Raw genomic sequence first — 115,343 nt, 5'->3', positions numbered from 1 at the left:
CCTCGGCCACCACCTTCAGGTTCAAATTATGTGCGATAACGATAACCGACTTATAGATCATTTGTTTCTTGAAATCGTTGACGATCCCGCTTATGAACGACTTATCCAGCTTTAAGGTATGCAGCGGAATGTTCTGCAAATAGCTAAGCGATGAATATCCTGTTCCAAAATCGTCCAGAGAAAGCTTAACGCCGAGCTCCATCAGCTCATGCAATATTTTGAGCGTATGCCCTGAGTTTTCCATAAAAATCGACTCTGTAATTTCAAGCTCGATTTGTCCCGGGCGAATGCCCGCAGCAGAAATAATTCGTTCGATCGTATGAACAATATTTTTCTGCTGAAATTGAATCATCGACATATTGACACTCACCGAAAGTGATTTTAAGCCCATTCGTTCCCACTCGCTAATTTGCTGGCATGCTGAATACAGCACCCATTCTCCAAGCGGAATGATAAAGCCTGTTTTCTCAGCAATCGGAATAAAGTCAAGCGGCGAGACCATGCCGAGCTCCGGATGCATCCAGCGAATCAAGGCCTCTGCTCCGTAAATAGCGCCGGTAGACATATCAATCTTCGGCTGATAATAAAGGACAAACTCCCCTTCATCTAAAGCCCTGTACATGCTGCTCTCCAAAATCAATTCCTTTTTCGGTACATCATTCATGGAAGGAGAATAAACTTTACACGTATTTCTCTCTTTCTTCGCCAGATACATGGCAATGTCTGATTCCTTCACCAGCTGATCTGCGGCATCCGAGGTCCATTCATGATGAATACTCATTCCGATGCTTGCTGTTATGTAGAACTTGCGGTCCCCAAGCCCAATAGGCTCGGAAATGGCTGTCAACAGCTGTTCCGCTATACTCATGACTTGATTTAGTTGAGCTGCATGATCAAGAAGCGCAATATATTCGTCCCCTCCAAAGCGAAAGACTCGTCCATAGCTGCCAACCTTGTCAACAATTCGCTTTGCCACCTGCTGCAGCAACTGATCGCCCATCGTATGATCCAGCGTATCATTAATCATTTTGAACCGATCAAGATCAATGTAGAGCATCGCGATATGGCCTTCTATATTGCCGCTCCCAAGCTGCTTCTCTTCCATATAACGATGATAGGCATAGCGGTTAGGCAAGCCTGTCATTAGATCATGAGTCAATTGATATTCAATCAATTGTGCAGCTTCATTACGCTGAGCGAGCATATTATTAAAATGATTCGCCATAAACTCAAATTCATCATTCGTGTTTATCGTAAGCTGCTGCCCTTCGTTTCCAGCTGCGACCGCTGATGTAGCTTTAACGACCTTCTTTATGTTGACTAAAATAATTTTACGAACAAGCATCGTCGTTACAGCCGCCATAAACAGCAGTGCCAACCCTGTGATCAGCAGTGATTGCCAAAGACTTTTATAGTAATTAGACAGCATATTCTTCTTGGGAATTACCGTCTCTATATGCCAAAGATCATTATAAATAGGAATAGGATAAAATAACCGCAATACGGTTCCGTCTCCATCCGGGTTAGAAGTATATTTTATGCGAGCACTCGTCCCCTTCATCGCTTCAAGCTCATCCTGGCTTGACCACAGCTGATAAGGAGAATTCACAAGCTCTGGATTTTGCCCATTGGCCAAATAGTTATTTTCCGTTGTAATAATGTTGGCGTAGCCATCTAATGGACGGAATGATGCAAGCTGCTTCTGTAACGATTCGAGTGAAATATCAGCGCCTACTATACCCAAAAAGCTTCCCTGCTCATCCAGAATGGGCAGCACGAGAGAGACCATATCCATCGGATGACCTTCTATACTATAGGAATAAGGCTCGAGTAGTGAAAAGGCCTTCGTTAGTTTAGGTATTTGATAAAACTTTCCTAGCTCCATATCCTCATAATGCTCAATCGGTAATATTTTAATCGTATCATTCATTCGAACGACATACGGAATAAATCGCCCCGTAGCATCATCGAAGCGATTTTTATTTTGGTTGAGTGCATCATTTCCGTCAAATGCATTAGGTTCCCATACCGTGTAGACTCCCAATATGTCAGGATGCTTCTCAAGCATCTGATGCAGCAGCTCAACGGTATATTCTCGATTTTGCATATCGTATTTATTCATTTGCAGCATTGTTGTTTCTAATGTATCCAGCATTCCCATCGTTTGGTCCAACAGTTGTGAGAACGGATGTATATAGGCTATCGTTTGCGTTTGAGCAAGCAGCTCGCTTTCACGCAAATTCGACTCATAAAGCTTAATGAGATGAGCAGAAACCAGAACTACAAATGAAATAACTACCAACAGGCCAAGTGATGATATTAACTTTTGTGCAATACTCAGCCTTATCTTTTTCATTTCATCTCTCAGCCCCTTGTTGTTAGAAAGCGCAAAAATCGACGTAATATGTCAAATAGTGATACCTTTCTAGTATACGTGACCTTTTGATGCCAGCACAATAATAAAGATAGGTTAAAAACACTATATATTTCGACAAAATACTGCTTTTTACTCTCATTTCCATGTGACGCCAGAGTCGTATGACCTTATTTCAAATTCAGATTGCAAGTAAATTATTCATTTTTAAATGATGGTAATAGATACCCTGTTCTGTTGTAGTTCTAACATAAATATTCTGGCTGCAAAAGTGAACACTTCGTTTCTAGAGAAACGAAGTGTTCTTTCCTACTCGTGGTCAAAAAAAAGAAGCGCTGCTTCGGTTTGGTCTGAAGCAACGCTTTTTTTCATTAAACTTGATTTTTCTTTTCGGTTTGCTTATCCTTATTATCCTCAATGGCGCGTTCATGATCCTCTAGACGATGTGGTCGTTTTCCTTTGCCGCCATGCAGCTGGTATAGCTCCTCACGCAGCTGGTCAGAGGTTTTTCCTTCTGTCATAATGCCATGCTCCTCGGCAATTTTGCGCAGATGCTCCAGCCGCTTCGCTTGATGCTCCGCTTTAAAGGCTTCCCATTTATCCTTATTGGCTAGCTTTGCAGACTCTACTTCCTTCTTCAGCTGTTCCGGCGTCTTCCCGTCGGTTTGAATGCCAAAATAGGTTGCTAGCTCCTTCAGCTTCTCCAATCTGTACGCTTCAAAATCCTTGCGTGTCATTTTCCCCTTATGCGACTTATGCTCGCCGTCCAAATCAGACTCTTTAGGATGCTGAATAACCAGTGATGGATTCGGCAAAGCCGTGTCTGATGGGGCTGCCCATACAGGAGCGGCCGAGAGAAGAACAACAAGCGCTAAGACGGGAATAAACCCTTTTTTAATCATTTGCTGCCACACCTTTCTATCGCATTCGTGATGCAAGGCTATAAAAGCCTTATCTGGCTTATTTTGCCCAAGCGTACGCGTGAATAGACATGTTAACAGCAATTTTCGACATTTCTTTTAAGTGGACACCCTATTGCTCCACTCACTCTTTATTCGCAGCCTGCTCCAGAAGCTCCAGCTCCTTTTGCAGCCATTCCCTCGAAAAATGCTCTCCTATAAATACAGCTACATCATTCACGTCGCCCTGCGGATCTATTCGCATAAAATCTGATTCCTTGTATGCATATTGAAATAGAAAACGGCTCGGTGCATCCGTAAACGTCACAATCCCCTTCGCCCGATAAATATTCGATGGAAGATTCTGAAGCAGAGATTCGAATGCTGTACTGTCAACCGGGTTTCTCCAATAATGGGTAACAACCATCACATGATCATGCGAGTGATGATGAGCGGTGTGACTATGATGATGCTCGTGAGAGCAGCCTTCTACCGAGCATTGCTCGTCTTCATTGTGTGTATGTGTCTCATCATGTACACGGCTATCTACTTGCTCCGTTTTACTGCTGCTGCGCTCATTAGCATCGCCGCTTGATGCCTCGGCACTATCCAGCCAGCTCCAATCATCTATTGCACAACGAACGGTTGCAATAATTTGCGCATGGGCATTCAGCTCGCGCAGCTGCTGCTGCGCTTCAACGAGCTGATCCGGCTCCAGCTTATCTGCTTTATTGAGGAGCATAATGGTTGCACAACGAATCTGCTCCTGCATCAGCTTGAACGTTCTGCCTTTCCCATCTCGGCTGCGCTCTAGCAGCTCTGGTCCGTCAACAACTGTAATCACGCTGCGAAGATCAATCGCTTTGTACATCGCCGCCTCTGTAACCCCATCCAACGTTTCCATCGGGTTTGCAGCACCTGTTGATTCAATAAATATAACATCCGGCTGATGCTCGTTTATAAGCATGCTGATTTCCATGCCCAAATCGCCCCGCATCGTACAGCAAATACAGCCGCTAAGCATTTCGGCCATAGGCACCTCATCGGAAACGAGCTGACCATCAAGGTTGATATCACCCAGCTCATTCATAATTACCGCCGGCTTCTTCCCTTGCGCAGTGTAATAGTCCAGCAGTCTTCTTAGCAGCGTGGTCTTCCCGCTCCCTAGAAAGCCGGACAATAAATGAATCGGTATGCTTTGTTCTCTATTCGTCATCGTAATTTCTCCCATAGTTACTTATTTTAAGCCTGATATGAATGCTACTATTATATCGTAATTGTTACGTTCTTTCATCTATATAAATTGAACTACAAATTTACGTTTTGGACGCTGCGCGAGTAGATCATTCTTACGATCGCGGTTGCAGCCAGATTCTTTGATCTCCTAAGACATTTAAAGGTAAGAATATAGACTGCAAAGGCGAACACTTCGTTTCTCCAGAACGATCTTCTCGCTTCGCTAAATCTTCATTTTCAAGTTCAACTCAACCATTAATCGTTTCTCAAAACATATTCTTAATAATAGTTTATAGTCTCTTAAGCTTCGCTTAATTTTTATGTAGGAAATATTTGCTACGATCATTATAGACATAAATAGGGAGGCTTACTTCATGAAGAACATGAAAATATCAAAAAAAATATCGACGATCGTAGCTGCCGCTTTATTCTTTATCCTTATCGTTGGAGCAGTAGGCAATCTATCCATTCGCCAGATGGATACTCTCTCCAATAATATGTATGAAGACAGCCTGCTTCCTCTCTCCTGGATCAAACAAATTTCAGCTAACGACTACAAGCACAACGCTATCTTCCTTGAGCTCATGTTCAATGAAGATACTTCTCGAACAGATGCTCTTATCGAGCAAATACATAGCAATTCAGACGCCTCAAGCAATCTGCTTCAACAATACAGCAAGGCCCCGCACAGCGAGAGCGAGCTTACCTTATTGAAAGAATATGATGAGCTTCTCGCACAATATAATGAGCAGGAGCAAAATATATTAAATTTTATGATGAACGGACAAATTGCTGAGGCCTATAGCTTCTATACGGAACAAACCGTAGAGCTTCGCACAAACATGACCGGACTTCTCATGAAGCTCGCTGCCTCTGCGGAAGAATCCGCAGCCTTGATGAATCAAGAGAGCGAGTCTCTTGCAGCACGGAGCAATATGAACACACTGGTTGGGACGATAGCTGCTCTTGTTCTGCTCATTGCTATTGCAATCATCATAACTAAACTCATTACAAAGCCGCTAAAATCGCTGCAGCATTTAATGAAACAAGCGGAGGCCGGTGATATTACGGTTAAAGGAAGCTATTCCTCCAAAGATGAAATCGGACAATTAAATGATTCCTTCAATACGATGATCGGAGGCATTCATGAGCTGCTTCAGCAAGTCAATCAAAGCGCTCAGACGTTAACCTCATCTTCGGATGAGCTTGCCACAAGTGTGCACCAAACGTCCGGAGCGGCGGAGCAAATCGCAGATGAGGCCTCCGGTTTAGCGGCAGGACTTGAACAGCAGAGCGATACGTTCATCCGTCTAAACTCGGCTGCTGATCATATGGTGAACCAGCTTGCTCATGTGGAACTAATCGGTAAGGAAATGAAGCAGCTAGCTCAGGAAGCAGAGTCTGCCAATTATAACGGTACCGAGGCTGTAGGGCAAATTCACGAGCAGATGACAGAAATTAAGCAAAATGTCGAGGAATCAGAAGCTGGTATTTATGCGCTGCATGAGGCATCCGCAACGATCGGTTCCATCGTAACTACGATTAATGAAATCGCAAGCCAAACGAATCTACTCTCCCTCAACGCCTCCATTGAAGCTGCACGAGCGGGAGATGCCGGACGCGGCTTCACCGTAGTAGCTGGAGAAATTCGCAAGCTTGCCGAAAATTCTGCGTTATCCTCTCGTCAAATTACTGAGCTGGTCGCACATATGCAGGCCAAAACCGAAGAAGCTGTTCAATCTATGCGCAAGGGAGCAGAGGGCGTTGCTATCGGTATGGAGCGCAGCCTGAACGCTTCTGCAGCCTTTGCTCAGATCGAAGCCTCCATCTCTAAAACCGTTTATAAGGTAAATGAGACTGAAGCTGCGATCGCTAAGGCAGCCGAAGAATCGCGCTCCGTCGCCTCATCGATAACGCTCGTTAATCACATCACAAACGAGGGCAGCGGCCGCATCCAAGAAATGTCCGCAGCTTCAGAGGAGCAAGCCGCCGCTATGGAGGATGTGCTGCACTCCGCGCAGATGTTATCTGCTTTAGCCGACGGTCTACATACATCGATGTCTCGTTTCACCTTGTTGCCCGTCAAATAGCACATTGCAGAAATCTGTTTTCTAAATCGCATAGCATAAACCTGCAAAACCCCCAAGGCTCAGGCACTTGGGGGTTTAATACGATTTCAATTAGTGGAAACGCATGTATCGCCGATTTACAAGTAAGCTTTGTCGACTAAAACAAGCAAGCGCGGGTAATGATTACCAACAGAATGAAAAGTACTAATATAATCCCAATACCTGTGCCCCAGCCGCCAACACCAGTTCCACAATTACTAACACCTGCAACTGGGTATGAAGGTCCGCAGTTTCCTGCGCCAACCCCTGCTACTCCATAGCTCATTTGTTCATCTCCTTTTTCTTAAGGTACAGTATCCTATGATTTTCAGCGAAAAAGGTATAGGCGACTGAATAAAATGTGCTCCTGCTCATTTTTCATGCCAGCCCACACGTCCGGATGATGATTAAACTCCTTCCAACATTGCTAGCTTGTCCATTTGGATAAACTATAACATCCCCATGGCTCAGGCACATGGGGATGTTATTATACTTTCATTTAGTGGGAAAGCGTTTCGACAGGCTGGCGTTCACATTCCGGCTGATTTATGGCTTACAGCCAAGAACGAGAAATGATAACAAGAAGGATAAATAGGACAAGGATAAATCCAATGCTTGAGAATCCGCCACCGCCGCAGCCTACGCCTGCCACTGGATACACAGGTCCGCAGTTTCCAGGACCTACATTTGCTCCTGCTACTCCATAGCTCATTTGTTCATCTCCTTTTTGTTAACTTACATTGTATCCTATGTCTCAGGGACAAAAGAGTATGGGCGTTAACAGGAAATGCGCACATGCCTACACAGCAGCCAAAGCTTTTATTTAGTAGAAAATGCTTTTTCCTCCAGCATGGGCTCATACATCATAATGGCATGGTTTTCCGTAATAAATTCGTCATCAATCAGCTTCGACGTATCGGCTGCATCACAGTCATTTCATTTGTCCCCCTGCTTCCTATTTCTTTCATTACAACAAAACAGGCCTCCTTACGTTCATTATAGAAACGTCAGGGGCCTGTTGTTTTCCTTGCCTTAATACGAGCTTTCGACCTTCATAATATCGAGAAAAGGGATTTTCACTACATTTCCCATATGCTCCACATGAACCTTCTTCGTTCTAGAATCCATTACGGTAATGACGCCTCTCACCTGCTCTGCCGCTGCCCAAACCGTGAGCAGCAGCTCCGTGCCCTCCTGCTTAGCCTCAACTAGTCTTTCCCCCAGCTCTTCTAGCTCAAACTCGTCTCTAGTTGGACGCTTCGGTCCTTTTGCCATCTTTATCCCCTCCCGCTTGTATAGCATCACTAATTATCAACAAAAAAGGGCCCCTACGCTCCGAGGAGACCCCATTCCTTACTGTCTAACCATGTTGCACGAATAGATCTATTATAGCATGATGTACTAGAGTCTGTTAGCCATATCCCAATTAATTCACCTATTGGCCAGTAGGTAAACAAATTCGTACATGCGCGAGCTGTCGGTCCTATTGCAGTATTTAAGATGGAAATGAGCAGTAGTGCATATAATCAAAAGGAGAGAAAAATCAATGGATTGGAGATGGAAGTATGCTGCTTGGCAAAATGATGCGCGGTATTTCGATTGGGCTCCTAATCGGTATACTTGTAATGGGACTACTGCCGTTTTTAGTTATTTTTAACTGGGCGGAGATGCAAAACATCGTCGAGCTCGAATCCTCACCCTTATTTATGCTTCTTAGGCGCTTCGTCGGTCCAAAACCTATATCAGAGAGAAAAATCGAGCAGAAGCAAACAGACCTGACTAAATAAACAAGATCCTATAGTGCTTAAACAGTCCTTTTATAGTAAAATAGGGCGAGGCAACACTATACGATTATGAGGTGCTGGAATGTCCATTAGCTTTACTACATCAATAATAAGCCGATTAAAGAGAGAAATTGCTGACCTGCAAAAACAAAGCGTCAACGATAAGAGCAAGAAGGAAAAGGCTCTCTCCAAAATAAAACAGCTCCAAAAAAGCGTAAAGCTAAGCTCCTCTCCTACCGATTTGAGCAGCAAAATGTCGCAAATAACGAAGCTGACTGATGAAGCAGCAAGATTGGATGCTTCGATGACAGCTGCGGTGAAGCAGCTCGCTGCTAAAAATGCCGAACTTCGGCAGCAGCTATCTAAGGAGCATCAAAAGGGAGCTAAAGAATAAGGTAAGCAACCATTTAACGTCTAGAGGGCTAACTGGCAGCAGGATGGGCAAATGTCATTACGTAACAAACACCCAAACAAGAAACCATATCCGCGCATAACCTACAATGTATTCAATTCTCTGGGAGGTGAGCGTAATGGGTGGTTTTGTAGGTGGTTCTAGCCACAGTATTGGCATCATTCTGGTATTATTTATTTTGTTGGTGATTATCGCATGCAGCTGCGGTATGTTTGGCGGCGGTTACGGTGGCGTCGGCGGAGTCGGTGGCGTCAACAGCGGCTACGGTAAAGGCTACTAAATAAGGGTCAGATTATAAGCTCATTCCTCCATGCTTGCCTACTTCCAATAACTCCTTAAAATAGAAACAACACAAAAAGCCCATTGAATGGGCTTTTTGTGTTTTCCACTGATCATCATTCATAAATTATCTCCGTAAATCCTCATTGCTTTTATATCAGGCTAGTATCCTACCAGAACAATCATCCAATCACTTCACTCTATCAATACATAATCTACACAGTAGTTAAATTACGAGGAGGTGAATATCAATGTCAGAAGCTGTTCGTGGTTCTAACAATAGTGTTGGATTTATTCTAGTACTCTTCATTTTGTTAGTTATTGTCTCTTGTAGCGGATTTTTCGGCGGTTCTAACTAATAAATACTGACTTTTGAAGGAGATGAATAAATAATGAACACAGGTATGATTCTAGTACTTTTCATTTTGTTAGTGATAATCGCAAGCAGCTGCGGTATTTTGTCCCGCAACGAGAGTAGAGAAGATACACGTAATGAAAGAAACGATAAAAGAGCTAATCAAGCCGATGAAAGAAACAACAACAATGTCAACACTCGCAACTACAACGGATGCTATTAAGAGAGTAACTCCCTATTTCCTACTCCCTATGCCTGGACCTGAAGCATGACAAAACAAGTGTTTTTTTGAATGCAATTGTTGCTGATGAACAATTTAGGTATCAAACACCCAATCACTTAACGTTTTTTGAGCATAATCTGCATGGTATTCAAGAAATAAGGAGGTGAGTATTTAATGGGTGGTTTTGTTGGAGGTGCTAACAACAGCATAGGTTTTATTCTGGTACTATTCATTTTGTTGGTTATTATCTCTTGTAGCTGTGGAATTTTCGGCGGCGGTTATTAATCTTTAGCAATTAGTGGCCTTGACGCCCCTCCCCCTTCGAGCATACGAAATGCTTTCAATAAGACCTTCTCATAAGGCCCACTCCCTGTGGGCCTTATGATTCCTAATAATCGCCTCGTGTATTTTATTCTTATTTTGTTGTGTTTTCGAAACCTCCTATAGCGGTAAATCCTTTTCCTTAAACACCTTAATGCTCGCACCATACAGAACAAGTCCTATAGCAGCTAGGATCATAAACCTCCAGACATACCCTTCTCCATCAAGAATCGCATTAGTATCGAATAATGCATTGATCGTAATGTATTTCAAATTTTCCAAGCTGCTATCGACAGAGCTTATTAATTGAAACAAGAAAAAAGCTAGCGGAATGCCCGCCCCTAGTGCTAGTGAGTTTTTGGATAGATTGAATACGCAGGAGAAGAAAAATGAAATACTACTAAGCGCAAACATCAGCAGAAATAAGCCTACATTAAGCCATACATAATCGTTCAAGCTTAGCTCTGTGTCTCCTTGAAAAATGTGAATAGCCGCTACACCAACCACAGTTTCAATGGTAAACATAACTAGGATGGCTACTACCAAGTAAACCGCTTGGGTCATAATAATCGTGCTGCGCTTAGTAGGCGTTGACAGCAGGTATGCCATTGATCCTCTATCCACTTGATTTGCGACTAAGCTATTAGCTGTCATCACAATAAAAATGATGGGTATAAGCACGCCATGCAGGGTGTAAAAAGTCTGTGCCAGCATGCCTAAAAATGTTGTTTTTTTCATCATCCCTTCCAGTGGCGTACCTTTTACCATTTCAGTCATGCTATTAATCGTACTATTATCAAATACGGCAACTAGTACGGCATTGAGAGCACATAATATGAAAGTGAAAATCAGCCATAGTTTAAGATTGGATCTTAAGGTTTGTTTGAAAATAGTTCCACTAAGCATGAAGCGAGCCTCCCTCATATAAGCTATTGAAGTATTGCTCCAGCGTGTATTTGGTTTCCGTCATGTACAACACATCATATGCGGTTAGTGTGCGAAACAAGGTATTGATTTGATGGTCATGCAGGCTTATCGCCACCTCTTGCTTACTTTGATCCTTCGCTAGCCAGTCAAAGGATTCCTCTGCAAAACGCTTATAGGCAGCCTCAGTAGCAAATGCGATCTGATACACCTTATTTTCGTTATATTTTACTTCAGCCGTCGATTTTACAGCAATGATTTTCCCATCTTTAATCATCGCTACTTTATCACAGGTTTCTTCAACCTCTTCAAAAATATGGCTGGACATAAAAATCGTTTTCCCCTTTTTCTTCTCCTCCTGCAGGATAGAGACAAATTCTGCTCGCATCAACGGATCAAGCCCTGTCGTAGGCTCATCTAATATTAATATTTCTGGATCTGCCATTAGTGCTGCCACAATCGCTGTTTTTTGCTTCATCCCTTTGGACATTCGCTTAAGATTGGCCGAAGGGTCAAGCTGCAGCCGCTTAATTAACGAATCCATATAGGAGAAATCAGTCAGTCCTAATAACGCTGCTTGCGCCTGTAAAAACGCTGTACCCGTTGGAGCATCCGGAAAAGCAATTTCACCAGGAACATAACCTACGAAGCACTTGATTTTATCCGCATCCTTCCAGCAATCAAGTCCCTTAACGCTGGTATGGCCTATTTGTGGTTTAAGAAAACCCGTGAAATGACGAATAATCGTCGTTTTGCCGGCTCCATTGATACCGACAAAACCAAACACCTCTCCTTGCTCAATGGATAGATTGATGTCAAAAACACCTCTTCCATCGCCATAATCCTTAGTTAGCTCTTTCACTTCTATACAGCTCATGAGGATATCACCTCTGTCTCATGCAAATTACGATCATAAAACCTCATGAAATAATCCTCTAGCGTAAACTTGATTTCCGAGAAAAATTTCATATCAACCTCTGCGAGCAAGGCGATTAGAGCATTAATCGAAGAGCCGTCTACCCTTACGATTACTTGCTTTTTATCAGCGTCTGCCTTCAAAATTTCAATCGCAGCTTCGCCATTAGCCTTCTGATATAGCCGTGAAAACTGCTCATCGCTTATCAGCTCAACTTTATAGGTCTTTACGCTTGAATTTCGCAATTCATCAGCTATGAAGGATGCTATGATATGACCATCCTTAATCATCGAGATTTTATCACAGGTAGCATCAATTTCATTGAAGATATGGCTGGAGAGCAGTATAGTCTTGCCACGCTTTTTCTCTTGCAAAATAAAATCGATGAAGCGATGCTGCATAATCGGATCAAGACCGCTTGTCGGCTCATCTAATACCAATACATCAGGGTCATGCATAAATGCCGTAACAATCGCTAGCTTTCGTTTCATGCCTAATGACATACGCTTTAGACTTCCTGATGGCTCAAGCTCAAATTGCTCCATTAGCTTATGAGTATAGGCCAAATCCTTCATACCACGAAGCCGAGTCATCATCTCGATAAATTGATTCCCCGTTAAATTTTCAGGAAGTGCAATCTCACCGGGCAAATAACCAAGCGTTCTTTGAATATCACTGGCATGCTGCCAGCTATTTAGACCGTTAACAGCTGTAAAGCCCTTTTGCGGTTTAGAAAAGCCCATAATATGACGAATCGCTGTCGTTTTTCCAGCTCCATTAGGCCCTAGAAAGCCATAAACCTCTCCCTTTTCTACGGAGAACGTAATATCAAAAACCCCTCGGTTATGACCATAATCCTTCGTTAGATGATCGATTTCTATCACTGCCATATGATAACCTCCTCTCATTACTCTATTCGCTTTTTAATCCATATGAACCTCTAAATCATTCACCATAAAATCTATATAATGCGCTGCGCGAGTAGATCATTCCTACGATCGCTGTTGCAGCCAGATTCTTTGATTTCCTAAGACATTTAAAGGTAAGAATCCGGCTGCAAAGGCGAACACTTCGTTTCTCCAGAACGATCTTCTCGCTTCGCTTACACTTCATTTTTCAAGCATACAACCACAAAAAAGCCCCTTTAGGTTGACTTCCTAAAGGGGGAACGCTACAACTTATTAGAAGTAACTGATCTTATTTATTCTTAATAAGTTAATCCATTACTTAGTTTGTAGATATTTCCATCGCTATCCTGATAGGCATATTGCAATCCTTCAGGCATATATTTGTCCTTGTCATAACCCGGCACATCATTTCTCGATACACAATCCCCATTCTCATCAACGGCAATAACAGCTTCGCTCGCTGGCAGCGTCAATGGCAAAACACCTACTGGCTGGCTATTGCCCGCCATAACCTCAAACTGTGCCTTATAGAAGGTATCGTATCCAGCGATCAATGCATCTGCCAATGGCTCTACATTCCCAACAATCCACGGCAAAGTGACATTTACACTTATCATTACTTTTCCACCGCGACTATGAATGCTTTCCGCAACTTCCCTCAGATGATCCATTCCAATCAAGGTAGTTTCTTCATACGTCGAACCATCCAAAGCGGTTACCGTTTTATTCTCGCATAGTTCAAGCTCTAAAAGTCCCGGTGTCGCAGAGAAATAATCTCCGGATTGTGGATTTAAAAATAAAATAGCTGCGTCTGCTTCTTCATAGTTATCGGTTAACGTAAATTGTCCAAGTTCGTTACATTCTTTTCTTGCCTTTTCGGTGTAAGATGCTGCCCGTTCTGCTACCTTATGAAAAACTTCTACATAAACCTTCTTGCCAGCCATTTTCTCAGCTGTTAACGGCAATGTATCCTTTTGATTTTTAAGCACGGTTACTGATTTTTTGTGCGCTTGATAAGCAGCTTCCCAATTTGCGGGATTACTAACGGTTGTTGCAGCTAATTCTGTTGAGACATACGTGCGATCATCGAACAAACCTAAAGCAAACATTTCTGTAAGAAGCCGTACATTCGCTTGATCGATGCGTTTTTCACTTATCCATCCATTCTGAATAGCAGCTTTTAGATTTTCAATGTCATTGGTATCAGCAACCATGTCTGTGCCGGCATTGATTGCTTTAGCGAAACGTTCAGCCTCGCTTAGCTCTTCAACGCCCCAGCTCATTTTGCTAGTGATACCGCTATCGCTATTTACATAGCCTTTGAACCCTAGTTTTTCTCTAAGGATATGATTTAGGAAATAATGATTAAAGGTAAAACCAACCTCTTCGTAAGGTATATCTTCACCCTCGAATTGTTGAACCACACTCTTCTTGATGCTAGGCATAGAATAATACGGCATAATGGAAGAGGTTCCATGGTCTACCGCTGCCTGGAATGGTGGTAAGTGGTAATTCTCCAAGCTTCCTGGAGTTGGATATAGATTCCACTTTCCTTCTTTATAATGAGGATCAAAACCATTTTCCCTTGCTCCTCCACCAGGGAAATGCTTCGTTGTCATCGCAATACTGTGTTTTCCGATACTCTCCCCTTGGAAACCGTCAATAATACGACCGATCGCATCCGAAATGAATGCTGGATCTTCCCCAAACGTACCATACGTCCGCTGCCATCTAGGATCTGTTGCGGTATCAGCCATATACATATAGCCTTTCCTTATCCCCGTAGCATCCCACTCATCATGTGCGATTTGAGCGAATTGGCTAATAAGCGATGCATCGCCGCCATTTTTAATATCACCCTTAGCTGCTGCTGCAAGGCCTAAAGTTCCTGGCCAAGTGGAAAAAATTCCAGCTGCATCATTCATGCCAAAGATAAATTCTGTATTTTCATTTCTTGAATTTGATGCGATTAAACAGGGGATACCAAGACGAGTTCCCTCACAAACTTCATTCATTGCATTAACCCACTCTGCCATTTGGGCTGGGCTCCAGTTGTCTCTCAAGATGAAGTGCCGTAAATTCATATTTTCGATTGTATGTGTTGTTCCCATTACTTTCGTAATCGCAAAAATACTTTCGCCTTTTTCAACAATGCCTTCATCCAGTACGCCATTGTGACTCGTCTGACTTTTATCTTTTTGAGAAAGCCCCATCCCGCGTGTATTAATAAGCAGCATGCCGACCTTTTCATCTATATTCATCAATGAAACCAAATTCTCCGCACGTTCCTGCGGGCTCAAACGCCAATCTTCATAAGGGTCCAGCTTCCCATCATTATTCAAATCTTTGAATTTTAATCCATCAACTTCAATGATATTTTTGGATCTCACTTCTAAATCAGGTTGTTTAAGGTTGGAATCCATTATTAACGCCTCCTGAGCTTAGTCTTCCGCTAAATCCTCGAAATAAATCTGTAATACTGTTATAATAGCAACAAAAAATCAAAAAAAACTGACGCATATTGCTAAAAATATTGTAATTGTTGCTGTTTGAGAGGGAGAAGACCTTTATGAAGCAATCTATTCTTATTCCAGTCCTAAGTACTGGTTTTGAAATGAATTACTTTGGCAGAAATAACCCGTCCCATGATTGGCTTATGGAAAATAACGAATCATCCGAACATTTTTCCCAAGTCGAAAATTTATTCCGATTACACAGGCACGATGTTATGGAGATTCTTGTATTTTTAGATGGGGAGTGTGAATTTTTTTGTGAAGGACATACGTATTCCCTTCGAAGAGGAGATGTTGTTGTCATCCCTCCTTATGCCGTTCATCAAGCTGTTGTTAAAAATTTTGACAACTATGAGCGAATCATTATTAGCATTAGTGAGCATTTAATGGATGACTTTATTTCCAGCTCGCCTGCATTGAAAGAAAATATGGTTTATCAAAAGACGCAGGGCTCTTATGTAATGCATCTGCATTCAAAAAACTTTCAAGTTATCCTTGCTTCACTTCAAGATATCCTTCAGAAAAAAACGATTAGCGAGAAGACTTATCCCTTTTCGATTAATTATTTATTATTTCAAGTGCTTCAAGACATACTTGATCCAGCAAGCAGTATGCCAAACCTCAGCAACAAAAATGAGCTAGACCAAAGGTTTCTAGCTATACTCGAATACATTGAATCAAATTTGACTGATCCTGATTTAAGTTTAGCCAATGTATCTAATTATTTTCATTTAAATAAGTACTACTTTTCTCATTATTTCAAAAAAAATATGAGCCTGCCTTTTTATCGTTATGTATCATTGAAACGTCTATCCTACGCGGCAACTATGATTAAACAAAATCAGATATCCATAGAGGAAATTGCCTTGAAATGCGGTTTTTCTGATTACTCCAGCTTTTATAGACTGTTCAAAAAGGAATACAGCCTCTCTCCAAAAAAATCACAAAAAGAATTCAAAAATTTATAATAAGCACGCCGACATACTTTTTAAGATTCTAAAATTGAAAACGTTTACTTATTGTTCTCACCAAATATTTGTTTGTAATACTGATTAAAATAAGATAAATTTATAAAGTTATTTTATTTCAATTAGATTTTTCGTTTTGTATTTTGGGGAAACCTAAGTTAAAAGGAGCTCACAACATGAATGATCAGCAGGTAGCTAAGAATGAGGAAATAAAAGAGTCAGTGATGAACAAAATTCTAGGCGTAATCGGAGGAAGCTTTGCTCCTATCTTAGGTGTACTAGCAGGGTCAGGATTGTTGTCGGCCTTATTAGCTGTATTAACGATGCTAGGATGGATGTCTACGGAAAGTGGCACCTATGCCATTTTATCTGCCGCTGGACATGCCGTATTTTATTTTCTTCCTATTTTTCTTGGTATTACTCTATCGATCAAGCTCGGTGCGAATGCCTATGTAGGCGGTACCATTGGTGCTTCACTTTTGGAACCTCATTTCACGAAATTAATGGCAGAAGGAACAGAACAGATCAATTTTGCAGGGATTCCAGTTGTATTAATGAGCTATTCTTCTACCGTTTTCCCAATTCTCATTGCCGTTTCTATTTATGCACTATTAGATAAATTGTTAAAAAAAGTTATTTACAAAGACATTCAAATGTTTATCAATCCATTGATTTCGTTAGTGTTGATTGTGCCGTTAACCGTGCTTGTTTTCGGTCCGATTGGTGTGTATGCCGGAGAAGGCATCGGAATGGGGATCGAGTTTTTAAGCTCAAAAAGCGGATTTTTGACGGGAGCCGTGCTCGGAGCTGCTTGGACCTTCCTTACTCTTCTGGGTCTTCATTGGGCAGTTATCCCCATTGCTATTGCAAATCTTGCTTTTGGACCTGATCCCATTATCGGGATGGCAGCAGCAGCACCATTTGCTCAAATTGGAATGGCGCTTGGCGTTCTATTAAAAACGAAAGATAAGGACTTAAAAACTCTCGCTAGCTCAGGAATTATACCTGGCGCTTTGGCAGGTACAACAGAAATCATCAATTATGGGATCCTGTTGCGTTATAGAAAAACGATGATTTATGTAGCAGTGGCTGGAGCTGTGGGGGGAGCCATTAATGGGGCGCTTGGCGTGAAAATGTCTGTTTTTTCTCTCCCAAGTTTTTTGTCAATCCCTGCGTTTACACCGATAGCCTATTATTTAATTGGTACGATGACTGCTTTAGTGTTAGGACTCATCCTCACGTATGTACTTGGATATGAAAATAAAAATAAAACCCCATTAATGGGAAACTATGAGTCAAATTTAATTAGTGTGATAAAAGAAACAATTACCAGCCCGCTAAGCGGAGAAATAATTCCGTTAAGCCAATTCAGCGATTCACTTTTCGCATCAGAAACAGTTGGTAAGGGCGTAACTATTGAGCCCGAAAAAGGTGAAGTGTTCTCACCGGTAGATGGCGTTGTAACAACCTTGTTTCCAACAAAACACGCTATTGGAGTCACCTCAGAGGGGGGCGCAGAAATATTAATTTTCATCGGCATTGACACGATAAAATTAAACGGCGAATATTTTACAGCGCTTGTCAATCAGGGGGATAAAGTACGACAAGGGGATTTGCTTCTTATGTTTGATATGGAAGAAATTAAAGCAGCTGGATATCCATTAACAACACCTGTTGTCATTACGAATTCAAACCAATACCTTGATGTTAAAATTTTAAAAAGCGGTACAATTAAAGTAAAAGAAGAGCTGCTCACCGTAATTGTGTAGCCTATGAAAAATCCGGCAGCTCTTAAGAGCTGCCGGATTTTTTATTGTTCGTAATTAATTCATTTTTGTTAATGTAATATTATCAATATAAACGGACTCTCCAGCTGCAAAATTCTTTGGTTCGATACCCACTAATAAGTGCTTGACTGCCTGACCGTCAAGTTCTGACGGTATTACACCTGTCCACTCCAATAGGTTCCATTGCCCTGGCTGTACGTTCACAGGCTGATCGGTGGTCGGAATTGCGTCCAAGTGTTGATGAGCTGCATTCCTAAAGTTCATAAACAGCTTAACTGTTCCGTTCGTCGCTTGATTCTCCGGTACATAATAGTACGCGCTCAGCTTATACGTATTCACACTCGATTCCGGAGCAGCTACAATCTGACTTAACGCGCCCGCTGTCACACCTGACATTTTCAAGCTGTAATCCGCAGTAAGAGCCTGCTCGTTGCTTCTACCCATCGTTCCCGTTGGAACATTGTCTATCCAATACGACCATGGAAGCGCATCTTCAACACCTGCATTCCCCTGTTCAAACGAGATATTCTCGTTCATGGCGACCGTTTCGGACGGCTCAGGCACAAGTCTCAATTCAACATCATCAATATAAACGGACTCCCCAGCTGCAAAATTCTTTGGTTCGATACCCAATAATAAATGTTTAACTGCCTGACCGTCAATGACTGACGGAATCACACCTGTCCACTCCAATAGATTCCATTGCCCTGGCTGTACGTTCACGGCCTGAGCGGTGGTTGGAATTGCGCCCAAGTGTTGATGAGCTTCATTCCTAAAGTTCATAAACAGCTTAACGGTTCCGTTCGTCGCTTGATTCTCCGGTACATAATAGTACGCACTTAGCCTATACGTATTCGTACTTGATTCCGGAGCAGCTACAATCTGACTTAACGCCCCCACGGTCACTCCTGACATTTTCAAACTATTATTCGATGTACGCACATTCTCGTTGCTTCTAGCCATCGAACCCGATGGATTGTCTATCCAGTACGACCATGGCAGTGCATCTTGAATACCTGTATTTCCATATTCAAACGAGGTATTCGCGTTCAAGGCCGCCGGTTCCGGTGGTATAGGAACAAGATTCAATTCAACGTCATCAATATAAACGGACTCTCCGGCTGCAAAATTCTTTGGTTCGATACCCAATAATAAGTGTTTGACTGCCTGACCGTCTATCTCTGACGGTATCACCCCTGTCCACTCCAATAGGTTCCATTGCCCGGGCTGTACATTCACAGCCTGAGCCGTGGTCGGAATTGCGTCCAAATGTTGATGAGCTTCATTCCTAAAGTTCATAAACAGCTTAACTGTTCCGTTCGTCGCTTGATTCTCCGGTACATAATAGTACGCACTTAGCTTATACGTATTCGTACTCGGTTCCGGAGCAGCGACAATCTGACTTAACGCGCCCACGGTCACACCTGACATTTTCAAGCTGTAATCAGATGTCCGTGCCTGCTCGTTGCTTCTAGCCATCGTGCCCATTGCATTGTCTATCCAATATGACCATGGAAGCGCGTCTTCAATTCCTGTATTCCCATATTCAAAAGAGCTGTTATGATTAATAATAGAGCTTTCTTCCTCTTCCTCATCAGGATCTGGAACATACGCATCGCTTAATCTAAGCAGTCTGAAATCATCTACATAGATTAGCTCATTGTTGGCAAAATCAAAGATGTTAGTACCGAACTGAACCTTCTTAACCGGTACTCCGCCAATTTTACTCGGAATTTCTCCTACCCATTCGATTAGCGCCCACTCTCCAGCCGTAGTTCTCGCAAGCTTGTTTGTCGTTATCGCATTCCCGAGATGCGTTCCATTGGCATCCCAGAAATTAATGAATAAAGAAATATTACCGTTGCTTGTGGATCCTTCCGGCACATAATAATAAGCGCTTAGCGAATGATAACCAGGATCGACCTCAATTCCATCCATGACTGGGCCGCCAATTTTCAGACCGACAGCTTCGATACTGTAATCCCCCGTATGTGCTTGAATATCAGTCTGATGGACATTGTCTTCATCCTGTCCATAGTCGACCCAATACCACCATGGCGGCGTATCGTCGATATCATTTTCTATCCCGATTTCGAAAGATGTATTTTCATTCAAAGCTTGTTGATTAGTTGCTTCAGCGATAATAAACTTCATATAATTTCGGACAAGTTCAGATTCCACCGTTGCGATAATACTTTCAATATGACTCTTAACCTCGCCATTATCGCTTTCATCTTTGATCCAACGAATAAGCATGTTTACTTCCTCGCTTCTCACGCCGGACCACGCTGCACCGTAATTGCGAGGATCCAACGGCTGCTGAAGCACCTCATGCGTCTTGAAGCTAGCATTAAGCTGAAGCCTGTATTCCGCTTTGCTCATTTTAATTTGCATCTCATCCAGCAATGTGATTGCTTCACCGGAAGTAGTAAATGCTGCAACCGGTTCATCGGACGGATAGCTAAGTGCAGAAGCCTCATAATATTCAAATGCTTTCATAAGAATATCCGCGCGAGCTTTCTGTTTCTGCGTTACAGCCTTCTCGACGACACTTTCCATCAGATCTCTGCTTAGTGCCATATCCTGTTCGGTCACATATTTCAAATAAGAAGAGTCGTAGAAATTCATGAAGTTCCTTCTCGGATTGGAATTTAACCAGTTCTCAAACCAAGTCGTCTCGAGAATTCTAACTTCCCAGAAGTTCTCCCAAATTTCAAAGTATTGTCTTAAATACGGTGCTGCTTCCGCTCCAACCGTCCCGACATACCACTCATCTAGAAGATCATCCACATCCGCGCTTGCATTCCATTGTAATTTGGAAGCCAGCCATGGCTTAGGTCCTTCTCCGAAGTTCGGATAGAGCTCCGTGAATTGAGCTACTACTCCAAGTTGTTCAGCATACTTATAGTTTTCGGACATCTGATGGAAGTAAGGTCTAGGCAGTGAATAGGGCGTTCCATATAAGTATTCATAAAATGCAACTCCAGGAGCCGCTGCTTTCCAACTTTCCGTGAAGGTCTTATTCGCTTGCTCTAAGGAAGGATCAATCCAAGAGAGTCGCTCATCTGTAATATAGACGATCACGTTTGGATTCAGGACAACATTCGTAGGCGGATCATAAACCTCATGATACGCGATGACGCCTAGATACTTATCGGGATGTACTTCTAGTACTTTCTCTGCTACTTCATTCACCCAGTTGAAATAGATATCGGACATATCCTGATACCCGATGGAATTAATTTTGTCCGGATACGACGGGTGATTAGGATTCTGCTCGCAGAAACCACCATTATCATTAACTGCAAGGGAATGTGAGGTCGCATCTGGGTTTTGATTGAAGTAATCGATTAGAATATTACCTACAAATTCAATTGTGGCTGGATTCGAGTAGCATATTTGCCAGCCTCCATCTGAGTTAATCAAGCCATTCCCTGTCGGATAGAAATCAGGATGCTGTGTCTGATATTTAGAAGCAGGCATGATTTGAAAGAAAATATGATCATGCTGTACTCGTGTATGCATTCGGTTATACCTTGTCCAAGCTTTCCGGTAAGGTGTATTCTCAATATTAGAATCGTATGCTCTAGAAATGAAAGAAGGCTCTTGGACAACGCTTCCTTCGGCAACGGAAAGATTCACACGAAGCGGAACATCCTCGCCATCCGGTCCAGGCATCAGCCAACGAACGCCTACGTAGCGCTCCAGAAATTCGTATACGCCGAATTCAGTACCCCAATCCGTCGGACCGATAATCGTAATCACGTTAGCATTTTTCTCCGACTTGATGATGAACCCATCGTCGTCGAGGCTAACTAGCTCAGACGAAATAGCATCGCCATCAGCGGAATCTCCAATAAACCCGACATAAATGAGAGTACTTCCCGTTAATTCAGCTTCCGCCTCAGCCGCTGCTTCCGACATCAAAGGGAGTGTGGCTCCCGTCGATTTCTGCACGTATTCGATCAATTTACTTGTTGCATTCGCAACTTGTCCTGTTACGTCGCCTGCAGTCACAACGATTGCTTTAGCAGTACCATTAACGACTGGAGTTAAATCATTAACAGGAGTCGCTGTTGGTTCTTCTGTTGGTGTTGGTGTCGCTGTTGGTGTCACCGAATTGCCGCCACTCCCTGTTGTTGAAGGTTTCAGCAAGTTTAATGGATTCTTCTCGAATATTGATTTGATCGCACGGTCGCTTAACGTTGCCACTTCGATTATGCCTTGCCCAAGCACATGGATAACAGCATAAGTGGTTAAAGAAACGATTCTCGTATCTGACCCTAACGTTAATTCAAGGAAAGTAGTACTTTCTTGAACAAACAAGGATTGAATCGTACCCGACTTAATACTCACCTTGCCACCGCCGCTAACGGACACACTGCCATTAACATTGACGTTATCCAGAACAGTGTCGCCATCATTAATTTCTGCGGCTAGCGTCAAATCGCCATCGATCGTTACATTCCGCAAGGTAACACCAGCAACTTTAATCAATACGTTTTTATAAATGGTTCCTACTCGATCAGCGAAATCGTATACGCCAGGTTTCTTAATGATATAACTGTATGAGCTTTCCCAAAATCCACGATCTAGTGTGACTACTGCTTCCGCTCGGGTAAGCGGTGCGAGCGGGTTAAAGCTTCCGTTCGGATAACCATTCATAACCTCTAGCTTTGCAAGCTGAATGATTGCCGCCTTGCTCCACTTCGGAATGGATGGCGAGTCGGTGAAGCTCTCCTCCTCATCACCTGTGTCTTCAGTCGACAGTTTCATCACACTTGCGATGATTACGGCTGCTTCCTGCCTCGTAATGATATGATTTACACGGATCGTTCCATCCGCATATCCTTGTATATATCCAGCTTTCACGGCCTTCGACACGTCTGTGTATGCCCAGCTGTCTGCTGCCAAATCTGTGAAAGCAATCTCACTTTCCTCTTCCAGTCCGAAAGCACGATTAACGAATGAGATAAACTCACCACGTGTTACTTTGCGATCCGGCTTAAATGATCCATCAGAATAGCCATTCAGCAGTCCTTCTTGCACCCAATGCTCCATCGTATTCTGCGACCAGTGTCCTGAAATATCAGAAGAGCTCTGCGCACTGGCTGTCGGCGAGCCTTTGCCCCCGAATAATGGAATTCCCGAAAAAATTAAAACAAACGCTAGTGTAATCACCATCATTTTACTGATAAACGGTCTGCGATTAATCACAATATCCCTCCGCAATTATCATTTTTTTCGGAAATACCTATTAAATTATTTTCTTTTTACCGCAATCCCATCTATTTCTACAAGCAAATCGAAATTAAGATCGCAATAGATTGCCGTCCTGCTTGGATATGGCGCCTGAAAATAACGTCCAAATACTTCATTAAATTCGTTATAGAGACTACGATCCTTCAAGTACACATTCACCTTTACCAGGTCGTTCAAGTCCAAATCCGCAGCAAGAAGCACGGCACGCATATTCTCTAAGGTTTGAATGGTCTGACTTTCAATATCAGTACCCACGATTTGACCTGTGATCGGATCCAAGCCTCCTTGACCAGATACAAATACTAGTGATTCTGTCTCTATTCCTGAGGAAAACGGGCGGTCATGCTTTGATTTCGTAATAATTTCACTTTTCATGCGGTACTCCTTTTGATTTCTCTATATTTGTCACTCCACTTAACCCTTAACCGATCCTAATGTTGCACCTTCCATAACCTTACGTTGAAAAAGGATAAAGATAATAGTTGGCGGAATCATCGCAATAATAACACCCGCGAATAATGTGACCCAATCCGAGCTGTACTGCATCCTCTGGTTGGCAAAGTACATACTCACACCAATGGTATATTTTTCCTCGGAGCCTAAATAAATAAAGGGTGCCAGAAAGTTGTTGTATAAGCCGATAAATTTAAATATTGCTATCGTTACAACTCCTGGTATAGATAATGGAAATATTATTTTACGAAAAACCTGAAATAGTGAAGCGCCATCCATGAAGGCACCTTCTTCAAGCTCTTTGGGCAAGGACTGCATAAATCCACCCATCAGCATGAGGAAAAACACACTTTCACCTAGAGTATCTAGAATAATAAGTCCTGTTAAGCTATCAGTTAGATGTAAACTCCGCATAAGTATATACTGAGGCACAAGAGCATTGATGCCCGGCAGAAACAGTGATATCAAAATCGTCGACCAAATAAATTTTCTTCCCTTAAATTCAACTCTTGTTAAAGCATAAGCACTGAGTACCGTCAAAAACGTTCCTACTACTAGGCTAGTTCCTACATAATAGAGAGTATTTAGGATGACTTGATTGAATTTCATAGCTACCCATGCATGTGAGTAATTCTGCCAATTTAATTTTTCTGGAAATGACCAAATGTCCTGAAAAAATTCTTGATTCGTTTTCAAAGATTCATAGAAAATCCAAAAAAGCGGTAAAACAATAGAAAGAGACCAAATAACTAAAATAATTCTCCAAAATATGTTTGCAATGGTCATTGTCTTTATGCCCATATTCTCCCCACCCGCCTGTTAACTGCTTGATGTCTAATACTCAACGTCTGAATCCGGAATAAATTTGTCGATTAGTACCTTTCCTAATACAAGTAGAACAAACAAAAACAATCCAATAGCCGAAGCATATCCATAATTTCGTGAAGTCTCGCTAAAAGCCTGATTGAACATATATAATCCGATGACCTCTGTAGACCCAGCTGGCCCCCCGTTAGTCATAATCAACATCATTTCAAACCCTTTAAAGCTTCCTAAAAACAAAAAGAGGAAACTAACTTTGATGATCGGGCTAATTAACGGCATCGTAATGGAAAAAAGCCTAGTAAGATGGCTGGCACCCTCAAGAATGGCCGCCTCATACATCGTTTTAGGAATCCCTTTCATTGCATTAATGAATATAACAATGTAAAAACCGACAGCGCCCCATATCGTAGGTGGTAAGAGCAGCCAAAGGGCCGTTTTCGGGTCAGAGAGCCAATAATAGCTGTTGTTATCATAACCAAAAACCTTTAATACCCCGTTAATTAGTCCATTGCTTCCATCATAAATATAGATCCATAGTAATGTGATCACTACGGCTGATAACACATTGGGAAAGAAAAAAATGATTTTGTACATTGGCGTTTCACGAAAGCCTTTATTAATAAGTATATAGGAGAGCCCCAACGAGATAATGATAATTGATGGTGGTATGGTGATCATCAGCAGCAGATTATGATACAGAGCCCGCCAGAAAAAATGATCGTTAAACATCGTAATAAAATTATCTATGCCTACAAACTTCGGTTCTGATAAACCATTCCATTTCAAAAACGAATAATAAACCGATAGGATGTTTGGGTAAAGCGTAAACAATAAATACCCAATGTAAGATGGTGCTATAGCAAGTAATAAAAACAACCATTTCTGTCTTTTCAGACTCTTCATCCCGCCATTGCTCGATACGACTACTTGTGAATGCTCTCCTGCAATTGCCTCTTTATTTGTCATGAGTCCACCTTCCCTGCTAAAAAGCTAATGGGAGGGATGTCCCTCCCATCTGCTTAAAGACCGATCCTAAAGCTTACATTAGCATCACTACTTTTGCGCATTAATCGCTTCTTCGAACATTTTATCTGCTTTTTCAAGAATCGGAAGCGGATCCTGCTTGCCAAGCGCAATATCATTCACAGCCTCTGAGAATATTTTTTTAGCGTTTACTGCAGCTGGGTCATCAACTTTATTAAGTATTCTCATGGATTCGAATCGTGTGTTATTATTCGCAATATAGTCAAGCACTGCTCTTGGCGCGTCTTGTACTCTAGCCATACGCGCTTCATCCTCTGTGAAGTCCTTACGAACCGGGAATATCCCCGCATTTTCCGCATTAAACGTTTGGACTTCAAGCGTTGTTAGAGAAAGCAAGAACTCTTTGGCCCACGATTTAGTCAACTCTGGCTTGTTTGCCCAAATCAACATACCGCCTGAACCTGCATCATTAGCAATCCATTTGGTTTGTTTAGGATCATTACCGAAAGGCATCGTCATAAAGCCCCATTTGAATCCATCCGGTATGGCTTCTTTCATTTCGTTCTGAATCCAATCCCCAGTTGGTACAAGTGCTGCCTTATGCTGAAGCATCAGCATCTGAGATTGAGTATGATTGATTGCTGCTATTCCAGATGAAAAGTAACCTGCTTTACCTAATTCGGAAATCTTCTGCCACATCTCTACATTTTCAGGAGCTGCATATTTAGGTAGTTTATCATTACGATAATTGTCAATAAAAGTATCAAGCGTTCCGTTATTCTCTGCAATTTCAAACGGCTTCGTACCTAATCCAAAAGAGAACAGATAATCGGGATACACACCTGCGTAAGTAATTGGTGCTATACCTGTTGCTTTAATATCAGCTAGAAGACTTACAAATTCATCCCATGTTTGCGGATTCTTGTTCCAACCATTCTTCTCAAACAAAACTTGATCAAAGAACAATCCTGATGTGTAACCGCCTACTGGAATATTGTAGGTTTTGCCTTCATACCTTGCATGGTTGTCATAAACCCCGTCTGCCAAGATATCCTTTAATTTCTGCCCTGGCGCATCACTAGGTTCACGCTCCCATAAATCATCTAGAACTTCTACTTTTCCAAGCTTCATGATCTCTAATAGAGTAGCGTTTCCGGGAAAGATGTCGAACATATCATCGTCGCTATTGGCTGCAATTTTGGTATTGATCATCTCACCAATTTTCGGAGATGCTGTCGCCTTAAAGCTTACATTGGGGTATTTATCTGTGAAAATTTTAATCGCGTTGTCAACCCAAGCTCTTCCGTAACCATTCTCATCCATTGCAATTTTAATTTCGACTTTCTCATCCTTGGATAATCCATTCTCAGGATACACATTCTCTTCAGCCGGTGTTTCCTTGCCTCCTCCATTATCCGGAGTCGCTGGTGCAGCATTTCCATTATTGCTATTGCCGCATCCCGTTGCTATCATAGCAACCACCAAAACAATCAACATCAACATAGAATACCTTTTATTCCCATCCAATCTAAACATTCAAGATCCCCCCTGTGCCTCTTCAGTTTATAATCACGTTCTTGACGATAGAGTTTAATAACTTGTCCTCTTTCGCTACGCTCATTGTAAATTATGGCAAGTTATACTGTCAACATTTTTTTATGTATATAAATATTATTCACAAGCATGAATTATTGTTTTTTGTATAAAGAGGATTTTAGCGGAATTCGAGGATTTTTTGGGGGGTTAAACGGAGGTCACCTATACTTAAATAGGCCGCTCCTTCCATCAAGGTTACTTTCATTTCACTAAGCAGAGATCGAAATCTCTTCAGAAAATGATTAACTTCAAGGAATTTTACGGCCTTTTATTTATAATGTATTCTTGGTCATTACCAGAAAACTCTGTTGCTTATTTCCTCACAAGACTTCTTAATCCATATGAGTGTCTGCGCCCACTTCTCGTCCGTCAGACGTATTTCAGGGATCGATATACTCACAGATGCAACAGCTTGTCCTTGAGTATTGCGAATCGCTCCTGCCATGCAGCGAAGGCCCTCTACCGACTCTCCCCAGTTGTAGGCAACATGATCCACTCTTGTATCAGCTAGTTGTTGCTTCAATAGGGTACGAGTTGGAATCGTATGCTCTGTTAGCATTTCCAATTGCTCCTGAGGATAAATGTCATCAATTTCTTCATCTGATAAGTCGGACAGAAAAATTTTGCCCGATGCCGAAGCGTAAAGGGGCAATACAGAGCCTAGATTTGCTGTAAGCCGAAGTGCTTGCGACGACTGTTTCTCCGCAATATAGAGCACTTTGTCAGCACTTCGAATAGCTAAAAACACAACTTCATTCAATTCAGAAGAGACCTTATCCGCCATTCGATAAAATTCTCTCTTCATATCCGTGTTTTTGGTATATTCCGCTCGAATCTCAAATAGCTTATATCCCAAGCAAAACTGTTTGCCGGTTTCATCCATCTCCAAATATCCTCTTGCTAACATGTTCTGCAATATTTGATGTGTGCTGCTCGGAGGCATGCTTAATATTTTGGATATGTCTGTTAAGCTATATGAGCTTTGCTTACCGATAAAAAGCTCCAATATATCCAACACCCGATCTGCAGATTTAACTTTCACCGCTGGTGCTTCCATCATTCTATCTCCTTCCAAGAAAATATTTCATGTATATGAAATTATTCTACACGACCTTCTTGGATCTGTCGATAGCTAGAATATAATCCCAATATTGTCGTATTACACGACTCCCTTATAACGTATGACACAGCCGTATTCTTCACCCGATGCGACACAAAGATAATCAGATTCAGGATTATAGGCAATCGTAGAAATATAATGGATATTCGCCCATTCCGTATCCAGCTCTAATTGTTCCGCATTATCCTTAATAACCCTTGGTCTACCGAGATCAAGGAGGCCCTGCTCTTCTGAGAAGGAAAAAACATGACCTGCATCCTGAATTCCGCCATATACACCCATCATGGAATTGGGCCCGAGGTTAACAAACTCTCTAAGCATGCCAGTAGAATATAAACGACCATACGACGTTACAGTTTTAAGGTCCGGAGTAATACGGAATAACATGCCATCGCTAGTACCCGCCACAATAGAGCCATTATCCAGAACTATTCCACCTGTAATCGCAGCGGCGAATGCTCTCCCCTTAATAAAGGATGATTTAATATCCAAAATGTTCAGGCTGCCTTTCGCTAGATCATACTGAATGATTTGATCATGCTTGCCAGAGAGTAATATTCGAGAAGTGTCCAAACAGATAACATGCGATTCTGGTGATGAAAGGATTAATGAATCTATGGCAGTAATTTCATTATCCTGGCCTTGGACCCTATAAATCTGACCATCAACATCACTGATTAACAGCTTGTCCGTATCCATAGCACATAAAATTTTGGCTGGATTTATTCCTTCAGGTATCGATATCAATTGAATAATACTGCGCTCTTGTAAATTAACTCTTACTATTTTGTTATCCGAAGTCAATACAGCAACATGTGTTTCCCAATCGACGCATGAAACAGGATACCCCTCGTTATAAATGATGTCCATGTGAGTGGGGACCTCATTCCTATAATCCGATTCTATTACATACATTTGTTCCTTGCCGCTAAGACCATACAGCCGATCTTTCGCTGCACTCACATACTTTAAGGAGGAGTTCTTCCATTCCATCGTACGGTGCAATGGCAATGTCCGTGTCTTCTCGGCTTTAATATGCATAAAGTAGGCGCTGTCGTTATTCATATGAAATTCCGGTGGAATGTAGGATTCAATTATCGCTGCGCGCGCATCGTCTCCCGGCGATTTGAGCTTCTTCACATCAACCGCTAACAAATAGGGTGAATACTCCCCACATACATCAACCATATGAAGAATGCCATGGTCGTCAAACACCATCTCGCATATATATCGCGAGACCTTACCTTCAGGAGATATTAAACCCAGGTTTTCAGGTTCTCCGCCATTTAGAATATCCCATTTCATTAAGCGCATAGTCTCCGTACCATGATAGCTTTCCAGTCCATAATACAGTACGAAATTCTCGTCTGCTGCAAGTCCTCCAATAGACGCCGCTAACATCGGGTTGCGTGGATGCTCTGGACGAAGGTGAATAAAGCCATGTCTAGTGACTTCAAGCGTTTCTGGATGAAGCTCGATCATTTCTCCATCTGTATTGTTGCACAAAAACAAGGTGCCTCTTGGGGAATGCAAGGCAAATATAAGCGCTCTGCGCTGCTTCGTTCCATGCGGAGAAATAAAGCATACCTTTAGATCTTTAACTTCATCCTTGTCAGGCTCATAACGCCAAATCTCACCTGTATAGGAAGAGCCATAAATACGCCCCTTATTATCCTTAATTAGTCTGCATGAAGCGAATTCAGATATTTTCCCATAATCTCTGACTTCATTGGTTTCCAGGTTCAATCGATAGAAATGTCCCCTCATATAACCCAAAAAATAATAATATTTGGGATCGTCGCCTAATATCCCGCCATATATGCTCTCTCTCGGAACAGGGATTCCTTTGATCGTCACTTCGTTCGTATCTGGATCTACAATCATAACGATCGAGCCCTGATAACCTTCCCATGTATGTTCATAATGCTGTTCGTATAGCCATTTTTTGTGGCTAGGAGCAGGTGAAGTATTATGTGTAGCCATAATTAGCTTACCATCTGGCAGAAAATCGATGCTCGTATGAATTTTACTTGGCGGCATCTGCTCAGAATTCACAATCCATGCCTTCTCCACATCAACAATAAGCCTTACATCCCCCGTTTCAGGATAATACTCATATAATAGAGCCGATAAAGGCATTACAGTCTCACCACAAATACTAATATAAAATCGCCCATCTGGAGACCGAACAAAGTCCCAGACGGAATCATGGCCCTTTTCATTAGGAAGCTGCGTAAATCGGACATGCTCTCGTTGTATCTCGGCGAGTAAATTGGGTTTCATATATAAACCCCCTTCTTCAACATTTATGAATAATGTATATGGAGCTCTGGCGTTTGCAGCCTTCGTCCCTGAAACAAGGATTCAACAGCATAATTAATCATGCCGGATGACAAAAAAACGCGTTCAATCGGAAACTGCTCTTCTCCAGTGATTATGAATTGCTCAATTAATTGTGTTAATCGATCAAAATGCTTAAACGGCCGTTCGTCATTACTATCACATTTAGCCGTGAATACTCCCTGCTTATTACGGACAGAAAAGCTCCAAAAATCAGTCAGCTTCTCTTGCTGAAACACATAACCCTTAGTGCCATCTAAATATTCAACGGTAATTAGAAATGTAGGCTCATTTAGCTCAGAAGGATGCTTAAATGCTGCCCCGTTTGCTTGCTTTAAACAGTTAATCAACAAATCCTCCGGCCATTCCCCGCGAGCCATAGCCTCCCAAACGGCAGCTCCCTCAAGCGTGCTAATTGAGGCAATTCCAGTTTCTCCTCCTGCACGGTGCTCCGCCACGGATTGCAATACTTCTAGAGCATGATAGCCATAGGCTTCGACTAATGTCGAGAAACTGAGCACGAGCCACTCGTTGGAGGCTTGTAATTGCTTAAGCTCAATTGCTGGAATATGTGGGGTATGGGGAATCGAAGAACCTGCCATAAATGGGATTCCCCTATTCTTCACTTGTTGATAGACCCATACTGTGTCCTCGATCTGGTAAGAGAAGTGCTTATCCGAGAATATAGGCACTTGTATCTCAAGCTTGTCCAATGCACGTAATACAGCCTCCAACATTCGGCGACGCGGATAATGAATTCGACCCTGCTCGTCCTTCAGATAATCTCCATGCTCTGCGATGATGATAACACCATCCAGTCCACCCTCTGCGTAAGCTGTCTCAATAGCTTCCTCGATCGTAGAATATATAGGTATGCCGCATCGCATAGCTTCTGTTCTGCTCATATCATTTTCCGGTACTTGATCGGTATAAATAGAAACAACTTCTATAGAAGGGCTATAATTCATATCACCTAGCAATCTGCCGAGGATCACATCAGCATGGGAATTGAAACGATATTCCGTCACGATAGCAACTACCCGTTTGGCGTTTCCTTTCGGCATAGGATTTCTCTTAAACAGCTTATTCCCCTCCTGCCTTCATGGCTCTAACGGTATCAATCAACCAATTGGCTACGCTATTTACAATGGCATCAAGGTACTGCTGACCCTTAGCGGCTGTAGCCCGATCTGCTGCATCCGTATATCCCTGATGGCCTGTCAGCTCCTTATGCTTGCCAATAAATGTACCGGGAGGCCCCGAGTTAATCCATTCTCTTGCCAAATGCTGTGACACAGCAGGCTCATTACGTACTAAATCTGGTCTCAAGGCCATAATAACAGCGGTTTCAAAACCGCCGGCATGGCCGGGAACCATCCCCATTTCAGATGCATTTAAAGCGGCTAACTCTTGATTAGCCACATTCCAATAGGAGGCAGCTGCAGTCCAAACGGGATGATAGACTGCCAAATCATTTGCGGTTTGAATCATCATGGAGTGGTTTCCGCCATGGGCATTCAGAAATATTATTTTCCGAAAACCATCTGTGATCAGACTTTCCCCGATATCACGCAGCATTTGCAAATAGGTGGAAGATTTAAATGAAATCGTTCCTCCAAACGTCAAATGATGCTCAGAACAGCCAATTGTCACAATCGGAGCCATTAAAATCGAAACCTCCGCTGAAGCTTGCCTAATGGATTCTGAAGCAATATATTCGCAAATCAAACTGTCCGTATATACAGGAAGCTGCGGTCCGTGCTGTTCCGTAGCCGCTAAAGGAATAACAATGGCATAACCTGCTCTCGCCTTCTCGTTAATCTCTTCCCTAGTCATCTCATGCATGAACAACTGTGTCATAGCCTCAGCCCCCCAGTGATTCCATAAGCAGAACTTGTCACATAGGACGCCGCATCCGAAAGCAGAAAAGCAGCAACCTCATTAATTTCATTCGGTTTTCCGCTTCTTCCAATCATGCTGTCACTTTTCATTTTCTCCTTAAATTCCTCGGAAGACGTGTTCCAATCAAGCTCTGATCTGAAATCCCCTGGAACAATCGTATTTGCACGAATACCCTTCTCTGCATACTCCAAGGCTAGCACTCTTGTAAATTGCTCTATCCCCGCTTTCGCAGCTCCGTAACCGGCATTTCCCTCTAAAGCTGTAGATCCAAGAATCGAGGATGTGTTTACAATGGAGCCTCCACCAGACTGAGCCATTAACTCTGCTGCGTACTTACAAACAAGAAAGGTAGAAGTTAAGGTGCCATTCATTGTAGCTTCCCAGCTGGCCAAGGACTGATCTGCGATTCGCTTATAATGATTAACATAAACATTATGATATAGCCCGTCCAACTGACCAAAGTTAGCTTTAATCTCAGCAAATAACTCAGACACCCGTTGTTCGTTCGTAACATCCGCTTGAATGTAAAGCAGACGCTCTTTTTCGTACATGTCCTGCAAAGCTTTCATATCTTCGAACTGTTCATAATGATTTAAGTCGCAGGCTGCCACCTTCGCCCCTCTATCTAGAAAGAGCTTTATCGCTGCACTGCCAGCTGTACCTAAAGCGCCAGTAATGCATATCACTTTATCTTGTAACTGCAAATGATTCATCGCGAGTCTCCTTTAATTGCATCTTATTTCCATCATAAAACTTGCCCCTAATCCTGTCAACGAAAATTTATATACACGAAAATAGTTTGTATTTATGAATTAATATCGTATATACTCAGAAATATAACTATCAACAATTAGGATTATTACATTGTGCATCACCTACAGAACTTATGATTATTGTGAACAAAAGGAGGGATATGCCTATGAGGTATGTGTGTGAGAAATTGACAACAAACGGAGTCTTCACAGGTGGAATTGAGGGCCCAGCATGCGATCATGAGGGATATGTATACGCTGTAAATTATGGAAAGCAAGGAACGATTGGAAAGGTCTCCCCTGACGGTAGCGGTGAGATATGGCTGGAGCTGCCAAACGGAAGCGTTGGCAATGGTATAAGGTTTAATAGAGCCGGTGATATGTTTATAGCGGACTACGTTAATCACAATATATATCAAGTTCCAGCAGGAAGCAAAAAAATATCGATCTTCGCTCATGAGCCCCAGATGAACCAACCCAATGATATTGCAATAACGCGAGACGGCTATCTGTTCGCCAGCGATCCGAATTGGGATGAAGGAAACGGTGACTTATGGATGATAGATCCCACTGGTAAAATCACGAAGATGGAGTCTAATATGGGGACGACGAACGGCGTGGAAGTGAGTCCTCATGATGATATTCTCTATGTGAATGAATCATTACAACGCAAAATATGGGCATATGATTTGAATGCTGCTAAGGAAATAAGCAATAAGCGATTATTGATCGAGTTTGAGGATTATTCCTTAGATGGCATGCGTTGCGATATGGATGGCAATCTCTATGTCACACGTTTCGGTAAAGGAACGATCGCCAAAATATCACCAGAGGGAATCGTGCTGCTAGAAATTCCGCTGCATGGGACAGACTGCACCAATATATGCTTCGGAGGCCCTGATGGTCGTAGGGCTTACGTAACCGTATCGGATCAAGGAAATATCCAAAGCTTTCTTGTCAACACACCCGGCAGATGCTGGGGAATATGGAGGGACTAGAGTTGAAGAAGCTAAAGATTGCTGTAGCAGGAATTTTTCATGAAACAAACACGTTCGCTCCGGAATTAACGAGGGTAAATGATTTCATCAGTGAGTGGACGAGCGGCCTCCAAGCCTTCAACTCACGGTATGCGGGAACCAGAACGTCAATGGGAGGTATTATCGAAGCAGCACTCATTCATGATACGCTCTTGCTTCCTGGCGTGTACACGGCAGCGACCCCTAGCGGTCTTGTTCAAGCAGCAACTGCCGAAACTCTGCTTCAGTCCCTCGTTGAATCTGTTGATACGGAAGCAGACGGCCTTGTTCTCATTATGCACGGCGCAATGGTGTCTGAGCAGTATGCGGATTTTGAGGGTGAATGTCTACGTCGTCTAAGGCAACGGCTTGGGAAAAATCTCCCCATTGCGATGACCTTAGATCTACATGCGAATATTAGCAAAGAGATGGTGGCTTATTCAAATTTGATCGTAGGTTATGATACATATCCTCATATTGATGCCTTTGAGCGCTCATTTGAGGCCTTTGAATTGTTAGTTCGTCGAATTCGCGGTGAAATTCACCCTATTCAGAGCTATGTTCATACTGGGATGCTCGTTGTTCCACAGGGGATGATGACGGAATCCGGTAAAATGCAGGAACTGATGGAACTAGCATTCAAGCTTGAACAACACGATTCCATCCTTAATATAACCATTGCAGGCGGTTTTCCATATAGTGATGTTCCAGACGCAGGAATGGCATTCGTCGTAACTGCAAACGAAGTTCACCAAGAAGCGGACAGATGTATCTTTATATTGAAGGAATGGGCGATCGCTAATAAAGAAGCATTCAATCAAAGCTATAGCCGTCCCGCTGATGCTGTTATAGCCGCATGGCAGGAGCCCGAAGGTCCTGTCATTCTAGCAGAAGGCTCGGATAATGTGGGCGGAGGCGCACCTGCGGACGGTACTCATACTTTACTTCAATTAATTAATCCTCCACAAAAGGCGCTAGTCGTCATTTGTGATCCCGAAGCGGTTCACACGATTTTTCTTAAAGGTGTCGGTCAAACACTATCTATTCATGTTGGAGGTAAAACAGACTCCTTGCATGGAGATCCCGTGTTAGTATTCGGCAAAGTACGTTTGCTATCAGACGGCCATTATCGTCATATTGGATCCTATATGACCGGGCAACTTGCCGATATGGGGCGTACGGCCGTTCTAGAATGTGGATTACTTACGCTAATTCTCACGGAAAAACGAACCGCCCCCTGGGATCTTGGACATATCCGTTCAGTCGGACTATGGCCAGAGGATTATAAAGTCATTGTCGCCAAATCTGCTATCGCTTGGCAAGCTGCATTTGGTCCATATGCTAAAGCGGTCATTCATATCGATTCGCCAGGCTGCTGCAGTGCTAATCTGGGTCATTTTGATTACCATCATGTAAGTCGTCCCGTTTATCCTTTGGATGCTGAACCCATGCCCAGATATTTTTCTAACCATAATCGATAGTTATAAGGAGGAAACTCGATCATGTCCTATGCAAATTCCCAAAGTAAGTTAGAACAGTCCAAAAAGTATTTAGCAGGTGGAGTGGCTAGCACGCTTCGAGCAGCTATGAAACCTACTCCACTATTTGCCGCTTCAGGGAAAGGAGCTCGAATTCGTGATATAGACAATAACGAGTTTATCGACTATTTGCTGGCATACGGTCCTCTCATTCTGGGACATGCCCACCCTTCCCTAACAAGTGCTTTGACGGAAGCATCCCTAACAAGTGTAGCGTACGGTCTTCAGCATGAAGGAGAGATTGAGCTTGCTCGCTTACTTTGCGAGATTCTCCCTTGCGCCGACAAAGTGGCCTTAAGCGGTTCCGGTACGGAGGCGGTAATGCTTGCTTTAAGGCTAGCGCGTGCTCATACGGGAAGAAGAAAAGTCGTTCGTTTTCACGGACATTATCACGGCTGGTCAGACGCGATATTCACCTCTTTTCCAAGTGCGGATATGAAACAGTCAGCGAATTCTCCCGAATCTGAGGCTCAGATCCTTCCCGGTACCGGGGGACAGAGCGAAAGGAGCTTGGAGGATGTTATTCTTTTGCCTTGGAATGATTTCGAGGCTTTGGAGAAATTGCTCCGCGAAGAGCATGGACAGATTGCAGCTGTCATTTCTGAGCCTGTAATGTGCAACTCCGGGTGCATTAAACCTAAGGAAAATTACTTAGCGTTTATGCGTGCATTAACGGATGAACTGGGCATTGTCATGATTTTGGATGAAGTTATCACCGGGTTCAGGCTTGGGCTAGGCGGTGCTCATGGCAAGTATGGATTGAAGCCTGATCTCGTAACCGTAGGCAAAGCATTGGGCGGTGGAATAGCAATCAGTGCTGTAGCAGGAAACGCCGAAATCATGAAACACATTGAACTCGGAACGGTGAGCCATTTAGGCACTTTAAATGGCAATGCTGCTGCTACCGCGGCTGCTATTTCTACCCTTCGCGAGCTTGCTAGCAACGGGGGCAGCGCCTATATCCAAATGAATGAAGTGACAAATGAACTAGTTGCAGGAATTCGTAAATTACTGATTAAACACCAAATTCCCGGCATTCTAAATCGTGAGGGTCCGGTATTTCATATGATGTTCACCGAACAATCGATTGTAGAGGACTTTCAAGCATTTAATCAGCGGGATGCAGCTTTATATTCTCAATTCGCTGAGCTTATGTTAAATGAAGGTGTGTTAGTTCGCACGAACGGGCTTTGGTACGTATCTGCTGTCCATGGCCAGCAGGAGATTAAAGATACCTTGCATGCCGTTGATCATGCTCTGAAGCAGCTTAAAATCAAATAAATGGACTGGGAGATGTTGATATGAAACTTGTAAATCTTCTTAACGATAATACTAGTAATCTTGGAGTTCAAACCGATCATGGGATCATTGACCTCAAGCTCGCTCTAACCATGCATCCGTCAGATCATCATGTTAACTCTGAAATGATGCCGCTAATTAGAGGCGGACAAGAAGCATTAGGCAATTTGGAATCTTATATTGCAACGCTGCCTACTAATGCTGAATCCGCTTTTTTATTACAGGTAAATTCGGTGACATGGGCACCATGTGTTCCTGATCCGCAAAAGCTGATATGCGTAGGCTTGAACTATCGCAAGCACGCGGAGGAGACCAACTCTCCTATACCAAAGTACCCGATTTTATTCAATAAATTTAACAATTCACTTACAGGGCATCATGCAGAGGTTGTCATTCCTAACGTGACCAAAAAGCTTGATTATGAAGCAGAGCTCGCCATTATCATTGGCAAAAAAGCTAAAAATGTAAAGGTTGAGGAAGCATTGAGCTGCGTATTTGGATATACAATTGCAAACGATTTATCTGCGCGTGACTTGCAAACTCTTACACCGCAATGGATGCTAGGTAAGAGCTGCGATGGATTCGCACCGCTCGGTCCTTCTTTAGTCACGGCCGATGAGGTGGAGAATCCGAATCAGCTAGACATCCAAACCTTAGTGAATGGTGAATTGCGTCAGAACTCCAACACTAAAGATATGATCTTTCATTGTGATGAAATCATCAGCTTTATCTCGCGCCATATGACTTTGGAGCCGGGTGATGTGATCCTGACAGGAACTCCTGAGGGCGTTGTGTTCGGGTTGCCAGAGCATGAGCAAGTGTACTTGCAGGCAGGGGATGAGGTTACCGTTAGAATTAATAAGCTTGGATCGCTTACGAATCGTTTTGTGGCTGAAGGTTAATTGGACCAATAAGAACAACAAAATAAAGTAATCGAGAGGCAGGGAGCTAGCTCCCTGCCTCTCGCACCCCCGTACGTAATCAATCCCCGCTTAGCGTGAACTTAGGCTGCGCTTGTTGAAAGTTCGGATTCTCACCCGCGACCATGAGACCGCTGCCCCAGTTAATATGCACTTTCTCTGTCGGCATATCGTCAGCTGCCTTGTATTCATATAGGACATTGCGTCGTGTACGTTCACTTCGATTCGGACCAGAGCCGTGAATCGTCAAGTAATTGAAGAACAATACATCCCCCGCTTCTGCCTCGCAAGCTACTCCACTTGCGATCGGATACTCCTTGTGGTCGAGATAATGTTTGCCCACATGCGGAAGCGGACCTTGCTTATGCGTGCCAGGAATGACATGCAGACAGCCATTCTCTTCATTCGTATCATCTAGATGCACACTTGCTGCAAGCATCGTATTCTTGTCATGTGGAAAGTAAGGATAGTCCTGGTGCATCGGAAACGCCGCCCCATTCTCAGGTGGCTTAACAAGCATCTTAGAGTGGTGGATCTGCACGTTAGGTCCAATGAGCTGTGTTAAAACCGCAACCATGTTCGGATGCACCATCGCCCGTGTGAAGCTTGCATCATGATAATGAACATCATGGAAGCCCTTGAGCACGAGCTTCTTAAGCTCATCTGGCGGCAGATAGTCCCCTTGCCATGCATGATTATCCACCATCTTCGCTGCAGCCGCCCGTTGAACGATATTTTCGACACCTGCACGCATATTCTCAATTTCCTCTTTGTTGAATACACCTTTTACCAACAAATACCCGTTTTCTTGATAAAACTGCGCTTCTTTAGCTCCAATCATCTGTACATCCTCCAGACCTAATAGGCGATAATGTGTATACCCTTGCCTATTCATTATATTTCGAATACGATTTAGATGTATTTGCTCACAGGAGACAGTTTTTTACCGAAATAGGACATAAACTCGGAGGACTACCTATGAAAAGATGGAAAGAGGCGACCGATTTATTAAATCAGCACGCTCTGACTCTTCCTGGTGCAGAGCTGTCATTTCGTGTCCATTACTGGGGAATTGATCTTCAGCATTTCAATAATCCGATACACAAGCACTCCTTCTTCGAGGTATGCTATGTGCGGGAAGGCAGCGGTGATTACGAAGAGCCAGACACAGGGATGATCTATCCGCTGCGCAAGGGCACCTTCTTCTGCTCAAGGCCAGGTGTCGTCCACCAAATTCGCAGCAGCAGCGGACTAGATCTGTTACACGTTGCTTTCGAGGTCAATGAAGCCCATTCCGCACCGGATGCGGTTGAACGCTTCCGCGAGCTTGCTTCACATGCTGAGGTGTGCGTCTCAGACGCAGCAGAGCATCAAGCTGTTGCGCTGTGGACTGCCTTACTGCTGCCCGATCGTGAATCCAATCAGCTGTCAGCCTCCTACACGCGGCCGATCGCTCATGTGCTGTTATCCGCTTTCGCCGATCTTTTCTCGCCGCGCGCCCCCAAAGCTCAAGTTCATGTACGGCCAGCGGATTACCTAATTCGCCGTGCGAAGCTGTTCATTCGGGACAATCTCGATCGCCCGATTACTCTTGAACAAGTCGCTGGCTACCTGCACCTCTCCAAGCGACATGTCTCTCGTATATTCTCCGAGGGCATTCATGAATCGTTCAACCATTTCGTGCGCAAGGAAAGGGTTCAGTCGGCAGCCCATATGCTGAAGCATACATCAGTGCCAATTAAGACGATCGCCGAGGAGACAGGCTTCGGCACCGTTCACTCCTTCACACGAGCATTCTCACAGGAGCTAGGCATATCACCCGCTCGGTACCGAAACAGGATGAGTTAGTTACTTCTCTTCTACCATTCGGCCACCGATCCGTCTTTGTGTCTCCAAATCGGATTTCTCCATCGATGCGGGGATTCCGACGACATTCTACGGACGTACTCCTCATTAACTGTAATACCAAGTCCAGGGCCCTGCGGAATCTTCACATACCCATCCTCGTAGGCGAATACGTCAGGATCAGTTACATAATCCAGCAGATCATTCCCTTGGTTATAATGAATCCCGAGGCTTTGTTCCTGAATGACTGCATTATGAGCGGTCGCGTCAACTTGCAGACAAGCAGCTAGTGCAATAGGGCCTAGTGGGCAATGTGGAGCTACTGCAACATCATAAGCCTCCGCCATCGCAAAGATTTTCTTACACTCTGTAATGCCGCCTGCATGCGATAAATCTGGTTGAATAATATCCACATAACCATCTTGCAATAATGATTTGAAATCCCAGCGAGAGAACATTCTTTCACCCGTCGCAATCGGTGTGCTAGTATGATTAGCAATGTCCCGGAGAGCCTCATTATTTTCTGGAAGCACGGGTTCTTCTATAAACATCAGCCTGAAAGGCTCTATTGCTTTAGCGAGCACCTTCGCCATTGGTTTATGAACACGACCGTGAAAATCTACGCCGATGCCAAAGTTTGGACCGGTCGCTGTACGAATCGCTGCTATTCGTTCCACGACTTGATCCACCTTATGATAGCTATCAATATATTGCATCTCTTCCGTTGCATTCATCTTAATCGCTGTAAAGCCTTGCTGTTGCTTCTCCAATGCCGCTAGTCCAACATCACTCGGTCGATCCCCGCCGATCCAGGAATAGACACGCATCGAATCACGACATGCCCCGCCAAGGAGCTGGTAGATTGGGGCATTAAAATATTTTCCTTTAATATCCCACAACGCCTGATCAATCCCGGCGATTGCACTCATCAGTATCGATCCGCCACGGTAGAACCCGCCACGATACATCACTTGCCAATGGTCTTCGATGCGAAGCGGATCTTTCCCGATTAACAGATCCATAAGCTCATCTACAGCCGCTTGCACCGTATGAGCCTTGCCTTCAATTACAGGTTCTCCCCATCCAACAATCCCTTCATCCGTTTCAATTTTCAGGAATAACCACCGGGGTGGCACGATAAAAGTCTCAAACTTTGTAATTTTCAAATTAACCCTCTCCCTGTTCTCTAGCTTTCTTGATTTCCAATCTGAATTTTTGAGCTAATTCTGTAAGCTCGTCGTATCGTTCTTCCGCAATCGCTTTCATATCTGTTAAAGAGCTTCCTATGCCTACGGCCACAGCACCTGCGCGAATAAATGAGCCTACATTGTCCAACGTAATTCCACCCGTTGGCATCATCGGAATATGTCCGAGTGGAGCCGATAATTCTTTTATATAGTTAACGCCTAGCGAGGAGCCTGGGAAAATTTTGAGCAGGTCTGCCCCGTACTGATACCCCTTCACGATCTCTGTCGGCGTCATGACCCCTGGAATCGAGATACGCCCGTAATGATTGGTTAGACGGATCGTCGCTTCATCCAGGATCGGAGAGAATATGAAATCTGCTCCCGCTTCAATCGCTTCCTTCGCTGTTTTTTCATCTAATACTGTGCCTGCGCCAACTAAGGCTTTGCCTTCGTATCTCTCTTTTAATTGAGCAATAATTTCATATGCCCTTTCTGTATCAACCGTAACCTCCAGCGCTCCAACACCGCCTGAAACCAGTGCATCCGTAATCTGTATTACTTTGTTATAGGCAGGCTTTCGAATGACTGCAACGATGCCGGACTCCTTTAACCGCTTTAGCTGTTCCGCTTTATTCATGATTCTTCCACCTCTTATTGATCATATCTATATTGGATAAAACCAATAATGATACATATAGATCAGATCTTTATGAAGGTATCATAGTATCTTTATTTCTAGATGTCAATACGTAATTACAATTAGGAGGAGCTTGCACGATTATGTTAATATAGACCTAATATGAAGATACAATGGGGATTATGATGATGAGAAAAACTACCTTTTCAATAACAATAGAGATCCTAAGACAAAAAATTATTAGTAGGGAATGGCCTCCCGGATCGCGTATACCAACACTTCAAGAGATTTCTAAGGAGCTTGCTGTAAGTGTATCTACGGTAAGAGAAGCGCTGCGGACACTGGAAAGCCAAGGAAATGTCAGCATCGAACATGGACGGGGAATGTATGTACGCAACGATCCATTATTGTTAGAGGACCCTACAGCAAACCTTAAGGAACTTGGGGATATTTCTCTCATCAAATTACTGGAAGCAAGACTGCTCATTGAACCCAAACTCGCTGCCTTAAGTGCAGAGCATGCTACACGCACTCAGGTCAAGCAGCTTCGAGCGCTGGCTGACTCTATGGTTAACCAGATGGAAGAAGGGGGGCCATTTCTAGATACCGATCTTTCCTTCCATCATCTCATAGCGGAATCGGCACAGCAGCCTGTACTATTACGCATGCTCGAATCTATCTATCCCCTTCTCTCCGAAGGTCGCAAACAGACAAACACCCTGCCTCATATGCGTACCAAAGCATCCAATTATCACATCTTAATTGCGATCGCCATTGAAGAACGACACAGTGAGCAGGCAAGGCAGCTCATGCATAGTCATATTTCCGACATGATTGAAGCATTAAAGAAGTAAGTCATTTCGGCCAAAACAACCCAATGCCTGCGCGGCATTGGGTTGTTTTCACAGTATTTATATTCATTTTGCAGTGCTGGAGTAAAGCTCTGTTATTTCCTTCTCACTTAACGCTCGGTTATATACAGCCAAGCATCCTAATAAACCGTGATAAAAATTACCGATTTCACCTGAACGATTCACAGCCCCTACGGTAAAATCCGCTCCATCCTTACCTCCATCAAATATACCATCAGGGTAAGGAAATGGATTATAGCCTTCTCGACGATCCAGGACGCCATCTAAATAAATCGTTGATTCGCTTCCATTATAGGTAAACACGATGAAGTGCCATTCATCCTTTGCAACCGGTGTCGTACCAATTGCACTAGTCATACAATATTTATACCCTGGTGTAGGCCCTCCAACGGCTGATACATGGCCGCATGCTTGCTCGGAGCTATCCCAAATTTCCAAATTAATAAATAGTCCGTACTGACGCAGTTTATTCGTTTCATTCCAAATGCCTGCCACAAACTCGCAGCCGCTGCTCGTTCTTTCCGTTCTTTTGACCCATGCCGTGACCGAAAATTGAGCAGCTGCACCATGAATGTTTAACATCGGGCACTCATCTCTAGCGATGCTGAGCCATCTATGATCAGATAAATCAATCGCTTTTCCACCTGCTATAGGAGCCTCGAGAACGTCAACCGCACCATTCATTTCTTGCAGCTTATATGGATAAGGTCCTTTAGCGATAAAGCTATCGCCTTCTTTTTCCTGAAAGTCCCATAAAGAAACCAAGCCCTCTGTTTTTATAAATGAATCACTTGCTGTTAACTTATTCATCGCGGCCTCCTTATTGCTTTACGAACCATTCATTCATTGCTTTAATTGCTGTTTCTCCACCTTTAGCATTAAACTCTTCCACAAACTTATCAAATTCGGACAGATCACGTTTACCCATAATAAATTTCATTGCATTTTCTTCCATATAATTCTGCAGCTCTGTGAACTTCGTATCCCATGCCTCTACAAATGGAGCATACCCCGTCTCTTCTCTATTTTGCTTAAATGGAAGCAGCTCGTTGTAGTACGGCAAAAATCCTTTTGCTGCTAATCTTGAGTTAAAGCTTTTATCCGTATCTAGTGAAAAGTACAATGTTCTCCACGGTATTTGATTGCTTTGCTCCGCTGTTTGAACCACTTCGTTATTCTCGATCGTATAATCCTCATTTTCGATTCCGAAGGTAATTAACATATCTGTTTTGTCCTCAAGTAAAAAATTATAGTATTCGGCAGCGTTAGTTTTATTTTTAGCTTCCTTTGGAATAACTAAATAGGTCGTCGCTAATGATTCCTCTGGCAAACCTGATTTACCGTCTTGCCCAACTGGCGGTGCAATGAAATGTACCGTATCTGATTTACCTTTCTCTTCAATAGATTGATCTATTCTCATCGCATCTGCCCAATAGGTCGTAGTCATCACTGCAGTACCGTTGATCATCTTGTCTTTAACATCTTTATTAATCGCGAATTCCTTATCGATGAGTCCTTCGTCATACCAATTCTTCATTGTTCCTAGAAATTGTTTGAATTCTGGCTGTACCCAAGAAAATTCCAATTTTCCATCCTTGACAATGGTTGATGTATCTACACCAAATGCACCAGCCATTGGAGAAAAGCCTGCTTTAAATGCTCCTGGATTGGACGTAGCCACTGTAAATGGCGCAATGCCATTCTTCTCTTTAATTGTTTTTAAAGTTGTGTGCATCTCATCCAATGTTGTAGGCGCTTGCAAACCAAGCTCACTTAGTATATCTGTACGCACTAACAGACCATTTCCTACTTTTTGAGCAACCCTAATAGGTATACCATAAGCTACACCATCTAATTTAGCTGCATCTAGTTCATCCTGTGAGAATACAGTCGAAATATTAGGGATCTTTTGTTCAATTAAATCGTCTAACGGCTCAAATGCACCTTGTTGTGCCAGCTTGAAATAATCAGATTTACCTGGAATCCAGAGTATATCCGGCACATCACCCGAAGCGAGCAACACTGAGATTTTTTGTGACACGTTATCCTTTGGCAATGGCTCGTAGTTCAGCTTAAGGCCTGACCATTCACTCAATAGGTTGACTAATTTATTGTTATTAATATTATCATTACCAGTAAATTGTTCTAGCCCTGTATGATAGGTTCTCATAATTTTTAACGAACCCGATTCTGATGCTCCAGTATTTTTAGAATCATTAGAACCACATCCTGATAAGAGTGTGATCACCAGCATTGAAGCGAGTAATGCAGTAATAATTTTTCGTTTTACCATGATTATTCCCCCTATTTTTTATTATCCTTTTTCAGCACCTAGCATAATACCTTGAACAAAGTATTTTTGAATAAACGGATACACGCAAAGGATTGGGATTACGGCGCAAAGGATAGCCGCAGCTCTAATCGTCTCAGGCGTAATTTCCCGGAATACATCACTAATATTCAAGTCTGCTGTCCGCTCATCCGTTACAAGCTGTAATAAATACATCTGCATCGGCATCCATCGACGCTCAGTAATATACATCATCGCCTGAAAGAAACTATTCCAATAGCCTACTGCATAAAACATCGATATTGTAGCAATCGAAGGAACAGATAAAGGAAGATAGATCGACATTAACACTCGTATATTGGAGGCTCCATCAATTCGTGCAGATTCTTCTAAGGAGTCAGGCACCGCTTGAAAAAAGTTCCGGATCAATATCAAGTTGAATGGTGATAATGCGACAGGCAAAATTAAGGACCAAATCGAATTTAGCAGGCCTGTTTCTTTAACAATTAAATAAGTGGGAATAATTCCACCGCTGAAGAACATCGTGATAATAATCAACAGCATAAACATTCTGGACAATGGAAGATGTTTTCGCGATAGCGGATAAGCTGCTAATACGGTAATAATCATACTAATCAGCGTACCTACTACTGCCAAAAAGATCGAGTTTGTCAGAGAATGATAGAACTGTTTATTTTGCAGTACATACTCGTAAGAAAGAAAATTAAATCCTTTAGGCCAAAATACAATTTCTTTAGCTAGAACGTAGGCTTCACTGCTTAACGATTTAGCTATAATATGAATAAATGGTAAAATGATTGAAAGCGATAGCAGCGTTAGGAGAGCAGCATTTACATATTGGAAGATACTTTCGCTTCGTGTTCTAATCAATGGATACCCACCACCTGCACTTTAAAATATACCTTCTTCTCCTGAACGGCGTGCTATGCTGTTAGCAATAAGAAGAAGAACACAACCAATCGCTGATTTGAACAAGCCCGCAGCTGTCGTTAAGCCAAATTGCATTTGCCCTAAGCCTACTCTAAACACATACGTGTCAATAATGTCGGCGACGTTATATACCGTTGCATTGTACATAACTAAAATTTGTTCAAAACCAGCATCGAAAACGTTACCAATTCGAAGCAGCAATAAAATCACAATCGTTGAACGAATGCCTGGTAAAGAGATATGCCAAATTTGTCTTAAGCGATTCGCGCCATCTACCTTAGCTGCTTGAAATATTTCATCATTAATTCCGAGTAATGCAGCCAAATAAATAATGGCTCCCCAGCCCGCTTCTTTCCAATTGTCAGTAATGACTAACATCCAACGGAAGTATCGTTCATCTGACATGAAGAAAATCGGCTCAAAGCCTAACTGCTCAATAAATTTATTAATCATGCCACTGCTTGGTGAAAGAAGATCAATAACGATTCCGCCAACAACAACCCAAGAAATAAAGTGAGGGATATACGTCACCGTTTGAACTAGACGTTTAAATCGACTGAATATCATTTCATTAAGCATTAATGCGAGTAAGATCGGCGCCGGAAAACCAAACGCTAATTTCATTAAACTAATCACTACCGTGTTACGAATAACTCTAGGGAACTCAGCAAACGTAAAGAGCTCTTGAAAATGCTTCAAGCCTACCCAGGGGCTATTCATAATTCCTTTCATAATATTAAAGTCTTTGAAGGCAATGACTACACCATACATCGGTAAATATTTATACACGAGTATAAATAACAGTGCTGGAACGAGCATGAGATACAAATCCCAGTATTTCAAATACGTTGTTCCTCTACGCAAGGAACCTTTCTTCCCGATGTTAATCATTTCACCCTCCTTGCTCCATTCGGCATATGTTAACTATACAAAGCTTTATCGATCTTTCATATTCACTAAATTTGAGTTTAAACGCAACTATTTTTACTTTCGGAAGAAATCTTACTTTTTCATCTCGCTTGGTTTAATTCCATTCCAATACTTAGAAAACAGCTTAGAAAAATAATTCACATGCTTATAGCCGACCTGTTCCGCAACGTCATAAACCAAATAGCCGGCATGCAATAGTTCCTTTGCCTTCTCCATTCGCAAGCGAAGCACATATTCAGAAAATGATTCGCCAATAATTTTTTTGAATATACGACTGAGATAGGAATAGTTCACATATAAACGATCTGATAGCTCATAGAGGCTTAGTGTATCCTCGTGCAGGTTTTCATTGATATACTGGACAATCTCCGCTTTACTAATTTGAGTACTAATTTTTCTTCTTTTCGATATGGCCATACTGATGATTACGGCCATCTTCTGCAACCATTCCGCGATTTGATTTTTGCTGAGCAATAGCTGATACTCTTCAAATAGTTGATATTTATCGGCAAGCAGCTCTCTCATCGACCAGCCGTGTGTATGTGATACCCGAATAAATACATTGATCAGCCGGAGTAATATTTCCTTCGCTTCAAACGACGCCACTCCTTCATTAAAGCGAAGCTCCATAATTTTATGGACAATGTCGTTTATTTTTGACAAATCCTCTATTTCAACAGCCAGCTCCAGCTGCTTCTCCAAATCATCGAATACGAGCCAGCTATCCTGCTGCGGCACTTCATGTCGATACTGAATTCGCACATCGTTCCCTAGTACGATTCTTTCCCGAAGTGCCATCGTCGATTGCTTATAGGCTTCAGCAACATGCAAAATATGATTTACAATCGTGCCTATCCCTACACTAGCTGTAAGCTTCATCGTGTCCTTGACCGCACTAAACAGCTTCTCCAAATGAGTATTTACTTTTGTTTTCCAAATACTAAGCTCGCTTTCCTCTACACAAAATAATAAAACAATCGTCATGCCATCATTATTCTGCAATACCACTCCATCCATATCCTGAAAAATATCTCTGCTTAACGTATATAGTGAAAATTGTACGAGTGCCCGATCCTCATTAAAAAATCTAGTATTCGTTTCTGATATAGGATCCATATCAATCGTCATAGGCCAAGCATATTTAAAATCAAGATGAATGGATAATTTTTTACTTTTCGTCTCAATTTCCCACAATGCATATCTCCCATACAACCATTCCTTATAAAAGGCTTGCTGCAAGTACGGAAGATGCTCTCCCCAGCTTTTTTGCAGCAACGAAAGTTTATGCTCTTCAATTAATTCCTTCTCATGAACTTCCTTAATCTCGAGCACAGCCTCTTCCAGCTCTTCATTCGTCGCAGGCTTAATCAAATATTTGTGAACATTGTATTGAATGCTTTCTTGGGCAAACTCAAAGCTATCATAGCCTGTTAAAATAATAATTTTAATAGCGGGATAGTGCTCATTCGTATATTTTGCCAGCTCAAGCCCGCTCATATCGGGCATATTAATATCTGTCAAAATCAAATCAATATGTTCTCTCAGCAGTACAGCGATTGCTTCTGTTCCATTACCAACCGCTTCGACAACCTCAACCTGATGAATATGCCAATCGATTCCCTCAGCGACTCTCTCTCGAACATAATACTCATCTTCAACAATTAACATCCTCATCGATTGTTCCTCCTGCTGCCTGGTATGATCAACGTTGTTTTTGTGCCTATCCCTGGTTTACTTTCTATGAGTAAATCAGCAGTCTCGCCATAATAAAACTTCAATCTGGACTTCACATTTTTTAAGCCATAATAGGAATTATAATCACTCGTATGATCGTTAAGATAAAATTTACTCGTTATTTTTGCTAGCTGCTCATGAATTTTCATTAGCTCTTGTCCCTCTATTCCGACCCCGCTATCCTCGACCTCAATATGCAAATCATCCGCTACAAGCTTGGCTCGAACGATTAATTCCCCATCGTACACCATTCTACCTAAGCCATGAACGATCGCATTTTCTACAATAGGCTGCAAAATAAGCTTTACGATTTCAATATTTTTGGTATCCTCATCAATCTCATACGCAACGGTAAAATGAATAAGTCTAATTTGCTGCACGCGGATGTAATAATTGAGGTGTGTGATGGTTTCTTCGACTGTAAAGGTTTCTCGTCCTTTCCCTAAGCTTGACCGAAAAAAACGAGCTAAGTTCATAACCATTTCACTAATTTCAGTAATATTATTTTTGATTGCTACTGAATAGATCAAATCTAATGTGTTATATAGAAAATGCGGATTAATTTGTGACTGCAATAATGTAAATTCTGAACGGGCCAACCGCAATTCTTTTTCATAATCATTTTCAATCAATTGTTTTTGAGCCATAGCCATCGCATTAAAAGAATTCATCAGATAACCGAACTCATCTTTTCGATTGTGCTTAATATTGAAACTTAACATCCCGCTGCTAAACTTTTTTAACGCAGAAGAAATGATATGCAGCGGCTTCGAAATCTCGTTGTATACAAACCATGCAATAATAATCGCTAATAAGCCGCTTATGAGAATAATCAAATAGGTTATTTTCTTAATGCTTTCTGGCTGTTCAAACAGCTCTTTCTTAGACTGCTGAAACTTTATTGACCAATTTCCAAATTGCTCCTCTATATAAAAATCCGAGTTCTGTAAACTGGACTGCTTCACATTTTCTATAATTGGCAATCCATTATAATACAGAGATATGTCTGTATTCGTCGTACTATATAAGTTCTGAATCGTCTTCTCGATTGAACTCTTATCTACAACAAGCATAATAATATTAGATTCGTCACCGCCATTAAAGAAATCCAATGATCTTGTAAAATAGATGTGACCCTGCTTTAAGTGATCATTCGTATTCGAATCAGTTATTAATGGAATATGAACGACAAGTGCGCCCCCTGCTTTCACCGTATCTGCAAACCACTTTTCCTCGGAAATATTTTCCCACTTCATGCTTCCTTGCAGCGTAGAGACTCCGGTTCCACTTTCCCCATGAAGGATTGCCGCTTCTTGTATAATCGAATTTATATTCGTAAAAGCCGATAGCTGTTGTTGAACAACATGCACATCATATAGGAGCTCATCTTCCAGCGGAGAATCATTTCCTTTCCATACATCAACAAGATTCGGATTTGTACTGATCAATAAGGTTTGTTGATCCATATTTCTAACCAATTGATCTACATACTCCAGAGTCGTTAATAGCGCACCTCTAGTTCGCTCATAAATTTGATCATACATCACCCTTTGCGAATAATAATTGGCAAATAGACTTGTCGCAATGAGCGGCAATAACACGAGTAAAAACGTTATGGTTAGCTTTAACTGAATGGAATGCCTTGTCATTTTAAGTTTCATTCAATCCTCCTGAATAGATAGGCCATTAATAGAAAACAGCAAAAAGAGTGACATCATGTCACTCTTTTTATTTGACTACGCCAATTTAAATAGCTTGCGGGCGTTCTCACTAAAGATTTTTTGACGAACCTCAATGGGGAATTGCTTCAAAATTTTAGTTGGGTCATCGAAATCCCAGTGCGGGTAATCGCTAGAGAATAGCAGCATATTTTCCGCATCAAACATTTCAAATATCATTTTTAAATGCTTCGGATTATCCGGCTCTTCGATCGGTTGAGTCGTTAGGAAGCAATGATCGCGTACATATTCGCTTGGCATTCTTTTCAGCCACGGATTCGCTGCTCGCAGCGCTTTAAAGTTTTTATCTAATCTCCAAAGCAGGGGAGGCAGCCATGCAACTCCGCCTTCACTAAATACCACTTTGAAGTTAGGGAATTTCTCGAATACCCCTTCACATACAAAGCTTACTAGATGCGCCATGTAAGTCTGAGGCAAGCACGTATGCCACTCTAAATAATTCGATACATAGCCAACAGCTGTCGGTGGATTAAATATACCTGCTCCTTCGGCACCGGGATGAATGACCAATGGGACATTATTACGTTGGCAGGCCTCGTAGATCGGATGAAAAAAACGTTGTCCATACGGCATACGAGAGCCGCCAACGATCGTTACACCAACCACATCGGGATGTGGTGCTATTCTATCAATTTCTAAAGCTGCCTGATAGGGGTCTTGGGTAGCTATACAGAGCAAACCTTTGAATTTCGAGCTTTTTGGCAGCCATTCTGCAATCATGTAATCATTATATGCCCGGCACAGTGCAGCCGCATAATCTGCATCAGCGAAGGAAGAAACACCAATAATAGCATCGCAGCAAAGAATCGCATAGTCCATATTGTAGGGCTCAATCAGCTGCTTAATCATAAAATCAGGATCTGAGCCCACTGGAAATCCGCCAGGCGGATTGGCATCCTTCCGTTTATTGCCGATCGGACTTACATAAGGAAGCCCCCCTCCGCGAAGAAAGGCCTGGCTTCTCCACGTTTCATCCATATAGGGCAGCAAGTCATCAATCGATCGAAACGTATTATGCACATCACAGTCAATAATCGATAAAGCTTGTGTTTCTTGAATCATAAATAAACCTCCTTATTTTCCTATTGAGAGATAGATTATGTTGTCGGCCACTTCTACGGGATAGCTGCGTACTCTGACTTTTTCACTAAATAATGATTTCCCCGTCTTTAGATCAAACTCCCAGCCGTGCCAAGGACATCTAATAATCTCTTGATCACGACCATAGATAAACTCGTATACGTTAGATTCCAAATTTGTTCCGCATACCGGTCCCTTGCAGAGCTCTGCTCCTTGATGAGGGCAGTAATTGTGGACGGCATAAAAGGTTCCATGTACATTGTACACACCAATGGAGCGCCCTTCTACTTCAACGACAATATTGGCCCCAGTTGGAATGTCTTGAACTTTCGCGACCTCATACAATGCCAACTGCCACACCTCCATCGTAATAAATATTACAAAATATTATTTTTTGTTATATGATTGAGACTACTTATTCTAACAACCTGAAGGTGATCCTATGCTGGAACTACATTCTGTTCATCTAGATGATATGCATCCTAACTGGCGTATTGAAGAAGCTGCCACACCATTCCATATTCTCATCCTTCAATTAAAAGGTGAGGCTCTCTACTTCATTGATGGTGAAACGATAGAGCTATCGAAAGGGGATCTCTTATATATCCCTGCTGGCACTGTCCGCTCTGGAAAAAACAGCTTAGCTGGTCCTCACAAAAAATATTCTGCTCATTTTTTAATTAATGAACCTGCGAAGCTTCCCTTCTATCAGAATAAAAAACCGTTTAAAATTAAGCTTAATTTATTCAACTACATGCAGCAGCGCTTCTCATTTCTTGTGCATCAATGGTTGACTAAACTACCCGAGTATCCTGTTATTTGCGAAGGCATCGTAATTGAGATGCTTGGCCATGTAGCACGTGATAGTCAGATGAAACAGTTCTCTCCCACTAAGGTTAGATTAGTAAAAGAAATGCAAAGCTATTTGCTCCATCATTTTAAAGAAAAAGTAAGTATTTCAGCTCTAGCCTCGGAGCTCAATCGAACACCAAATTATCTTACAAATACTTATAAAGAGATTACTGGATTTACGCCTATATCTTATGTTCATCATTTACGCATTCAAACAGCCATTCAATTATTGCAAACATCACCTATTACCATTCGAGAAGTATCCGATCTCTTAGGGTACAGTGATCAATCGCATTTCAATAAAATGTTTAAGAAACTAATGGGTTATCCCCCTTCCGTTGTTAATCACAATTAACTTATCGGGTATAAGAAAAGTATACGCTTGCAATGAAAAGAGAACGATATATGAAATCACTTCTTTTAGTATGTTTCTACACTAATCATTCATTTTTTTTCGTACGTGAATATATTTAAAAGCAGCCCGTCCTCTACCTGAGGAACGAGCTGCTTTTTTAGTTAATGTAAAATCAGGGCTATGACAGTGCTAATCGATGGAAACTTATTTCTTCAAGCTCCCTATTTATTCATTCCTTACGCCCGCTTCATATTGCTGCTATGTCCCGGGGAGAGCTTGGCAGCAGGGTCCACATATACCTTGGCGTTATTAACCGCGGTTGGGGCCTCACCAAATCCCACAGCGATTAGCTTCAGCTTGCCCGGATAGGTCGTAATGTCTCCTGCCGCGAAAATACCAGAAATATTCGTTTCCATCCGTGTATCGACCACGATAGAGCCATTCTGAATATCGATTCCCCAATACGCAATAGGTCCAAGCGACGATACAAAGCCATAGTTGACGATAACTGCGTCAACGTCCAGCCTTGTTTCTTCTTTCGTCTTCACATCCGCAAGCGTAACGGATTCAATTGCTTCATCACCATGAAGCGCTGTAATCTCCTTCAACGTAAGAACACGAACCTTTGATTTCATAAGATTCTCAACGCTGTGCTCATGTGCACGGAATTTATCTCGGCGATGGATGAGTGTTACCTGCTCCGCGATGGGCTCCAGCATAAGCGACCAGTCCACCGCAGAGTCCCCGCCTCCGCTGATCAACAGCTTCTTTCCCTTGAAGCGCTGCAAATCATCCACGAAATAATGCAAATTTTTCTTCTCAAATCGTGCCGCTGCGGGATGCTCTAGCCGCTTAGGCTCAAATGCGCCTACACCGCCTGTAATAATAACTGCTTTTGCAAAATGCACCATTTTATCCGTTACGACCTCAAAGAGACGCTCGTCATGCTTAATGATATTCAGCACCTTCTCCTCCAGAGCTATATCCGTTGGAAAATGGCTTAATTGCTCCTTTAAACGGTCAACTAGCTCTTGTGCGGTCACTTTCGGAAAACCGGCAACATCATATATATATTTCTCGGGATAAAGTGCTGCAAGCTGCCCGCCCAGCTGCGGCATACTTTCAATCAACTTAACCGTGGCTTGACGCATTCCACCGTAAAAGGCAGCGAACAAGCCTGCAGGGCCGCCTCCCACAATTAAAATATCAACTGGATTGCTTCTTGAATAATGGCTTAACAATCGAATAACCTCCATCAACCTTAGTTTGTCCCTCTCATTTTACGATTCCAAGTGAATGCTAGTCGATGGATGCTTCTACATTAATTTGTATGAAACTACGATTTATTAGCTGCTCATGACCAATACAATGAACAAAGAGGCTTCCCTAAGTTCGGTGAACTCATGAAAAGCCTCTTTGCAGCTCGTTTACTTTACACCCTCAGATCGTCCACTCACTAGGGAATCATACAATAGAAGGAGCTTTTTGGATGGACGAATGCCCAATTCCTTCTTAAGATGTTTCACATAATCAATATATCGAGCCGTTAGCCCCTTCTTGTCTTCTTCAATAGCGTGCTTCCTCATGAGCAGTCCAACGACTGATTCATCAAGCGGATTGCGTTCATGAAGTTTGAGCAGAAGCTTGGAAGCCGTAGCCGTATTCGATAGAGCAAGAAGCGTCTCAACTAGCTTGATAACGAAGGCAGCATATCGTTCGGCCAATCGATCCGTTTCATGGATGGCCCAAACGTACGCCTTGCTGCCAAATAGTTCTCCAGTATAAAGCTTTTCGACCATAAGCGCTTCCTCGATGCATTCGCTATCAGAGCCAATATTTCCAAGTTTACCCACTAGACGCTCAAATTCTTCGTAGTCGATGACCGCAGCATTCAGTTCGAGTACATAACCGTCATTCTCCGATCGAATGGTTTCGCGAAGCCCAATAGGCTCGAGCGACTTGCGCAGCTGGTAGACGGTTGTATTCAAATATTTCTCAGCACTTATTCTTTCCATCCCTGCAAAAATATCCGTGACCAGTCGAGAGCGTGAGATTCGTCTGCCACGGTTCAACAGCAAGTAAGCAAAGAGCTCCGCGCTTTTGCTGGAAATCCACTTCACGCGTCCCGTTTCGTTCCGTACGAAGAAATCACCTAGTACAGCAACACTAACCCGGCTAACATTAGCAGGCTGCTGCGCTTGAACCGTTTTTCTGCTTTCAAAAGCACGGTTAATCGTCCTCTCAAGACGCTCCTGGGTAACTGGCTTCACCAAATAATCTAGTACGGACAACTCGAAAGCCTTTAAGGCGTAATCCTTATGTGAGGTGATGAATACAATTTGTGTCTTGCAGCCGGCTGCATCCAGCTTGGCAGCGAACGTTAGTCCACTGTCACCCGGCATAGAGATATCCACGAACGCAAGCTCTACGTCGGCATGATCCTGCAGAAAAGCTGCTGCAGCATGCGTATCTGTAAATACTCCCGCTATTTGCAGCTCGGGATATTTCCCTAGCATTTTCCGCATAATCAAGTGCATGACAGGCTCATCATCTACTAAAATGACTTTCATACGCTTTCACCTCCGCTCCTTCGCTATCATTCATACCTCTGCCGCTTGCGGATCCAGGCAGCGTGAATAAAAATGTCGTCCCTTGCCTTGGCGTGCTCTCAAAACGCAGACTTCCGCCATGCATCCGTAGAAATTCACGGGTAAGCACGAGACCGAACCTCATCTCTCCCCCGTCTTCTCCGCTAGCGAATCTAGGCTCCTTGAAGAACAGCTCATCATGACGAAGGAGCTCCGCAGTCTCATCACTAATGCCAATACCGTTATCCCTTACGAATACGGTCACCAAATCTCCCTCGATGGACGCTCCGATCTCGATTTCTCCACCAATTTCGGTATATTTCATCCCATTAGACAGCAGATTGCGGAAAATCAGATCAAGCATTTCTTTATCCGCGTTTATAGTAAGCCTCTCATCGATTGTTTCCATCATACGAATATTCTTCATACCTGCTCTTGCACTCGCAAGCGATAACGCCTGACGTACAACCTGCTGTAAGTTCCAATCAAGGGGGCGAAAAGCAACTTCTCCATTCTGACTGCGATACCAATCCAGCAGATTGTCAACGAGATGGAAGGTGCTGCGGACTTGCCGCCTAATCTCTTGAAAAACCTCGGCACTCGCGATATCCGTATCCGTAGGTTCTTCAGCCAGCAGCTCGGTCAAACTAACGAGAAGAGCAATCGGATCACGTATGTCGTGAGCCATCACAGTAAACAGCTTGTCCTTGAAGGCATTGAGCTGGGATAGCTGCTCAGACTTCTCCCGCAGCCGCTCCTCCTTCTCCTTCATCTCTGTAATGTCGCTTAGCATTAACATTTTCCCGATGGGAGTCACTCCCGTGTCGTAAATATAAGTTAAGCTGCAAATATAATAGCTGTGCCGATCATCGAATATACGCTGTAGAGAAAACCGCTCATCTTGATAAATCATTTTGTCCATCCGCTCAATCAGCTCGGGACTAGCCGACAGCAACTCCTTGCCTGGCGCAGGAAAGCTCTGCACAAGTCCGAGTTCAGGAAACACCTCTTCAGCCGCTTGATTGTGGTTCACGATCTGATCCTCATAATCTAGCAGAATAACATCTTCCCGAATCGTATCGAACATTTTGGCATGAGCAAGCGGTGTTAAACGCAGCAGCCCGAAGCGGAAAATACCCCAAGCATATACTACTCCCGACACAGCAAATCCGAATGGCGTGAAATCGATGATTTTGCTGAACATGTAGCCGACATTAAACAGCATAGGGGTTGCCGCTCCCAGAATGAGGACGACGATCTGCTTCCGTACGATAGGCAATGCCCGCAGGTACATGGGAATAAACAGAAAGATGCCCAGCAGCAAAATGGTGTAATTGTAGACCGCATGAACCGCATACCATGATCCTTTCACGGTGTTGTACAACGGAACCGTATCATTCACGTTCAAGACATATTCTTTATAAATAAGATGATGCCAATCGTTGGTAAGATGGAGGAGGTAGGTTACCGTCGGAACGAGAAACAACAGTACCGTGATCAGTTTCCGATTACGAGCTGCAGCACCGGTAAACTGGATGACCAGCAGAAGCCAGAACGCGGAGACGAAGGAGATGCCCAAATATTCGATTTGAAATGAGAGCTTCACGCCCCTTAAGCTGCCGCTCGTAATCTCGAACGCATAACCGAGCGCATAGCAGGACGCCGCTATCATCATATATAGCATCGTTCTCGCCACCAGCAAATGGCGTTTCCGGTAGGACAAGAACGACACGAATAACATCAGCGCCGTCGCAAAGCATAGCAGTATCGACATCCATTGTCGTGTGTCCATGACGGCGCCCTCCCTTTTTTCGATTTGTCTATCATTCGACAAAATTGGCTAAAATCCTTGTATTTGGTATTTAAGACATCAAAATGCTCCCCTTCAGGCAGCAGGTTTTATTACTTACCTGTCTAACTGAAGGGGAGCCTATCCAAGTTCAGATTGAACTTGTGAGAAAACCATATTCATTTAACTTAAACAAGATCAGACTTTTTAAGAAGCCGTTGGATCATGACTGCAACCTCTGCTCGCGTAAGGTATGCTTTGGGAGCAAGAAGCTCATTAGGTCTACCTATAATAATTCCAGCTTGTACAGCGTCTGCTATACTCTCCTTTGTCCATTGCGATGCACTAGCCGCATCTTCAAATGAGCTTATCCACTCTCCCGCAGGCTGTGTCAGCAATTTCTCTTTCAGACCTGTAATTTCCATCGCTTTTGCAATAATATACATCGCCTGTTCTCTGGTAATCAGATCATTAGGACGGAAGGTTCCGTCTTCATAGCCACTAATTAATTGGTACAGATAAGCTGTATTAATTGAGCTGCTATACCACTCCGATTGCCTTACATCTGTGAATGGAGTTACACTATTCTCCAATTTCAGTCCCAATCCACGAACAATAATTTCCGCAAATTCAGCACGAGTAATATTTTGATTGGGATTAAAACTATCCGTACCCACTCTGTTTATAACCATGCGAGAACCCATATCGTTCGCCGCTTCTTCGGCCCAATGCTTGTCCACATCCGAGAATATAATTGGATTCCATACAACCGTGTACATACTGTTGGTCAGACTGCTAATTTTTGCGTGGTATGTTTTATCCACTTGGATGATTTGGGTTGGAACATGTCGAACAGTTCCGTCCATCTCAACAACTACGCCTGTTGTAATCTTATTAGGATCCACACCTTCTGGAATCGCGATAGTTCGTACAACGTAGTCCTTGAACGCTGATACATCAACGATAACATCGCCATATACAGCCTTTACAGTAAAGTTAATTGTCGGTGATACAATTGTAAAATTTCCAATCTTCGCTGCATTTTCAACTATTTTAATCATATCTGCAGTTGGTAGAGAAATCTCGACTTGGAAAGTGATATCCAGCAAATTAATTGACTTTCCGATTTGCTCAGATACAAAATCTAAATCGATTTGATCAATAGGAAGCGTATACGTAGCTTTATCAGTATGCAAGGCTAGAATGGTCAGATTGTCTATCATGAGCTTGACCATCTGACCATTCAGATCAACTTTAATCTTATCTGAATTACCGTTTACTTGTATCGTGACTACTGTAGATAGACCTTCATCCGCGATCCTCTCTATCAATTTGTCCTGATCGAGGATAACTGTTGTCACTGTTTGACCAGCTATATTGGTTGTAATCGCCTTACCAAAACTCTCAACTTTACCATTGATTAGAACGTCGATGCTCGTGTCCAATTTCTCTGGTGTAGTTGAATTCGACGGTACCGAGTTCACTGTAAAGCTCACTTCGAAGCTCTCGCTGATGCCATTATCCGCGGTAAAGGTCACGGTCTCCGTATGGGTACCTGCCGACAATCCTGTCTTCGGTCGAATTTGGAGAATCGCAGAATTCGTTCCTGCCCCTAATGTATCCGCTGGCAGTGTTCCTGCCATAAATGCATTGCCGCTATAGCTGATCGCTAGATTCGTGATCGGCTCCGTGCCTACCTTTGTTAAGGTCAAGGCCAGCGAATCCGTATAGAACCCGTATCCTACATTTCGAGCATCGAATGTGTGGGTACCTGTCACCGATAAGCCTAGCGTTGACGGTACCGAGTTCACGGTAAAGCTCACTTGAAAGCTCTGGCTGATGCCATTATCCGCGGTAAAGGTCACGGTCTCCGTATGTGTGCCTGCCGACAATCCTGTCTTCGGTCGAATTTGGAGAATCGCAGAATTCGTTCCTGCCCCTAATGTATCCGCTGGCAGTGTTCCTGCCATAAATGCATTTCCGCCATAGCTGATCGCTAGATTCGTGATCGGCTCCGTCCCTACCTTTGTTAAGGTTAAGGCAAGCGGATCCCCGTAGAACCCGTATCCTACGTTTCGAGCATCAAATGTGTGGGTACCTGTCACCGATAAGCCTAGCGTTGACGGCACAGAATTCACTGTAAAGCTCACTTCAAAGCTCTGGCTGATGCCATTATCCGCAGTAAAGGTCACGGTCTCCGTATGGGTGCCTGCCGACAATCCAGTCTTCGGTCGGATTTGGAGAACCGCAGAATTCACTCCAGCTCCTAATGTATCCGCTGGCAGTGATCCTGCCATAAATGCATTGCCGCTATAGCTGATCGCTAGATTCGTGATTGGCTCCGTGCCTACCTTTGTTAATATCAAGGCCAGCGAATCCGTATAGAACCCGTATCCTACATTTCGAGCATCGAATGTGTGGGTACCTGTCACCGATAAGCCTAGCGTTGACGGCACAGAATTCACTGTAAAGCTCACTTCAAAGCTCTGGCTGATGCCATTATCCGCAGTAAAGGTCACGGTCTCCGTATGGGTACCTGCCGACAATCCTGTCTTCGGTCGGATTTGGAGAATCGCAGAATTCGTTCCTGCCCCTAATGTATCCGCTGGCAGTGATCCTGCCATAAATGCATTGCCGCTATAGCTGATCGCTAGATTCGTGATCGGCTCCGTCCCTACCTTTGTTAAGGTCAAGGCCAGCGAATCCGTATAGAACCCGTATCCTACATTTCGAGCATCGAATGTGTGGGTACCTGTCACCGATAAGCCTAGCGTTGACGGTACAGAATTCACTGTAAAGCTCACTTCAAAGCTCTGGCTGATGCCATTATCCGCAGTAAAGGTCACGGTCTCCGTATGGGTACCTGCCGACAATCCTGTCTTCGGTCGGATTTGGAGAATCGCAGAATTCGTTCCTGCCCCTAATGTATCCGCTGGCAGTGATCCTGCCATAAATGCATTGCCGCTATAGCTGATCGCTAGATTCGTGATCGGCTCCGTCCCTACCTTTGTTAAGGTTAAGGCAAGCGGATCCCCGTAGAACCCGTATCCTACGTTTCGAGCATCAAATGTGTGGGTACCTGTCACCGATAAGCTTAGCGTTGACGGCACAGAGTTCACGGTAAAGCTCACTTGAAAGCTCTGGCTGATGCCATTATCCGCGGTAAAGGTCACGGTCTCCGTATGGGTGCCTGCCGACAATCCAGTCTTCGGTCGAATTTGGAGAATCGCCGAATTCGTTCCTGCCCCTAATGTATCCGCTGGCAGTGTTCCTGCCATAAATGCATTTCCGCTATAGCTGATCGCTAGATTCGTGATCGGCTCCGTTCCTACCTTTGTTAAGGTCAAGGCAAGCGGAGCCCCGTAGAACCCGTATCCTACATTTCGAGCATCAAATGTGTGGGTACCTGTCACCGATAAGCCAAGCGTTGACGGCACAGAGTTCACGGTAAAGCTCACTTGAAAGCTCTGGCTGATGCCATTATCCGCGGTAAAGGTCACGGTCTCCGTATGGGTACCTGCCGACAATCCTGTCTTCGGTCGAATTTGGAGAATCGCCGAATTCGTTCCTGCCCCTAATGTATCCGCTGGCAGTGTTCCTGCCATAAATGCATTTCCGCTATAGCTGATCGCTAGATTCGTGATCGGCTCCGTGCCTACCTTTGTTAAGGTCAAGGCAAGCGGAGCCCCGTAGAACCCGTATCCTACGTTACGAGCATCAAATGTGTGTGTACCTGTTACCGATAAGCTTAGCGTTGACGGTACCGCTGCGTGTACAAATTGCCCCTGAAAATTAAGCAAAATCATGACAATAGTTAACAAGATAGCTATTGATTTCTTCTGAATCTTGGTTGACCATATTCTGTTTCCAACTGCTCGTCCCTGCAAAATAACCCCTCCCAAGTCAATATAAGATGTAGTATTAATATTCGTCATAACCTTACAAAATCCTTGATAAAAAATGAAAAATTAGTATTTTTTTGAAACTTTATTAGTTGAACTTGAAAAATGAAGTGTAAGCGAAGCGTGAAGAGCGTTCTGGAGAAACAAAGTGCCTACTACATTGCTCCTTAAAAATCTTTATTTCATACTACTTCTTAGACCTAGATTTCAAAATCACAATTAAACCTCCGATGCAAATTCCAACAATAGCCCAACCTGCAATAAACAATATTGAATTCATGGTGTATCCCCCTCTTTAATCCAGATCTATCGTCTTCCGTTCTTACATACCTTTACTATTCCAAATATAATACGATTAAGTTGGTTCATTGTCTCATTCATTTAGATTTTTACTATAAATGACTAAAAGCTATTTATCGTCCAATATGCGGTCGTTTTACGTGAGATTTTGAATTCATGATACTACTTCTGTTACGAGATGAGTTTCAATCCTATAGCAGCACCTAAAACCATAGCTATAAAAAAGATTCTTCTCCAGTCTTTAGACTCGCCATATAAATACATTCCTAATATCGCACCGCCAGAAGCGCCAATTCCTGTCCATATAGCATACGTTGTCCCCATAGGCAGAGTTTTCATCGCGTAAGCAAGAAATAGAAAACTAGCACCAAATCCAGCAATCAACAGAGCTAAGGATTGCCAATTACGGTCTTTGTGCATTTTATTTATCATTGCTACACCAAACATTTCAAAAAGCCCAGCTAGTATCAAGGATACCCATGCCATTAGGACTCAGCTCCTTCCTGAGGTTTGTCTTTTGTAACTAGCTTCAACCCAATGACACCTACTAATAAGATTAGGATTAAAACAATTTTACCCACTTTAAATGCTTCTCCAAAAAATATAATTTCCGAAAAGACAGTCCCTGCGGTACCCAGTCCTACAAAAACCGCGTACACAGTCCCTACAGGAAGCTTTCGTCCTGCCATAATCATTAAATAAAAGCTGATAATAATAGAAACAACAGTTCCTGTCCAAGACCATAAATCATCTGCATGTTTTAAGCCAATAACCCAAAACACTTCAAAAAATGCAGCAATAAATACTTTAATCCAGTTTGTATTCATGAAAATACACCTCCGCTTTTTATTATTACCAAAATAAAAAAAAGCCCAAGAGACAACTGTTATGCAAACAGTTTCTCCCAGGCTTTTATCCTTCCGTGACACAGCATAGCTGTGAGTTTTCTCTCGGACCAGACCAACATATGTGCCGCGGAACCCTAGAAAACATTTATTTATTTAATTATTTTAAATTATACATCCATCTGAGATTAAAACAAGTCTTTTCAAATAGCACGATTGTTCTTTCGATTAACTCGACAGCTCCATCCATAACGCGATAAGTGTATCAAGCTGTGACTGCAGCTCCTCTCGTTCTAGCCACTTTGATTCAAGCAGAGCCGCGTCACCAATTTGATCTACATGCTGCAGATCTGCATCCGAAATTGTCAGCTTCTCTTCAAGCGCAGCGATTTCAAGCTCCAACTTTTCACATCTACGTTCATTAGTAAGTGAAGCCGTGCTGCTTGCAACCACTTTCGTATTCCGCTGCTGTCGAACAGGTTTACGCGGTGCTCCGCTTACAGGCATACAATCTTCAGACGCTCGGTCTCTATAATGCTCCTTAAAATCATCATAATTACCGAGATATGTGGAAATCGTGCCTTGCTTCAGCTCCCATACACATTTTGCCAAACGATTTATAAAATATCTATCATGGGAGATCGCTAGTATCGTTCCTGGAAAATCCTCCAAAGCCTCCTCCAATGCTTCGCGTGAAGCCATATCGAGATGATTTGTAGGCTCATCTAACAAAAGCAGATTTGGCTTTCGCATCACAAGTAAGGCTAACCTCAGACGAGACCATTCTCCGCCCGAGAGCATTTGCAGCGGCTTGAATACGTCAGCTCCATAGAATAAATATTTTGCCAGCATATTTCGAGCTTCGCCTTCCTCTAAATTCCCTTCCGATTTAAAATGTTCCAGTACAGTCAGCTTGTTATCCTTTACCAACTCCTGCTGAGCCAAATACCCAATCTCCACACGAGCTCCTTGCACCACCACACCAGCGTCCGGGGTAATCATTCCTTGAAGCAGCTTAAAGAGCGTTGTTTTCCCTGAGCCGTTATCCCCCAATAGTACAATCTTCTCACCATACAACAGATTGCCCTCGGCTCCATTCAAAATCATTTTCTCTCCAAATTTCTTGGTCACACCTTCGAAGGTAATGACCTTGCGACCTGAGCGATCGAGTGGATTAAGCTCGAAATCTGCCGATCTTCGTTCCATGACGGGACGTTTTACCGCCTCCAGCTTCTCCAAAGCTTTGCGAATGGAAGCTGCTCGTTTGAAAAACTTCTCGTTTCCACCAATGCCTCCCCATTCCTCCAGTTGTCGAATCGTTTCTTTCATTTTTTTCATCGTCTTTTGCTGCTCTTGAAACTGTGCGAACTGCTGCAGAAGACGCTCTTCCTTCTCCTTCAAATACCCGTTGTAGTTGGTATGATACGTAAATGCCTCTCCGTCTTCCAGCTCGATCATTTTTGTACCGACGGTATTAAGAAAATAGCGGTCATGCGATACGATGACACAGGCGCCTTCATATCGCTGAAGAAACTGCTCCAACCACTCTATCCCCTTAAGATCCAAGTGGTTTGTCGGCTCATCCAATAAAAGCAAATCAGGACGGACAACCAGCTGTGATGCCAGAACAATTCGTGTCTTCTCCCCACCAGACAAACTTCCGAAACTACGCTGATAGTTGCTTTGATCAATTTGCAATCCGTTCGCTACTTGGTCAATAGCTGTATCCATTTCATAGCCGCCGCCTTGCTCGAAGCGATCCTGAACTACTGCATAGGCCTGGAGCAGCCTATCCAGCATTTCCGGATTTGCTGCCGCCTCGGCGCTTGACATCTGTTGCTCTAAGGCCAGCATTTCCTGCTTCGTGACCATGAGTTGTCGATAACCATAGGACAACACCTCATACACACTCAGTTCCTCAAACTCAGCAGGAATTTGTGGCAAATAACCGATTTGCAAATCCTTCTGAATCGCAAGCATACCCTCGTCTACTTTTTCATGGCCTGAAATTAAGCGAAGCAGCGTTGATTTCCCGCTTCCGTTGCGGCCGATCAATCCAACCTTCTCATCATCCTTAAGCTGAAGCGTTATTCCGTCCAGAACTAGGTTTGCTGCATGATATTTCTTTATATTTTGAACATTAACTATGATCATTTTAAGAGCCTCCTGTTAGATGAAGACCCCAGCCTGAGTACACAAAAAAAGAGCCGCAGCAATAAGCCTGCGACCCTTAGGATTGTAAAACTATCCGTTGTGGTTAAGGTAGGCATCTTCTCGCGAATGGATCAAACGTATGAATATAATTGGACAGACTGATCCCGTTAGCGGAAAATGTATGAACAATGCCAGCCATAGCAATTGGCAGCTGGCTAATACGGTTGTTGGCCATTTCGTGATTCACCTACCTCACCCCCTTCAAAACTAATATCCTTAATGTAACATAATCCATGATGCCATGGCAATGGTCGGCCACCTCATATTAGAGATCTAACCAACTTCAAATAAACGTTAGATGAAAATAATACTGGCATAATTTCTAGTCGTTATCGTTATCATCATCTTTATCATCGTCATTGTCGTCATAATCGATCGAAAGAATACTGCCGCCAGCTGCAGCAAGGTCTACTTCGGCAATTCCATTGCTTGTCTTGATCTTTACTTCGTACTGCTGTATTCCGTCATCCCAATCACTCTTTACCTTCAACACTTCGCCTTTAACCGCAGTTAAAGCCAGCTTGCCTGCCTGCTCTTTTGTAATTGCATTTTGTGAACCGCCGGCAGCTTTAGTGTTTGGCGCTACAGATGAATTCGTTGCATCACGTTCGTCGTCATCATCAGTTTTCGTGTACAACACTGCCCCTGAATCCGCAGCGACATAAACATCCACCTCTTCAAAGCTTCCTTTTTTAGTCATTTCTACTTCATAGAAGACAACGCCATTTTCACGCTCAAGTTCAATATCCGTGATGGTACCCGGCACTTCTTTTAATGCAATCGCCTTCGCTTTTTCCTTGTCGATGCTGCTGGAAACGGCATTCGCTGCAATCGCTGATCCTGGCACCGCTATTGCCGTTGCAATGACTATTGTCATGATCCACTTTTTCTTATTCATGTTTATCTTCCTCCTTATAGTAGCTGCTTGTTAGCATACTAATACTCTAACCTAGCTATCTTTGAGCAAGATTACAGCTACATTAGAATTTGATGATAAACATGATGTCGAAAAAGTCTCCATTTCACTTGTCATCGTTATCATTATCGTCCCATGTTACAGATATGATCGCTCCAGAAGCCGCATTTAACTGAACCTCTGCTTCACGCCCACCCTGTGTATCGATCTCGACAAAGTAATACCACTTCCCCTGAACATTATCGATATCAACATCCGTGACGGTCCCATTCACCCGGCCCAAAGCTAGCCTCGCAGCCTCATCTTCATTCAGCAGTAAAGCAGGATTAGCTGTTGCTCCATTATTGGGTGAGTCTATAGAGGGTGTTGGCAGCGGAGCGGTGATCTCCTGCTCGTTCGACGGATTCGAACTTGGGGATGCCGTTTCGCCGGGCTTACTGCTCTCATAACGTTCAACACTTTTGATCTCCGTAATGCCGGCATGCTCCTTGTCTACATGGAGCTCATATAAACCAGCTTCAGATTTCAAGCGAACAAGGTAGTTTCGGCCATTTAGCTCTGCACTTACGATCTCACCCTCATATTGACTTAGAACCTCTTGTTTGGCCTCATTAAGCGTTAGACTTTCCTTATTGCCTGAGCGAAAGATCAGAGCAATGACAGCAGCGAGAAGCAGGATGGCGAGGAAGAGGAATGCAGCTATTATCCAAATTCTGCGTGTTATTTGAAATGGTATACGATCATCCCCTTTATTGGCTTTTCCACATCATAACCTTTGTTTATTACATTTTACTGAGAAAGCCCTGTTTGATTCGTCAGTTTAAGTGGGAGAGACAGGATAGCGGTCGTACCTTCACCTTCACGGCTTTCGAGCATAATCTTTGCTCCGATCACTTCCGAAATTTCTTTTGCCAGCGACAGGCCTAGTCCGGCTCCTCCTTCCTGTTCAGCTTCTTTGCTCCTCGCCTGGTCTACTCGATAAAAACGATTAAAGACAAGCGGCAGCTCGGCCGCTGGAATACCAATTCCACGATCAGTCACTTCGATAAAACTGCTGCTGATATTTGTACCCACCTTAACCGTAATTTCATCTCTGCTATATTTTCTGGCATTATCGAGCAAAATAAATAACAGCTGCCTCAGCAGATCTGTATCTGTAAAAGCAATAAGCGGCTTATCACCTACCGGAAACAGGGTAATCTCTCTTTGATAAGTATTGCGAAAGCTGGTGATCGTTTGTTCCACTAGAGGAAGCAGCTCGATCCTATTCATTTCAAGCAGCCAGTGCCGATGCGGCTTGGCGAGCAGAAGCAGCTGATCGGTCATCACCTTCATACGGACCGCTTCCGAGTGGATCGCCTCCACTGACTCCATGAAGAGATCCGGACGCTGCTGTCCTCTCCGCTTCAAGAGACTGGCGTAGCTTTCAATAATCGTCAAAGGTGTTTTCAGCTCATGCGATGCATTGGATACAAATTGTTCCTGCTTGCTGAAGCTTATCTCCAGCAGACCGATCATTTCGTTAAACGTTTCGCCCATCTCAACAAGCTCATCCTTTGATCGGCCATCCTGCTTCAGCTTCACAAATTTCCCGCTGCGGGCGACCTCCTGCATAGTCTTCGTCATCGCAGCTATCGGTCGCATAATGAGACCTCCCAAAATACCGCTCGATATAATTGTCGGTATCATTACAGCAGCAGATACACATAAAAGCACGATGCGTAAAATGCCAAGCAGCGTCATTAATTCCTCCATGCTTTTTGTAGCCTGCACATTTGCAACATTTCCATCAGCTCCGATAAACGGAATCGATACGAAGCCGTAGCTTTTCCCATTAATCTCAATCCGCAACGCTTGCCGTTTCGGATAAAAGACGGCTGACTGGTCACTTAGCACTGTTTCAGTTGAAGAGGTGACAAGCGGTACAGTGAATTTATCCTTATTTCTTTCATTCACAATCCTCATCATGCCGTTTAAGGGCACATAGGCACGAAGCAGCTCTACAGTTGCGATATTATTATCAGCCTCGCGGATCGCCATAGATGCCTGCTGCGTCTCAGCAAGGATTTGATCCAGCTCCCGGTCAAGCGTTAATGAATAAAAAATAAAATAAACAGTAAGATTAGCCACCAGCAGCAGTATCGCGAACAAAACGGAGGAATAGAGATGCGTCTTCGTTCTCAGCTTCATTGTGGATCCTTCAGAACGTAGCCGATGCCTCTAATCGTTTGAATCAGTTCGGTCCCAAAACCCTCGTCCACCTTTTTGCGTACATAGCGGATATATACATCAACAACGTTCGTATTCCCATCATAATCGTAGCCCCAAACCTCGGACAAAATCTGATCGCGATTCATCACAAGCTTTTTGTTGCGCATCAGATAAGCGAGTAAGTCGAATTCGCGCTGCGTTAATTGAAGCAGCTTACCGCCCCTCATCACTTCTCTAGTATTCAAATTAAGCTTTAAGTCTGCCGCTGTCAGCCATTCCTCTGTATTATCTGTTCGATTCGTCCTAGCTGATAGCCTAAGAGAGGTTCGAATTCTGGCGAACAGCTCCTCTATCTCAAATGGCTTGGTCAAATAGTCGTTGGCCCCAAGATCAAGCCCTGATACCTTATCCTCAACTGAGCTCTTAGCCGTTAACAACAGAATGGGAACGTCCTCGTCTATAGATCGAATCCGTCTGAGCAGTTCAATTCCGCTAATGCCCGGCAGCATCACATCCAACAAAATAAGATCCGCCTCATACTCTTGAAATGCCGTCCATCCTTCTAGGCCATCCTGCGCGAGCCGCACTCGATATCCTTCGCTTTCCAATTCAATCTGGAGCAGTCTTGCAATTTTGCGCTCATCCTCAACAACCAATATGTTCTTATTCATAACTCCACTATCCTCCCCGCAGGCAGTCCATCCATCCGATTTCAATACCTCTTTTCATTATACCGCAGAGAGCAATATTCAAATCATTATACAAAAAAAGAAGACTCCGATATAAATGGAACTGGAAATTTACGCTTTGGGCGCTGCGTGAGAAGATCATTCTTCATTTTTTCAAGTCCAACATATAGAGGAACAAAATCACCCTTAGAGGTGATTGGAAATCACAGACACATCTGATCACACTTCTAACGGAAACCACAGACGCTAAATAGCCTTTATTGTTCATTTCAAGATTGTAACGGAACCACAGGCCTCTATTTGTACTCTACATGCCGGAACGAGCTTCATTTCTGCGTAATAGCGTCTCCCTGTTCCGTTAAAATGTGACGCTAACCCAAATTGCAACTTTAGCGTCTCTGGCTTCCGTTAGCTTCCGTTAGCTTTCGTTATCCCTTCTCCGGCTGCTGGTGCAGCATCGTTATCAACAGGTTCGGGGAATGCATAGTTACTCCTAAACAACAAAAAAACGACCGACAACTAATTAGTTGTCGGTCGTTTCGATTGGAACACCATTACCAGCACCCTAGATAAATCCGATTAAGCTGGCTGCTTCTGCGCTTCCTCTTCAGGTGCCTTCGTTCTGCGAATAAAGAGACCGATGAGCAATGCTAGGATGGAGAGAATTCCCCCTACTACAAACGCACTGTGGAGCCCGGCCACCATTGCAGGTACTCCTTCGGCAGGATTAGTAGGATCAGGAGACGTCGTCATATAATCTCTCATGCCAGACGACATAATACTAACGAATAAAGCAACGCCGATCGCACCCGCAACTTGCTGCAGCGTGCTCATCACCGCCGTACCATGAGCATACAGCCTGCGCGGCAATTGATTCAGCCCTGTCGTCTGCGCTGGCATCATCACTAACGAGATGCCGATCATCATTAAGATATGAAGGAAGATAACATATCCGCTCGACCATGCTGCATCAATTCCCGAGAACAGCCAGATAGACACACTCATCAGAATCAGACCAGGTATGACAAGCACCCTCGGTCCGAATTTATCAAATAACAAACCGGAGACCGGCGCCATAATCCCGTTTAAAATACTGCCTGGCATCAAGACGAGACCTGCGCTCAGCGCAGTAAGCATCATTACATTTTGCAAAAATAACGGGAGCATAATCATCGTGGAGAACATAGCCATCATCAGCACGAGCATGAGCACCGTAACGAGTGAAAACATCGGATAACGAAAGACTCGCAGCTCCAGCATCGGTTCCTTTACCGCAAGCTGACGCCATACAAAAAGGATCAAGCTGATCCCTCCTATAACGAGACACCATACTACCTTCGGATCCGACCAGCTTCCTTCCCCAGCGCTGCTAAAGCCATAAACAATGCCTCCAAAACCGATTGAGGAAAGAAGGATGGAAACGATGTCGACCTTTGGTCTAGTCAGCTCACTGACATTTTTCAAATAAATCGCTGCGTATACGATGGAGATTAATGCTAAAGGAATGACCAGAATAAACAGCCATCTCCAGCTTAGAGAGTCAACGATAAGACCAGACAAAGTTGGCCCAATAGCCGGAGCGGACATCATGACCAGACCGATCAATCCCATCGCGCCGCCTCTCTTCTCCGGTGGGAATATGATCAGGATCGTATTCATCAATACAGGCAGCATCAATCCAGTTCCTAGTGCTTGTACAATGCGCCCAACCAACAGAAGCTCAAATACTGGCGCTATCGCACAAATTACCGTGCCGAGCAGGAACAAGATCATAGCCCCGAGAAACATTTGACGTGTGGTAAACCACTGTTGCAACAGTGCTGTTACGGGAACAAGGATGCCGACAACGAGCATATAGGCGGTAGCCAGCCATTGAACAGACGTTTCCGTGATGCCAAAATAGACCATGAGCTCCGGAAAAGCGATGTTCAGCAACGTTTCATTCAGAATGGAAACGAATGCGCCGATAATCAGCGCGGCGACAATCGGCCCTTTCTTGATCGTGCTCAAATCTAGACTTGTTTTAACTTCCATATTAGGGCCGTTCAAGGATATCCCTCCTTCGATGATGTGTACTTGTATGGACGATTTTCAGAGTTACACAGAAAAATATACCGAACATTTGTACGCCATGTCAATATTTAGATTAAAATAGTCAATCCTCAATATAATATTCCAGATACATTATATTGGATGAGGTAGGAGCCAAGCGACCTCCTCCTACTATTATTTGCTGGGCATACGATTTTCATTAACCTACCTTTGCACCATGAGCGAGCGTAAATAATACAGATTGTTCTCTATCCATTCTCATTCCTGTAATGGTAAGTGATTTAAAATCCACTCCTTCCATTTTTGCCCCTCTTACATCAGCACCCTGCAGGTTCGCTTTTGCCAGTATTGCCATAGTCAAATCACAATCTCTTAAATCAGCCTTTTCTAAATTCGCCCCTGACAAATCTGCTTCAAAAAATTTAATCCCACGTAAATCCTGATAACGGCCATTTTCTTATTGTTGATCTATATTACAGTAAGCTTGATGAGTTTGACGAACAAGGCGTTTATATTCGTAGCAAAGCTTTTTCGAACGATGTTGGAAAAGTGGCTTACCACGATGGGTACTTTTTCACCCTCTTAAGTGAGGGGGCCCCTAATATGGGCATTATATCCGCTGACGATTTCACTCTTCTAAAGACGGTCTTGATCAATCCAAATGACATCTTATGGACGCCAAATGGGCAGTTTCTGGCTATTTATAACAATAAACTAGAACAATATTCGTGGAATGCCGCAACCAAAGAGTTAGTAATAGAACATACCTATCCGGTAGGTGGGTATAACCTGAATATGCATGGCGATGGAGAACAGATTACTTTCACTGAAAAAAACAGCTTAAATATGTATATAATGAATCCTAATACGCTTCAATACGAAGATACAACATTTCAGCTTAGCTATGGCAATGGTGTTATGGACAGCTCAGGTCATCTTATCTCCTATGATTGGGGAGCCTTTTCCATCATTGAACCGAATTATGGGGCTGTCTATCAATCTAAAAATAAACTTTATTCTAATAACAACTGGAGTTATTATTCAGAAGATACCTATCTCGTTCCCAAAAAAGTATATGATTCTGCTTCTCAAAACTATAAAATGATTCCTGTTCTTGTGCAAATGACGATACCTGATTCGGACCATGAGGCTTCATTTACAACGGTCTCTGAAACCCCAGTGTATCCCGCGGTGCCTGTCACGGGTACGATATTAGACTTAGGAATTAACTTTCCCTTTAACGGAACAACGCTAAATGAAATTCAAATTACAGACCAATACGGCGATAAAAAATTATTTTTCACGGGTCATCCTGAGACGGGAATTGTGACTGACGTGCCTGATGCCATTTATCATGCTGTAATCGGCAGCGAAATTGGCAAAAGAATGGCTGTTATCCAGTTTTCAAATATCAAAAATTCGTGGAATAGCGGAACATTGCAAATTATCTTTTTTGAGGAAACTGGTGAAATTGTCATGCAGGCTGAAACTCATCAGCCCACCACTTCGATGGAGGTATATACTTATCGCCATCAAGGAAATGAAAGCTACCGTGGATTCCCTTCAGGTGCAGCACAAAGCATAAATCTTGTGAAAGATTCGTTTATTGCTAATCGCGGCAGAGAGTATATTTCTATCTTATTGAAAACGGGAAATACACTTACAGCTCCTGTACTGAATGCTCCTGTAGATAAAGAGCTTTTCGACGCAAATGAGGATGAAGTCATTCTCGAGTGGACAAATTCCAATGACTCTGCCAACTATGACAAGCAGTATTTGCTGCTTTCTACAGATCCTAACTTTAATAGCTATCAGCAGATGGATGTGACGGGTCAGACCAGCTACAATTTGAGCACCTTACCGTTGGTACCAGGTACACCTTACTATTGGAAGGTGCTGGCGGTGAATACAGCAACCGCTGAAATTGTGATGTCTGATACGCAACAATTTGCATTTAAGATCTGGACAATTGATCTAGCAGTCAGCAATACAACCTATGCTACAACATTGGCGCAAGTGACACTGGACACTTTGAATCTGAGTTATTTCCAAAAGGCTGGCGTTACTGTAAGCACCTCTCCGAATCCAACTGTAGAGGATGAAATAATTGTTGTTGCTGCCCCTAATCAAGCAGTAATGCACAATACGATTAATGGACTGCAGCCCGATACCGTATACTATGCCAGAGCTTTTGCTACAGACGGCACTCAGACCCGATACTGCCAACAAAGATCATTCACAACAGAAGTATTTGAACACCGACTACAGCTGAGAAACGTTAATTTTTCTCCTACGGTAACCGCTAATGTATATTCAGCAACCGTTCCCTATGAATTATCCGTAACGAATGCTACCTATGATCAAACGAAAGGCATTACCTCAGCAGAACTTTGGGTCGAAGGTGATCCTTATGCCTGGGGAACAGATATCCCACTAAACGTTGGTTTGAATACGATAACATCTTCTTTAACAGATGCTGTCGGTACCATCCATTCCACAATACTCGTAATTAGAGAAGCAGCACGCCTTGCAGCAGCACCAACGAATGTGACTGCTAGTGCAGGTAATGGTGCCGCAACCGTGCGATTTGACGCACCAGCCGACAGCGGCTGCTATCCAATTGATAAATATGTGGTGACTTCACAGCCTGGGAATATTGTGGCTGAGGGAACGACCACAGAAATTGAAGTGACTGGACTAACTAATGGAACGAGTTATCGGTTCAAGGTACATGCGGTAACGGCAGCAGGTGATGGACATGAATCCGCTCTTTCCAATGCGGTTACACCAAGCGCAGGGCAAGTTGTGGAAGAACCACAAACAACTATCAATGCTCCAACGAATACATTTGATATTTGGATTAATGGCGATGGTGTCAAAGCCACTAACCTTAATGAAGAATGGAAGATTATATCCTCCACAGAAGTAGAGGACATTAAGCTGGAGATCTCACAGAAAGCTTGGACAGAGCTATTTGTTCCTCAAGGCTTTGTACAGCTAGAGCATCAAGGGATCGAATATCGCTTCCCTGTCCACAATGTCATTACAGATCAAATGAAGCAGCAGTTGGATCTTTCAGAACAGTCGATCTATTCCGTCGTATTGCATCTGCAAGTTGATGAACAAAGCATTCAACCCGGTTCGCTGCCAGCAGGAGTAGTCAGCAAAAGAAAACTCATTAAACTCAAGCTGGAAATCCAAGCAGGAGAGAAATCAGTTGTGATTGAACGCTTTAATAGCTTTGCACAGCTTCGTTTCCCAATTGATACGACAGATTTAACTACCGCTGTTCGTTTGGATGAGGAGGGAATTGTCCATATTCCGACCAAATTCATCACTCAAAATGGGAGCCCCCTTGCTGAGCTAAGTCTCATTAGCAATGGCAGCTTCATAATGATTCAATACTCGAAGGGTTTTAATGACATTCAAGGGCATTGGGCAGAGAAACAAATGCAAGAGCTCGCAAACCGCCGTGTGATCGATGGTTTTGCGAATGGAGGCTTCCAGCCGAATCAAAATATTACTAGAGCACAGCTGGCTGCACTAACTGCAAGAGCTTTGGGATTAGGCGAAGTCAGCTACAAAAACCGATTTAAGGATGTCAGTCCAGAAGCATGGTATGCCAATGAGTTGGAGGCTGCGGTAGCATTTGACTTGTTACAAGGCTATGATGACGGCAGCTTCCAAGGAGACAGCCCAGTAACTCGTGAGCAAGCCATAGTCGTTCTAAATCGTATCGCCATATTGACAGGTATCCGAACTAGAGAAGAGGATGCGCTTTCTGCTCTAACCTCCTTTGAGGATGCAAGTCAAATTTCGTCTTGGGCAAAAGCAGATGTTGGAGCAGCAATCTCTGCTGGAATCATCCAAGGTCGCAGCAATGGACAAATTGCCCCGCAGGAATGGATGACTAGAGCAGAGCTATCAGCGATTTTATATCGCTGGCTATTGCACACAGATCGTCAATCCTAACATTATTGAAGTTTAAACATACAAAAAGCACCGAGAATCTCGGTGCTTTTTGCATGTTCATCTTGGATTAAGATATTCAACCTCTGACTTCTTCATTGACAGAAACGCTTTCTATTGGAAGATTGGTGCGCATACCGTTTTCGCTTCTGACAAGAAGCTTTGTGTATTTTAGGTCTTATCACATCAACCAACGCTGTCAACTGAGTCTATAAAGTCTCTGTACTAAGCGTAAATCCTTCGATTACGGCATCTTCGTCGATCTCAATCAGGATGCATCGTTTCCCTTGATAATTCACCTGTCTCACATACTTTAAATCCTGCGGGCTGACCGAAATCGAGGCTACCTTTGTATCGATTTTAATTGATTTTGAAGTGAATTTCGGCATAACGCTGCTTGCCTTCATTTCATAGTTCCTATCGTCGACGATCGTTTGAAACGCGCGTTCCACTTTTTCCGTCGTCACGTTCTCTATGCCGCTTACTGTCAGCACACGTTCCACATCTTTATAATCCAACTTCGGGGGTTCTTCCTCATCTTCGTTGGTTTCGATTACCTGGTGGATCTCCTCGTACACCTGTGCGAGAGTGGCTACGTCGAGTTGTTCGCCCACCACTTCCTTCACGATGTCTTCGAAAATAGCCCTTTCTTCCATTGCCGTCATGGATCTTTCGGCATTTAAGACCTGTCCGATGAAGTGCGGATCTGGATAATTCGATTTTGCCGTACAATACAGAATGCGGTTCACATCGGAATAGTTATCCGTCACGCTAGGATAAAAGAACCCGTGCTCCGGCGAACTTAACTTGATAATCGGATCTACAATGACATTGTACTTAAATTCCCTCTCCACATAATCGAACAAGAGAGTTTTCTTTTGCTTCTCCGTGGAATTCACGCTGCATAGAATGAACGGATGCGCGAACAGTTCGTCCTTCCCGCTCTCTTCGGCTTCTTCATTTCTGCCCTTGGTCGGCCGGAAATACTGTCCACGAACGAACGTGACTACCGTATCCTGTTCATTCTTGGCATCCACCAACATTTTATCCACCAACAACAGCATCAGGTCCTTCCATTCTTCAGGATCGCCTGTCGCTAAACCTTGGTGAAGTAGCACTCGCGTTGGATCCTCTGCTTCCTCCTGAAACTTCAACTCGAACAACTTCTGATCCAATTCTCCGGTCAGCAGTTTTTTGAAATTTCCCACATACAGCTCCTGCTTCTCTCTATCCACAAGAGAAAACGCCTGGCGCTCCCAATGATAGACCTCGTTGCTATCCTTCATAATATACACGTTGAGAATGTCGTTAATATTCATCATATCGTGATCCAGCTTAAATTGCTTGCGTATATGCGCGACTTCTTTCTTTATCATGATTCGCTAGACAACTCCTAAGAAGTAAATTGGTTTTATCAGTATAAACGATATAACAGCCCTTCGCTAGAAGAGCTGTTAATGTTACTTCTCTTCAGTTCCGTTCCAAACCAACACCTCCACGCACTCCACATGCACCGTATGCGGTAACATATTAACCTAGAGTTTAAGCAACTCAAGTTATTCAATAGACTATATTGTAGATCTACAGTTTCAGCTCTAACCAAGCCACACACTCAACGTGCACGGTATGCGGGAATAGGTCGACAGGCTGCACGGTTTGAAGAATGTAGCCGAATGGCAGCAATTCAGTTACGTCCGTTGCGAATGTGTCAGGATTGCATGATACATAGACGATCCGTTTTGGTTTGGAGCGTCCAATGCGGCGCATCACTTTCCCTCCAGCTCCGCTACGTGGTGGGTCTATCAACAGAATATCTGCGAATCCAAAATGATCATGCATCTCATCTAGACCCCTGCGTGCATCACGGGCAAGGAATGTCGTGTTATGCAAATCATTATCGATGGCATTCCGTTTTGCGGATTCAATAGATTTCTCGACAATCTCGATTCCCGCCAATTCCTTCACACGTGCCGCAAACGGTAATGAGAACGTACCGACACCACAAAACAGGTCGATCATTTTCTCATCTTCCTTTGGTTTCCCCATCTCAAGCGCAAGGTCCACAAGCTTTTGGGCCTGTAAAGGGTTCGTCTGGAAAAATGTATCGAACCATAGACGATAGCGATAGCCTGCCATTTCATCATAAATGAAATCACGCCCTGCTAACTGATGCGTATCCTCGGATTGTGTACGATCCGCCCAGTCTGTGTTCACAAGCCAAAGAAGGCTTTTCACATTCGGGAACTTCTTCGTGATCCGCTCTACAAGATTTCGGGCTGCTGACGCTAATTCACCGTCAGGCGTTTTTGTAGCAAATAATGCCAACATCATTTCGCCGGTCGCAAACGATTCCCGCACCATCAAATGACGAAGAAGCCCCTCATGTGCATCTTTGTCATAACCTTTAAGGCCGTACTCTTTTACCCATTCGCCCACTTCCAACATGCCATCAACCATATTCCGGCCTGCAATCAGACACGTTTCCAGTGGGATGATCTTACGAAAATCCCCTTGTTCATGCATTCCAATATCCCCCTCAGGGGAAAATGTGAACTCCATCTTATTACGGTAATGCCAAGGGTCGTCCATGCCGATCGTATCCAGTACCAGTTCTGAATCTAATCCTTCACGTTTCAATGCGTCCTTCACATGATTAGTCTTATGCTTTAATTGACCTTCATACGTCCAGTGTTGCCATACACAACCTCCGCAAAGCTCAAAATGAGGACAAGGTGCATTCGTCCGTTCGGGGCTTGCGACTAAAATCTCTTCAGGGATTACTTTTTTTCGTTTCTTATCAGGATCATCGACGACGACCTGTACTGACTCCCCTATGAGCGTCTGCGGAATCGTTAACTTCAGCTTTCTAGGATTGGAACCTTTATCACTCTCACGCCAAATCACAGCTTGTCCATTTCCTTTTTCATCCAAATGGTCAATTTCCGCGACGAGCGTTTGTTCTTTTATATTAGTCAAGGAATGATTCCCCTTTCAACAGTCAATTCATGTATGAAAAGATTATTTTCACAATGCTTGTGTATCTCTTCAAAATAGACATGCCTTTTCATTATAATGAAAATGGGGCAGAATGAACATGCACTTCAGACAAGCTCAACAATATCAGGTTTGATGTGTGATGGGTGACAGACACCATTAATGTGTCTGCCGCTCACACAATTGCTTCTGTGCATCAAACGAAAAAAAATGATATTATGTAGGATGGGTAAAGGACTTTGCTATAGCTTATATCGTTTTTAAATGTTGCAACAAGAGGAGATAATATGAGTAACGAACAAAACTTTTGGCTTGATTTACCAAAGCCGTTTTTTATATTAGCACCAATGGAAGATGTCACAGATGTTGTATTTCGTCACGTCGTTAGTTCAGCCGCAAAACCAGATGTATTTTTCACGGAATTCACAAGTACAGATAGTTATTGTAACCCTGCAGGAAGAGACAGTACTCGTGGCCGGTTAACGTTCACAGAAGATGAGCAGCCGATTGTCGCTCATATTTGGGGCAATAAACCTGCATTTTTTGAACAGATGAGTATTGATATGAAAAAACTAGGTTTTCGTGGTATTGATTTAAACATGGGATGCCCAGTCCAAAACGTCGCATCCAATGGAAAGGGTTCTGGATTAATACAACATCCTGAAGTTGCAGCCGAAATTATTCAAGCAGCAAAAGCAGGTGGATTGCCGGTTAGTGTTAAAACAAGATTGGGCTACCATCATATTGACGAGTGGCGCGATTGGTTAGGACATATATTGAAACAAGATATTGCGAATCTTTCCATTCACCTTCGTACAAAAAAAGAGATGAGTAAAGTAGAGGCACACTGGGAGCTCATCCCTGAAATAAAAAAATTACGCGATGAAGTTGCTCCAAATACGTTGTTAACGATTAATGGAGATATTCCTGACCGCGCAACAGGATTAAAATTAGTAGAACAATACGGCGTTGATGGAGTCATGATTGGCCGCGGCATTTTCACCAATCCATTTGCTTTTGAGAAAGAACCTAAAGAACATAGCGCGAAGGATTTTCTCCATTTACTACTTTTGCAGTTGGATCTTCACGATAAATATTCAAAAGAAACCGAACCACGTCCATTTAAACCACTTCTTCGCTTTTTCAAAATCTATGTTCGTGGATTTAGAGGCGCAGGAGAACTAAGAAACCAATTAATGGACACTAGGTCAACTGATGAAGTACGTCGTTTAGTACTTCCTGTTTTAGATCAAGAATTAGATTGAATCATACCCACCTGTACATGATTAAAAAGACTTGCTGTTAAAACAAGTATTTTTAAGGAATCTTCTAGTAATCAAATTAACTGGAAAGGATCCCTATGGAAGAACGATTTTGATAAATTAAAAGATGGTAATTACAATTTTAATTTTAGTATTCAATATACCAATGGAACTATAAAGGAGGATACCGTAAAAATAAATATTAAAGACAGTGTATGGGATGTAGTTGGAACTCATAGATTGGAATAATATTATTTTCTAATAGAGCAAACAATGAAAGATAAAACACACCCAAACCATTTAGGTACTGGGTGTGTCTTATTTTAAAGTACAATGAACAATAGTAGTAAATATAGAAGAAATACCGAAGATGCCCATCGTTCCGGCCTATACCGCCCGCCGCTGCCGGGCGTATTAAATATCTAGCTGAACTCGATAGTCCAACCATGTGTAGTCGCATAACAACTTCTGATTATCCTAACTATACCATTCGGGTATATGCAATTTATCGTTTCGTTCCCCCTTGGAGCAAACTCCTTTCTTCGATCTTCATATTTCTCAATGTATTTACGAATGGTTTTTCAATCTACCCCCGTCATTCTACTAATTTCTCTTTGAGATATTCCTTCTCGGTAATTCACCAAGTTAATATTCTGTTTTTGAAGCAAGTTGATCATCTCTCCCGCTCCCCACATCATCATTCTATCCCTATGAGGTAATCGGTAGGTAGGGGAGCTTTAAATGATTACATGGTGTACTTTTAATTTAACAGATACAAGGTCTTAGTTGCGTCCCGCAAAAGTTTCTTCGGTAAATACTAATTAATCTTTCGTTTCATATATTTAGAAAAAATGGAATTATAATATATATCCACATGATTTATGTACTTAATACTAATAAAAGGTGGGTAGTGGAGTTAATCATCTACCAGACATGTGACTAGCATTCTAAATTAATCTATTAAACCAGGAGGATTGTATGAAAAAAATATCATTGCCCAGATGATTATTTGGTTCAGTTAGAAACACGCACCTCTAACACCTTCATTGGACCCTATACTTATTTCCAAGGAAAATCTGGAACTGTTAAGAAAGGAAAAGATGTAGCACTTGTTATCAGAATAAATACCACGAAATTCTGGGAGTGGAGCGGCACTACCATTGCAAATGAAAATGGTTCGTTAGTCATAGCAGCAAGTAGTAGCGGTGGACCTACCCTTCTCAATACTTACGGTAAGGAATATCCACTTTTCTATTCTGACCCGCAATCAGGCATCAGCCTATACACCCCCCTGCTAACTTGGCTGTCAATGTACAAGTGCGAAACAGCACATATCGTGCCGATCTTATAAATCATTATGAAACAAATTGGGGCACACCTACTAAATTCACTTGGAATCAAGTAGACATTCACCATATGCGTCCGCTAAAATATGGTGGAAGCAATGCAGTATCTAATCTGATTCCGTTAATGAATGGCACGAATTCCCACGCAGTAATCCCTAAACATGCTTTCCTTACACGTTGGTGGTCTTATTATTAATGAAATGAGGGAATTAGCTTGAGTGAACTACTATCGTGTTTAAATGCTCTAAAGATTCGCCTCAATCAATCAGATGAAAAAGTAATACTTGTTCAAATGGAAAAAGGAGATTTATCCAGGAAGACTTTCTCTTTCAATCCGCCGGCTGACACTGGTATGATACACGACTTTTTTAAAGAAAATAACTGGAATGTTCCTGAAGACTATGCGCAGTTTTTACGAGAGCATGATGGGGCGACATTATTTGAAGACCCGAAAAACGGTGGCGGGTTGGAACTTCTCTCATTAAAACATATCCTTCCCTATATCAACGATTATGGATATATGTTTCCCGATCATTGTTATCCAATTGGCTTCTATAATGCAGCAATATTAATGATTGATTCGGAAGAGAGCAAAAAATCCTCTGAGTATATGTTTTGGCAAAGTTGCTATGATAAACATGATGAAAAGCTTAATTTGAGAATGAACTTTGAAACGTGGTTTGACTTGTTTATCGTTTCTCAAGGTTCTGAATATTGGTTATGGCCGACCTTTAAACCACCTCTTTAAAAAAAAAGGCACAACGAGCAATAACCTCGCTGTGCCTTTTTTTATTTTTATTCTCTATTCTTTTTATTTGGCTGATTTTTAGATATTTGTTGTTTAGGAGGTCATTTTCTTAATCTCGTTTGTTGAGCGAATAAATATAACTTTTTCAATTTTCAGTCTCATTGAGTTTTAAAGTTTATACACCGCTAGTGATCTATAATTGAATGTTATCCAAAATAATATATTATAAAAATAATCGCCCCATAGATAACTAATAAATAAAGCAAACGTAATAAAAGGACCAAAAGGTAAGGTCTTAATTCGTTTGTATCCCCTTGTTAATAACAAGTACATCCCTACTAATGACCCCATAAAACAAAAAAAGACCTCTCAAAAGTTCAATGAACTCATGAAAGGCCTCTTATTTTTGCGCCATGTGGTCAAGCAGTGTTTCCTCTCAAGGAAACCCTTGATGCTACAGGCTTTTCAGCCTGATTACCGCATGGAGCGTTATTCTGCTCCATCGGCGATGAAATCTACCGCTTATCATCGAATCAGGAAGCTTAAAGCCAACGGCCCGCTTCTTCGGGTCGGTGCCCGTAGAGAAAGGAAAGAGGGTTATCATTTAAAGCAACTTAATCTGCTCTTCCAGCTCATCAACCAATACTTTTGCAAGTTCAAAATCAGTATCTTTTAAAGCCAATTCTATTTTCATTTCAACTGATTTTTTATTTTGTTCATTTTCTAGATAGTCTTTATCAAAATGACTAGCATAAATCATCTCTCTAAATTTTTGCATACTCATTTTTCTGATCGTCTTATCGTCAATGATTAAAACATAATCCATACCATTTACAACAGAATAGAAATCGTGAGAAATCATGAGAATCGCACCTTTGTAGTCTTCAATGGCTTTCTCCAGCGCTATTTGTGTATAGGTGTCTAAATGGCTTGTCGGCTCATCAAGAAGCAATACATTTGCTTTACTGGCAGATACTTTAGCCAATTGAAGCATATTTTTTTCTCCACCTGATAAAGAGCCTATCTTTTGATGAACGATTTCTCCTTCAAAGCCATAGTTTGAAATATACGATCTAATCTCATCATAAGTTTTAAACCCGGCATCGATGAATTCTTCTAGTATTGTATTAGAATCCTTTAGCATTTCGCCTTGAATCTGAGATAAATAAGCCATTTTAACATCAGCATTTATTTCAATTGAATCATGATTATTTTTAAAGATATCTCGGAGTAAAGTCGTTTTCCCCGTACCGTTTGAACCAATAATGGCTACTTTATCAGTAGATTTTATCTCAAAGTTAACATTGTCTAAAAGCAACTCACCAAAGGCAACACTGTAATTATTGACATTTATAACAATGGTGTCTTCAATTTCATTATCAATACCAAAACTAATATTCGGTTGCTTAATAGCAACAAATGGCGCTTTAATTCTACGTGCTTCCAATCTTTCTTGAAACCTAACTCTAGCTTTTAATGCTTTCCCTCTAGATGCTTCTGAATTATAAGTTGCGATAATTCTAAGATTAACGATTGTTTTCTCGTTTCTCTTAATTTCTTCATCATCAGCGATTGCGAGTTCTTGCAACTCAATTTTAGTCTGAAGTAATGAGAAGTTATAATCAATATATCGCCCATCAAACTCTTGGATCTCCGTGTTTTCAAGGTGTATAATTTTGTTGAAACAATGATTCAATAGATATCGGTTGTGCGTAACAACTAGCAGTATTCCTTTGTGAGAATTAATAAGATTTTTAAGCGCATTTAGGTTTTCAAAGTCTAAAAATACATCTGGTTCGTCCATAATCATTAAGTCTGGACTACTAAGCATTTCCTTCATCACTTGAATAAGTTTGAATTCCCCACCACTCAGGTCGGATACCCTAAGATCTTTTAGCTTCATGAGGTTTGCTAGATTTAGTTTCTTGTTAATGTTGCTTTCAAAATCATCCCCACCGATTGAATCAAATGCGTCTAAAGCTAATTGATACTTTTCCAATAACGAATCCATATCCGATGATGTTTCCATTTCAGTACAAATAGATGTTATTTCATTTTGTATCTTAATAAAATTTTCCCCGATATATTCAAAAACGGTTGTTTCTTTCGTTTTGTCTAGTTGTGAGAATTGACTTACATGCCCAATTTTGCAAGTCGGGTCTATTTCTAATATGCCCTCGAACAAATATCTTTCTGGATCCATCAGTATATCTATCAACGTACTTTTCCCACTGCCACTTGTTCCTATAAAAGCGCAATGTTGTGCCTCTTCTAACGTAAATGAAATGTTATTATATAGTTCTTTTTGCGGAAATGAGAAGGATAAGTTATCAACTTTTATCATAGTGTTACCTTTCTTTATAACTAAAGTAGTGACTATTATTAGATGTATTGCAAAACATAGATTTTGAGTTTACCCTTGTTAGAGTAACACTGTTTACAACCAACTACAATCCATTTGAATCCTCCCCCTCGGGAGTCATCCATGCTGCCTCCTGTCGGGGAGCTTTTTGGTAGGCTGCAGGGGTAGCTGACAAGCCTTGTTGAATGCTCGTGTAAACGACTCTTGTCATGAGAATCCATACTTTACAGCAACCATTCATGTATTGAAGGATTATTCCCACAATGCTTCTGTAACTCTTCAAAACTGACATACCTTATCATTATAAGGAAAATGGGGCAGAATGAACATTGGGGCAATAACTTGATTTTCAAAAATAATGAGAGACCTCCCAAAAGTTCAATGAACTCTTAAAAGGTCTCTCATTTTTGCACTATGTGGTCAAGCAGTCTTTCCCCTCAAGGAGAAGCCCTTTATAGATCGCATCGAGCAGACGATGAGTCTCGTCGCAGCCGTATTCCCAGAACATAACGCCAGCCAGCTCATTAAGCTTTACGTACTCGCATTTATGCTGCAGCGACTCTTCATCCTCATAGGAAATGAAGCTGGAACCGTTAAAGAGATATGGTGCCTTCGCTTCGTCGTCCCAGTATCGAACATAATCGTTTTTATCGATGTATTCTGCCGCAAGAGTCGTGAAATCCGGTCCATATCCTCCGGTGCTTCCCGCCATTTGATGCAGACCATGATTGCGATCGGGAACATGACGCCATACCCGTGAATAAAATGCCGCACCAAGGACGATCTTCTCCTTCGGCACTCCTGCACGGATGAATAGGCTAACAGATGCTTCTGCGCTGATGCGGAACAAGTCACCGGTTGCTGTATACAAATTCGTATGATGCCCCGTCAAAATTTGAAAGCCCCCGCGCATATCATAAGTCATCAACTGAACAAAATCCAAGTACTGCTGAACCTGGTCCATCTCCGTGCCGTCTACGTAATATTGATCCGCTCCTGCAGCAATAGTGAGCAGGTAATGCCGTTCGTCGCTCGCGCCTTGACGATCCAATGCCTCGCGCATCGTCTTAAGAAGCAGCGTAAAATTCTTCTTGTCGTCTGGACTGGATGCAATGTCGGCTTCGCCGTAGCAAGGGTATTCCCAGTCTAGATCGATACCGTCGAACGGACAGTCGGTCACTATGCGAACTGCCGATTCCGCCATGCTTGCTCTTCCCTCTTCTGTAGACGCTGCTTCGGAGAAGCCGCCGGCACTCCAGCCTCCAACGGATAATAGAATCGTCAGCTCAGGAAACTCACGTTTAATTTTCCAAATATCATCCATATTTTTCAAATGCTCTAGTGTAATCTCATCATTGCGCACATGGCCAAATGCCACATTCAGATGAGTTAATTTCATCAAATCTTCCCGCGTCATGTCAGGAAGCTTGGAATCCACGGCGTAGCCCGCCACAATATATTTTTGCTTCGTCATCTTGTCTCACTCCTTTAAAGTGGTTGCTGCCATACGCCTGTTAGAAGCTGCAACGCTTCCTGCCCGGTTCCAATCTTGTAGCCTGATGCTGTATAGCGAATCTGGTCTTGGTTGTCCAGCACGAAGAGATGCGGGAAGCCCGCTTCACTCGTCGGAGGCTCCGCAATAAAGCCTGGTAACGAAGCATAGGTCGAATCCCGGACAAATACGGTGCCAGAAGGGAGCTTCGAATATCGCGAAGGATCAAACGACGCGGTCCACTCCGAATCGCCCACGATGAGAACGATTGGCGCACCCAGCTCTGCAAACGGTTCGGCCAACTCGCTAATTTCTCGAATCAAATGCTTGGACGGCTCTCGCTCCGGTTCTATCCAGGCAACTACCGCTCCGTTCATCCCGATCAGATCTCCGAGTGCCACGCTCGTTCCGTCAAGATAGGCGACTGTATTGCTCCGATTCATCGACCCAAGCACAGGAATATCTTGCTGCGCCTCACGGAATGTAAGCGAAATTCCCGTTTGTTCCCCTGCGCGCACCGTGAAATAAGAAAAGCGCACTCGTACCGTGCCATCCTTCAGACGGACACCTGATGTCATACGATAAGCACCTTGTTCCACCTCGAACGGTTCATCGTACACATCCGATTTCCCGTAGGGGTAGAACAACGTTTTATACACGCCGTTTTCCAACCGTGCAAACGTAAAACTGCCCGAATACGAGGCAGCAGGTGAGTCTGCCAACGCTGCACTATCCCGAAGGAGCTGCAGCGTACCGCTCTCCGCCTTCTCCTTTTGCAGCATCGTTCCATGCGTGAATAACGCATCCATCCAGCTGCCATTCGCCATATATTGCGGCTTCTGCTCGCTCGGATGCAGCCGCGCCGGAATGCCCAAGCTGCGGCAAAGCGCCACGAACAAAATATCGACGGAAAGCGGATCTCCTTTTTTCATTTTAAAGGTGCCTACTGGGTTTCCTTTGCCCATTAAGTTGGGAAGATCCTCCCATTTGCCCCACTGCCCATCCAGTATGCGAACAAGCACCGAAGGATCTTGGCGGAACGTTGCCGCCTCCTCTTCGGTAAACGCATTTTGAAAAAAATGCTTATAGGGCACGATCATTTCATGCAATACGCGCGGACAAAGGATATACGAAACGAACGTATCTTCCTCAAGCTCTCCGCGTTGTGACATGGAACCTACGAGATGATCGATAAGTGCTGGGCGGAGAGTATCAATGAAATCCTTCTCCTTCATGCTCTCCAGCAGCCTCAGTGGCCACTCTCCATATTCGGAAGAGTTCTCTTGCAGGAAGGCGGCTATCTCGCGGCTATTTCCGCGCGCCTTGCGCAATACATCCCACACCCGCTCCTGCGGAAGACCGAAAGCCACCGCAAGCTCCGTCGCTTGCGCTTCGCCAAGAAATGTATCTTCATAGCTGGTTCGAATCTTCGTTCCCTCTTCAATTCGATTATTGTGCCGCATTAAACATTCCTCGGACACTGGATCTGAAGATTCACCGTTACGTTCCGGCGGAGGAACCATGTCAAAGTCTCTTATACCATCTGGCTGCTGCGACTGATTCAAAATAACCTCGAAGCGCTCGCCGTCAGCGACAGTAATCTTCTCTTCGCCATAGCTGCCATCCTTAACAGCACGGATCAACAGATCTCCGAAGCCCGTCTTAAACGATGCCTCGCCAAGCACATTTGTCTTGAGTGCTGCAATCGGATAAAATTCAGCCATATTATACAGCTCAAAATAAACATCGGCCCCGCTAACCGGTTGTCCTTGCTCATCCTTCACCACAATGGCAATGCTCCGCGTAGGCGCATAACCTTCCAGCAAATTGATTTCTGTGAACCACTCGGCGGCAAGCGTAATGTCCTCGGGTCCTCGATAATTCGCAAAAACCCGCGTGTTGATCAGCATCGCGCGCCGTGCAGGCGGACTGAACCAGCCTTGGTCAAGGCGAGCTTCCGGTTCGCAAGCGCCGATGTAATGCCACTTGCCGTCAGCCCACGCTTCCACCCATGCGTGGTTATCATCACAATGTGCCCAGCGCGGCGTATACACTTGGCGGGCTGGGATGCCAATGCTGCGAAGCGCTGCAACTGCAAGCGTTGACTCCTCGCCGCAGCGTCCCCGCGCATTGCGAATCATCGTCAGTGGCGAGATCGTTCGCAAGTCGCTGCCAATGTAGTTGGCCTTCTCATGGCACCAGTAGTTCGTCTCCAAAATCGCTTCTGCCATAGACAAATGCGCGGTCCTGGCAGCTAGTTCACTATACAGAATGCCGCGGGAGTCCTCGATATCCTCCGTATTTACACGGTATGGCAGGACAAAATGCAAAAACAGGTGATCGGGAACACGTCTTCCCCAAGGCACTTGACCCCGAATTTCCAAGGTATGGCGCACATGGCTCAAAAATAAGTCTCCGTCATAATCGGCCATGTCGTTCACTGGCATATAAGCGAATAAATATTTGAGCGCCCAAGTCTCTTCCTCAGTCAGCCCCTGCTGAAAGATATCGAACAGCTCATGCGCTCTAGCCTGAGCAACCAGCTGCTTCTCGCGGAATTTACGATCAATGAGCTCCATTGCTCTATCATCTAAAGAAAATACGGAGGTTTGCAAGGTCATTCGATTTCACTCCTTCCATAGCTTGCCGTCTTCTCTGATACAGTAGACAGCCTTTCCATCCGTTGACGGCGCTGAAATTTGAAATAAGGAGCGGGTCGTTTCAATTGTTGGCGAAATGCTCCAATTTTCATTGTCGTTCATTAACAGGCTCGCTTCTTTCGTAAACGCCCCACGACTTGCGAAGTAATTGCGTTCACGATAATAAAGCTTGCGCAGCTCCCACTTGATACGCTCGTCCGGCGGCAGCTCGAAAGAATCCGCTGCGTCTCCTTCCTCAAACACGACATAACCCCAAAGCTCAGGATAATGCATATTAATAAGCCCCATCGGCGACCATACCCAGTTATCCTCGGGGTAAGACTTCCCCGTATCCGGATTAATGACTTTGCGGAACTCGCCATCCTGCACTTCGGCGCGCCATTCAACGCGAGAGAAATTGACTCTCCAAAACTCGCCCTTCGCTGGCGGCCTGCTTTCAGCCGCGCACTCGCGCAAGCTTTTCCAAGGCATCGCCACCTCGATGCTCCACTTTCGATTCAACGCACCCGGCTTGTTCAACTCTCCGTCAATATGCACCGCCGTCTGAAGTCCGCTAATATCCCAGCCGTTAACCGGAGGACCTCCGTCGCGGTAAGGCTTAACAAGCAGCAAATCCCAAACGGTGTTCAAGGCGTTAATTTCAAATTCGTAATAGTTATGGGTATCTCCGTCGGGATCGATGAAAATTTCAAAATCATTATCATAAAAAATGACCGAATCCCGCTCCGTCAACGTCGCCCAAATCTGATCCTCCATTAATTCCGCCGCAAAATAAAAATAATCATCGTCCCACAGCATTTTTACCCGAGTCTGCTTAGATGGCTTTGGTTTCAGGTCGCCTTCGATATCGACAAAATCATTCGTCCAGTTCGCCGCAGCCCAGAAAGGCTTATCGACACGGCCATCGAGAACGAGCTCCCCTGCCGCGCGTCTGCATATATAATGCTTGGGAGCATATTCGATATTAGGCTCCGGTACTCCGCTTACATTCATGTGATCTCCTCCGGGTCATCTAAATTTATATTTATCAATGAAGCTCGCTTATCGTTGGCATTCATTCCAGAAGCGGCGCAGGTTGTCCATTGCGATGCGGGATGCCGCCTTGCATTCTTCCATGCCTTCAAACTCAATCGTGATGTACCCGTCATAACCCGACTCCTTAATGAGCTTGACGATTTTGCGGATTTCAATGTCACCGTGTCCAACAATCGCACCGCGCAAATAGTTCCCATTCGACGTCAAAAACCAGTCGCCGCCACCCGGAGGCTGATCGTACGGACGGAAATAAAAATCTTTGAAATGGATGAGCGAAGCATAAGGCAGGTTCTTCTTAACGCCGATGATCGAATTCTCATCCACGCACATGAAGTTTCCGATATCCAGCGTCGTCTTGAAATTCGGACGGTCTACCTCGTGAAGAACACGCTGTACGCGGTCGCTCGACTGTACGCTAAAGCCGTGATTTTCAATCGTTGTCGTTATGCCGTACTGTGAGGCATAATCCGCTATGAGCTGGCTGCCCTTCACCATCAGCTGCAGATGATCCTCGAACCATTTGATCGTCATCTTTTCTTCCGGAAGGGTAAAAGCGGTCACGTCATGCCTCATATGGTTCATGCCAAGCCGGTGTACAAGATCAACATGCAGCTTGACTCGCGCAACTTCCTCGTTGAACAATTCTTCCGTTTCTTGCACAAAATTAGCCGGCATCGAGTAGTTAGATAAAGCGATCCCAGCTTCCTTAGCTGTCTCCCGAACGGCATCCGCCAGCTCCGGGTTGTCTACTAGCGTGTAGCCATAAGGAACAATCTCCATATGCTCCCCGCCGTTATCCGCAATCCAGCGGATGGCATCAAGAATGCTCAGCTCTCCGGATTTAATCGCGTTTAATAAACTGTATGAGCTTAATCCAATTTTCATCGTTTCTTCCTCCTTGGAGAGCATGCCTCCTTGCTAGTTATGCGTTACAACAGCTCCAGAACCGCCGTACATATCCAGTTCTTCATCAAATTCCAGCTTAAGCACCGTAACTTGATTATGGGTGTCTTCCCCAGTCATATGAATCCATGTCGTTCCCGGAATGTTGAACCACGGCACGCCGCCATGAATTTCATGCGTAAGCTCTTTGCCGGAGTGAAGCACCGTAATTTTTTTGATCGGATTACATAATCCTTTCAGACACAAATTCTCCTTCGGATCGTCATAAACAAAGAGATACAATGTCTTTTTATCTTTCGAGACGGTGCTGCCGCCTAAATAGTAACGTGGCATAATGCCTTCTTCCGTGCCGAATACCGCTTCCTCATGCGTTCGAATCCAATCGCCCAGCCCGAGCAAAATATCTTCTTGTCTCTTATCGATCGTTCCGTCCTCCATAGGGCCTATATCGAGCAGCATATTGCCCCCCAAGGTAATGCAATCACAGAACATTCGGATGATCTGATTTAATGATTTGTATTTGTTATCCGTCGGCACATATCCCCAAGAGCTGTTGATCGTCGTGCAGAACTCCCATGGTCCCTCCGGCCGCGTAATCGGAATGCCTTGCTCCGGCGTTTTGTAGTCGCCATAGCCTTGCAGACGCGAGTTGATAATAATATCCGGATTGAACGATTGCAGGTATTGCTTGAACGCAGGCAAATTCCACTGCTCCGCGCTGCGTTCCCAGTCCCCATCGAACCATAGCAGATCAACCTTCCCGTAGTTCGTCAAAATCTCCCGCAGCTGGTCATTGTTAAACTGCAAAAACTTATTCCATTTCTCTTCATCCTGAATGCCATCGACAGGACTTGAAAACTTATTCACCGTACTCAGATCCTCCGGTACCCTGCCACCTTCAAAAACAGACGGATAATCGGGATGCGACCAATCAATCAGCGAATAGTACATGCCAAGCCGAATCCCTCTGCTCGTAACGGCCTCCGCATATTCTTTAATTAAATCCCGTTTCACCGGTGTCTTCTTCACAACGTTTAAGTCGCTGTACTGCGTATCCCACAAGGCAACTCCGTCATGGTGCTTAGTCGTAAGAACTGCGTACTTCGCCCCTGATTGTTCAATCAAATCGGCCCATTTGTCCGCATCGAAGTTCGCAGCCGTAAAGCCGTCTAACTGTTTCATGTAAGCATCATAGGGCATTCTTCCGTTATAGAAGGACCATGACTCCGCAACTCCATCAACCGCATAAATGCCATAGTGTATAAAAATACCGAGCTTTGCCTCTTTAAACCACTCTTGCATAACTCATTTCCCCGCTTTCGTTATTTAATCCGGAAGACATGCGCGATTGGCGCTTGTTCTAGCCGTTCATTTTCTGGTAAAAGCACTATTATTCCGTTGTCCGTTCTACGGTATTGCAGATTGTCTTGGCCGCCAACGAGATCGATTTGGCTGAAGGCTTGCGGGATTGGAATATGCAGTTCTTCTTGCACACTCTCTTGCTCATCCTTGTATAAGTAGAACGCATAGACTATATCGTCTTTTCTCGTAAACTGGCAGTTGTGAGCGGAATACGGCTCACAACTACGCGTTCCATAGATTCCTTCGCCGTAAACCTTCAACCAGGCACCCATTCCCTTAATCCTGGAAATGGCGGTTGGAGACAGTCTTCCATCAGGCTGTGGAGCGACGTTTAGAGCCAAATTGCCGCCTTTCGCTACAATTTCAATGAGCAGATGAATCAGCTGGCGAACGGATTTATATTGATCTTCATAGCGGTAAGAGAACGCGTAGCCCATCGTAATACAGCTTTCCCACGGTACATTCAGCGGACGATCAGGCAGTGTCTGCTCCGGTGTAATTAAATTTTCGTACGGTCCACCGACGGTACGGTCCGCCGAAAGGAGCCAAGGCTGATATTCACGCGCCTTGTCAACCACTTCACCCAGTCTGATGTTTTGGTCGCGATAGTCATTGACCCAGCCTGCGTCGAGCCAAAGCATATCGATTCGCCCATAGCGAGTCATCAGCTCCATAATTTGCTTGTGAGTGAACTGCACGAATTGCTCCCAAAGGTGAGGGTATTCCTTCGGGTCATAGGAAGGCCCTCGCGACGTCACGTTGCCGCGCTCCATACCCGGTGCCCAGTAGTAAGGCGTGTGCCAATCGGCCTTCGAGAAGTAAGCCGAGATCGCTAATCCCCTCGCGCGGAAAGCATCAAACAGCTGCTTGCAAATATCGGCATACTTGTGCGTATGGAAGGGGCAATCTGGACCTGTGATGCGGTAGTCAGTCGTATGGGTATCCCACATGCAGAAGCCATCATGATGCTTCGTCGTAAAATTCAAATACTTAAAGCCGTTTTCCGCAGCTAGGTCTGCCCATAGCTCAGGCTGAAAGCGCAGTGGATTAAACGTTTTATTTAGTCCAAAATACTGCCTTTTCAATTCCTCTGCGTCTACATCCCAATCGATCTCATTGCGCGACCATTCTTCATCCGTGTCGCTGAGCGCCCATGATTCTACGATGCCAAGCTGAGAATACGGTCCCCAGTGCATCATAAGGCCAAGCTTCTGATCCTTGAACCATTCAAGGCGTTCAAGCAGAAGCGGGTCCTCGGGCTTTACCCATTGCTCTTCACCGCTGTAGTTGTGAACGCCCTGTTCAACCACTTCTTCTTGTTCTTCGACGATTTTCGTCTCGCTCATCGTAAGCCTCCAGTTTTACAAAATTTATATTTTGATTAATTTTAGTATTTTCGAATCTATGTCCAAATTGTAAATTTGTTGTTATGATTAGAATCAATAAAATGGCTTAGCATATAACAGGGGGCAGAATACGTGAAACGGAACTACTTTAAATCCAAATTGTTTTTAAAATATATCTGGTCCTACTTGTTCATTTTGCTTATTCCATTGGTGCTGATGACCATATTCATCTATCAAAGCGCAGTTACAAATCTGCGTTCCGAAATTGAACAATCCCACCTTAGCCAATTAACGCAAACCAAAGTCATTATTGACGGGCGAATGAAGGAACTGAACGAAATTGCATCCCGCGTCTCCTATGACAAGCGACTGACTCCGTTTCGGGTTCACGATTCTTATTTCAGCGGAGAAGCTATTCAAGCGCTCGATCAATACAAAGCGACAAGCTCAATTATCAGCGAAATGTTCTTGTATTTTCACAAGGATGGAAATATTTACTCTTCGCAGGGTCTGTCCAGTCTTGACGTATTCACAAGCAGCTTCAGCTTCCACAACTGGAACAAAGAAACCGTTTTCCAAGACTTGAACATTACTAAATTTCCAACGATGCGCCCTGCCGATACTGTTATTCGCAACTCTACCCTGCAGGACTCGATGCTGGCCTATCTTGTTCCCATTACGCCGTACAGCCCTACTCCGCACGGAACGATCATGTATCTGATCAAGGAATCCGAGCTTACGAGCTTAATCGATTCGATTCTAGGAAACTATCAAGGATTAACTTATATTTTAGACAACAATGGCCAAATTCTAGTAGACAATCGACAGGGCGAGGCCTTATCGATTACGGATGCGAAGTCCCTTTTCGGTCTCACGCCCGGCATTCACGATAAAATATTAAATGGCAAGCCGCACTCGATCGTATCCGTAACTTCGGAAAACAACGGCTGGACGTATGTCACCGTTATGCCGAGCTCACAGTTTTTTAGCAGTGTCGTGCATGTTCGCAGCTTCATCGTCATGCTGTTTTGCATCGTTGTTCTTGTTGGAGCAGCCATTGCTCTCGTGCTCGCCAGAATGCAATACCAACCGATCTCTACGCTTCTGGAGTTTGCCAATTCCAAAACCAAACCGAAAAATCAAGCAAATGAATCTGCCCTCACCGGCAACGAGCTTGATCATATCCGGACAGCGCTGCAGGAATACAGCTCGCGTGTAGACCTTCAAGAGCCATACGCCCGCAATCACTTTCTGTCTATGCTGCTCAAGTACGGGAATGCGCAAAGTCTTACGCCAGAGCTGCAAGAGGCATTCGATCTTCATTTTGACCGCACGCATCACTTTGTTATGGTGATAGGTTGGGACGAAATGAGCGATAATCACGAAGAGATGCATGAACGACAAGAAATAATCGAACTGCTTGCCCAAATCGAGTTCCCGGAATTGGAAGCGCACGCCTACGGCGTAGAGCTCCCGCAGCTCGATCAACTCGCGCTTATTATCAGCTTCAATACGAATGACGCGGAAGAGGAATTCACTCCTATCCGCCGCATTGTCGAAGCGGTGCTCAGCTGTTTGCTGGAAACGTTTGATGCCACTCCTACAATTGGCGTTGGAACCTGCTATTCTAGTCCAAACCAGCTAAATCAATCTTTTATCGAAGCTTGCTCTGCCTTTGAACTGCGGGCATCCAGCGGTCATGGCACCGTCACTTATTTCGAGAAGCTGCATTTCACGCCGGATCATACGTTCTGGATCCCAAACAACTCGCTGTTGAAGCTCGCTCAGAGTCTGAAGCAAGGAAGCTATGATGTGGCAGAACAGATCATCAGCCCGTCCATCAGGAGTTTGCAATCATCCGATCTGTCCGCATTACTCAAACGCTGCATATGCTTCGATATTTTGAATACGATGCTGAAAACCGCATCCGAGCTTGGCATTCATAATTTGATACAAGAAATAGCTCCGAATATGATTTACAGCAATACGCTAGATGAGCTGGAAAGCGGCTTTTTGAATCTAGCCTCCCGGATCTGCAATCAAGTGGAGCGCAACAACCAGAAGGAAGAGCAGTCGCAAATCGATCGGATCGTATCCTATATCGATGATCACTATATGAACCATACGCTCAGTCTTGAAACGGTCGCCTTCGAGTTCACTATTTCACCTTCTCATGTCAGCCGGTCGTTTAAGGAAAAGACAGGCATCAACTTCGTCCAATATATTTGGCAAAAAAGACTGGAAGAGGTTATGCATCATTTAAAAACAACGAATGCTCCGCTTAAAGACATCATTATTCAAGTCGGTTATTTGGATACGCCTAACTTTATCCGTAAGTTCAAGAAGGAAACCGGGCATACGCCTGGCCAATTCCGCAAGTTGTTCGGAGAGAACGGAAAAGTCGATACGGCATCCGATCTGGATGACGAATAATAAAACAACACCCGGTCATGATTTCGCATGACCGGGTTATTTTTGCTTATTGCTTCATGCTTGCTTGCGTTTATTTATCAGTGCCTTATCTGTCATATGCGCTTTGATAAAGCTCGGCGATACGATCGCCGCCCATTTTTTTAATTTGTTCGATATACTTGTCCCAATTGGAGAGCGACTCCTGGCCTGTTACAAACTTCGCTTCCATCTGTTGAACATACGTGTTCAGATCGGACAACAAAGTAGAAGCTTCGGTTTGCTCATCATTCGTCAAGTAAACGTTAGGGAATGGCGCTTTGGCGATTGGCACCAGCTTCTCTGCATTTTGCTCATCGATCCATAAATCAAAGTCGCTCCGAAGTCCAATCGCAAGCTCGCTTGAATTCATGCCCGGCGTAAGAATGCCGTAGTTTGGCGTAATCGTGCCTTTGTATTCTTCACGGTCGCCGCCGCCTGGAACCGGAAGCCATTCTTTCTCGTGTTTTTCTTTGTCCTTATATGTCCACAGCAGGTTTTCCGGGCCTTGGCCGAATAACGTAGCACCTTCATAGCTGTACAGGTAATCTACCCAACGCATCGTTGCCTCTGGTGCGGGATTGCTGCTTGTGATTGCGAATGTACCGTTTGCCGAAATACCAGGGTGCTTGCCGTAAACCGGCGAGTCAGCGATTTCACTTTTCACAGGCGTCATCAATGGATTGTCTTCGCTTGGCTCGCCGCCTAGCGTAAAGTAAGGGAAATAGTCATTGAACACAGCAACTTGATTGTTTTTGCCTTTCGCTTTCTTCTGCTCGTCTGTTTGCGAGAATGTCTCATGGTCAAGCAGATCTTCTTTCCATAGACGGTTTAGGAAGGTCAAATATCCTTTGTATCCTTCTTCTTGCGGTGTGTAATGCACTTTGCCATCTTTATCCGCGTAAACGACCTCATCGTAAATGCCCCAGAAGCCAAGGAAGTACATGCGCAAATCATTCAGTTTGACGGAAGTGAGCGGAATTTCATCCTTTTTCCCATTTCCATTCGCATCTTCGTCCTTAACGCGCTTCAGATAGGTATATAGTTCTTCTGTCGTTTTTGGCTCTGATGCCCCAAGCGTTTTCAAAAATTTACCGTTGTACCACATCGGACCACGGTACCAAACCGCTGCTAGATCGACCGTAGGCAGCGCATAAATATGACCGTCTGGCGTTGTGAATGACTTGCGGATATCGGGATGGTCATCAAATATTTTTTTGATATTAGGTGCATAACCCTCATCAATATATTTTTCGAGAGGGACAAGAACGCCTTGCGAGCCGTAAGTTACCTGCTCTGCTGGCTTAAGATCCGCAGCGTAGAACATATCCGGCAAATCGCCGCTGGCAAAGACAAGGTTTTTCTTCGTTGCAAAGCTGTCAAGCGGTGCGTTCTGGAATTGCAATTTGATGCCTGTCAATTTCTCCATCTCTTGTAGTACAGGCATTTTGTTCCAATCCGCTACGCCAACGTCCTGTGACATCATTTTGAGCGTGATCGGTTCTTTAACGATCGGAAAACCTTCCTTGCTGACCCCTTCAGCTTGATTGGATGTCGATGTTTCGGACCCGGCATTGCTGCCATTTGTTTTGTCTTCGTTTGGCGAGCCGCAAGCTGCCATTACTGAGACAAGCAGCGTAAGACTGAGCAACAACGATGATGCTTTATGAAGCTTTTTCATCCAAAATCCCTCTCCCTTTTTCATATCATTTATGAGCAAGATCAGCCCTTTACAGAACCAATCATGACACCTTGCACAAAGTAACGCTGTAAGAAAGGATAAACCGCAATAATAGGCGCTGTCGCTACGATAATAACGGCGTATTTGACCAGTGAAGCGATTTCAGCTTTGTTGTTGAGAGCAGCTGCGCTAGAAGCATCCAGCGCGCCCCCGCCTTGAGCCGACATCTCCTGCAATACAAGAATTTGACGCAGGACAAGCTGCAGCGGGTATTTCGCTGCGTCATTCAAATAAATGAGCGCCGAGAAGTAGCTGTTCCAGTTCCCTACGCCGTAGAACAAAGCCATAACGGCAATGATCGGCATCGATAACGGCAAAATAATTTTCAAGAACAGCCGTATATTCGTGCAGCCATCAATCTGTGCAGCCTCTTGTAGCTCTTTTGGAATGGAAGACTGAAAGAACGTGCGAGCTACAATGATGTTCCAGATCGATGCGGCTGAAGGGATGACAATCGCCCACATCGTATTGACCATTCCCAGTTCCTTGACGAGCAAATAGCTTGGCACGAGGCCGCCGCCGAAAAACATCGTAACCATGAACATTCCCATAAAAAAGTTGCGTCCTACAAAATCTTTGCGGCTTAGCGCGTAGGCTGCAGGCAGCGTAACCAATAAATTGATCGTCGTACCTACGACCGTATAAAGGATGGTGTTTCCATATCCCGTCCATATGCTCGAGTTCTGGAATACTCTTTGATAACCTTCAAACGTAATGCCTCTTGGCCACAGCCACATTTCTCCGGAACCGACCAACTTCGGATCGCTTATAGAAGCACTGATCATGTAAATGACAGGGTAAGCTACAACAATAAAAGCCAAAAACACATAAATATAGTTGCATATCAGAAATACTTTATCCCGTCCGCTCTCTTTAACGGCACTAGTCATCGGTCGCACCCCCTTCTTCTACCACAAGCTGTTTTCATTGGTCCGTCGTACAATCTGATTCACACCAACAAGAATAACGGCGTTAATAACGGAATTGAACAAGCCGATTGCCGTCGAGAAGCTATACTGGGCATCTACAAGCCCCGAGCGATAAACGAATGTCGAAATGACATCCGACGATCCCATGTTTAGTGGGTTTTGCAGCAATAGTATTTTCTCAAATCCTACCCCAAGTAGGCTTCCCATATTCAAAATCAATAGAATGGTCATCGTTGGGACAATCGTCGGAATGTTAATATGACGAACGCGTTGGAAACGCGAAGCACCGTCAATAATGGCAGCTTCGTGCAAGCCTGGATCTACGCCAGATAGCGCTGCCAAATAAATAATGGTGCCCCATCCTGCTCCTTGCCAGACACCCGAGAATACATACATCGTCTTGAACCATTTTGGATCGGTCAGAAAATCAGGTGCATCAAACCCAAGCCATTGAATGAGGTGTGTGACAATCCCTGTCGAAGGCGACAAGAACGTAATAATCATACCCGCCATTACGACGACAGAAATGAAATGCGGCGCATAAGTGACGGTCTGAGCCATCTTCTTAAAGTAACCGCCCTTCAGCTCATTGAAGGCCAGCGCCAGTATAATAGGAATCGGAAAACCGATAGCCAATTCATAAAGGCTAATACTCAACGTGTTCCATATCAAGTCCCAAAAGTAGTAAGAATCAAAGAATCGGACAAAATGATCAAATCCGACCCAAGGGCTTCCTAAAATCCCTTTTGTAGGTATGAAGTTTTTGAATGCAATTTGTATGCCGTACATGGGAACGTAAGAGAAAATTAGAAAGTAGAAAAATGCGGGTGCTATAAATAGATACAGCTCCCAGTTCTGAAAAACTCTCTTTCCCATTCTGCCCTTCATTTTACCCGGCTCCGGAAGCGCGCTTCCCGCTGCTATACCTTTAACCTCCTGCACAGAATCACTCCTTCCTGGTTTCGTATTTTTGCTTTTGTTTTGTGATTGGCGACAGGTAAGTGAATTGCTATCGCTTACAATTCCAACAATAGCCGACAAAAGGAATTCCCGTATATATGTCATTTTCAATATCGCATGAAAGCGCATACTTATAAGGGTAAACTCCAGCCGATTTTAAAGTTTGACTATTCTGACAATTTTAATAATGTGTCATTTTTGTCCGAAAAACCCCCGATTTTACGGCCTCCGCAAGTTTTACCAATCGTTTTGGAATGGCAGACAACTCCTCAAAGCAGCCGTAAATGATAAAATCAAGAATAACATGTATGCGTTTTCATAAAAATGTGTTGGTTTCGAGAATTATGGGCTTTAGCGGAAGAAATAGAAAACGAAGAACAGGTAATCAAATATCTTGAAAAAGAAGAATTGGCACGTTTTCTACAAACAGCCAAGGGACAAGGGCTGGAACGTGACTATGCCATTTTTACAACTCTAGCTTATAGCGGTCTAAAGGTTGGTGAGTTATGTGCTATGAAATGGAGAGATCTTTATAAGTTGAACTTAGGTTTTAGAAAGCTATGGTAAAGAAATAACGACCTGCATGTGTAATAAGAAAGAAAATAATTCGAACAGGCAGGGATGAAATTTCTTTGGTTCAACTGATATTGCTGGGTTAGTTCGTTAAGGAAATAGCGCTATCGGACGAGGCTACGCTGCAGTTTCTACAACGTAACCGACGTTACTTGCCTGACTCGATACGTACACTGTAGTTTGTGCAATAGATTGCCTATTCTAGGGAGATATGCGTTGGTTTAGAGCTAAATCTCCTGCAATAGTACAATGTAGCCATCCGAAACAGCTCTCATGTGAGGTTTCTATTGTACGAAGTGCAGGCTATGCTGCTTCTCATTAAAGGATATACCTTGAACCATGGTGAAACGGCTATCGCCGTCCTTTGGCGGCGACAGCGCGTTTCATTCCGAGAAATATAGAGAAAGTATGGCGAAATGACATCCTTTCCTATATTTTAAAAAAATGAAGATTTAGCGAAGCGAGAAGATCCTTCTGGGGAAACGAAGTGTTCGCCTTTACAGCCATATTCTTACCTTTAAATGTCTTAGAAAATCAAAGAATCTTGCTGCAACAGCGACCCTTCAGAATGATCTTCTCGCGCAGCGACCAAAACGTAAATGTTTAGTTCAACTTATATATCATTTATAGAGCATACTGTAAGCATTACAAAGACTTATTACAATCCAAAAACAAGACTACCGAATATCAACTTCTGACGCCTAAAACAAGTACCTCAAGAAGGACTATTGAGCTTGATCCTAGTGCATTTAATGAACTAGAGAAACTCAAAGCAATACAAAACGAATTAAAGATGTTGAATCGGGATATTTATTACGACAACGAAGCGGGGGTAGGAATTCATGAGATCATGGAGCGTTTAGGACATCAGGACGATGAGATCACAAACCGTGTTTATCTTTACGTTACAAAAACCATGAAAAAAGAGGCCTCTCAATTAAGTTCAATAATCCGAACTCATGAGAAGCCTCTTTTCTTTTTTATCCTGATGTATGAGGTAATGCATTACTTCTGCTTCCAGTATACATTTTCACGCTTATGTTTAATTCCATCTATCCAATCAGGCGGATATGCGAGAATACCTGCTAACTCATCCAAAGCGGTTTGCGACCAGAGCACTTTATAAATTTTGTCCACGCTCGAATTCCTCCACCTTCATTCGAAGATAATCGAGCCCCGCTTCTTGGTCATAAACACGACCAAGTTGTCTGTCCTCACGACTTTGCCCAACTTGCCGAATAAGTCCTTCATCTGTAGACAGTTGCTCAACATCTAATCCTTGAGCAGCTTCACGCTCACGCTTTAGGTTCAAATATCCAAAAAAGTCATGCACTTCAACAGCGTCCTGATCAGGTATTTGGTCAATCATCCGTTTTAATTCATCGCGGTTCACACTCATACCTAACACCGCCTTTCGATTCTTCTTTCTATTATACCACAGAGATCAAAAATCAAATCATTATGCGAAAAAAGAGACCTCCCAAAAGTTCAATGAACTCATGAAAGGTCTCTTCTTTTTACACGATGTAGCCAAATGGTGTTTCCTTCTCAGGAAACCTTTAATGCATAAGGGTTTGTTACCCTTATTACATCATGCCGCCCATGAGAGAAATACGTTTTTATATGTTTTTTGAGTCTTTATGTGGCGATTTTATCCGATAATCTTCAGAAATTAGTTCAATTAATCCGTGTGTGTATGATGTGTGCGAAGAGTTCGTGGGCAAAAATGTGGGCACGTTGTAGCCATGGAATTATTCAGGTGTATGTTTCGAATGCGGGTGTAAAGCTGATCAAATCGGTATCGATCCTTCAATTGGTGAGGTAACGGCTTATCAGATAGGAGTAGGGTGGGGCAGATGAGCCGCTGTATGTTGCAGCCGCCAATCGCCCCGGTTTATCGTTGTCCAGATGAACCACCAGTCGATTCACCTCCGGAGATATTTTTCAAACAAAAAGCCACCGTCCTTTGCAGTACCCAAGCACCGTCAAGGAAAGTGGCTGATGTGATATGTTAGATTAACTCAGACTGCTGAAGAAGTCTCTGGATGATCAACGCTACTTCTGCTCGTGTGATGAATGCCTGCGGAGCAAGCTGTGAACTGCTTCTACCTGTGATAATTCCAGCCTGCAACACATCTGCAACACTGTCCCTCGCCCACAACGACACTTGTTTCGCATCGTCATAGGATTGAAGGATCTTGTTCAAATCCTGAGCAGGAAGTTGATCGCTAAGCCCTGTCACTTTCCGCAAGATTGCACTCGATCTCATACGCCAAGTTATTGTCCATGCCGGGCTCACAGCAGAACAGCCTACTCCGATGGGAGTAGGCTGTTCTGCCAGACTGATCTGTCAAGGTTGATGTAAATCCGGATCATACTTCATCACGGACACTTTACCTTCACTATAGGGGCCTGCAATATAACTCACATAGATGTCGTTGTTGCTGTCTACGGCAAGGCGTATCCAAAAAACGTTATCGTCGGAGATACCGGCATACTCTACGGGGCTCCAACTACCACCCCCATATTTCATCACAGTCACCTTGCCTCCATGTGCAGCATCTCGATAAGCAACATAAGGATTACCAAGGCTGTCAAAGGCGATACTTGTAAGTAAGTCATTCGAAGAATCCGATGTTATCGAGAATCCGGAAGTTCCTACAGGCTCCCAAGTGGAACCCATATATTTCATCACGGTCACTTTGGAAGAACTACTCATATAGGCCACATAAGGTACGCCGCTTGGATCAAGCGCGAATGATGCATCCCACATGCCAATTGTCGAGAATTCAGAATCACTGATCCAATTCTGAGTAAGATCCTCGCCCTCGTATTTCACTACAGTTGTTTTAACGCCTGAGCTGGATCGATACGTATAGAATAGATACGGGATATTGCTCCGGTCTACCGCGATGACCGGATTACTGGCCGAACTCTCCCATCTGCTATCTATCTTCTCCCATGCGCCGTCTTTATATCTTACGACATACACGGTCTTAGAGGTGACCTCAGCTTCATCGATATAAGCCATATAAGGAATGTCAGCCTTGTCGAAGGCAATGGAAGGATAATTCCCCCTTTCTTCTATACTGCCTACCGATTCCCAAATGTCCCCATTATATTTCTTCACGATAAATTTCAGGGACTGAGCAAGATAGGCCACGTAAAGGTTGTTCTGGCTGTCTATGGCGAGCGTTATGCCACTCGTACTAGCTGGTTGATCGAGAGCGTTCAAACCACCAACAGGCAGCCACTCGTTATTCGCGTATTTAAGCACGAATAATTCATTGGTGCGCGTCACATAAGCCACATAAGGAGTGCCTTGCCTGTCTAATACGACTTTTGACAGATTCCGCGCTCCCGCGTTCGTCGCGTCTCCAACTTTCAGCCACGATGTTTCCGTCCACTTCGCGTACAAGGTGAGGTTAGTCGTCACCTTTGCCGAGAAGTTATAGACCGTCGTCAAATTGCTGTTGCTGTACCAACCCTCGAACTTGTAGCCGACCCGATTCGGTACGGCAGGCGCCACAGCGCTGCTTCCTGGAACCACCGCCTGGCTCTCCACGACTGGCCCACCGTTACTGTTAAAGGTCACCGTGTGGACGTTTAATGTCCACAAGGCGTACAAGGTCAGATTGCCCGTCACCGGTGTATCGAATCTGTAGCGGTTCGTCAACTCGCTGTCGCTGTGCCAGCCGCCGAACGTATAACCTGCTCGCGTCGTTGGATCAGGCGGGTAAACCATGATGTCCCTTGGCACCTTCACATCAGCCACAGGCGGTCCGCCGTTGTTGTTGAAGCTCACCGTGTAAATAGCCGTCCACTTCGCGTACAAGGTGAGGTCAGCCATCACCGATGTCGAGAAGATGTACCTATTGTTCAGTTCGATATCGCTGAACCAGCCATCGAACCTATGATCTTCCCGAGTTGGTGCGGTAGGTTGCGCCACCGTATTTCTATGAATCACCGATTTACTGTCCACCGCCGACCCGCCGTTGCTGTTGAAGCTCACCGTGTAGATGTTATCCGTCCACTTCGCATACAGCGTGAGGTTCTGAACGATCGGTGTCGAGAAGCTGAATGGGTTCGTCAAGCTGCTGCTATCGTACCAGCCTACGAACGTAAGTCCTTCTTGCGTTGGTGCGACAGGTTGCGCAGCTACGGCGCCTTCGTACACCGTCAGAGGGGCCACCTGCGACCCGCCCCTGCTGTTGAAGCTCACCGTGTAGCTGACTTTTGGAGTACTCGTCCACTTGGCATACAACGGGAAGCTGCGGGTCACCGTATTGACCTCGAAGTCATAGGCGATCGTCAAATCGCTGTCGCTGTACCAGCCGCTGAACACAAAGTCTTCCTTCGTTGGTGCGGCAGGCGCCGCAGCCTTGTCTCCCTCGTTCACCTTCTGGTCAGCCACCGCCGACCCGCCGTTGCTGTCGAAGCTTACCGTGTAACCGCGCAGCCACTTCGCATATAGCGTGAGATTAGCTGTGATCGGTGCGCTAAAGACGTAGACAGTCTGCAAGTTGCTGTCACGATACCAGCCGCCGAACACCAAATCCTCCTTCGTCGGTTGATCCGGTTTGCTTGCTTGGGAGCCATATTCTACCGTCTGGTTGCTCACCGGCGACCCCCCGTTGCTGTTGAAGCTTACCGTGTAGCCGTTCCGCGTCCACTGTGCGGTAAACTCGACATTATGGGCAGGCATCGTTGCCGAAGGCGTCGCTGACGGAGGGTTCGACAACCATTCTGTAAATGTACTCCCCTGCCAGACCGGAGTGCCAAGGTAAATCCCTGTCGTTGCCCCGAACGGCACGTTAACGACCTTGCTCGCTTCGCCAGAACCATTGTAATTTATCGTCATGGCGTAGCTATTGCGCTTGTAATACAGCTTCAGCACCGTTGAACCGTCGCTCGCTATATTAGCTGTCTGCGCAGCAGTCGGATCAAAGGTAAAACCCTCATATACCTTTGGCGTTACATCCGCCGAATTTACCGTGGTATCGGTTGTGCCGCGATACGATTCTTTATCCACAACGGTATAAGTGCCACTATGAATATTTATATCTTGCTGCAAATGTACGACTTGGTAAGGCGTGTCCGTTTTGGCTGTCCACCTTGCCGTATAAGTCGTGTCCGTAGTCGGCATTACGCTTGGAACCTCCGGCGACCAACCGGCAAACGTATAACCCGGTCTTGTCGGCACCGGTATCCGACCAGCGATGTTCTTACCGAACGGTTCCGTTATCGAACTGCCTGTCGACGCACCTTCATAGCCCAAAGAGAAGGTCATCTTTCGATTCGTCGGATAATATTCAACCCTGAGAGCCGTCGTGGCGTCGCCTTTGAGCAATGCGCCGCTTACCGTACCATTTGTATACCCTTGATCCTTGAACCTCTCGGAGTTGATCACAATTCTCGTGTCAGTTGTTCCGGTCAAGTTTTCCGTAATCACAGGCGAAGTCGATGTCCCGGTGTTCGGGTCTATCAAGTAATGCTTAACCGTATACGGCGTATTCGTGTTCGCGATCCAGCGCGCGAACAGTATCATATCCTCCGCGGGCATTTGGCTCGGAATCGTAATCTTCGTTCCACCGGTAGGAGCCGTATACCAGCCGTCAAAGGTGTATCCCGTATATTCCAGATCGGTTACGCTGATCGCCGCGTTATAAGGGGCGGCTATCACCTGGGTTGCTCCGCCGTTCCTCGGATACAGCTGTAGAATATAGTCGCCAGTTCGAGCCAGCCAATTTAACGGAATCTTGCGCCTCAGCGGTTCCGACGTGAACGACAGCGGCGCCCCTTTCCAGGTGATGACCAGATTGCCCTCACTAACCGCAATCTTCTTGTCCACCACTTCGATCTTTTGGGTTTTCGGATCATACTTGAAATTCGGATTGTCCACTTGGATATCGAACCTCGAGAGGTCATACGTCTCGGTATCCGTCTCGCCTGTCCTCAAATCAAACTTACGCATGGTGAACAGCATCTCCGGAACTTCGACGGATGACGCCCGGCTTGCCATATTCAATATGGGCGACTCATCCTGCGAATAGACGAAATTGTAGACATTATTGGACTCCCCGATTGTATACAGCGGCCACTTTTCATCGACCAGCTCCACGCTGGTCGAGAGCATGCCATCGCCCAATTGGGCGCCGAGTTCAACCTCCAAATAGATGCCTACCTCAACATACAGGGCGCCTATAGACCGAGTGCTTTTCACCCCGCTCACATTTTTTAACTGATAATAGAAGTAACCCCACAGATTCATATACACGCCGGGTTCTACGGAAAGACCGATACTATTTAATTCGACACTTCCAATCCCCGCTTTTACCTCCAGATTAATACCGGCTCGTAATCCGAGCGTCCCCATCACATAGAAGGTAAACTGATAATCGCCGTCTCCCGGCAAGCTGACTGTATTACTCGTGCCGCTAAAACTCAGTACACGCAAAGTCACCGAGTAACGCTTTGCCATTTTATAATAGAAATCCGCCCCAATCGTTAGGTTAACCTGAGCACTGACCACAAACTTGGCCTCAAATTTGATTTCTACAATCCCTAAAGCTACGCGCATGCTCGCCTCAAAGATCTCCTGCTCGATTAACGGAACCCATTCCGTGTCTTGCTCCAACATCTCTTTATACTGTTCCTTCAGAGTCTCCACATCCACGGCGGTATCTTGCACACCCGCCATGATCGCTTCGATCTCTGTCGCGATGTCCCGCACTTGACTAAAGAGACCTGAGGTCTTCGCATCCAGCCAGTCATCCAGTGCAGCTCCCAACTTGTCGTGTTCGACAAGAGCCATCTCCGCTTTGATGTTGAGCCCCGTATAGCTATAGGCATCCAGATTCGCCGTGATCACATAATCATCAATGACGGGGAAAAGAGGGACCCTTCCAAAAAAAGTATTTATGGTATACCAATGCCATTTCGTCTCCGAATTAACGCCGAGATCCAAGCTCATCTCCTGAACGAAGGTACCCGTCATATGGATGACAAGGGCGCCCTCTTCGCCATTGACGACAATATCGGCTCCTACTTGCAAGGTAGCGCTCACGCCGGAGGTTCGGCCGTTAATGTTCTTCAGCTTCGTGCCGAGCGAAGCAACGACGGTCAGATTCTCCACCGTTACCGTGTCTCCCGATAGTATACCTACCTTCGACTGTGCCTTGAAGTCATTCGTCTCCATAGCAATGGCGCTCAGATAGTTCGCTGCTTGATCGACGAATCCGCTGTCTATCGCTTGCTGCTCGATTTGCGATTCGAGCTGCGCGATCTGCCCTTCCGACAACAGCACGTCACCGTTAATCGCTTGCTCCTGATAGAGGTTGAACGAATTCGAGATATCTTCTACCGTAGCATCGGTATACGTAATTATGTCCATCTCTGCCGCACGCGTAACTGAGGTGATACGCCCGTAACTGACGACCCTCAAATCTTCATCAGCGAATTCACCATTAATGGCGAACTCGCCTTCATAAAACCCGATAAAATCGCCCACATCCAGCGTAGTCAGCTCATCCAAGCCGAGCGGCTCATACATACTGTCGCTGTAGTTCATCACGGAGTGCTCAACCGTGATGGAGTTGTTATCGGGATCTCCATCCGTATCTGCCTCTATGCTCACCGGCAGCACGTCCGGTTTGAACAACACTTGATTCGCGTCCGCCCGACCATAGGTGTAGGTCGTACCGTTCACCGCTGTAATCTGGACATAGGCAACATCACCATCGTCTTCACCGGTTGTTTCTACCGTGCGAAGATCGGGGGATGCCCCTTGATAGATGGCAACGGTATCGCCAACTTTAATCGCGGCGCTTCCGCTATATACGAACGTTCCACTGCTGGCATTCGCCTCAGCCAGCGTATTTCCGCTGCTGCCCACCGTCGTCGTGACGACAGGTATGGCTGGCGAATCCACATTCGCGCCATCCAGCATCATATCCGAGACCTCGGCAAAGGCCAGATAGATCATGTTCGGATTGAGCGGAATATTCATGACTTCTTGCTTGGCAACGCTAAACACATAGATACGCGTCGACGCATCTTGTCCTCGGAAACTCAGGTTGTCGTCCTTCAACGTAAGTTGATACGTGTTGCCCTCGACGAACTTGCCGTCTTCGGCTGCCGAATCTACCGCGAAGTGACCGTTCCCTTCGGTGACGGTAATCCCCGCGAAGTCGGGATTCGCTGTATCCTTAAACGTCATGCCCGCTTTAACCTCGGATGCCGTCAGATTGCCCGATGCATCTATAACAGCAATCGTGAAGTTCGGCGAGACATCCAGCACCGAGTGGCTAGGCGTAGTCTGTACGGCATTATCCACGCTATCCAAATACTTCGCATACAACTTCGTATCCTCGCTAATGGTACTGCCTTCTGCGAAGATTAGCGAAAAATCGCTGTCCCTAAACCACCCCTGGAAAATATACCCTACTTTTGTCGGAGCAGGCAGCTTACTCAGCGCTTCCCCCGCTGACATCGTTTGGGCAGCTACTGCCGTTCCGCCGTTACTGTCGAAGCTCACCGTGTAGTTGTTAGCAATCCACTTCGCATGCAACATGATATCGCCAGTCACCGCTGCCGTGAATCCGTAAGGGCTCCGCAAGTCGCTATCGCTGTACCAGCCGTCGAACGTATAGCCTGCCCGGGTTGGGGCGTCAGGTGTCGCCGCTGATCCGCCATAATTCACGGACTGACTATTCACCGACGAGCCGCTGTTGCTGTTGAAGCTCACTGTGTAGCTATTAATCGTCCACTTCGCATACAACGTGATATTACCAGTCACCGCTGCCGTGAAGCCATAGGCATTCGCCAGCTTGCTATCGCTATACCAACCCTCGAACGTATGGCCTGTCCGCGTTGGGGCGTCAGGTGTCGCCGCTGATCCGCCATAATTCACGGACTGACTGTTCACCGACGAGCCGCTGTTGCTGTTAAAGCTCACTATGTAGCTATTAATCGTCCACTTGGCATACAACGTGATATTGCCAGTCACCGCTGCCGTGAAGCCGTAGGCATTCGCCAGCTTGCTATCGCTGTACCAACCGCCGAACGTGTGTCCTTCCTTTATTGGTGCGCCAGGTGCAGAAGCCACTGCGCCTTCTTCCACCGTTTGCCCAGCCACTTCCGTTCCACCGTTGCTGTTAAAGCTCACCGTATAGCTATTTTTTTTGTCAATCGTCCATTTCGCATACAACGTGATATTCCCCTTCACCACAGCTGTTGTGAAGTCGTATGCGATCGTCAAGTCTCTATCGCTATACCATCCGCTGAACACATAACCGTTCTTCGTCGGTGCACTAGGTGCCGCAGCGTTAGCGCCTTCGTTCACCGTCTGGTCAGCCATCGCCGACCCGCCGTTACTGTTGAAGCTCACTGTGTATCTAGCCGTCCATTTCGCGTACAATGTCATGTTATCCGTTACCGGTGTCGTGAAGCTGTAGCCGATCGTCAAGCTGCTGTCGCTGTACCAACCGCCGAACGTATAACCTTCCCGCGTCGGTGCGTCAGGTTCCGTAACCGTGCCGCCATAATTCACTGGCTGACTATTAAATATCGGTCCGCCGTTACTGTCAAAGCTCACCGTAAAGCTCTTAATCGTCCACTTCGCGTACAACGTAAGCTTACCCGTCACCGCTTCCGTGAAGCCATAGGGAATTGCCAAGCTGCTGTCGCTGAACCAGCCGCCGAACGTGTAACCTTCCTTTGTCGGCACTTCAGGTACCGCTGCCTTGGAACCATATTTCACCGTCTGGCCAGTTACTGCTGTACCTCCGTTGCTCTCGAACGTGAGCGCATACTCAGTAATGCTAATGCCTCCGCCACCGCTGTTGCCGCCGGTGTTGCTGCTGGGTTCAGGTGTTGGAGTTGGTGCTGGTGTTGGTGTTGGCTTAGGCGTCGCTTGATTCTGCCCTTGCCACGCCTCCACAACCGCATTGCTGCGCATGAAGGTAACGGCAGCTTGCGCACGGGTTGCTTGGTCATGCGGGTTGAAATTGCCAGTGGCATCTCCAACGAACAAGCCTGCTTGCCACAGCTTGATGACCGCGTCAACTGCCCAAGAAGACACATTGGCGAGATCACTCGGCTTTGTAGTTACATGATTGCTTGTTTGATAGGAAATCTGATGGCTTTCAAAATACCGCAAAGTCATCGTCACCATCTGCTCCCGGGATACGGTTGCATCTGGAGAGAAGTTCCCGTTGCCTGTGCCAACGGTAATCCCTTTCTTAACCGCCCACTCTACATACGGCGCATACCAAATCCCCGTCTGCACATCGGCAAAGGTCGAAATTGGGTAATCACTTACATCCACACCTGCCATTCGTCCAAGCGCCGTCACATACATGGCACGCGTCATCGTTCCCTGGGGCGAGAAGGTGTCAACGCCCGTTCCGTTGAATATTCCATTCTTCTGGACATAGACGGCTGCATCGTAGAACCAGTCCATTGGACTAACATCTTGAAACCCGTCCGTTAGATTAATATTTTGAAACCCACTTGATTCGGCCGCTGTCGCCTGCTGCACCGACAGTAAGTTCACTGGCAGCAAGCTCACCACCATGCTGATAACGAGCATCAACGCCAGAATCCGTGATTTTAACTTCCATCCACGTTTTATTGCCTTCTTCAATTCATTCATCCTCTCTAGTAGCTGCTATGATTCTCTTTTCTTACCCTACTGACTCTCTCAGTTCCATGTCGAATACTGTCACTGATATAGGGAGATTTATGTCGATTTTTCTCCTCCGATGTTATCATAGTAGAGGGACCAACTGGTGAATTATAAAGAAAACTTTAAGTTTCATAATTAGACTAATCTACTATGATAAAATTGGGGAAATCGATATCATCTATCATACTTCGAGGGGACAAACGAGGAGGAGAAATTTGTCAGATTATTGATGTCGGTACTGCTATGCTTAAATTCTGCCATCTACTTTGCCGATAAGGTGACGAAGGAGCAGCTCGCGACGTTCCTTGTCCGCGTACTCGGCATGAACGAGGAAGCCAAGGGTCTGCTTATTCAACCTTGAGTTGAGGGCATCTCCCGAGCGAGAAAATAATATCCTTTGGAAAAATAGCGGCGTAAGGGAGATGATCCCTACGCCGCTATTTATTAATGAATTCAATCTTTAAGTTTAATTTGGGTTACTGCAACTGTAGTGTGTTAGCTGTAAAGCGACAATCGTGGTCACACTACCAACCTTAACGCTATGCACGCGCTTGTAAAGCACTTCTGGCAATCAGCATATATCCTGCCCCCCGAATCGTAATGATTCTCTCAGGATTGGCAGGGTCAGACTCGATTTTTTTACGTAAATTACTGATGTGTACAGCGACCGTTCTCGTATCCTCCAGACTTTCCATTCCCCAGATGAGCTGAAACAACGCATCGATACTGACGACACGATTGGCGTTTTGTGCCATATAGGACAGTAGACCGAATTCTTTTTTAGATAAAAAGATGGTTTCACTACCCATAATGACGGACTGTGCGTAGAAATCCAGCGTCAAACCCGGTAACTCCAGCAGTTGTTCCCTTCTGCCCGTCGACACTCTGCGAAGGTGAGCCTTGATCTTGGCCATCAGCACACCTGGACTGAATGGCTTGGTCACATAATCGTCCCCGCCATAGGATAAAGCGCTGATTTTGACCTCATCCTCCTCATGACTGCTCAGAAATACGATCGGCGTATTCGTATAGGTGCGTGCGTTCCTGCACCAATCTATCCCGTTATCATTAGCCAGCATCACATCCAGCACAATCAAATCAGGCTCGAACGATGTAAGCAGCTTCATAGCAGCTTCCCCGTTATGACTGCATGCGGATATGAAGCCCTCCCGCTCACAATACGCCTGAACAATTTCACAGATATGAAAATCATCATCGACGATCATAATTTTGTATGTAACCATCACCTTCCTTCTTCTCAAATCGACAGGCTATTGTAATTTAATACCTATTTTAGCATGGAAGATCGGACTAGTTATGAAATGTAAAGGAACCTTTAAGATTTTGCTTCATGCGCAAACTTAGAGTTTTCATTACATTTTGTTTTGGAATCCTTACCCGTGTAAGGAGGGATTTATAAAAGTACGCATGTTAAGTTTGTTATTAGCGTGTGGCGATATTAGAGTCGCGATAGATGATCAGAGTGAGATCGATCATATTGTGACGTACAGCAACACGACATTTACATCGACAACGGCGGAACTAGCGGAGGCAGCAGCGACACCATGTAATCGTTAACCACAATTGTGTGATCATAAGCTCGCCGACTAGCAAGGATCAGATACCGAATAACGGGGTGAACAGACCAAAATACAATGGAGTCCTTTCTTTGCGTCGCAGCACTAACAACAGCAGATAATACACACCAATCCAAGGAAAATGTGCGCAACATAGATGATGGTCTGCGCAATGCATAATAAATAGGCTTCTCACAAAGTTCGAATTGAACTCGTGAGAAGCCTATTTTAAATTCGATATGATCAAGTCGAGTTTCTCCGAAGAGAAAGCCTTGCCCCATATGACTTCACAGCCTAGATTACCGCATGGAGCATTTTGTGCTCCATTGGCGATGAATTCTACCGCTGAATCGCGGTCGCTCCTCCTCGATTTACATCGAAGAAGAATTCATCACATCATTCCGCCCATTCCACCCATACCGCCCATATCAGGCATGCCGCCGCCAGCGCCTTTAGGCTCTGGTTTGTCAGCAACAACGGCTTCAGTAGTCAAGAACATAGCCGCAACAGAAGCTGCGTTTTGAAGCGCAGAACGTGTTACTTTAGCAGGGTCAACGATACCCGCTTCGAACATGTTCACCCATTCGCCAGTAGCAGCGTTGTAGCCAATACCGATTTCTTCGTTTTTCAAACGCTCAACGATAACGGAGCCTTCTTGGCCTGCGTTAGCTGCGATTGTACGAAGCGGCTCTTCAAGGGAACGAAGAACGATGTTAACACCTGTTTGCTCGTCGCCAACTGCTTTAACAGCTGCAACAGCTTTGTATACGTTAATGAGGGCAGTACCGCCGCCCGATACGATACCTTCTTCAACCGCTGCACGAGTGGAGTTGAGAGCATCTTCGATGCGGAGCTTGCGCTCTTTCAATTCTGTTTCTGTCGCTGCCCCAACTTTGATAACTGCAACGCCGCCTGACAATTTTGCAAGACGCTCTTGAAGCTTCTCACGGTCAAAGTCGGAAGTTGTTTCTTCCAGTTGAGCGCGGATTTGATTCACGCGAGCAACGATATCAGCGGAGTTGCCGCTGCCATCAACGATGATTGTTGTTTCTTTTGTGATACGGATTTGACGAGCAGAACCAAGAGAATCAACATCAGTTGATTTTAGCTCAAGGCCTAGTTCTTCAGTAATCACTTGGCCGCCTGTTAGAGCAGCGATATCTTGAAGCATTGCTTTACGACGATCGCCGAAGCCTGGAGCTTTAACAGCTACGCAAGTGAATGTTCCACGAAGCTTATTCACTACTAGTGTAGCTTGTGCTTCGCCTTCTACGTCTTCAGCAATGATTAGCAATTGCTTGCCGGATTGTACAACCTTCTCAAGAACCGGAAGGATCTCTTGAATGCTTGTAATTTTTTTGTCAGTGATAAGAATGTAAGGGTTGTCGAGGACAGCTTCCATTTTATCTGTATCAGTAATCATGTATGGAGATACATAACCACGGTCAAATTGCATACCTTCTACAACTTCAAGCTCTGTAACGAAGCCTTTCGACTCTTCTACAGTAATAACGCCGTCGTTTCCGACTTTCTCCATTGCTTCAGCAATAAGTTGACCCACTTCATCGTCAGCGGAAGAGATCGAAGCTACTTGAGCAATCGATTGTTTGCCTTCGATTGGTTTAGAGATTGCTTTAAGCTCTTCAACAGCAGCTTTTACAGCTTTCTCGATACCTTTGCGGATAACCATTGGGTTAGCGCCGGCTGTAACGTTTTTCAAGCCTTCGCGAATCATCGCTTGAGCAAGAACAGTAGCAGTAGTTGTACCGTCACCAGCTACGTCATTTGTTTTTGTTGCTACTTCTTTAACGAGTTGAGCGCCCATGTTTTCGAATGCATCTTCAAGCTCGATTTCTTTCGCAATGGATACACCATCATTTGTGATAAGCGGGCTTCCGAATTTTTTCTCAAGAACTACGTTACGACCTTTTGGACCTAGTGTAACTTTAACTGCATTTGCAAGTGCATCAACTCCGCGCAGCATTGCGCGACGAGCGTCTTCACTAAATTTAATTTCCTTAGCCATTAACAGAAACCTCCCAAAATAGTTTAAGTAATCTTCTTGCTCATGTCTTGCCTTCTATGTGACCCATAACGGGCTGCTATTCAAAAATCGCGTGAATTTCGCTTTCTTTCATAATCAAATACTCTTTACCTTCGTATTTGATTTCAGTACCAGCATATTTGGAGAAAAGAACGCGGTCGCCTTCTTTAACTTCCAAAGCAACACGAACGCCATCTTTCAGCGTACCGCTGCCAACTGCTACCACTTTGCCTTCTTGTGGCTTTTCTTTTGCCGAGTCCGGCAATACGATACCACTAGCGGTTGTTTCTTCTTTCGCGATTGCTTCGATCAATACTCGTTCACCCAAAGGTCTGATCATTGAAAATAGCCTCCTTCAAAATTTGTCGCTTCTTTTATTCTCGTTAGCACTCGTAACCTTCAAGTGCTAACAACTATTTTTATCATACTCATTTTCGCAATTAATTTCAAGTGCTTGGATTCAATTTTCCGTTTATTTACACTATAGCGTCAGGTTCAAGCTCCCAGCTAAGAAAAAAATATAAGAGGATGCTCATTTTCCGCACCCTCCTGCCTTTATCGTTAAGCTTCTACGCTAACGCTGTTATTTTCGTTTTAGTTTACGATTGCGAATGAGTATGAATGAGACTCCTGCCAAAATAATAATGACTGATAGTACAGACGAGGTTATCCAGCCGCTCGATCTTTCCTTCAAAGGCTGGGATTCACCGATTAAAGGTGCGCTAGCGAGCTGTACTTCACCATCTTCAGAATCAGACTCGACTTGCTGAGTGGTTTCAGCAGTTTCTGCAGCAGGCTCATCCGCTGGGGCGGTGGAAACTTCTGCTTCTGCTTGTACTTCCGATTCTACCGTCACTTCAGGAGATGCCTGAGCTGGAGCTATCGCTTGTGCTGAAGCTTCTGGCTTTGCAGTAATCTCCGCCGTTACAGCAGGCTTAGCTGTTGTTTTACCTGCTTCAAGCACTGATGATACATTGCTCTCTTTAGCTGGTTTATCCGTCGCCGCTGCGGCCGCTGTATCTTGCTTGGCTCCCGCTGCAGGCGTCTGGGTTGCTTTTGGCGCAGCAGTCGCTTTTGGTGCCACCGTTGGCTGAACCGTTGCCACAGGCTGCTCTTCCTTGACTTCTGGCGTCTTCGGCTTGCTTATAAGCTTCATGCTCTTTTCATCAAAATCAAACCGAATCGTGTAATCATGGTTGTAATCGATTTCTGGTACCGTCACATGAATTTTGGAGAGCATAGTTGAAGTGAGATCAGCTACGCTGAATTGTGAGATACGGCTATCTTCATCTTTATTACTGCTTATCACTTTTGCTGCTGAATAACCGCCGCTTCCGTCTGGCGTTTTAAACTCAGTGACCCACTTGCTGTGATTAATAACGACCTGAACGGTCATTTTCCCATTTTCAACGATGACTTTAGCAGGCTTCTCCCAATAATCGTTCGCCATAGAGGCAGATTCATCCTCAGCCTTCTTAATGACATAATCGACACTATAGGTACCATCTGCAACCTCAGCTGCATTTACGACAGGTGGGACAAGCAGAACAACAACAATAAAAAAACAAAAACTTATTAATAATGACAACTTACGCATAGTTAACTCCGCCTTTCTTCTATCATATATATAGGTCAAGACGTGCTGATTGGAATCATATATAATCCAGTTTCATCGTCCTGTCTCAAAAGCACATCAACACCATAGGTGGATTTCACGATTGCTTCTGTTATAACTCTATCCGGCGACCCTTCCGTCACGATCTCGCCTTCCTTCATAACAATAATGGTATCGCTGTAACGAATCGCTTGGTTAATATCATGAAGCACCATAACGATCGTTAACCCATGGCTTTGATTAAGCGTTCGAACGAGCTGTAAAATTTCGATCTGATAATAAATGTCGAGAAACGTCGTAGGTTCGTCCAAAAATATAATTTCAGTTTTTTGCGCCAATGCCATCGCAATCCAGACGCGTTGACGCTCTCCTCCGGATAACTGATCCAGCGTAAGTGTTCGTTTTTGCTGTAAATTTGTGCAGGTTAACGCCCATTCTACCGCCTGCTCATCCTCTTCTTCGTTCTGACCGAAAAGACTCCGATATGGCAGTCTCCCAAAGCTAGTCAGCTTCTCAACCGTCAAATCGCTTGGCGCTTCATTCTGCTGATGAACGACCGCCAGCCGCTTGGCTAAATCCTTTGGTTTGATTTGAGCAAGTGCTTTGCCATCCAGTATTACCTCTCCTGCTGTGGGCTTGTAGTTTTGAGACATCACGCCAAGCAGCGTTGATTTGCCACAGCCATTGGGACCTATAATTGTAGTTACTTTTCCAGGCGCTATAGTACTGCTTATTTTTTTAAGCTGGTCTTGCTTCTTATCGTAGGAAAATGTGATTTCTTTAATTTCCATGAACGCGATCACTCTTTCTAAGCATAAATATTAAGAACGGCCCGCCGATAACCGTCATGATAATAGAAGCAGGAATTTCAGTCGGAGCAAGCACTGTTCTCCCTAATGTATCCGCAGTTAATATGAGCAAGGCTCCACCGAGTGCAGAGAATGGAATTAGCACCTTATGATCAGAGCCCACCAAAATACGTGCGATATGCGGTACCAGCAAGCCAACAAAAGCGATTAATCCGCCAATTGCCGTAGCTACAGACGCTAGCAGCACCGCGACAACTGAAATAAGCAAGCGTGCTCTTGTCACACGGAGACCAAGATTTTTAGCTGTTTTGTCCTGCAGGCTTAGCATGTTGCACCATGAGCTTAGCAGTAAAGAAAGAAGCAGACCTATAATGCCATAAATCGCAATAATGTTTACATCCTGCCAGGTCTTCATCGTAAAAATAGACGATATCGCTTGGTTGACACTCGTTACTGCATAGCTGCCGCGATAATTAAACGATTGGCCAA

General features: G+C 44.1%; 88 protein-coding genes, 1 pseudogene and 1 riboswitch (2 of these 90 only partly in view). Of the genes and pseudogenes, 21 read left to right on the top strand and 68 right to left on the bottom strand.

Annotation, left to right across the window (positions count from 1 at the left end):
• The 3 genes from MHI37_RS05885 to MHI37_RS05875 all read right to left on the bottom strand — a co-directional run.
• Positions 1 to 2,356, bottom strand: partial view of an EAL domain-containing protein gene (locus tag MHI37_RS05885; protein WP_076336592.1) — the 5' portion only. The gene continues 137 nt to the left of window position 1, outside the view; 2,356 of the gene's 2,493 nt are visible here — the first part of the coding sequence; its start codon is at positions 2,354 to 2,356; the stop codon falls past the left edge of the window.
• 389 nt (positions 2,357 to 2,745) lie between these two features.
• Complete coding sequence (locus tag MHI37_RS05880; protein ID WP_076336591.1) at positions 2,746 to 3,276, bottom strand: hypothetical protein; 531 nt, start codon at positions 3,274 to 3,276, stop codon at positions 2,746 to 2,748.
• A 142-nt stretch (positions 3,277 to 3,418) separates the two neighbouring features.
• Positions 3,419 to 4,489, bottom strand: coding sequence for a GTP-binding protein (locus MHI37_RS05875; RefSeq protein ID WP_076336590.1), 1,071 nt, complete (start codon positions 4,487 to 4,489; stop codon positions 3,419 to 3,421).
• Between the two features lie 394 nt (positions 4,490 to 4,883).
• Here MHI37_RS05875 and MHI37_RS05870 point away from each other — a divergent pair, with 394 nt between their 5' ends.
• Positions 4,884 to 6,599 (top strand): methyl-accepting chemotaxis protein, encoded by a 1,716-nt coding sequence (locus MHI37_RS05870; protein ID WP_076336589.1) that lies wholly within the window; start codon positions 4,884 to 4,886, stop codon positions 6,597 to 6,599.
• A 136-nt stretch (positions 6,600 to 6,735) separates the two neighbouring features.
• Here MHI37_RS05870 and MHI37_RS05865 read toward each other — a convergent pair whose 3' ends face one another.
• The 3 genes from MHI37_RS05865 to MHI37_RS05855 form a co-directional block, all read right to left on the bottom strand.
• Positions 6,736 to 6,903, bottom strand: coding sequence for a sporulation protein YjcZ (locus tag MHI37_RS05865; RefSeq protein ID WP_144023666.1), 168 nt, complete (start codon positions 6,901 to 6,903; stop codon positions 6,736 to 6,738).
• Positions 6,904 to 7,170: 267 nt separating this feature from the next.
• On the bottom strand, positions 7,171 to 7,278 hold the full coding sequence (locus MHI37_RS05860; RefSeq protein WP_256710500.1) for a YjcZ family sporulation protein: 108 nt from the start codon (positions 7,276 to 7,278) through the stop codon (positions 7,171 to 7,173).
• A gap of 371 nt (positions 7,279 to 7,649) precedes the next feature.
• The gene (locus MHI37_RS05855) at positions 7,650 to 7,892 is read right to left on the bottom strand and encodes a YolD-like family protein (RefSeq protein WP_076336588.1); all 243 of its coding nucleotides are present in this window, start codon (positions 7,890 to 7,892) and stop codon (positions 7,650 to 7,652) included.
• A 290-nt stretch (positions 7,893 to 8,182) separates the two neighbouring features.
• Here MHI37_RS05855 and MHI37_RS05850 point away from each other — a divergent pair, with 290 nt between their 5' ends.
• From MHI37_RS05850 to MHI37_RS05830, 5 genes are all read left to right on the top strand, one after another.
• Positions 8,183 to 8,404, top strand: coding sequence for a hypothetical protein (locus MHI37_RS05850; protein WP_076336587.1), 222 nt, complete (start codon positions 8,183 to 8,185; stop codon positions 8,402 to 8,404).
• A 79-nt stretch (positions 8,405 to 8,483) separates the two neighbouring features.
• A complete protein-coding gene (locus MHI37_RS05845) occupies positions 8,484 to 8,795 on the top strand; it encodes a hypothetical protein (RefSeq protein ID WP_076336586.1) in 312 nt (103 codons plus the stop codon).
• 136 nt (positions 8,796 to 8,931) lie between these two features.
• The gene (locus tag MHI37_RS05840) at positions 8,932 to 9,093 is read left to right on the top strand and encodes a sporulation protein YjcZ (protein ID WP_144023664.1); all 162 of its coding nucleotides are present in this window, start codon (positions 8,932 to 8,934) and stop codon (positions 9,091 to 9,093) included.
• A 391-nt stretch (positions 9,094 to 9,484) separates the two neighbouring features.
• The gene (locus tag MHI37_RS05835; protein WP_144023663.1) at positions 9,485 to 9,670 is read left to right on the top strand and encodes a hypothetical protein; all 186 of its coding nucleotides are present in this window, start codon (positions 9,485 to 9,487) and stop codon (positions 9,668 to 9,670) included.
• Positions 9,671 to 9,844: 174 nt separating this feature from the next.
• On the top strand, positions 9,845 to 9,955 hold the full coding sequence (locus MHI37_RS05830) for a sporulation protein YjcZ (RefSeq protein ID WP_083676214.1): 111 nt from the start codon (positions 9,845 to 9,847) through the stop codon (positions 9,953 to 9,955).
• Positions 9,956 to 10,111: 156 nt separating this feature from the next.
• On the opposite strand, the gene MHI37_RS05825 is transcribed toward MHI37_RS05830, so the two are convergent.
• From MHI37_RS05825 to MHI37_RS05810, 4 genes are all read right to left on the bottom strand, one after another.
• Positions 10,112 to 10,897, bottom strand: coding sequence for an ABC transporter permease subunit (locus MHI37_RS05825; RefSeq protein ID WP_076336585.1), 786 nt, complete (start codon positions 10,895 to 10,897; stop codon positions 10,112 to 10,114).
• Positions 10,890 to 11,792, bottom strand: a complete 903-nt coding sequence (locus tag MHI37_RS05820) for an ATP-binding cassette domain-containing protein (protein ID WP_076336584.1) — start codon at positions 11,790 to 11,792, stop codon at positions 10,890 to 10,892. Before MHI37_RS05820 ends, MHI37_RS05825 begins: the two co-directional genes overlap by 8 nt.
• Positions 11,789 to 12,721 (bottom strand): ABC transporter ATP-binding protein, encoded by a 933-nt coding sequence (locus MHI37_RS05815; protein WP_076336583.1) that lies wholly within the window; start codon positions 12,719 to 12,721, stop codon positions 11,789 to 11,791. The genes MHI37_RS05820 and MHI37_RS05815 overlap by 4 nt, the downstream gene beginning before the upstream one ends.
• Positions 12,722 to 13,038: 317 nt before the next feature.
• Entirely contained in the window at positions 13,039 to 15,162 is a 2,124-nt protein-coding gene (locus MHI37_RS05810) for a glycoside hydrolase family 3 N-terminal domain-containing protein (RefSeq protein ID WP_076336582.1), read from the bottom strand.
• A gap of 146 nt (positions 15,163 to 15,308) precedes the next feature.
• On the opposite strand from MHI37_RS05810, the gene MHI37_RS05805 reads away from it, so the two are divergent.
• Positions 15,309 to 16,220, top strand: coding sequence for an AraC family transcriptional regulator (locus tag MHI37_RS05805; RefSeq protein ID WP_076336581.1), 912 nt, complete (start codon positions 15,309 to 15,311; stop codon positions 16,218 to 16,220).
• Between the two features lie 176 nt (positions 16,221 to 16,396).
• Positions 16,397 to 17,989 (top strand): glucose PTS transporter subunit IIA, encoded by a 1,593-nt coding sequence (locus MHI37_RS05800; RefSeq protein ID WP_076336580.1) that lies wholly within the window; start codon positions 16,397 to 16,399, stop codon positions 17,987 to 17,989.
• Positions 17,990 to 18,043: 54 nt separating this feature from the next.
• On the opposite strand, the gene MHI37_RS05795 is transcribed toward MHI37_RS05800, so the two are convergent.
• The 10 genes from MHI37_RS05795 to MHI37_RS05750 all read right to left on the bottom strand — a co-directional run bounded on the left by MHI37_RS05795 (position 18,044) and on the right by MHI37_RS05750 (position 33,202).
• On the bottom strand, positions 18,044 to 23,224 hold the full coding sequence (locus tag MHI37_RS05795; RefSeq protein WP_076336579.1) for a DUF4838 domain-containing protein: 5,181 nt from the start codon (positions 23,222 to 23,224) through the stop codon (positions 18,044 to 18,046).
• Between the two features lie 45 nt (positions 23,225 to 23,269).
• A complete protein-coding gene (locus MHI37_RS05790) occupies positions 23,270 to 23,644 on the bottom strand; it encodes a Rid family hydrolase (protein ID WP_076336578.1) in 375 nt (124 codons plus the stop codon).
• Positions 23,645 to 23,683: 39 nt separating this feature from the next.
• Positions 23,684 to 24,523 (bottom strand): carbohydrate ABC transporter permease, encoded by an 840-nt coding sequence (locus MHI37_RS05785; RefSeq protein WP_256710496.1) that lies wholly within the window; start codon positions 24,521 to 24,523, stop codon positions 23,684 to 23,686.
• A 33-nt stretch (positions 24,524 to 24,556) separates the two neighbouring features.
• Positions 24,557 to 25,513, bottom strand: coding sequence for a sugar ABC transporter permease (locus tag MHI37_RS05780; RefSeq protein ID WP_076336577.1), 957 nt, complete (start codon positions 25,511 to 25,513; stop codon positions 24,557 to 24,559).
• 87 nt (positions 25,514 to 25,600) lie between these two features.
• The gene (locus MHI37_RS05775) at positions 25,601 to 27,067 is read right to left on the bottom strand and encodes an extracellular solute-binding protein (protein WP_076336576.1); all 1,467 of its coding nucleotides are present in this window, start codon (positions 27,065 to 27,067) and stop codon (positions 25,601 to 25,603) included.
• A gap of 352 nt (positions 27,068 to 27,419) precedes the next feature.
• Entirely contained in the window at positions 27,420 to 28,187 is a 768-nt protein-coding gene (locus MHI37_RS05770; protein WP_076336575.1) for an IclR family transcriptional regulator, read from the bottom strand.
• Between the two features lie 99 nt (positions 28,188 to 28,286).
• Positions 28,287 to 30,530, bottom strand: coding sequence for a hypothetical protein (locus MHI37_RS05765; protein ID WP_076336574.1), 2,244 nt, complete (start codon positions 30,528 to 30,530; stop codon positions 28,287 to 28,289).
• Positions 30,531 to 30,553: 23 nt separating this feature from the next.
• Entirely contained in the window at positions 30,554 to 31,651 is a 1,098-nt protein-coding gene (locus tag MHI37_RS05760) for a hypothetical protein (protein ID WP_076336573.1), read from the bottom strand.
• 19 nt (positions 31,652 to 31,670) lie between these two features.
• Positions 31,671 to 32,447, bottom strand: coding sequence for a creatininase family protein (locus MHI37_RS05755; RefSeq protein WP_076336572.1), 777 nt, complete (start codon positions 32,445 to 32,447; stop codon positions 31,671 to 31,673).
• The gene (locus MHI37_RS05750) at positions 32,444 to 33,202 is read right to left on the bottom strand and encodes an SDR family oxidoreductase (protein WP_076336571.1); all 759 of its coding nucleotides are present in this window, start codon (positions 33,200 to 33,202) and stop codon (positions 32,444 to 32,446) included. The genes MHI37_RS05755 and MHI37_RS05750 overlap by 4 nt, the downstream gene beginning before the upstream one ends.
• 206 nt (positions 33,203 to 33,408) lie before the next feature.
• Between MHI37_RS05750 and MHI37_RS05745 the strand changes: the two genes are divergently transcribed.
• Genes MHI37_RS05745 through MHI37_RS05730 form a run of 4 tightly spaced genes read left to right on the top strand, consistent with a single transcriptional unit; the run spans position 33,409 to position 37,996 of the window.
• On the top strand, positions 33,409 to 34,239 hold the full coding sequence (locus MHI37_RS05745) for an SMP-30/gluconolactonase/LRE family protein (RefSeq protein WP_256710495.1): 831 nt from the start codon (positions 33,409 to 33,411) through the stop codon (positions 34,237 to 34,239).
• A gap of 2 nt (positions 34,240 to 34,241) precedes the next feature.
• Positions 34,242 to 35,738: a M81 family metallopeptidase gene (locus MHI37_RS05740; RefSeq protein WP_256710494.1), complete on the top strand. Its 1,497-nt coding sequence runs from the start codon at positions 34,242 to 34,244 to the stop codon at positions 35,736 to 35,738.
• A gap of 21 nt (positions 35,739 to 35,759) precedes the next feature.
• On the top strand, positions 35,760 to 37,076 hold the full coding sequence (locus tag MHI37_RS05735; RefSeq protein WP_076336568.1) for an aspartate aminotransferase family protein: 1,317 nt from the start codon (positions 35,760 to 35,762) through the stop codon (positions 37,074 to 37,076).
• A 20-nt stretch (positions 37,077 to 37,096) separates the two neighbouring features.
• On the top strand, positions 37,097 to 37,996 hold the full coding sequence (locus tag MHI37_RS05730; protein ID WP_076336567.1) for a fumarylacetoacetate hydrolase family protein: 900 nt from the start codon (positions 37,097 to 37,099) through the stop codon (positions 37,994 to 37,996).
• 79 nt (positions 37,997 to 38,075) lie between these two features.
• Here the strand turns inward: MHI37_RS05730 and MHI37_RS05725 are convergent, their stop codons facing one another.
• On the bottom strand, positions 38,076 to 38,855 hold the full coding sequence (locus tag MHI37_RS05725) for a phytanoyl-CoA dioxygenase family protein (RefSeq protein ID WP_076336566.1): 780 nt from the start codon (positions 38,853 to 38,855) through the stop codon (positions 38,076 to 38,078).
• Between the two features lie 137 nt (positions 38,856 to 38,992).
• Here MHI37_RS05725 and MHI37_RS05720 point away from each other — a divergent pair, with 137 nt between their 5' ends.
• Complete coding sequence (locus MHI37_RS05720; protein WP_076336565.1) at positions 38,993 to 39,862, top strand: AraC family transcriptional regulator; 870 nt, start codon at positions 38,993 to 38,995, stop codon at positions 39,860 to 39,862.
• An 11-nt stretch (positions 39,863 to 39,873) separates the two neighbouring features.
• On the opposite strand, the gene dgoD is transcribed toward MHI37_RS05720, so the two are convergent.
• Together dgoD and MHI37_RS05710 are read right to left on the bottom strand one after the other, a co-directional pair.
• Complete coding sequence (gene dgoD, locus MHI37_RS05715; RefSeq protein WP_076336564.1) at positions 39,874 to 41,025, bottom strand: galactonate dehydratase; 1,152 nt, start codon at positions 41,023 to 41,025, stop codon at positions 39,874 to 39,876.
• A gap of 1 nt (position 41,026) precedes the next feature.
• Positions 41,027 to 41,683, bottom strand: a complete 657-nt coding sequence (locus MHI37_RS05710; protein ID WP_076336563.1) for a bifunctional 4-hydroxy-2-oxoglutarate aldolase/2-dehydro-3-deoxy-phosphogluconate aldolase — start codon at positions 41,681 to 41,683, stop codon at positions 41,027 to 41,029.
• Between the two features lie 182 nt (positions 41,684 to 41,865).
• Here MHI37_RS05710 and MHI37_RS05705 point away from each other — a divergent pair, with 182 nt between their 5' ends.
• Positions 41,866 to 42,537, top strand: coding sequence for a FadR/GntR family transcriptional regulator (locus MHI37_RS05705; RefSeq protein WP_342556539.1), 672 nt, complete (start codon positions 41,866 to 41,868; stop codon positions 42,535 to 42,537).
• A gap of 63 nt (positions 42,538 to 42,600) precedes the next feature.
• Here the strand turns inward: MHI37_RS05705 and MHI37_RS05700 are convergent, their stop codons facing one another.
• From MHI37_RS05700 to MHI37_RS05665, 8 genes are all read right to left on the bottom strand, one after another.
• Positions 42,601 to 43,365, bottom strand: a complete 765-nt coding sequence (locus tag MHI37_RS05700) for a LamG domain-containing protein (protein WP_076336561.1) — start codon at positions 43,363 to 43,365, stop codon at positions 42,601 to 42,603.
• A gap of 10 nt (positions 43,366 to 43,375) precedes the next feature.
• Positions 43,376 to 44,848 carry an extracellular solute-binding protein gene (locus tag MHI37_RS05695; RefSeq protein ID WP_076336560.1) on the bottom strand — a complete coding sequence of 491 codons (1,473 nt, stop codon included), beginning with the start codon at positions 44,846 to 44,848 and terminating at the stop codon, positions 43,376 to 43,378.
• A gap of 21 nt (positions 44,849 to 44,869) precedes the next feature.
• Positions 44,870 to 45,736 carry a carbohydrate ABC transporter permease gene (locus tag MHI37_RS05690; protein WP_076336559.1) on the bottom strand — a complete coding sequence of 289 codons (867 nt, stop codon included), beginning with the start codon at positions 45,734 to 45,736 and terminating at the stop codon, positions 44,870 to 44,872.
• Between the two features lie 21 nt (positions 45,737 to 45,757).
• On the bottom strand, positions 45,758 to 46,687 hold the full coding sequence (locus MHI37_RS05685; protein ID WP_076336558.1) for an ABC transporter permease subunit: 930 nt from the start codon (positions 46,685 to 46,687) through the stop codon (positions 45,758 to 45,760).
• 111 nt (positions 46,688 to 46,798) lie between these two features.
• Entirely contained in the window at positions 46,799 to 48,400 is a 1,602-nt protein-coding gene (locus MHI37_RS05680) for a response regulator (RefSeq protein ID WP_076336557.1), read from the bottom strand.
• Entirely contained in the window at positions 48,397 to 50,121 is a 1,725-nt protein-coding gene (locus tag MHI37_RS05675; RefSeq protein ID WP_076336556.1) for a histidine kinase, read from the bottom strand. Before MHI37_RS05675 ends, MHI37_RS05680 begins: the two co-directional genes overlap by 4 nt.
• Positions 50,122 to 50,196: 75 nt before the next feature.
• Complete coding sequence (locus tag MHI37_RS05670) at positions 50,197 to 51,261, bottom strand: amidohydrolase family protein (protein WP_076336555.1); 1,065 nt, start codon at positions 51,259 to 51,261, stop codon at positions 50,197 to 50,199.
• A 12-nt stretch (positions 51,262 to 51,273) separates the two neighbouring features.
• Positions 51,274 to 51,639, bottom strand: a complete 366-nt coding sequence (locus tag MHI37_RS05665) for a Rieske 2Fe-2S domain-containing protein (protein WP_306010669.1) — start codon at positions 51,637 to 51,639, stop codon at positions 51,274 to 51,276.
• A gap of 82 nt (positions 51,640 to 51,721) precedes the next feature.
• Here MHI37_RS05665 and MHI37_RS05660 point away from each other — a divergent pair, with 82 nt between their 5' ends.
• On the top strand, positions 51,722 to 52,486 hold the full coding sequence (locus tag MHI37_RS05660) for an AraC family transcriptional regulator (RefSeq protein WP_076336553.1): 765 nt from the start codon (positions 51,722 to 51,724) through the stop codon (positions 52,484 to 52,486).
• A 236-nt stretch (positions 52,487 to 52,722) separates the two neighbouring features.
• Here the strand turns inward: MHI37_RS05660 and MHI37_RS05655 are convergent, their stop codons facing one another.
• The 14 genes and pseudogenes from MHI37_RS05655 to MHI37_RS05590 all read right to left on the bottom strand — a co-directional run.
• Positions 52,723 to 53,727 (bottom strand): NAD(P)/FAD-dependent oxidoreductase, encoded by a 1,005-nt coding sequence (locus tag MHI37_RS05655; protein ID WP_256710493.1) that lies wholly within the window; start codon positions 53,725 to 53,727, stop codon positions 52,723 to 52,725.
• A 186-nt stretch (positions 53,728 to 53,913) separates the two neighbouring features.
• Positions 53,914 to 55,056 (bottom strand): response regulator, encoded by a 1,143-nt coding sequence (locus MHI37_RS05650; protein WP_076336551.1) that lies wholly within the window; start codon positions 55,054 to 55,056, stop codon positions 53,914 to 53,916.
• Complete coding sequence (locus MHI37_RS05645) at positions 55,034 to 56,866, bottom strand: histidine kinase N-terminal 7TM domain-containing protein (protein ID WP_076336550.1); 1,833 nt, start codon at positions 56,864 to 56,866, stop codon at positions 55,034 to 55,036. The genes MHI37_RS05650 and MHI37_RS05645 overlap by 23 nt, the downstream gene beginning before the upstream one ends.
• Before the next feature lie 185 nt (positions 56,867 to 57,051).
• Positions 57,052 to 60,798, bottom strand: coding sequence for an S-layer homology domain-containing protein (locus MHI37_RS05640; protein ID WP_342556538.1), 3,747 nt, complete (start codon positions 60,796 to 60,798; stop codon positions 57,052 to 57,054).
• 438 nt (positions 60,799 to 61,236) lie between these two features.
• Entirely contained in the window at positions 61,237 to 61,551 is a 315-nt protein-coding gene (locus tag MHI37_RS05635) for a multidrug efflux SMR transporter (protein WP_076338601.1), read from the bottom strand.
• A complete protein-coding gene (locus MHI37_RS05630) occupies positions 61,551 to 61,892 on the bottom strand; it encodes a multidrug efflux SMR transporter (RefSeq protein ID WP_076338600.1) in 342 nt (113 codons plus the stop codon). Before MHI37_RS05630 ends, MHI37_RS05635 begins: the two co-directional genes overlap by 1 nt.
• A 72-nt stretch (positions 61,893 to 61,964) precedes the next feature.
• Positions 61,965 to 62,062, bottom strand: a riboswitch (guanidine-I (ykkC/yxkD leader).
• 76 nt (positions 62,063 to 62,138) lie between these two features.
• On the bottom strand, positions 62,139 to 64,064 hold the full coding sequence (locus MHI37_RS05625) for an ABC-F family ATP-binding cassette domain-containing protein (RefSeq protein ID WP_076338599.1): 1,926 nt from the start codon (positions 64,062 to 64,064) through the stop codon (positions 62,139 to 62,141).
• A 103-nt stretch (positions 64,065 to 64,167) separates the two neighbouring features.
• Positions 64,168 to 64,311: a hypothetical protein gene (locus tag MHI37_RS05620; RefSeq protein WP_179090275.1), complete on the bottom strand. Its 144-nt coding sequence runs from the start codon at positions 64,309 to 64,311 to the stop codon at positions 64,168 to 64,170.
• Positions 64,312 to 64,446: 135 nt separating this feature from the next.
• A complete protein-coding gene (locus tag MHI37_RS05615; protein WP_076338598.1) occupies positions 64,447 to 65,022 on the bottom strand; it encodes a PepSY domain-containing protein in 576 nt (191 codons plus the stop codon).
• 124 nt (positions 65,023 to 65,146) lie between these two features.
• Complete coding sequence (locus MHI37_RS05610) at positions 65,147 to 65,569, bottom strand: PepSY domain-containing protein (RefSeq protein WP_076338597.1); 423 nt, start codon at positions 65,567 to 65,569, stop codon at positions 65,147 to 65,149.
• Positions 65,570 to 65,829: 260 nt separating this feature from the next.
• Positions 65,830 to 67,230 carry a HAMP domain-containing sensor histidine kinase gene (locus MHI37_RS05605; protein WP_076338596.1) on the bottom strand — a complete coding sequence of 467 codons (1,401 nt, stop codon included), beginning with the start codon at positions 67,228 to 67,230 and terminating at the stop codon, positions 65,830 to 65,832.
• Positions 67,227 to 67,922 carry a response regulator transcription factor gene (locus tag MHI37_RS05600; protein WP_076338595.1) on the bottom strand — a complete coding sequence of 232 codons (696 nt, stop codon included), beginning with the start codon at positions 67,920 to 67,922 and terminating at the stop codon, positions 67,227 to 67,229. Before MHI37_RS05600 ends, MHI37_RS05605 begins: the two co-directional genes overlap by 4 nt.
• Before the next feature lie 597 nt (positions 67,923 to 68,519).
• The gene (locus MHI37_RS05595) at positions 68,520 to 69,974 is read right to left on the bottom strand and encodes a DHA2 family efflux MFS transporter permease subunit (protein ID WP_144023753.1); all 1,455 of its coding nucleotides are present in this window, start codon (positions 69,972 to 69,974) and stop codon (positions 68,520 to 68,522) included.
• 217 nt (positions 69,975 to 70,191) lie between these two features.
• Positions 70,192 to 70,434 (bottom strand): annotated as a pseudogene (locus tag MHI37_RS05590) (pentapeptide repeat-containing protein); the annotation flags it as partial.
• Positions 70,435 to 70,595: 161 nt separating this feature from the next.
• Between MHI37_RS05590 and MHI37_RS05585 the strand changes: the two are divergent.
• Positions 70,596 to 73,964, top strand: coding sequence for an S-layer homology domain-containing protein (locus tag MHI37_RS05585; protein WP_076338593.1), 3,369 nt, complete (start codon positions 70,596 to 70,598; stop codon positions 73,962 to 73,964).
• 206 nt (positions 73,965 to 74,170) lie between these two features.
• On the opposite strand, the gene MHI37_RS05580 is transcribed toward MHI37_RS05585, so the two are convergent.
• Both MHI37_RS05580 and rlmD read right to left on the bottom strand, forming a co-directional pair.
• Positions 74,171 to 75,337, bottom strand: a complete 1,167-nt coding sequence (locus MHI37_RS05580) for a DUF4317 domain-containing protein (RefSeq protein WP_076338592.1) — start codon at positions 75,335 to 75,337, stop codon at positions 74,171 to 74,173.
• Positions 75,338 to 75,542: 205 nt separating this feature from the next.
• Positions 75,543 to 76,937, bottom strand: a complete 1,395-nt coding sequence (gene rlmD / locus MHI37_RS05575) for a 23S rRNA (uracil(1939)-C(5))-methyltransferase RlmD (RefSeq protein ID WP_076338591.1) — start codon at positions 76,935 to 76,937, stop codon at positions 75,543 to 75,545.
• 305 nt (positions 76,938 to 77,242) lie between these two features.
• Here rlmD and MHI37_RS05570 point away from each other — a divergent pair, with 305 nt between their 5' ends.
• Positions 77,243 to 78,220, top strand: coding sequence for a tRNA-dihydrouridine synthase (locus tag MHI37_RS05570; protein ID WP_076338590.1), 978 nt, complete (start codon positions 77,243 to 77,245; stop codon positions 78,218 to 78,220).
• A 1,557-nt stretch (positions 78,221 to 79,777) separates the two neighbouring features.
• Entirely contained in the window at positions 79,778 to 80,311 is a 534-nt protein-coding gene (locus MHI37_RS05565) for an SMI1/KNR4 family protein (protein ID WP_083676432.1), read from the top strand.
• A gap of 604 nt (positions 80,312 to 80,915) precedes the next feature.
• On the opposite strand, the gene MHI37_RS05560 is transcribed toward MHI37_RS05565, so the two are convergent.
• The 7 genes from MHI37_RS05560 to MHI37_RS05530 all read right to left on the bottom strand — a co-directional run bounded on the left by MHI37_RS05560 (position 80,916) and on the right by MHI37_RS05530 (position 91,471).
• Entirely contained in the window at positions 80,916 to 82,655 is a 1,740-nt protein-coding gene (locus MHI37_RS05560) for an ABC-F family ATP-binding cassette domain-containing protein (protein ID WP_076338588.1), read from the bottom strand.
• A 430-nt stretch (positions 82,656 to 83,085) separates the two neighbouring features.
• On the bottom strand, positions 83,086 to 84,147 hold the full coding sequence (locus MHI37_RS05555) for a glycoside hydrolase family 18 protein (RefSeq protein ID WP_076338587.1): 1,062 nt from the start codon (positions 84,145 to 84,147) through the stop codon (positions 83,086 to 83,088).
• Positions 84,148 to 84,161: 14 nt separating this feature from the next.
• A complete protein-coding gene (locus tag MHI37_RS05550; RefSeq protein WP_076338586.1) occupies positions 84,162 to 86,786 on the bottom strand; it encodes a transglutaminase domain-containing protein in 2,625 nt (874 codons plus the stop codon).
• 6 nt (positions 86,787 to 86,792) lie between these two features.
• Positions 86,793 to 87,818, bottom strand: coding sequence for a carbohydrate-binding family 9-like protein (locus tag MHI37_RS05545; protein ID WP_076338585.1), 1,026 nt, complete (start codon positions 87,816 to 87,818; stop codon positions 86,793 to 86,795).
• Between the two features lie 48 nt (positions 87,819 to 87,866).
• Positions 87,867 to 88,745, bottom strand: coding sequence for a sugar phosphate isomerase/epimerase family protein (locus tag MHI37_RS05540; protein ID WP_076338584.1), 879 nt, complete (start codon positions 88,743 to 88,745; stop codon positions 87,867 to 87,869).
• 33 nt (positions 88,746 to 88,778) lie between these two features.
• A complete protein-coding gene (locus MHI37_RS05535; protein ID WP_076338583.1) occupies positions 88,779 to 90,065 on the bottom strand; it encodes an alpha-L-fucosidase in 1,287 nt (428 codons plus the stop codon).
• A gap of 20 nt (positions 90,066 to 90,085) precedes the next feature.
• On the bottom strand, positions 90,086 to 91,471 hold the full coding sequence (locus MHI37_RS05530; protein WP_076338582.1) for an alpha-L-fucosidase: 1,386 nt from the start codon (positions 91,469 to 91,471) through the stop codon (positions 90,086 to 90,088).
• A 132-nt stretch (positions 91,472 to 91,603) separates the two neighbouring features.
• Between MHI37_RS05530 and MHI37_RS05525 the strand changes: the two genes are divergently transcribed.
• Positions 91,604 to 93,904 (top strand): helix-turn-helix domain-containing protein, encoded by a 2,301-nt coding sequence (locus MHI37_RS05525; RefSeq protein ID WP_076338581.1) that lies wholly within the window; start codon positions 91,604 to 91,606, stop codon positions 93,902 to 93,904.
• 85 nt (positions 93,905 to 93,989) lie between these two features.
• Here MHI37_RS05525 and MHI37_RS05520 read toward each other — a convergent pair whose 3' ends face one another.
• The 3 genes from MHI37_RS05520 to MHI37_RS05510 are packed head-to-tail and all read right to left on the bottom strand — an operon-like array spanning position 93,990 to position 97,477.
• Positions 93,990 to 95,600, bottom strand: a complete 1,611-nt coding sequence (locus tag MHI37_RS05520; RefSeq protein ID WP_076338580.1) for an extracellular solute-binding protein — start codon at positions 95,598 to 95,600, stop codon at positions 93,990 to 93,992.
• A 41-nt stretch (positions 95,601 to 95,641) separates the two neighbouring features.
• Positions 95,642 to 96,550, bottom strand: coding sequence for a carbohydrate ABC transporter permease (locus MHI37_RS05515; protein ID WP_076338579.1), 909 nt, complete (start codon positions 96,548 to 96,550; stop codon positions 95,642 to 95,644).
• 18 nt (positions 96,551 to 96,568) lie between these two features.
• Positions 96,569 to 97,477: an ABC transporter permease subunit gene (locus tag MHI37_RS05510; protein WP_083676436.1), complete on the bottom strand. Its 909-nt coding sequence runs from the start codon at positions 97,475 to 97,477 to the stop codon at positions 96,569 to 96,571.
• Positions 97,478 to 97,873: 396 nt separating this feature from the next.
• Between MHI37_RS05510 and MHI37_RS05505 the strand changes: the two genes are divergently transcribed.
• On the top strand, positions 97,874 to 98,116 hold the full coding sequence (locus MHI37_RS05505) for a tyrosine-type recombinase/integrase (protein ID WP_076338578.1): 243 nt from the start codon (positions 97,874 to 97,876) through the stop codon (positions 98,114 to 98,116).
• A 1,011-nt stretch (positions 98,117 to 99,127) separates the two neighbouring features.
• Here MHI37_RS05505 and MHI37_RS05500 read toward each other — a convergent pair.
• The 4 genes from MHI37_RS05500 to MHI37_RS05485 form a co-directional block, all read right to left on the bottom strand.
• On the bottom strand, positions 99,128 to 99,259 hold the full coding sequence (locus MHI37_RS05500) for a hypothetical protein (protein ID WP_256710631.1): 132 nt from the start codon (positions 99,257 to 99,259) through the stop codon (positions 99,128 to 99,130).
• Positions 99,243 to 99,521 (bottom strand): hypothetical protein, encoded by a 279-nt coding sequence (locus MHI37_RS05495; protein ID WP_076338577.1) that lies wholly within the window; start codon positions 99,519 to 99,521, stop codon positions 99,243 to 99,245. Before MHI37_RS05495 ends, MHI37_RS05500 begins: the two co-directional genes overlap by 17 nt.
• A gap of 612 nt (positions 99,522 to 100,133) precedes the next feature.
• A complete protein-coding gene (locus tag MHI37_RS05490; RefSeq protein ID WP_256710633.1) occupies positions 100,134 to 100,364 on the bottom strand; it encodes an S-layer homology domain-containing protein in 231 nt (76 codons plus the stop codon).
• A gap of 108 nt (positions 100,365 to 100,472) precedes the next feature.
• On the bottom strand, positions 100,473 to 108,767 hold the full coding sequence (locus tag MHI37_RS05485) for an InlB B-repeat-containing protein (protein ID WP_179090274.1): 8,295 nt from the start codon (positions 108,765 to 108,767) through the stop codon (positions 100,473 to 100,475).
• 268 nt (positions 108,768 to 109,035) lie between these two features.
• Here MHI37_RS05485 and MHI37_RS05480 point away from each other — a divergent pair, with 268 nt between their 5' ends.
• Entirely contained in the window at positions 109,036 to 109,170 is a 135-nt protein-coding gene (locus MHI37_RS05480) for a hypothetical protein (protein WP_256710630.1), read from the top strand.
• Positions 109,171 to 109,348: 178 nt separating this feature from the next.
• On the opposite strand, the gene MHI37_RS05475 is transcribed toward MHI37_RS05480, so the two are convergent.
• From MHI37_RS05475 to MHI37_RS05445, 7 genes are all read right to left on the bottom strand, one after another.
• Positions 109,349 to 110,053, bottom strand: coding sequence for a response regulator transcription factor (locus tag MHI37_RS05475; protein WP_076338574.1), 705 nt, complete (start codon positions 110,051 to 110,053; stop codon positions 109,349 to 109,351).
• 278 nt (positions 110,054 to 110,331) lie between these two features.
• Positions 110,332 to 110,541 carry a hypothetical protein gene (locus MHI37_RS05470; protein WP_179090273.1) on the bottom strand — a complete coding sequence of 70 codons (210 nt, stop codon included), beginning with the start codon at positions 110,539 to 110,541 and terminating at the stop codon, positions 110,332 to 110,334.
• A gap of 236 nt (positions 110,542 to 110,777) precedes the next feature.
• Positions 110,778 to 112,412, bottom strand: a complete 1,635-nt coding sequence (groL, locus tag MHI37_RS05465; RefSeq protein ID WP_076338573.1) for a chaperonin GroEL — start codon at positions 112,410 to 112,412, stop codon at positions 110,778 to 110,780.
• A 76-nt stretch (positions 112,413 to 112,488) separates the two neighbouring features.
• Positions 112,489 to 112,770, bottom strand: coding sequence for a co-chaperone GroES (gene groES / locus MHI37_RS05460; RefSeq protein WP_076338572.1), 282 nt, complete (start codon positions 112,768 to 112,770; stop codon positions 112,489 to 112,491).
• A 243-nt stretch (positions 112,771 to 113,013) separates the two neighbouring features.
• The gene (gene isdC / locus MHI37_RS05455) at positions 113,014 to 114,027 is read right to left on the bottom strand and encodes a heme uptake protein IsdC (protein WP_076338571.1); all 1,014 of its coding nucleotides are present in this window, start codon (positions 114,025 to 114,027) and stop codon (positions 113,014 to 113,016) included.
• Between the two features lie 35 nt (positions 114,028 to 114,062).
• Positions 114,063 to 114,836, bottom strand: coding sequence for an ABC transporter ATP-binding protein (locus MHI37_RS05450; RefSeq protein ID WP_076338570.1), 774 nt, complete (start codon positions 114,834 to 114,836; stop codon positions 114,063 to 114,065).
• On the bottom strand, positions 114,826 to 115,343 hold the 3' portion of the coding sequence (locus tag MHI37_RS05445; protein WP_076338569.1) for an iron ABC transporter permease. The gene runs 466 nt beyond the window's last position; 518 of the gene's 984 nt are visible here — the last part of the coding sequence; the start codon falls outside the window, past its right edge; it ends in the stop codon at positions 114,826 to 114,828. Before MHI37_RS05445 ends, MHI37_RS05450 begins: the two co-directional genes overlap by 11 nt.

It is taken from the genome of Paenibacillus sp. FSL H8-0548 (assembly GCF_038630985.1).
GTDB lineage: Bacteria > Bacillota > Bacilli > Paenibacillales > Paenibacillaceae > Pristimantibacillus.
This window is presented reverse-complemented; position numbering and strand designations above follow the sequence as displayed.

What these genes read in the sequence shown, in the direction of transcription:
- MHI37_RS05880 (WP_076336591.1), bottom strand. Translation starts at nt 3,276, where the DNA reads ATGATTAAAAAAGGGTTTATTCCCGTCTTAGCGCTTGTTGTTCTTCTC.
- MHI37_RS05875 (WP_076336590.1), bottom strand. Translation starts at nt 4,489, where the DNA reads ATGACGAATAGAGAACAAAGCATACCGATTCATTTATTGTCCGGCTTT.
- MHI37_RS05870 (WP_076336589.1), top strand. Translation starts at nt 4,884, where the DNA reads ATGAAGAACATGAAAATATCAAAAAAAATATCGACGATCGTAGCTGCC.
- MHI37_RS05865 (WP_144023666.1), bottom strand. Translation starts at nt 6,903, where the DNA reads ATGAGCTATGGAGTAGCAGGGGTTGGCGCAGGAAACTGCGGACCTTCA.
- MHI37_RS05855 (WP_076336588.1), bottom strand. Translation starts at nt 7,892, where the DNA reads ATGGCAAAAGGACCGAAGCGTCCAACTAGAGACGAGTTTGAGCTAGAA.
- MHI37_RS05850 (WP_076336587.1), top strand. Translation starts at nt 8,183, where the DNA reads ATGCTGCTTGGCAAAATGATGCGCGGTATTTCGATTGGGCTCCTAATC.
- MHI37_RS05845 (WP_076336586.1), top strand. Translation starts at nt 8,484, where the DNA reads ATGTCCATTAGCTTTACTACATCAATAATAAGCCGATTAAAGAGAGAA.
- MHI37_RS05840 (WP_144023664.1), top strand. Translation starts at nt 8,932, where the DNA reads ATGGGTGGTTTTGTAGGTGGTTCTAGCCACAGTATTGGCATCATTCTG.
- MHI37_RS05835 (WP_144023663.1), top strand. Translation starts at nt 9,485, where the DNA reads ATGAACACAGGTATGATTCTAGTACTTTTCATTTTGTTAGTGATAATC.
- MHI37_RS05830 (WP_083676214.1), top strand. Translation starts at nt 9,845, where the DNA reads ATGGGTGGTTTTGTTGGAGGTGCTAACAACAGCATAGGTTTTATTCTG.
- MHI37_RS05825 (WP_076336585.1), bottom strand. Translation starts at nt 10,897, where the DNA reads ATGCTTAGTGGAACTATTTTCAAACAAACCTTAAGATCCAATCTTAAA.
- MHI37_RS05820 (WP_076336584.1), bottom strand. Translation starts at nt 11,792, where the DNA reads ATGAGCTGTATAGAAGTGAAAGAGCTAACTAAGGATTATGGCGATGGA.
- MHI37_RS05815 (WP_076336583.1), bottom strand. Translation starts at nt 12,721, where the DNA reads ATGGCAGTGATAGAAATCGATCATCTAACGAAGGATTATGGTCATAAC.
- MHI37_RS05810 (WP_076336582.1), bottom strand. Translation starts at nt 15,162, where the DNA reads ATGGATTCCAACCTTAAACAACCTGATTTAGAAGTGAGATCCAAAAAT.
- MHI37_RS05805 (WP_076336581.1), top strand. Translation starts at nt 15,309, where the DNA reads ATGAAGCAATCTATTCTTATTCCAGTCCTAAGTACTGGTTTTGAAATG.
- MHI37_RS05800 (WP_076336580.1), top strand. Translation starts at nt 16,397, where the DNA reads ATGAATGATCAGCAGGTAGCTAAGAATGAGGAAATAAAAGAGTCAGTG.
- MHI37_RS05790 (WP_076336578.1), bottom strand. Translation starts at nt 23,644, where the DNA reads ATGAAAAGTGAAATTATTACGAAATCAAAGCATGACCGCCCGTTTTCC.
- MHI37_RS05785 (WP_256710496.1), bottom strand. Translation starts at nt 24,523, where the DNA reads ATGGGCATAAAGACAATGACCATTGCAAACATATTTTGGAGAATTATT.
- MHI37_RS05780 (WP_076336577.1), bottom strand. Translation starts at nt 25,513, where the DNA reads ATGACAAATAAAGAGGCAATTGCAGGAGAGCATTCACAAGTAGTCGTA.
- MHI37_RS05775 (WP_076336576.1), bottom strand. Translation starts at nt 27,067, where the DNA reads ATGTTTAGATTGGATGGGAATAAAAGGTATTCTATGTTGATGTTGATT.
- MHI37_RS05770 (WP_076336575.1), bottom strand. Translation starts at nt 28,187, where the DNA reads ATGATGGAAGCACCAGCGGTGAAAGTTAAATCTGCAGATCGGGTGTTG.
- MHI37_RS05765 (WP_076336574.1), bottom strand. Translation starts at nt 30,530, where the DNA reads ATGAAACCCAATTTACTCGCCGAGATACAACGAGAGCATGTCCGATTT.
- MHI37_RS05760 (WP_076336573.1), bottom strand. Translation starts at nt 31,651, where the DNA reads ATGCCGAAAGGAAACGCCAAACGGGTAGTTGCTATCGTGACGGAATAT.
- MHI37_RS05755 (WP_076336572.1), bottom strand. Translation starts at nt 32,447, where the DNA reads ATGACACAGTTGTTCATGCATGAGATGACTAGGGAAGAGATTAACGAG.
- MHI37_RS05750 (WP_076336571.1), bottom strand. Translation starts at nt 33,202, where the DNA reads ATGAATCATTTGCAGTTACAAGATAAAGTGATATGCATTACTGGCGCT.
- MHI37_RS05745 (WP_256710495.1), top strand. Translation starts at nt 33,409, where the DNA reads ATGAGGTATGTGTGTGAGAAATTGACAACAAACGGAGTCTTCACAGGT.
- MHI37_RS05735 (WP_076336568.1), top strand. Translation starts at nt 35,760, where the DNA reads ATGTCCTATGCAAATTCCCAAAGTAAGTTAGAACAGTCCAAAAAGTAT.
- MHI37_RS05730 (WP_076336567.1), top strand. Translation starts at nt 37,097, where the DNA reads ATGAAACTTGTAAATCTTCTTAACGATAATACTAGTAATCTTGGAGTT.
- MHI37_RS05725 (WP_076336566.1), bottom strand. Translation starts at nt 38,855, where the DNA reads ATGATTGGAGCTAAAGAAGCGCAGTTTTATCAAGAAAACGGGTATTTG.
- MHI37_RS05720 (WP_076336565.1), top strand. Translation starts at nt 38,993, where the DNA reads ATGAAAAGATGGAAAGAGGCGACCGATTTATTAAATCAGCACGCTCTG.
- MHI37_RS05710 (WP_076336563.1), bottom strand. Translation starts at nt 41,683, where the DNA reads ATGAATAAAGCGGAACAGCTAAAGCGGTTAAAGGAGTCCGGCATCGTT.
- MHI37_RS05705 (WP_342556539.1), top strand. Translation starts at nt 41,866, where the DNA reads ATGATGATGAGAAAAACTACCTTTTCAATAACAATAGAGATCCTAAGA.
- MHI37_RS05700 (WP_076336561.1), bottom strand. Translation starts at nt 43,365, where the DNA reads ATGAATAAGTTAACAGCAAGTGATTCATTTATAAAAACAGAGGGCTTG.
- MHI37_RS05695 (WP_076336560.1), bottom strand. Translation starts at nt 44,848, where the DNA reads ATGGTAAAACGAAAAATTATTACTGCATTACTCGCTTCAATGCTGGTG.
- MHI37_RS05685 (WP_076336558.1), bottom strand. Translation starts at nt 46,687, where the DNA reads ATGATTAACATCGGGAAGAAAGGTTCCTTGCGTAGAGGAACAACGTAT.
- MHI37_RS05680 (WP_076336557.1), bottom strand. Translation starts at nt 48,400, where the DNA reads ATGAGGATGTTAATTGTTGAAGATGAGTATTATGTTCGAGAGAGAGTC.
- MHI37_RS05675 (WP_076336556.1), bottom strand. Translation starts at nt 50,121, where the DNA reads ATGAAACTTAAAATGACAAGGCATTCCATTCAGTTAAAGCTAACCATA.
- MHI37_RS05670 (WP_076336555.1), bottom strand. Translation starts at nt 51,261, where the DNA reads ATGATTCAAGAAACACAAGCTTTATCGATTATTGACTGTGATGTGCAT.
- MHI37_RS05660 (WP_076336553.1), top strand. Translation starts at nt 51,722, where the DNA reads ATGCTGGAACTACATTCTGTTCATCTAGATGATATGCATCCTAACTGG.
- MHI37_RS05650 (WP_076336551.1), bottom strand. Translation starts at nt 55,056, where the DNA reads ATGAAAGTCATTTTAGTAGATGATGAGCCTGTCATGCACTTGATTATG.
- MHI37_RS05645 (WP_076336550.1), bottom strand. Translation starts at nt 56,866, where the DNA reads ATGGACACACGACAATGGATGTCGATACTGCTATGCTTTGCGACGGCG.
- MHI37_RS05640 (WP_342556538.1), bottom strand. Translation starts at nt 60,798, where the DNA reads ATGACGAATATTAATACTACATCTTATATTGACTTGGGAGGGGTTATT.
- MHI37_RS05635 (WP_076338601.1), bottom strand. Translation starts at nt 61,551, where the DNA reads ATGGCATGGGTATCCTTGATACTAGCTGGGCTTTTTGAAATGTTTGGT.
- MHI37_RS05630 (WP_076338600.1), bottom strand. Translation starts at nt 61,892, where the DNA reads ATGAATACAAACTGGATTAAAGTATTTATTGCTGCATTTTTTGAAGTG.
- MHI37_RS05625 (WP_076338599.1), bottom strand. Translation starts at nt 64,064, where the DNA reads ATGATCATAGTTAATGTTCAAAATATAAAGAAATATCATGCAGCAAAC.
- MHI37_RS05615 (WP_076338598.1), bottom strand. Translation starts at nt 65,022, where the DNA reads ATGAATAAGAAAAAGTGGATCATGACAATAGTCATTGCAACGGCAATA.
- MHI37_RS05605 (WP_076338596.1), bottom strand. Translation starts at nt 67,230, where the DNA reads ATGAAGCTGAGAACGAAGACGCATCTCTATTCCTCCGTTTTGTTCGCG.
- MHI37_RS05600 (WP_076338595.1), bottom strand. Translation starts at nt 67,922, where the DNA reads ATGAATAAGAACATATTGGTTGTTGAGGATGAGCGCAAAATTGCAAGA.
- MHI37_RS05595 (WP_144023753.1), bottom strand. Translation starts at nt 69,974, where the DNA reads ATGGAAGTTAAAACAAGTCTAGATTTGAGCACGATCAAGAAAGGGCCG.
- MHI37_RS05585 (WP_076338593.1), top strand. Translation starts at nt 70,596, where the DNA reads ATGGGCATTATATCCGCTGACGATTTCACTCTTCTAAAGACGGTCTTG.
- MHI37_RS05580 (WP_076338592.1), bottom strand. Translation starts at nt 75,337, where the DNA reads ATGATAAAGAAAGAAGTCGCGCATATACGCAAGCAATTTAAGCTGGAT.
- MHI37_RS05570 (WP_076338590.1), top strand. Translation starts at nt 77,243, where the DNA reads ATGAGTAACGAACAAAACTTTTGGCTTGATTTACCAAAGCCGTTTTTT.
- MHI37_RS05560 (WP_076338588.1), bottom strand. Translation starts at nt 82,655, where the DNA reads ATGATAAAAGTTGATAACTTATCCTTCTCATTTCCGCAAAAAGAACTA.
- MHI37_RS05555 (WP_076338587.1), bottom strand. Translation starts at nt 84,147, where the DNA reads ATGACGAAGCAAAAATATATTGTGGCGGGCTACGCCGTGGATTCCAAG.
- MHI37_RS05550 (WP_076338586.1), bottom strand. Translation starts at nt 86,786, where the DNA reads ATGACCTTGCAAACCTCCGTATTTTCTTTAGATGATAGAGCAATGGAG.
- MHI37_RS05545 (WP_076338585.1), bottom strand. Translation starts at nt 87,818, where the DNA reads ATGAATGTAAGCGGAGTACCGGAGCCTAATATCGAATATGCTCCCAAG.
- MHI37_RS05540 (WP_076338584.1), bottom strand. Translation starts at nt 88,745, where the DNA reads ATGAAAATTGGATTAAGCTCATACAGTTTATTAAACGCGATTAAATCC.
- MHI37_RS05535 (WP_076338583.1), bottom strand. Translation starts at nt 90,065, where the DNA reads ATGCAAGAGTGGTTTAAAGAGGCAAAGCTCGGTATTTTTATACACTAT.
- MHI37_RS05530 (WP_076338582.1), bottom strand. Translation starts at nt 91,471, where the DNA reads ATGAGCGAGACGAAAATCGTCGAAGAACAAGAAGAAGTGGTTGAACAG.
- MHI37_RS05520 (WP_076338580.1), bottom strand. Translation starts at nt 95,600, where the DNA reads ATGAAAAAGCTTCATAAAGCATCATCGTTGTTGCTCAGTCTTACGCTG.
- MHI37_RS05515 (WP_076338579.1), bottom strand. Translation starts at nt 96,550, where the DNA reads ATGACTAGTGCCGTTAAAGAGAGCGGACGGGATAAAGTATTTCTGATA.
- MHI37_RS05510 (WP_083676436.1), bottom strand. Translation starts at nt 97,477, where the DNA reads ATGAAGGGCAGAATGGGAAAGAGAGTTTTTCAGAACTGGGAGCTGTAT.
- MHI37_RS05505 (WP_076338578.1), top strand. Translation starts at nt 97,874, where the DNA reads ATGTGTTGGTTTCGAGAATTATGGGCTTTAGCGGAAGAAATAGAAAAC.
- MHI37_RS05495 (WP_076338577.1), bottom strand. Translation starts at nt 99,521, where the DNA reads ATGAGTGTGAACCGCGATGAATTAAAACGGATGATTGACCAAATACCT.
- MHI37_RS05475 (WP_076338574.1), bottom strand. Translation starts at nt 110,053, where the DNA reads ATGGTTACATACAAAATTATGATCGTCGATGATGATTTTCATATCTGT.
- MHI37_RS05470 (WP_179090273.1), bottom strand. Translation starts at nt 110,541, where the DNA reads ATGTTGCGCACATTTTCCTTGGATTGGTGTGTATTATCTGCTGTTGTT.
- groL (WP_076338573.1), bottom strand. Translation starts at nt 112,412, where the DNA reads ATGGCTAAGGAAATTAAATTTAGTGAAGACGCTCGTCGCGCAATGCTG.
- groES (WP_076338572.1), bottom strand. Translation starts at nt 112,770, where the DNA reads ATGATCAGACCTTTGGGTGAACGAGTATTGATCGAAGCAATCGCGAAA.
- isdC (WP_076338571.1), bottom strand. Translation starts at nt 114,027, where the DNA reads ATGCGTAAGTTGTCATTATTAATAAGTTTTTGTTTTTTTATTGTTGTT.
- MHI37_RS05450 (WP_076338570.1), bottom strand. Translation starts at nt 114,836, where the DNA reads ATGGAAATTAAAGAAATCACATTTTCCTACGATAAGAAGCAAGACCAG.